The organism is Aquabacterium sp., from assembly GCF_034003525.1.
In the GTDB taxonomy this organism is placed as follows: Bacteria; Pseudomonadota; Gammaproteobacteria; order Burkholderiales; family Burkholderiaceae_C; genus Aquabacterium.
On record NZ_JAVEYN010000018.1, the window covers coordinates 1 to 85,099 of the forward strand.

General features: G+C 65.6%; 74 protein-coding genes. 36 read left to right on the top strand and 38 right to left on the bottom strand.

Going from position 1 to position 85,099, the window contains the following annotated elements:
* Together RBT42_RS11315 and RBT42_RS11320 are read left to right on the top strand one after the other, a co-directional pair.
* A partial coding sequence (locus RBT42_RS11315) for a ribonuclease E/G (RefSeq protein ID WP_320365141.1) occupies positions 1-1,849 on the top strand: 1,849 nt, incomplete at its 5' end.
* 172 nt (positions 1,850-2,021) lie between these two features.
* Complete coding sequence (locus RBT42_RS11320; RefSeq protein WP_320365142.1) at positions 2,022-3,911, top strand: AMP-dependent synthetase/ligase; 1,890 nt, start codon at positions 2,022-2,024, stop codon at positions 3,909-3,911.
* A 39-nt stretch (positions 3,912-3,950) separates the two neighbouring features.
* Here RBT42_RS11320 and nagZ read toward each other — a convergent pair whose 3' ends face one another.
* From nagZ to RBT42_RS11425, 21 genes are all read right to left on the bottom strand, one after another.
* Positions 3,951-5,087 (bottom strand): beta-N-acetylhexosaminidase, encoded by a 1,137-nt coding sequence (nagZ, locus tag RBT42_RS11325; RefSeq protein WP_413785890.1) that lies wholly within the window; start codon positions 5,085-5,087, stop codon positions 3,951-3,953.
* A complete protein-coding gene (gene acpS, locus RBT42_RS11330) occupies positions 5,084-5,488 on the bottom strand; it encodes a holo-ACP synthase (protein ID WP_320365144.1) in 405 nt (134 codons plus the stop codon). Before acpS ends, nagZ begins: the two co-directional genes overlap by 4 nt.
* A 26-nt stretch (positions 5,489-5,514) precedes the next feature.
* On the bottom strand, positions 5,515-6,330 hold the full coding sequence (locus RBT42_RS11335; protein WP_320365146.1) for a pyridoxine 5'-phosphate synthase: 816 nt from the start codon (positions 6,328-6,330) through the stop codon (positions 5,515-5,517).
* Positions 6,327-7,160 (bottom strand): DNA repair protein RecO, encoded by an 834-nt coding sequence (gene recO, locus RBT42_RS11340; protein ID WP_320365148.1) that lies wholly within the window; start codon positions 7,158-7,160, stop codon positions 6,327-6,329. The genes RBT42_RS11335 and recO overlap by 4 nt, the downstream gene beginning before the upstream one ends.
* An 18-nt stretch (positions 7,161-7,178) precedes the next feature.
* Entirely contained in the window at positions 7,179-8,231 is a 1,053-nt protein-coding gene (era, locus tag RBT42_RS11345) for a GTPase Era (protein ID WP_413785891.1), read from the bottom strand.
* Between the two features lie 28 nt (positions 8,232-8,259).
* A complete protein-coding gene (gene rnc / locus RBT42_RS11350; RefSeq protein WP_320365149.1) occupies positions 8,260-9,024 on the bottom strand; it encodes a ribonuclease III in 765 nt (254 codons plus the stop codon).
* Positions 9,025-9,123: 99 nt separating this feature from the next.
* On the bottom strand, positions 9,124-9,492 hold the full coding sequence (locus RBT42_RS11355) for a DUF4845 domain-containing protein (protein WP_320365150.1): 369 nt from the start codon (positions 9,490-9,492) through the stop codon (positions 9,124-9,126).
* 24 nt (positions 9,493-9,516) lie between these two features.
* Positions 9,517-10,488, bottom strand: coding sequence for a signal peptidase I (gene lepB, locus RBT42_RS11360; protein ID WP_320365152.1), 972 nt, complete (start codon positions 10,486-10,488; stop codon positions 9,517-9,519).
* The gene (gene lepA, locus RBT42_RS11365; RefSeq protein ID WP_320365154.1) at positions 10,488-12,296 is read right to left on the bottom strand and encodes a translation elongation factor 4; all 1,809 of its coding nucleotides are present in this window, start codon (positions 12,294-12,296) and stop codon (positions 10,488-10,490) included. Before lepA ends, lepB begins: the two co-directional genes overlap by 1 nt.
* A gap of 399 nt (positions 12,297-12,695) precedes the next feature.
* Positions 12,696-14,243: a DegQ family serine endoprotease gene (locus RBT42_RS11370; RefSeq protein WP_320365157.1), complete on the bottom strand. Its 1,548-nt coding sequence runs from the start codon at positions 14,241-14,243 to the stop codon at positions 12,696-12,698.
* A 145-nt stretch (positions 14,244-14,388) separates the two neighbouring features.
* On the bottom strand, positions 14,389-15,135 hold the full coding sequence (locus RBT42_RS11375) for a sigma-E factor negative regulatory protein (RefSeq protein WP_320365159.1): 747 nt from the start codon (positions 15,133-15,135) through the stop codon (positions 14,389-14,391).
* Between the two features lie 134 nt (positions 15,136-15,269).
* Positions 15,270-15,902 carry an RNA polymerase sigma factor RpoE gene (gene rpoE, locus RBT42_RS11380; protein ID WP_320365161.1) on the bottom strand — a complete coding sequence of 211 codons (633 nt, stop codon included), beginning with the start codon at positions 15,900-15,902 and terminating at the stop codon, positions 15,270-15,272.
* Entirely contained in the window at positions 15,899-16,579 is a 681-nt protein-coding gene (locus tag RBT42_RS11385) for a hypothetical protein (protein WP_320365163.1), read from the bottom strand. The genes rpoE and RBT42_RS11385 overlap by 4 nt, the downstream gene beginning before the upstream one ends.
* A gap of 38 nt (positions 16,580-16,617) precedes the next feature.
* Positions 16,618-17,862: a beta-ketoacyl-ACP synthase II gene (gene fabF, locus RBT42_RS11390; RefSeq protein ID WP_320365165.1), complete on the bottom strand. Its 1,245-nt coding sequence runs from the start codon at positions 17,860-17,862 to the stop codon at positions 16,618-16,620.
* 72 nt (positions 17,863-17,934) lie between these two features.
* Positions 17,935-18,174 carry an acyl carrier protein gene (acpP, locus tag RBT42_RS11395; RefSeq protein WP_320365167.1) on the bottom strand — a complete coding sequence of 80 codons (240 nt, stop codon included), beginning with the start codon at positions 18,172-18,174 and terminating at the stop codon, positions 17,935-17,937.
* A gap of 110 nt (positions 18,175-18,284) precedes the next feature.
* Complete coding sequence (fabG, locus tag RBT42_RS11400) at positions 18,285-19,031, bottom strand: 3-oxoacyl-ACP reductase FabG (protein WP_320365169.1); 747 nt, start codon at positions 19,029-19,031, stop codon at positions 18,285-18,287.
* Positions 19,028-19,966, bottom strand: coding sequence for an ACP S-malonyltransferase (gene fabD / locus RBT42_RS11405; RefSeq protein ID WP_320365170.1), 939 nt, complete (start codon positions 19,964-19,966; stop codon positions 19,028-19,030). The genes fabG and fabD overlap by 4 nt, the downstream gene beginning before the upstream one ends.
* A gap of 61 nt (positions 19,967-20,027) precedes the next feature.
* Positions 20,028-21,053: a beta-ketoacyl-ACP synthase III gene (locus tag RBT42_RS11410; RefSeq protein WP_320365172.1), complete on the bottom strand. Its 1,026-nt coding sequence runs from the start codon at positions 21,051-21,053 to the stop codon at positions 20,028-20,030.
* An 11-nt stretch (positions 21,054-21,064) separates the two neighbouring features.
* A complete protein-coding gene (gene plsX, locus RBT42_RS11415) occupies positions 21,065-22,162 on the bottom strand; it encodes a phosphate acyltransferase PlsX (RefSeq protein ID WP_320365174.1) in 1,098 nt (365 codons plus the stop codon).
* 112 nt (positions 22,163-22,274) lie between these two features.
* A complete protein-coding gene (gene rpmF / locus RBT42_RS11420) occupies positions 22,275-22,457 on the bottom strand; it encodes a 50S ribosomal protein L32 (RefSeq protein WP_290728134.1) in 183 nt (60 codons plus the stop codon).
* A gap of 194 nt (positions 22,458-22,651) precedes the next feature.
* Positions 22,652-23,263, bottom strand: a complete 612-nt coding sequence (locus RBT42_RS11425) for a YceD family protein (protein WP_320365180.1) — start codon at positions 23,261-23,263, stop codon at positions 22,652-22,654.
* 36 nt (positions 23,264-23,299) lie between these two features.
* On the opposite strand from RBT42_RS11425, the gene RBT42_RS11430 reads away from it, so the two are divergent.
* The 4 genes from RBT42_RS11430 to RBT42_RS11445 all read left to right on the top strand — a co-directional run bounded on the left by RBT42_RS11430 (position 23,300) and on the right by RBT42_RS11445 (position 27,320).
* Positions 23,300-23,965: a Maf family nucleotide pyrophosphatase gene (locus RBT42_RS11430; RefSeq protein ID WP_320365182.1), complete on the top strand. Its 666-nt coding sequence runs from the start codon at positions 23,300-23,302 to the stop codon at positions 23,963-23,965.
* A gap of 53 nt (positions 23,966-24,018) precedes the next feature.
* Positions 24,019-24,834 (top strand): SAM-dependent methyltransferase, encoded by an 816-nt coding sequence (locus tag RBT42_RS11435; protein WP_320365184.1) that lies wholly within the window; start codon positions 24,019-24,021, stop codon positions 24,832-24,834.
* Positions 24,835-24,953: 119 nt separating this feature from the next.
* Positions 24,954-25,448 carry a DUF3429 domain-containing protein gene (locus RBT42_RS11440; protein WP_320365186.1) on the top strand — a complete coding sequence of 165 codons (495 nt, stop codon included), beginning with the start codon at positions 24,954-24,956 and terminating at the stop codon, positions 25,446-25,448.
* Positions 25,449-25,514: 66 nt separating this feature from the next.
* Positions 25,515-27,320 (top strand): peptidase M61, encoded by a 1,806-nt coding sequence (locus tag RBT42_RS11445; protein ID WP_320365188.1) that lies wholly within the window; start codon positions 25,515-25,517, stop codon positions 27,318-27,320.
* A gap of 30 nt (positions 27,321-27,350) precedes the next feature.
* Here RBT42_RS11445 and RBT42_RS11450 read toward each other — a convergent pair whose 3' ends face one another.
* Together RBT42_RS11450 and RBT42_RS11455 are read right to left on the bottom strand one after the other, a co-directional pair.
* Positions 27,351-28,106, bottom strand: a complete 756-nt coding sequence (locus RBT42_RS11450; protein ID WP_320365190.1) for a DsbC family protein — start codon at positions 28,104-28,106, stop codon at positions 27,351-27,353.
* 40 nt (positions 28,107-28,146) lie between these two features.
* Positions 28,147-29,307 (bottom strand): FAD-dependent monooxygenase, encoded by a 1,161-nt coding sequence (locus tag RBT42_RS11455; RefSeq protein WP_320365192.1) that lies wholly within the window; start codon positions 29,305-29,307, stop codon positions 28,147-28,149.
* A gap of 253 nt (positions 29,308-29,560) precedes the next feature.
* Here RBT42_RS11455 and ychF point away from each other — a divergent pair, with 253 nt between their 5' ends.
* From ychF to RBT42_RS11480, 5 genes are all read left to right on the top strand, one after another.
* The gene (gene ychF, locus RBT42_RS11460; RefSeq protein WP_320365194.1) at positions 29,561-30,655 is read left to right on the top strand and encodes a redox-regulated ATPase YchF; all 1,095 of its coding nucleotides are present in this window, start codon (positions 29,561-29,563) and stop codon (positions 30,653-30,655) included.
* A 120-nt stretch (positions 30,656-30,775) separates the two neighbouring features.
* On the top strand, positions 30,776-33,385 hold the full coding sequence (locus RBT42_RS11465; protein ID WP_320365196.1) for a diguanylate cyclase: 2,610 nt from the start codon (positions 30,776-30,778) through the stop codon (positions 33,383-33,385).
* Between the two features lie 109 nt (positions 33,386-33,494).
* Positions 33,495-33,701 (top strand): hypothetical protein, encoded by a 207-nt coding sequence (locus RBT42_RS11470; RefSeq protein ID WP_320365198.1) that lies wholly within the window; start codon positions 33,495-33,497, stop codon positions 33,699-33,701.
* Positions 33,702-33,868: 167 nt separating this feature from the next.
* On the top strand, positions 33,869-37,384 hold the full coding sequence (locus RBT42_RS11475; protein WP_320365200.1) for an EAL domain-containing protein: 3,516 nt from the start codon (positions 33,869-33,871) through the stop codon (positions 37,382-37,384).
* Positions 37,385-37,521: 137 nt separating this feature from the next.
* Complete coding sequence (locus RBT42_RS11480) at positions 37,522-38,112, top strand: chemotaxis protein CheW (RefSeq protein ID WP_320365201.1); 591 nt, start codon at positions 37,522-37,524, stop codon at positions 38,110-38,112.
* 115 nt (positions 38,113-38,227) lie between these two features.
* On the opposite strand, the gene RBT42_RS11485 is transcribed toward RBT42_RS11480, so the two are convergent.
* Complete coding sequence (locus RBT42_RS11485) at positions 38,228-40,843, bottom strand: ABC transporter permease (RefSeq protein WP_320365203.1); 2,616 nt, start codon at positions 40,841-40,843, stop codon at positions 38,228-38,230.
* A 69-nt stretch (positions 40,844-40,912) separates the two neighbouring features.
* Here RBT42_RS11485 and RBT42_RS11490 point away from each other — a divergent pair, with 69 nt between their 5' ends.
* The gene (locus RBT42_RS11490) at positions 40,913-41,698 is read left to right on the top strand and encodes a YoaK family protein (protein ID WP_320365205.1); all 786 of its coding nucleotides are present in this window, start codon (positions 40,913-40,915) and stop codon (positions 41,696-41,698) included.
* Positions 41,699-41,743: 45 nt separating this feature from the next.
* Here RBT42_RS11490 and RBT42_RS11495 read toward each other — a convergent pair whose 3' ends face one another.
* From RBT42_RS11495 to guaD, 6 genes are all read right to left on the bottom strand, one after another.
* Positions 41,744-42,796: an adenosine deaminase gene (locus RBT42_RS11495; RefSeq protein ID WP_320365207.1), complete on the bottom strand. Its 1,053-nt coding sequence runs from the start codon at positions 42,794-42,796 to the stop codon at positions 41,744-41,746.
* Between the two features lie 140 nt (positions 42,797-42,936).
* Complete coding sequence (locus RBT42_RS11500) at positions 42,937-44,094, bottom strand: BMP family ABC transporter substrate-binding protein (protein ID WP_320365209.1); 1,158 nt, start codon at positions 44,092-44,094, stop codon at positions 42,937-42,939.
* A gap of 105 nt (positions 44,095-44,199) precedes the next feature.
* Positions 44,200-45,147, bottom strand: a complete 948-nt coding sequence (locus tag RBT42_RS11505; protein WP_320365211.1) for an ABC transporter permease — start codon at positions 45,145-45,147, stop codon at positions 44,200-44,202.
* Positions 45,144-46,205 carry an ABC transporter permease gene (locus tag RBT42_RS11510; protein WP_320365213.1) on the bottom strand — a complete coding sequence of 354 codons (1,062 nt, stop codon included), beginning with the start codon at positions 46,203-46,205 and terminating at the stop codon, positions 45,144-45,146. The genes RBT42_RS11505 and RBT42_RS11510 overlap by 4 nt, the downstream gene beginning before the upstream one ends.
* On the bottom strand, positions 46,192-47,727 hold the full coding sequence (locus RBT42_RS11515) for an ABC transporter ATP-binding protein (RefSeq protein WP_320365215.1): 1,536 nt from the start codon (positions 47,725-47,727) through the stop codon (positions 46,192-46,194). Before RBT42_RS11515 ends, RBT42_RS11510 begins: the two co-directional genes overlap by 14 nt.
* 48 nt (positions 47,728-47,775) lie before the next feature.
* A complete protein-coding gene (gene guaD / locus RBT42_RS11520) occupies positions 47,776-49,152 on the bottom strand; it encodes a guanine deaminase (protein WP_320365217.1) in 1,377 nt (458 codons plus the stop codon).
* 154 nt (positions 49,153-49,306) lie between these two features.
* On the opposite strand from guaD, the gene xdhA reads away from it, so the two are divergent.
* From xdhA to xdhC, 3 genes are read left to right on the top strand one after another with little or no spacing between them, the layout of a single operon-like run.
* Complete coding sequence (gene xdhA / locus RBT42_RS11525; protein WP_320365219.1) at positions 49,307-50,845, top strand: xanthine dehydrogenase small subunit; 1,539 nt, start codon at positions 49,307-49,309, stop codon at positions 50,843-50,845.
* Positions 50,846-50,860: 15 nt separating this feature from the next.
* The gene (gene xdhB / locus RBT42_RS11530; protein WP_320365221.1) at positions 50,861-53,206 is read left to right on the top strand and encodes a xanthine dehydrogenase molybdopterin binding subunit; all 2,346 of its coding nucleotides are present in this window, start codon (positions 50,861-50,863) and stop codon (positions 53,204-53,206) included.
* The gene (xdhC, locus tag RBT42_RS11535; RefSeq protein ID WP_320365223.1) at positions 53,203-54,081 is read left to right on the top strand and encodes a xanthine dehydrogenase accessory protein XdhC; all 879 of its coding nucleotides are present in this window, start codon (positions 53,203-53,205) and stop codon (positions 54,079-54,081) included. Before xdhB ends, xdhC begins: the two co-directional genes overlap by 4 nt.
* Before the next feature lie 37 nt (positions 54,082-54,118).
* Here xdhC and RBT42_RS11540 read toward each other — a convergent pair whose 3' ends face one another.
* Positions 54,119-56,854 (bottom strand): diguanylate cyclase, encoded by a 2,736-nt coding sequence (locus RBT42_RS11540; protein ID WP_320365225.1) that lies wholly within the window; start codon positions 56,852-56,854, stop codon positions 54,119-54,121.
* 145 nt (positions 56,855-56,999) lie between these two features.
* On the opposite strand from RBT42_RS11540, the gene RBT42_RS11545 reads away from it, so the two are divergent.
* Both RBT42_RS11545 and RBT42_RS11550 read left to right on the top strand, forming a co-directional pair.
* Positions 57,000-57,881, top strand: a complete 882-nt coding sequence (locus RBT42_RS11545; protein WP_320365227.1) for an EamA family transporter — start codon at positions 57,000-57,002, stop codon at positions 57,879-57,881.
* Between the two features lie 178 nt (positions 57,882-58,059).
* Complete coding sequence (locus RBT42_RS11550) at positions 58,060-59,199, top strand: HD-GYP domain-containing protein (RefSeq protein WP_320365229.1); 1,140 nt, start codon at positions 58,060-58,062, stop codon at positions 59,197-59,199.
* A 39-nt stretch (positions 59,200-59,238) separates the two neighbouring features.
* On the opposite strand, the gene RBT42_RS11555 is transcribed toward RBT42_RS11550, so the two are convergent.
* Entirely contained in the window at positions 59,239-59,565 is a 327-nt protein-coding gene (locus RBT42_RS11555) for a multidrug efflux SMR transporter (protein ID WP_320365231.1), read from the bottom strand.
* Between the two features lie 204 nt (positions 59,566-59,769).
* Between RBT42_RS11555 and RBT42_RS11560 the strand changes: the two genes are divergently transcribed.
* The 3 genes from RBT42_RS11560 (at position 59,770) to RBT42_RS11570 (ending at position 64,057) form a co-directional block, all read left to right on the top strand.
* A complete protein-coding gene (locus tag RBT42_RS11560) occupies positions 59,770-60,981 on the top strand; it encodes a GGDEF domain-containing protein (protein WP_320365232.1) in 1,212 nt (403 codons plus the stop codon).
* Positions 60,982-61,011: 30 nt separating this feature from the next.
* Positions 61,012-63,510, top strand: a complete 2,499-nt coding sequence (locus RBT42_RS11565; RefSeq protein ID WP_320365234.1) for an ATP-binding protein — start codon at positions 61,012-61,014, stop codon at positions 63,508-63,510.
* Positions 63,511-63,823: 313 nt separating this feature from the next.
* Positions 63,824-64,057, top strand: coding sequence for a DUF1289 domain-containing protein (locus RBT42_RS11570; RefSeq protein WP_320365236.1), 234 nt, complete (start codon positions 63,824-63,826; stop codon positions 64,055-64,057).
* Here the strand turns inward: RBT42_RS11570 and RBT42_RS11575 are convergent.
* Together RBT42_RS11575 and uraH are read right to left on the bottom strand one after the other, a co-directional pair.
* Positions 64,044-65,249, bottom strand: a complete 1,206-nt coding sequence (locus tag RBT42_RS11575; protein ID WP_320365278.1) for a urate hydroxylase PuuD — start codon at positions 65,247-65,249, stop codon at positions 64,044-64,046. The two genes, RBT42_RS11570 and RBT42_RS11575, sit on opposite strands and share 14 nt — an antisense overlap.
* Before the next feature lie 29 nt (positions 65,250-65,278).
* The gene (gene uraH / locus RBT42_RS11580; protein WP_320365238.1) at positions 65,279-65,695 is read right to left on the bottom strand and encodes a hydroxyisourate hydrolase; all 417 of its coding nucleotides are present in this window, start codon (positions 65,693-65,695) and stop codon (positions 65,279-65,281) included.
* Positions 65,696-65,805: 110 nt separating this feature from the next.
* On the opposite strand from uraH, the gene RBT42_RS11585 reads away from it, so the two are divergent.
* From RBT42_RS11585 to RBT42_RS11630, 10 genes are all read left to right on the top strand, one after another.
* Positions 65,806-66,603 (top strand): GntR family transcriptional regulator, encoded by a 798-nt coding sequence (locus RBT42_RS11585; protein WP_320365240.1) that lies wholly within the window; start codon positions 65,806-65,808, stop codon positions 66,601-66,603.
* 16 nt (positions 66,604-66,619) lie between these two features.
* Positions 66,620-67,558 (top strand): allantoinase PuuE, encoded by a 939-nt coding sequence (gene puuE, locus RBT42_RS11590; protein WP_320365242.1) that lies wholly within the window; start codon positions 66,620-66,622, stop codon positions 67,556-67,558.
* A gap of 5 nt (positions 67,559-67,563) precedes the next feature.
* Positions 67,564-69,369 carry a 2-oxo-4-hydroxy-4-carboxy-5-ureidoimidazoline decarboxylase gene (gene uraD, locus RBT42_RS11595; RefSeq protein ID WP_320365244.1) on the top strand — a complete coding sequence of 602 codons (1,806 nt, stop codon included), beginning with the start codon at positions 67,564-67,566 and terminating at the stop codon, positions 69,367-69,369.
* Between the two features lie 8 nt (positions 69,370-69,377).
* Positions 69,378-70,643 (top strand): M20 family metallopeptidase, encoded by a 1,266-nt coding sequence (locus RBT42_RS11600; protein ID WP_320365245.1) that lies wholly within the window; start codon positions 69,378-69,380, stop codon positions 70,641-70,643.
* Positions 70,644-70,713: 70 nt separating this feature from the next.
* The gene (locus RBT42_RS11605; RefSeq protein ID WP_320365247.1) at positions 70,714-71,862 is read left to right on the top strand and encodes a GGDEF domain-containing protein; all 1,149 of its coding nucleotides are present in this window, start codon (positions 70,714-70,716) and stop codon (positions 71,860-71,862) included.
* 113 nt (positions 71,863-71,975) lie between these two features.
* The gene (locus RBT42_RS11610) at positions 71,976-73,199 is read left to right on the top strand and encodes an MFS transporter (RefSeq protein ID WP_320365249.1); all 1,224 of its coding nucleotides are present in this window, start codon (positions 71,976-71,978) and stop codon (positions 73,197-73,199) included.
* Positions 73,200-73,210: 11 nt separating this feature from the next.
* Positions 73,211-74,071, top strand: a complete 861-nt coding sequence (locus tag RBT42_RS11615) for a rhodanese-like domain-containing protein (protein ID WP_320365251.1) — start codon at positions 73,211-73,213, stop codon at positions 74,069-74,071.
* A gap of 97 nt (positions 74,072-74,168) precedes the next feature.
* Positions 74,169-75,560, top strand: a complete 1,392-nt coding sequence (gene yjjJ / locus RBT42_RS11620; RefSeq protein WP_320365253.1) for a type II toxin-antitoxin system HipA family toxin YjjJ — start codon at positions 74,169-74,171, stop codon at positions 75,558-75,560.
* On the top strand, positions 75,541-76,482 hold the full coding sequence (locus RBT42_RS11625; RefSeq protein ID WP_320365255.1) for a pseudouridine synthase: 942 nt from the start codon (positions 75,541-75,543) through the stop codon (positions 76,480-76,482). The genes yjjJ and RBT42_RS11625 overlap by 20 nt, the downstream gene beginning before the upstream one ends.
* Before the next feature lie 141 nt (positions 76,483-76,623).
* Positions 76,624-76,938, top strand: coding sequence for a BON domain-containing protein (locus tag RBT42_RS11630; protein WP_320365258.1), 315 nt, complete (start codon positions 76,624-76,626; stop codon positions 76,936-76,938).
* A gap of 15 nt (positions 76,939-76,953) precedes the next feature.
* Here RBT42_RS11630 and RBT42_RS11635 read toward each other — a convergent pair whose 3' ends face one another.
* Positions 76,954-77,451, bottom strand: a complete 498-nt coding sequence (locus RBT42_RS11635) for a flavodoxin family protein (protein WP_320365260.1) — start codon at positions 77,449-77,451, stop codon at positions 76,954-76,956.
* Between the two features lie 88 nt (positions 77,452-77,539).
* Between RBT42_RS11635 and RBT42_RS11640 the strand changes: the two genes are divergently transcribed.
* A complete protein-coding gene (locus tag RBT42_RS11640) occupies positions 77,540-78,331 on the top strand; it encodes an alpha/beta hydrolase (RefSeq protein WP_320365263.1) in 792 nt (263 codons plus the stop codon).
* 2 nt (positions 78,332-78,333) lie between these two features.
* On the opposite strand, the gene asd is transcribed toward RBT42_RS11640, so the two are convergent.
* Complete coding sequence (gene asd / locus RBT42_RS11645) at positions 78,334-79,179, bottom strand: archaetidylserine decarboxylase (RefSeq protein WP_320365264.1); 846 nt, start codon at positions 79,177-79,179, stop codon at positions 78,334-78,336.
* A gap of 224 nt (positions 79,180-79,403) precedes the next feature.
* Between asd and RBT42_RS11650 the strand changes: the two genes are divergently transcribed.
* The 5 genes from RBT42_RS11650 to RBT42_RS11670 all read left to right on the top strand — a co-directional run bounded on the left by RBT42_RS11650 (position 79,404) and on the right by RBT42_RS11670 (position 83,814).
* On the top strand, positions 79,404-80,387 hold the full coding sequence (locus tag RBT42_RS11650; RefSeq protein ID WP_320365280.1) for an ABC transporter substrate-binding protein: 984 nt from the start codon (positions 79,404-79,406) through the stop codon (positions 80,385-80,387).
* Positions 80,388-80,417: 30 nt separating this feature from the next.
* On the top strand, positions 80,418-81,245 hold the full coding sequence (locus RBT42_RS11655; RefSeq protein ID WP_320365265.1) for an ABC transporter ATP-binding protein: 828 nt from the start codon (positions 80,418-80,420) through the stop codon (positions 81,243-81,245).
* Entirely contained in the window at positions 81,242-82,015 is a 774-nt protein-coding gene (locus RBT42_RS11660; RefSeq protein ID WP_320365267.1) for an ABC transporter permease, read from the top strand. Before RBT42_RS11655 ends, RBT42_RS11660 begins: the two co-directional genes overlap by 4 nt.
* 113 nt (positions 82,016-82,128) lie before the next feature.
* Complete coding sequence (locus RBT42_RS11665; RefSeq protein ID WP_320365269.1) at positions 82,129-83,070, top strand: alpha/beta hydrolase; 942 nt, start codon at positions 82,129-82,131, stop codon at positions 83,068-83,070.
* A gap of 57 nt (positions 83,071-83,127) precedes the next feature.
* Positions 83,128-83,814 (top strand): YceH family protein, encoded by a 687-nt coding sequence (locus RBT42_RS11670; protein WP_320365282.1) that lies wholly within the window; start codon positions 83,128-83,130, stop codon positions 83,812-83,814.
* Between the two features lie 14 nt (positions 83,815-83,828).
* On the opposite strand, the gene RBT42_RS11675 is transcribed toward RBT42_RS11670, so the two are convergent.
* Both RBT42_RS11675 and RBT42_RS11680 read right to left on the bottom strand, forming a co-directional pair.
* Positions 83,829-84,749, bottom strand: a complete 921-nt coding sequence (locus RBT42_RS11675) for a prenyltransferase (protein ID WP_320365271.1) — start codon at positions 84,747-84,749, stop codon at positions 83,829-83,831.
* Positions 84,750-84,761: 12 nt separating this feature from the next.
* Positions 84,762-85,099: DUF1415 domain-containing protein (locus RBT42_RS11680; protein WP_320365273.1), on the bottom strand; the 338-nt coding region annotated here is incomplete at its 5' end.

Consider the following 85,099-nt stretch of genomic DNA (forward strand, 5'->3'; position numbering starts at 1 on the left):
CCGCGAGGTGGAGCAGCGCCTGCGTGACGCCCTGCGCACCGACCGTGCCCGCGTGCAGTTCAGCTCGATCTCGAAGTTCGGTCTGCTGGAAATGTCGCGTCAGCGTCTGCGCCCTGCCCTGTCGGAAGGCTCTCACATCACCTGCCCGCGTTGCAACGGCACGGGCCACATCCGTGACACCGAGTCGTCGGCGCTGCAGATCCTGCGCATCATCCAGGAAGAGTCCATGAAGGACAACACCGCCGCCGTGCACGTGCAAGTGCCGGTGGAGGTGACCTCCTTCCTGCTCAACGAAAAGCGCACCGAGATCACCAAGATCGAGCTCAAGCAACGCGTGACCGTGCTGTTGATCCCCAACAAGCACATCGAAACGCCCAACTACAAGCTCGAGCGCCTGCGCCACGACGATCCGCGTCTGGAAAACATCCAGACCAGCTACTCGATGATCGAGGAGCCGGACGACGAGGTGGGCATCACCCGTCGTGAGAAGGCCAAGGCCAAGCAAGAGCCCATCATCAAGGGCGTGCTGCCCGACCAGCCGGCCCCGATGGCCATGGCACCACACCAGCCCGTGCTGGAAGCCAATGTGGAGATTCCGCATGTGGCCCCCACCCCGGCAGTGCCCGCCCCCGAGGCGGCATCCGGCGGTTTCTTCGGCTGGCTCAAGCGCTTGTTCGGCATGGGCAGCCCCGCTGCGGAAGCTCCTGCCATCACGGCTGCACCGGTGGTGACGCCGGCTGAAGAAGCCAAGGATGCAGGCAAGGGCCAGGGGCGTGGTCGCCGTGACGGCCAACGCCGTGGCGAGCGCGCTGAGCGTGGCGAACGTGGTGAACGTGGCGGTGAAGGCCGTCGCGAACGCCAAGGTGAGCGCGGCGAGAAGGGTGAAGGCCGTCAAGGTCGTCGCGCCCCGCGTGAAGACCGTCCCGTGAGCGCCGAAGGCGGCAACGAGACGCCTCGCTCGGACGAAGGTGCCCGCGAAGGTCGCCGTGGCCGCGGTGGCCGTGGCGGTGAACGCAACGGTGAACGCACCCCCATCAACCGCGAGGCCATCGCCGCCGAAGCGCAAGCCCTGGCGCTTGCCGCTGAACCCGGCACCGCCGAGGCTGCTGCCACAGCCGAAGCCGAGCGCGAGAATGGCCGCCGCCGCCGCCGTGGTGGCCGTGGTCGCGCCGAGCGCGATGAAGCCCAAACGCAGATCGACGGTCTGAACGCACCGGAAGCCATCGGCACCGAAGCTGAAGAAGCGACCAGCGTCCCTGCTCAGCCCAGCCAGGATGGCGAACCGGCCGAAGGTGAGCGCCGTCGCCGTGGTGGCCGTGATCGCAACCGTGGTGAACGCGCCCCGCGCGCTGAAGGTGCGGACAGCGACGTGCGCAGCGAGGTGGCGGAACAAGCCGCCGCTCCGATGGCCACAAGCCCCGCGCCTGTGGCCGCTGAAGTGCCCAGCGCCGAGGTGACGCAGGTCAGTGCCCCTGTGGAGGCTGCCCCTGCAGCCGCCGCGGTGGTCGTGGCCGAGGTCGTGGCCCAGGCCGCAGAAGCCAGCGTGGCGCCTGCCGCCGAGCCGGTCGTTGTGGCAGAAGCTGCACCCGCAGCCGTCGCAACACCTTTCGTACTGCCTTTGCCTGAACTGGAAGCCATTGCCCGCAATGCTGGCCTGGAATGGGTGAACTCGGATGCTGACAAGATCCGTGCCGTGCAGGAAGCCATTGCCAAGGAACCCAAGCCGGTTCACGTGCCGCGTGAGCGCAAGCCCGTGGTGGTGCAAGACGAAGGTCCGCTGATCCTGGTCGAGACCCGCAAGGACCTGAAGGACCTGACCCTGCCGTTCGAAGACACGGCCTCGGCCTGACGCCAGACCAGACAGGGGTGCGCCCCTGATGCCCCGAAGCCCGGCGCCGCGTGCCGGGCTTTTTCGTTGCGGCGTCCCTGAGACGCCTGGAGCAGAGGGTTTTACCTATTGGATAGATGATTGACGCATACGTCACCATGGCTTTTAATGAACAAAACCATAGGAGACCTGCGTGGCCCGTTCCGAATCGATCCCCTCCCACTTCTCGACCCTGCGACAGGCCACTGCATCAGCCGCACAGGCGAGTGTCGGGGTGGATCCCATGGCGGGCTTTGTCCCGCCTCCGGTGACGCTGCAGCGCACCGCTGCCCGCCTGGGAGATCGCCCGGCTTACTTCGTGCGTGGCGCCGAGCGCTGGGAGAGCACCTCCTGGCGAGACTACGGTCAGCAGGTGCGTCAGGCTGCGCGGGCGCTGATCGGCATGGGCGTGCAGCGCGGTGACGCGGTCGCCATCCTGAGCTTCAACCGCCCCGAATGGGCCATCACGGCCTTTGCGGCCATGTCGATCGGCGCCAAGCCCGCCGGCATCTACTGGACCAGCTCGGTCGACGATGTGGCCTATGTGCTCAACCACTCCCAGGCCAAAGTGCTGATGGTGGAAAACCACGACCGCCTGGCCAGCGTACAGGCATGCGCGGACCGCATCCCCCACCTGCGTCAGGTGGTGATGTTCAAATCCGAGCCGGGCAATGCGGACGCTTCGCTAGCGCCCTTGCCCTGGTCCGGCTTCCTGGCCGCCTCCAAGTCCGTACCAGACGAAGAACTGGACGCGCGCATGGCCGAACTGGGTCCGGATGACATCGGCACGCTGATCTACACGTCTGGCACCACGGGGCCGTCGAAGGCGGTGGCCCTGAGCCAGGGCAACCTCTGGTGGATGGCCACGACCATGGTCAAGATCTGCGAGGCTGACGAGAACGAGCGGCTGATCTCATACCTGCCCATGGCCCACGCCGCCGAGCAGATGGGCAGCATGCACAACCAGGCCCATGCAGGCTTTCAACTCTATTACGCCAGCAGCATGGAGTCATTGGGCGACCACCTCAAAGAGGTGAAGCCCACGGTGTTCTTCGGCGTGCCCCGAGTCTGGGAGAAGATGCAGGCGGCCATCGAAACCAAGCTGGCAGGCGCCACTGGCTTCAAGGCCCACCTGGCCCGCTGGGCGCTGCGCGTGGGGCGTGACTGGCATGAGCGCGATCTGGCAGGGCAGCCTGTGGGGCCCTTGCTGTCCTGGCAGAAGGCCCTGGCCAAGCGTCTCATCTACCGCAAGGTGCATGAGGCCCTGGGCTTTCAGCATGCCCGCATCCTGAGCTCGGGCGCGGCCCCCATTGCCCCGGAAAGCCTGCAGTTCTTCACCGGCCTGGACCTGGTCGTGCGTGAGCTGTACGGTCAGTCCGAGGTCAGCGGCCCCTCCACCATGAACCTTGATGGCGCCACGCGCATGGGCTCGGTTGGCAAGGTGATTCCGGGCATGGAGATCCGTGTGGCCGAAGACGGCGAGTTGCTGGTGCGCGGCCCCAATGTGTTCAAGGGCTATATGGGCCAGCCTGAGGCGACGGCCGAGACCATGCAGGGCGACTGGCTGCTCACCGGCGACCTGGGCCGCGTCGACGACGACGGCTACGTCTACATCACCGGCCGCAAGAAGGACCTGATCATCACCTCGGGTGGCAAGAACATCTCACCGGGCAACATCGAAGCCTCGCTGATGGACACCCACCTGATCGAGCATGCCGTGGTGTGCGGCGATGGCCACAACTACCTCACGGCCCTGGTGACGCTGGATGCCGCCGCTCTGGCGGCCTTTGCCCAGAGCGCCAAGCTGCCGACCACGGGCAATCTGCACACGCACCCGAAGGTGCTCGAAGAGGTGCAAGCGGAGATCGACCGGGTCAATGCCAAGCTGACACGGGTGTGTCAGGTCCGCAAGTTCACCATCTTGCCGACCACCCTGACGGTCGAAAAGGGCGAATTGACGCCCACCCTCAAGGTCAAGCGCAAGGTGGTGATGGAGCGACAACGCGCCCTGATCGACGCGATGTACGCCAACGGCGGCAACTGAGGCTGCCCTCCTTCGCGCCGGATGGCCGGCGCCGCGTGCTCAGCGCGGCAGCTTGGCCAGCGCCTGCTGGTATTGCGGCAGGTGCATCAGCTCATCCCAGGGGAAGGGCGCGGTCTGCGGCAACAGATCGAGGCGACGGGCCTCGCTGTCGGGGCTCAGCTCCCACTCGCCACGGGCCAGGGCGTTCGTCAATCCGTCCAGCAGCTCGTCCACGGCCTTGCCACCGTTGAGCGACTGGTTGCACAGCAGCACCATGTCGCAACCGGCATTCAGGGCAGCGATGGCGCCCTGGGTGTGGTTGCCCGCCACGCTGGCGCCTTCCATGCTCAGGTCATCGCTGAAGATGGCGCCGGTGAAGCCCATCTGGCCACGCAGGATGTCTTGCAGCCAGCGCGGAGAGAAGCCGGCAGGCAGGCTGTCGACCTTCGGGTAGATCACGTGGGCGGGCATCACGCTGGTCAGCGAGGTGCTCATCCATTCATAGGGCTTGGCATCGTCGGCCAGGATGGCCTTGAGGCTGCGCTTGTCCACCGGCACATCCACGTGCGAGTCGGCCTTGACGAAACCGTGCCCCGGGAAATGCTTGCCGCAGTTGGCCATGCCCGCCAGCAGCAGGCCATGCATCACGCTCTTGGCCAGCACCGTGACCACGCGCGGGTCGCGATGGAAGGCCCGGTCACCGATGACGCCGCTTTCGCCCCAGTCCAGGTCGAGCACGGGCGTGAAGGTCAGGTCGACCCCGCAGGCACGCAGTTCGCTGGCCAGCACGTAGCCGCAGGCGGTGGCCGCATCGGTGGCCTGCATGGCACCCGTGCCCTCCCCGCCTTTGCCGTCCTTCATCCACATCTCGCCCAGGCGACGCATGGTGGGCACATGGGTGAAACCGTCGGTCTTGAAGCGCTGCACGCGACCGCCTTCGTGGTCCACACAGATCAGCACGTCGGGCCGGATGGCCTTGATCTCGGCGCACAGGGCGGTGAGTTGCGCGCGCGACGCCCAGTTGCGCGCAAACAGGATCAGGCCGCCGGTCAGCGGATGGGCCAGGCGGCGACGGTCATCGTCGTTGAGCGTGAGGCCTTCGATGTCTAGCACCACCGGGGCATGGGCCACGACCTCGTAATCGTCATGGACGGCCTGTGCGGCGGTGACGGGCTTGGATCGCTTGGAGGTGCTCATGTTGCAGAAGGTAGGAGATCGATGACCACGAAGGCCAGGGCGTGATCGCCCTCGTCCGACAGGGAAAGGTGCGCGCACCAGGACCGGCTGGCAAACCAGCTGGCGAGCTCACCACTGAGTTGAAAGCGGGGTTGCCCCCGCTCGTCATTGACGACCTGGCAATCATGCCAGTTCATGGGGTGCCGCACGCCCAGGCCGATGGCCTTGGCAAAGGCTTCTTTGGCGGCAAAACGGCTGGCCAGATAGCGCCAGGCGCGCTGCGCATGGGCCTGACGACGCTCGGCATACACCTGCTGCTCCGCCTCGCCCAAAATGCGATGGGCAAAACGATCGCCCAGGCGTGAGACGGCCGCCTCGATGCGGCGCACGTCACACAGGTCGGTTCCGATGCCGGCGATCATGGGGCTTGCGTCAAACCGCCACAGCTTCAGGCGGGCTTGCCACGACGGGCGCGGATGGCTTCCGCCTTGAAGTCGGCAATGGCCTGACGCAGACCGACAAACACGGCGTGACCGATGAGGGCATGGCCGATGTGCAACTCTGCCACGTCGGGCAAGGCTGCGACCAGCGCCGTGCTGCTGATGTGATCGGTCTGCCCGGGCTCGCTTTGCGACAGAGCCAGACCATGACCGGCGTGGGTGCGCAGGCCCAGACTGCGTGCCAAGCGCAGGCCTTCCTGGATGCGCGCGAGTTCACGCTGCACGCCCGCCTGATCGCCGTCCCACCACGCATTGGCCAGCGGCCCGGTGTGCAGCTCGACGCACGGCGCGCCAGCCTTGGCTGCGGCTTCGATCTGCACCGGATCGGCGCCGATGAACAGAGACACCCGGCTGCCTGCAGCGGCCAGACGCGCGCAGGCGTTTTGCAGGCGGCTGAACTGACCGGCCACATCCAACCCGCCTTCGGTGGTGACTTCCTGGCGACGCTCAGGCACCAGGCACACATGCTCAGGCGCGGTGCGCTCGATGATGTCCAGCATCTCGTCGGTGACGGCCGCCTCGAAGTTCAGCGGCACGGCAATGGCCTCTTTCAGGCGCACGACGTCTTCGTCGCGGATGTGTCGGCGGTCTTCACGCAGGTGGAAGGTGATGATGTCTGCCCCCCCCTCCACGGCCAGCAAGGCTGCCGCCACAGGGTCCGGGAATCGCCCGCCGCGCGCATTGCGCAAGGTCGCGACGTGGTCGATGTTGACGCCCAGCAAGGGGGCATCCAGGGCGGTCAATTGAGAGCCGGAGAAGGTCATGATTGTTGGAGTTCCATCATGAGCTGGCGTGTGCGCAGCGTCTGAGAACCGAGATGATAGTGAATCAGTGAACGCAGCACTGCCTTGAGTTCGGACAAGGCGGGCATGCAGGCCGCCATCAAGGACGGCACCGCGGTGGGCACAGCCGGGCTGGGGATCGCGTCTGAGTGCATGGTCAGGGCCTCGGGCTGAGGTACAGGTCGAGACAGCGCGGCCTCCATGTGGGCCAGCACCGCCCCATCGAGCACCACCGGCCCATTCCCTGGCTCACCCACCCAGCGAGCGGCCAGCACCCCCAACTCCGGGTGGACCTCGTAGCCCTGCCCTGCGTGCACGGCCTGCCCGTTGACAGTCTGTGCAGACAGGTCGGGCAGATGCCCCAACTGCCGCAACAGGATCAGCTCGAAAGACCGCAAGGCCGCCTGCAGCAGCGTCGGATCTGCCATGGCCTGCAAGGTCTGGGCGTAGGCATCGAACAGGGCCGGGTGCGGGTCGTGGCGCACCATCAGGCGCATCAGCAGTTCATTGAGGTAGAAACCCGGCAGCAAGGCGGCGCCACCCGGCCAGGCCGGCCCGCCAGCCCACTCGGCCTGACGCAGCAGCCACACCTCGGCGTCTTCCGAGCGCTTGATGCCAAAGCTCACCACCAGGCGCTGGAACGGCATCAGCACCGGGCGCAGTTGCGAGTACGGCCGCTTGGCCCCTTTGGCCACCGCCACCACCCGGCCATGGTCGCGCGTGAACAGCTCCAGAATCAGGCTGGATTCACTCCAGTCGTGACTGTGCAGCACATACGCGGCGGTACCGGGGCGCGAAGCAGCGCGGGCCATGGCAGGTGCAGGGTGCCTTTACTCGTAGCCGTAGGTGCGCAGGCGAGCGTCGTCGTCGGCCCAGCCCGAGCGCACCTTCACCCAGATCTCCAGGAAGACTTTGGAGCCGATCAAGCGCTCCAGCTCGGTGCGCGCCTCGGTGCCGATGCGCTTGAGCTTCTCACCCTTGTCACCGATGATCATGCCCTTGTGCTGCTCACGCTCGACGATGATGGTGGCGGCCACGCGCACCAGGCCGGTCGACTTGGGCTTGCCCGGCAGCGGCGGCTCTTCCTTGTAGGAATCGATCACCACGGTGGAGGTGTAGGGCAGCTCGTCCCCGGTCAGGCGGAAGAGCTTCTCGCGGATCATCTCGCTGACCATGAAGCGGTCGGTGCGGTCGGTGAGCGCCTCGGCGTCGTACCACCAGCCTTGCTCGGGCAGGTAACGGCGCACCACATCGGCCAGACGCTTGGCGTCCTCGTCCTTCGTGGCCGAGAGCGGAATGAACTCGGCAAACGGGTGGTGACCCTGCATGGTCTGCAGCCAGGGGAACAAGTCCTCGCGGCGGTGCACCGTGTCCAGCTTGTTGGCCACCAGGATGACCGGCTTGTCCTTGGGCAGCATGGCCAGCACCTGGGCGTCGTCCGGGCCGTAGCGGCCCGCTTCGACCAGGAACAGCACCACGTCCACATCGGACAGCGTGGCCTGCACCGTCTTGTTCAGGTTGCGGTTGAGCGCCGCGGTGCCGCGCACCGTGTGACGTGTCTGGAAACCGGGCGTGTCAACGAACACGAACTGCGTGTCGCCGTCGGAGCGGATGCCGGTGATGCGATGGCGCGTGGTCTGGGCCTTGCGCGAGGTGATGGACACCTTCTGCCCCACGAGGGCGTTGAGCAAGGTGGACTTGCCCACATTGGGACGCCCGACGATGGCAATCAGCCCGCAGCGTTGCGTCTCACCAGCAGTGGCCTGAGCGGCATCGCCACCCTTGCGCGCCATGCTCAAGGTGGACAGCATGGCATCCAGCGACGGATTGAGCTCATCGGTGGCAGCGGGAGCCGGCGTGGGTGCAGCGGGTTTCTTAGGCATGGGGCGTGACAATTCTCTGGAAAAGGGTTCAGCCCTGTTGGGGCTTGCGGGATTTCTTGACCACCACCGTCGGGGTCGGCTTGCCCTTGGGCAAGGATTTGGCCGGCAAGGACTGCAGATGCGCCATCATCAACTCGGCAGCGGCTTGCTCGGCGGTGCGGCGCGACAGCCCCTCGGCCTGCATGCTCATGGAAAGCTCCGGCAACTCGCAGGCCACTACGAACGTCTGCTCATGCGCCTTGCCGCGCGTGGCCTCGATGCGGTAGGTGGGCACCGCCATCTTGCGCGCCTGCAGCCATTCCTGCAAGGCAGTCTTGGCATCCTTGCGCCAGACCTCCATGGTGGACTCGGCCACCAGCGGCTCGAACAGGCGCAGCACCAGGTCCCGGGCCGCATCGAAACCGGCGTCCAGGTACACAGCGCCAATGATGGCCTCCAGCGCATCGGCCAGGATCGAGGCGCGTTGCGCCCCGCCGCCCTTGGCTTCACCCTCGCTCAGCCGCATGACCTCGGGCAGATCCAACTGCAGCGCCAACTGGTGCAGGGTGTCTTGCCGCACGAGGTGGGCGCGCACGCGGGTCAGGTCGCCTTCGTCGCTGCGGTCAAAGCGCCGGTACAGCAGCGCCGACACGCCCAGGCTCAGCACCGCATCCCCCAGGAACTCCAGGCGCTCGTAGTGGTCGGCCCCGAAGCTCTTGTGCGTGACCGCACGGGAAAGCAGGCCCGCGTCGGCAAACACATGCCCCAGGCGTTGCTGCAAAGCCTGCAAGGCAGGCGACAAGAGACGAGACATGACAGAGCAGAAAAGATAACGCGGCCGCGAGGCCCAAAAGCAAATCGGGCCTGATGATCAGGCCCGCAAACCGGTTTCAGCCGAACGCTGAAGTCACGCTCAACGCGAGCGGCCTTCGAACTTGATCAGCAGGTACACCGGCTCGACCAGGGGGATTTCCTTGTCGTACGCAAAGCGGATGACCACCTTGTCGTCTTCCTTGGTGACTTCCAGGTCCTTGGAGGTGATGGACGTGACACCGTACTCGACCGAGGCCGCGCGTTCAAACGCCGAGCGGATCTCCGGCACGGTGCTGCCGCCCGAATCGGCGATCTTGTTGACCATGGAGAGGATGGTGCGGTACTCGGTCACGGCCGGGAAGACCTTCATCGCCACCAGCGCCACTGACGAGATCAACACCGCCCAGAAGAGCAGCCCGATCAGCGTGACACCCGACTGGCGACGAGGAGAAGTGGAAGTACGAAGCATGACGGTCATCCTCTCAATCTTGAATCAATGAAAAAAGCCAATGCGCTTGATGTCGCCGAAATTCATCCAGATCACAAAAGCCTTGCCCACGATGTATTCATCGGGCACAAAACCCCAGAAACGTGAGTCCTGAGAATTGTCGCGGTTGTCACCCATCATGAAATAGTGACCCGCCGGCACCTTGCACACCACCCCTTCCCCACTGTATCGGCAGTTTTCCTTGAAAGGAAAATCTTCGATGGCCTGGGGCGGCACAAAGGGCGGACGGTCCTTGTCGACCAAGATGCGATGCGGCTGCCCGTCGAGCTGTTCGGTGTATTGCAAGGCATAGCGCAGGCTGTCCGGGTCGTAGAATTCGGGCAGCGGCGTCTGCGCCACCGGCTTGCCGTTGATCGTGAGTTGTTTGTTGAGGTAGGCCACCTCGTCACCCGGCAAGGCCACCACGCGCTTGATGTAGTCCAGGCTGGGGTTGACCGGGTAGCGGAAAACGATCACGTCACCACGCTGCGGGTCGTTGTTGGCCACGATCTTCTTGTTGATGACCGGCAGGCGCACGCCGTAGTGGTACTTGTTGACCAGGATGAGGTCACCCACCATCAGCGTCGGGATCATCGAACCCGAGGGGATCTTGAAAGGCTCGAACAGGAAGGAGCGCATCAGGAAGACGGCGCAGATGACCGGAAACAGACCGGCGGTCCAGTCCAGCCACCAGGGCTGCATCAGCAGGCGCTCACGCGCAGCCGACACATCGCCATCGACCTGGGTAATGCCCTTGGCCGCCAGTTGCGCGCGACGCGCGTGATCCTGCTCCAGCAGGGCCGCAGCCGCAGCCTCGCGGGCCGGTTTGAACTTGTAGCGTTCGGCCAGCCAATACACCAGCGTGACCACCGTCATCAGGAACAGCAACAAAGAGAAGTTGCCTTGCCACTGACCGGTATACCAGCCGCCCAGGTATGCGATCAGCACCGCATACAACACACCCGTGATCAAACTCATCAATCGTTCACTTGCAAAATGGCCAGGAAAGCTTCTTGCGGCACCTCGACGGCACCAATCTGTTTCATGCGCTTCTTGCCGGCCTTTTGTTTTTCGAGCAGCTTGCGCTTACGGGTGATATCACCGCCATAGCATTTTGCCAGCACGTTCTTGCGCAAGGCCTTGATGTTTTCACGCGCAATGATGTTGCCACCGATGGCAGCCTGAATCGCCACGTCGTACATCTGACGGGGAATCTGCTCGCGCATCTTGGCAGCCACGGCCCGACCGCGGTACTGCGACTGCGCCCGGTGCACGATGATGGAGAGCGCGTCCACCCGGTCACCGTTGATCAGCAGGTCCACCTTGACCACGTCAGATGCGCGGTATTCCTTGAACTCATAGTCCATCGAGGCATAGCCACGCGAGACCGACTTGAGCTTGTCGAAGAAGTCCAGCACGATCTCGGCCAGCGGCATCTCGTAGGTCAGCATGACCTGACGACCGTGGTAAGCCATGTTCAGCTGCACACCGCGCTTCTGGTTGGCCAGCGTCATCACGGGGCCCACATAGTCCTGCGGCATGAACAGATGCACGGTGACGATGGGCTCACGGATCTCCTTGATGCGGGCCACTTCGGGCATCTTCGAGGGGTTGTCCACCGTGACGATTTCGCCGTCATTCAACTCGACTTCGTAGACCACACTGGGGGCGGTGGTGACCAGATCCTGGTCGAACTCACGCTCCAGACGCTCCTGCACGATTTCCATGTGCAGCAGGCCCAGGAAGCCGCAGCGGAAGCCAAAACCCAGCGCCTGCGAGACTTCGGGCTCATAGTGCAGCGAGCTGTCGTTGAGCTTGAGTTTTTCCAGCGCATCGCGCAGCTGGTCATACTCGCTCGACTCGCTGGGATACAGACCGGCGAACACCTGGGGCTGAATTTCCTTGAAGCCCGGCAAGGCTTCGCTGGCCGGACCTTCATTGTTGGGCAGCTTCTTGTCGATGGTGATGGTGTCACCCACCTTGGCAGCAGCCAGCTCCTTGATCCCGCAGATCACGAAGCCCACTTCGCCCGCCTTCAACGCCGGACGATCGGTGGCCTTCGGGCTGAACACGCCCAGGTGATCGGCCGGGTACACCGAGTTGGTCGCCATCAGGCGGATGCGCTCGCCCTTCTTCAGCTGACCATCGACCACACGCACCAGCATGACCACGCCCACGTAGTTGTCGAACCACGCGTCGATGATCATGGCGCGCAAGGGACCATCGGCGTTGCCCTTGGGAGGCGGCACCTTGGCCACCACGGCTTCGAGGATGTCCTCCACGCCCATGCCGGTCTTGGCGGAGCACGGGATCGCGTCGCTGGCGTCGATGCCGATCACGTCTTCGATCTCGGCCTTGGCCCCATCCGGGTTGGCTTGCGGCAGGTCCATCTTGTTGAGAACAGGCACCACTTCCACGCCCAGGTCGAGCGCGGTGTAGCAGTTGGCCACCGTCTGCGCTTCGACGCCTTGGCTGGCGTCCACCACCAGCAGCGCGCCTTCGCACGCCGACAGGGAACGGCTGACCTCGTAGGAGAAGTCGACGTGGCCCGGGGTGTCGATCAGGTTGAGGTTGTAGACCTTGCCGTCGCGGGCCTTGTATTCCAGCGCAGCGGTTTGCGCCTTGATGGTGATGCCGCGCTCTTTCTCGATGTCCATCGAGTCGAGCACCTGCGCTTCCATCTCACGGTCACTCAGGCCACCGCAGAATTGAATGATGCGGTCGGCCAGGGTGGACTTCCCATGGTCGATGTGCGCGATGATCGAGAAATTACGGATGTGATTCATAAAAAAAAGGCACGTGCAAAAGTGCGACGCGCCTTCCAACAAAAACGTATGGCAACTGCTTGTTGGGCCTTCATTGTATCGAATGCCCACTTCGAGAAAGCCGCGTCACAGCCCTCGACAAGGTCGTGGCGGCCCCTCACCTCGACAATTCACAACTTATCAACAAGCCCTTGTGGACAAGCTGGCAGGGTGCTGTGGAAGACTTTGAACGGGGTGCGCCGGAGCCGCGATTGTAGCGACAATCCGCCTCCGCTCCGGCGAGTTATCAACAGCGCCCTTCGACCGGCTCTTGCTCCCCCGATGCCCCGACCATCTGGGGCGACAGCATGGCAAGACCCTGAGCAGCGCAGGGGCACCACCCAGGGCCGGGCCGAGATTTGCCGGAAGGCGAAATTCCAATCAGGGGGCAGGACGGATGACCACGTACTGCGCCCATTCGCCACGACGCACCAGGACGCTGACCGGGCGGGCCTTGTCGACCTTGGCCAGCGTGGCCTCGAACTGCTTCACATCGGCCACCTGCACATTGGCCACCGACAGGATCACATCACCGGGGCGCAGGCCCGCGCGGGCAGCGGGTCCCTGGACCTTCTCCACCAGCACGCCACCGCTCTGACGCAACTCCCGCTTCTGGGCGGCGTTCAGGTCCACCAGGCTCAGACCCAAGGCGTTGGCGGCCAGCTTGGCGGGGGCCGATTTGGCGGCGGTCGTGCCAGGTGCGTCCAGCTCGGCCACGGTCACCTTCAGCTCCTTGTAGGCGCCGCGGCGGAAGACCTTGACGGTGGACGTGGTGCCCGGCTTGGTGGCGGCCACCAGACGCGGCAGATCGCCCACGTTCTCGATGGCCGTGCCATTGAACTGAGTGATGATGTCACCAGCCTCCAGACCCGCCTTGTCGGCCGGCGTGCCTGGCTCGACGCCTTGGACCAGCGCGCCCATGGCCTTGCCCAGGCCGATGGACTCAGCCACCTCCTTGGTCACCGGCGCAATCGACACGCCGATGCGACCACGCGTGACCTTGCCGCTGGTGCGCAGCTGGTCGGCCACCTTCATCGCGTCGTCAATGGGAATTGACAGCGAAATGCCCATAAAGCCGCCAGAGCGGCTCAAGATTTGGGAGTTGATGCCCACCACCTCGCCGCGCATGTTGATCAGCGGACCGCCCGAGTTGCCAGGGTTGACGGCCACGTCGGTCTGGATGAAGCGGATTTCCTCGCCCGTGTCACGGGCCTTGGCACTCACGATGCCAGCCGTGACGGTGTTCTCCAGCCCGAAGGGCGTGCCAATGGCCATCACCCACTCCCCCACCTTCAGGCGGTTGACATCGCCCACACGCACGGGGGCCGGCAGCTTGTTGGCCTCGATCTTGAGCACGGCCACATCGGTGCGCTTGTCGGTGCCCACCACCTTGGCCTTGAACTCACGCTTGTCGGTCAGGTTGACGTAGACCTCGTCGGCCCCATCGACCACGTGAGCGTTGGTCAGCACATAGCCGTCCTGGCTCACGATGAAGCCTGAGCCCAGGCCACGGGGGCGCTCTTCACCCTGGCCACCCTGCCCCGGTCGTGGTGTGCTGCGGCGTTGGTCCGGCCCGGGCAAGGGTGTGCCAAAGAAACGGCGGAAGAACTCGCGCATCTGCGCTTCGGCCTCATCGGTCTCTTCCTCGTCATCGCCGCCCACGCGTTGCGTGGTGCGAATGCTCACCACCGAGGGCCCGACCTTGTCGACCAACTGGGTGAAATCAGGCAAGCCGGTGACCAGCACGGGCGGCGTGGTCGTGGACTCGGTCGCTGGGGCCACGGTGGCGGCGGGCTGCTGTGCCTGCGACGGATGCGGAAACAGACTCGAACTCAAAACCAGCCCCACCGCCGACACCACGGCGCCGACGACCAGCGTGCGGCGCACCACCGATGACGTGGAAGAGGCAGACTGTTGAGAAACCGACATGGGCAATCACCTCGTTGAATCGAGAAAACACAAACGACAAAACCGGAACTGTCTGGACCCTCAGCGGACCCAAACAGTTCACGAAAAGATGGTCAATGAATGTAAAGCCAAGGTATTCGGTTGACAGCGCGAGCCCGAAAACCTGTCAGGGGGCCTCGAACACCACCGCCTGGCTCACTGCATGACGCGCGGCAAACGACGCATCCTGGGGCGACATGCCGCGCCGGATGCCCAGCGCGTGATCCAGACGGGGATCGCGGATGAGCACGGCACTGGCGCGGGCCGGCCGGCTGAAAGAGTTGCCAGCATCGGCCACCGGCTGCAAGGCGTGGGGAGCGGGCAGGAACGTATCGGTCGAAACGAATGCAGAAGCCATCGGCACCATGGCCGTGACGCCCAGGGCAGGATCAGCGTCCTGCGAAGCCAACTGAATGCGCGGCTCAGCAGACGCCAGGGCCTCGGCCGGCACCGTGGACACGGGCGCCAAGGCCGACACCATGGCCCCCACCACCATCACGAAGCCTGCGGCCACGGCGGTGGGCCCCATCCAGGCACGGCGACGCAAGGTCACCGCTGGCGCGGCCACAGGCATGGCAGCCGCCGCCACCCGAGGTTCGATCGCGCGGGCTGCGGCCGGAGCCAGCACCACTGGCTCCTCGGCCAGACGGGTGCGGAAGTTCTGCAGGAATCGGTCGCTGTGTGTGCCCTGCGCCAGCTCGGCCGAACGCATCACATCGCCGACGAACTGGTAGTCACGCCAGGCGTCACGGATGTCGGCATCGCCTTTCCACGCCTGCAGGATCTGGGACAACTCATCCGGGCGCGCCTGACCATCGACCAGCGCAGACAATGCTTCACGGGACGCATCGGTTGGACGGGAATGATCTGACATAAGGAGCCTCCGGCTTCACAGAGATGACACTGGCGTCAGCGTCGTGATTCGGGGGTGTGATCACCCCTTGCTGCAAAAGTTCACTCAACTTTGCAATCGCGTGTGCTGTTTCACGGACTCGGCGTCGCCAGCAATCACCAGCGCTCGCCCTGGCGGGCGTCCAGCATCGGCCGCAGTCGGGTGGCGATGGCCTCCCGCGCCCGGTAGATGCGCGAGCGCACCGTGCCGATCGGGCAGTTCATCATCTCGGCGATCTCTTCGTAACTCAGACCTTCGATCTCACGCAGGGTGATGGCCTGGCGCAGATCTTCCGACAGAGCGTCGATGGCCTCGTTGACCGCCTCACCGATCTGTCGGCTTGCCAACAGCGACTCCGGCGTCTCACCCGAGGTGAGTTCGTTCTCAACGCGAGAGCCCCCCTCTTCCTCGTCGGCCAGCGAGGCCATGGCCGACTCCGTGATCACGGGATCACGCACCAGACCGATCATGGCTTTCTTGGCCGTGTTGACCGCGATGCGGTAGAGCCAAGTGTAGAAGGCGCTTTCGCCGCGGAAATTGGGCAAGGCGCGGTAGGCGCGGATGAAGGTTTCCTGGGCGATGTCTTCCACCAGGTCCACGTCGCGGACCATGCGCGCGATCAGGCGCTCGATGCGCCGCTGGTATTTGACGACCAGCATCTCAAAGGCGCGCTGGTCACCCCGCTGCACCCGTTCGACCAAGGCAGCGTCCACGTCAGGCACCGGAGCGGGAGACTCTGCGTCGCTCACGGGCGGTCCTTGCGTGTCGGCGCTGACGCCTCGTCGCAGGCGCCCCAAGGCTGGGTGGGCATGAACGTGTCTGAAGGTCCCCGCAAGGCGATTCCCGGTGGTTGGCGACGAAGCGTCCATGATGCCACCGCTGGCGCATGCAAGTCAGACGCCCCCCCAAGCACGGTGGTCAAGCGCGGCGGCAAGGCCATCAGGGTGCGTAAACGGTGCACATCCGGGCAAGTCTGGGCCTGAATCCAGCACCAGTGCACGGCGGGCGACGAAGCGCCCTCGCCCATCGACCGAATCAGACACAGCAGCCAGCCTTGGGCATCGAATAGGCAACGCACCTCGGCGGGTGTGCCGGCCAGCCCACCGAGTCGCCAGCCACCAGCAGCAGGTTCATCTTGAACCTCACCCGACCAGCTCAGCAACAGGAGGGGTTGCACGGCATGCCAGCGGGACCACCCCTGCCGGAACAGGCGCCACCACAGCCAAGTCAGCGGCCCAGCGACCAGCAACACCCAGACGGAACGACGACCCTGCTTCACGTCGAACCCCAGGGCCAGCAACCAGGCACCGTACAGCAGGGCCAGAGCGACCAACAGCATGGTGCCGAGGAAGCGCACCCCAGGCGCGCCAGCGGCACCCGGCTGCAAGCGCCAGGTGACGGGAGCAAACAAGGGAGACAGCGCCATGGCAGTCTCGGACGGGCGCAGGCGCGCCCGCACCGGCATCAGGCGCGCTTGAAGACCAGCGAACCGTTGGTGCCGCCGAAGCCGAAGTTGTTCTTCAGCGCGGCATCAATCTTCATTTCACGCGCCACGTTGGCGCAGTAGTCCAGGTCGCACTCGGGATCCTGGTTGAAGATGTTCATCGTGGGCGGCGACACTTGGTTGTGGATCGCCAGCACGGTGAAGACCGATTCGATGCCACCCGCGCCACCCAGGAGGTGACCGGTCATGGACTTGGTCGAGTTGACCACCAGCTTCTTGGCATCGTCACCGAACGCGGCCTTGATGGCGTTGGTTTCGTTGACGTCACCCAGCGGCGTGGACGTGCCATGTGCGTTGAGATACTGCACCTGATCGGTGTTCAGACCCGCATTGCGCAGCGCGTTCAGCATGGAGCGGCGCGGGCCGTCCACGTCAGGAGCGGTCATGTGGTACGCGTCGCCGCTCATGCCGAAACCGGCCAGCTCGGCGTAAATCTTGGCCCCACGTGCCTTCGCGCTTTCGTACTCTTCGAGCACCATGACACCGGCGCCCTCGCCCAGCACAAAGCCGTCGCGGTCCTTGTCCCAGGGACGCGAAGCCGTCTTGGGATCGTCGTTGCGGGTAGACAAGGCACGGGCCGCGGCGAAGCCACCGACGCCCAGCGGCGACACGGTGGATTCGGCGCCACCGGCGACCATCACGTCCGCGTCGCCGCACTCGATCATGCGCGCGGCCAGGCCGATGGCGTGCAGACCCGTGGTGCAGGCCGTGACCACACCGATGTTGGGGCCCTTGAAACCGAACTGGATCGAGACATGACCCGAGATCATGTTGATGATCGAGGCAGGCACGAAGAAGGGAGAGATGCGACGCGGCCCGCGCTCCATGTAGTCCTTGTGCGTCTGCTCGATCATGGGCAGGCCGCCGATACCGGAGCCCACCATGACCCCGATGCGCTCTGCGACGTCAGGTGTCAGGGCCTCGCCCGTGGGCAGGCCCGCATCACGGACAGCCTGCATGGAGGCAGCCAGACCGTAATGGATGAAAGTGTCCATGTGGCGGGCTTCCTTACCGGGGATGTAGTCCTCGATGTTGAAGCCCTTGACCTCGCCTGCGAACTGGCAGGCTAACGCCGAGGCGTCGAACTTGGTGATGGTTTGAATGCCTGACTGGCCTGCAAGCAGGTTCGACCAGGAATCCTGAACGTTGTTGCCCACGGGGGTAACCAGGCCCAGGCCTGTGACGACGACGCGACGACGGGTCATGCTTGAGTAGGTAATAAAGGTTGGATTCGATGCGAACAAGGCCCCGAAGGGCCTTGGCATTGCTCAGAAGGCTTAGGCCTTGCTGTGAGCCTTGGCGTAGTCGATCGCCAGTTGGACGCTGGTGATCTTCTCAGCTTCCTCATCCGGGATCTCGATGCCGAACTCGTCTTCGAGGGCCATCACCTGTTCTTCGGTGTCCAGGGAATCAGCGCCCTGGTCGGCCACGAAAGCCTTCTCGGGGGTGACTTCCGACTCGGCCACACCGAGTTGTTCTGCAATGATTTTCTTGACGCGTGCTTCGATATCGCTCATGACTCCTCCAGGAGGTAGGTGCTAACAAACCAGGGATTTTACCGGCTCAACGTGTCGACACGTTGGCCGATGTGAAAAAGGAATTGAGATTCCCCAGAATCATCTCAAATTCAATTCATGAACATGCCGCCGTTGACGTGCATCTCCTGACCGGTCACATAACCGGCCTGGGGCGACGCCAGATAGGCCACGGCCTCGGCAATGTCTTCGGGCTGCCCCAAACGACCCAGCGGAATCTGGGTCTTGAGGGACGTGTGCTGCTCTTCCGACAGGGCCTTGGTCATGTCGGTGTCGATGAACCCGGGGGCCACGCAGTTGACGGTGATGTTGCGGCTGCCCAGCTCACGCGCCAGGGCGCGGGTCATGCCCGCCACGCCGGCCTTGGCCGCGGCATAGTTGGCCTGACCGGGGTTGCCACTGGCGCCCACCACCGAGGTGATGTTGACGATGCGGCCGTAGCGCTGCTTCATCATGGGGCGCATCACGGCACGGCTCATGCGGAACACCGCCTTGAGGTTGGTGTCGATGACGGCATCCCAGTCTTCGTCTTTCATGCGCATGGCCAGGGTGTCGCGGGTGATGCCCGCGTTGTTGACCAGGATGTGCAGGGCGCCATGCTCCTTGACGATGGCGTCCAGTGTGGCCTCGACGGCCGTCGCATCGGTGACATTCAGCACAACGCCTTTGGAGCCCTCATAGGCAGACAACCCCTCGGTGATGGCCTGGGCACCGCTTTCGGTGGTGGCCGTGCCGATGACTTTGACACCACGCTGGGCCAGAGCCACGGCGATGGCGCGGCCGATGCCGCGGCTGGCGCCCGTCACGAGGGCGATTTGTCCTTGGTAGTTGGTGCTCATGCCAGCAGACCCTTCGCTTCGGCCAGGGAGGCCGGATCAAAAATGGTGGTGGTGACCAGGTCACCGTCAATGCGCTTGACCATGCCAGCCAGCACCTTGCCCGGACCACACTCGATCACATGGGTCAGGCCACGGGCCTTGAGTGCCTGGATGGTTTCGACCCAGCGCACCGGACCGAAGGCCTGACGATACAGCGCATCGCGCAGCGCATCGGCATCCGACACCACGGCCACATCGATGTTGTTGACGACGCTGATGGCGGGCACGGCAAACGGGGTGGCGGCCAGCTTTTCCTTCAGGCGCTCGGCCGCGGGCTTCATCAGGCTCGAGTGGAACGGCGCCGACACCGGCAGCGACAGCGCGCGCTTGGCACCGGCGGCCTTCAACACTTCGCAGGCCTTCTCGACGGCGGCCTTGGTGCCCGCGATCACGGTCTGTTTGGGATCGTTGAAGTTGACGGCCTCGACCGGCTCGCCCACGGCGACTGCGGCTTCGGCACAGCCGGCCTTCACGGCCTCTGCGTCCAGGCCCAGGATGGCGGCCATGCCACCCACGCCGACAGGCACGGCCTCTTGCATGGCCTGCGCACGGAAGCGCACCAGTGGCAACGCATCCTTCAGTGTCAGGGCACCAGCGGCCACCAGGGCGCTGTACTCACCCAGGGAGTGGCCCGCCACCGCGGCCGGCACCAGGCCGGTCTCAGCTTGCCAGGCGCGCCAGCAGGCGACACCAGCGGTCAGCATGACCGGCTGGGTATTGGTGGTGAGGTCCAGGGTTTCCTTCGGGCCTTCGGCAATCAGTTTGCCGATGTCTTCGCCCAAGGCGTCAGACGCTTCAGCCAGGGTGTCACGCACGGCAGCGTGGCCTTCCCAGGCGTTAAGCATGCCCACAGCCTGGGAGCCCTGGCCGGGGAAAACGAATGCAAATGCGGTCATGTGTGCAAATATCCTTGTTTGGGATTCAACGGTAGCGGCACCCGCCGGTCAAGCCCGATGGTCAATAGTCCACCAGCACCGCGCCCCAGGTGAAGCCGCCCCCCACGCCTTCCAGCATGAGGGTCTGGCCGCGCTGGACCTGACCACTGCGCACCGCATGGTCAAGCGCCAGCGGGATGGAGGCCGCCGACGTGTTGCCGTGCTGGTCCACCGTCACCACCACCTTATCAGGAGAAAGTTTCAGCTTCTTGGCGGTGCCCTGCATGATGCGCAGGTTGGCCTGGTGCGGGATCAGCCAGTCGATGCACGAGGCATCGCGGCCGGCCTTGGCCAGCACCTCGTTGGCAGCCTTGTCGAGCACGCTCACCGCCAACTTGAACACAGCCTGGCCGTCCATCTTCAATGTGGGGTCGCCCAGGATGGAGCCACAGGCGATGGTGCCTGGCACGTTCAGGATGTGCGAGAACTGGCCGTCGGCATGCAAACACGTTGACACGATGCCCGGCTTGTCGGAGGCTTCCAGCACCACGGCACCCGCCCCGTCGCCAAACAGCACGCAGGTGGTGCGGTCCTTGAAATCGAGCAGGCGCGAGAACACCTCGGTGCCGATGACCAGCGCGCGACGTGCGGAGCCGCTGCGGATCAGCGAATCGGCCACCGTGAGGGCATAGATGAACCCGGAGCACACCGCCTGCACATCGAAGGCAGGGCAGCCCTGGATGCCCAGGTCACGCTGGATCAGGCAAGCCGTCGACGGGAAGACCATGTCCGGCGTCGAGGTGGCGCAAATGATCAGGTCGATGTCGGAGGCTTGCACGCCCGCTGCGTCAATAGCTTGACGCGCTGCTGCCAGGCCGAGATGACTGGACGAGACCGCCGGGTCGGCGAAGTGACGCGCCCGGATGCCGGTGCGCTCCACGATCCAGTCGTTCGAAGTTTCGATGCCGTCCTGCGCGAGGCGAGCCACCATGTCTTCATTGGTGACCCGGTTGGGGGGCAGGAAGCTGCCGGTGCCGGCAATGCGGGAGTAAGGTGCGCCCGCAGCTTGCGATGAGATGGTTTGTGTGTCCGTCTGTCTGAGTGACATTGGAAAAGGGATCAGGCCCCGCGCCCAGCACCTGCCCCATCACTCGGGGCAACCGCTGGTGGCAGGCTGTCGAGTGTGGCTGCAATCTGGTCGTGAACCCGCTCCAGCAGTCGATGACGGGCCGCATCATAAGCCCGATTTAACGCGACCTCAAAGGCCAGCTTGTCCGAAGATCCATGACTCTTGAACACCAGACCCCGCAAACCGAGCAGCGCGGCGCCACTGTAGCGACGGTGGTCGACACGCTTTTTGAAGCGATTTAGCACCGGCATCGCGATCAAAGCGATCACTTTAGAGCCCAATGTGCGCGTGAACTCCTGCTTGATGAAGGAGGCAAACATGCCCGCGAGACCCTCGGCGGTCTTCAAAGCGACGTTGCCCACAAAGCCGTCACAGACCACGATATCGGACGTGCCTTTGAAAATATCGTTGCCTTCGACGTTGCCGTGGAAGCGAATCAATCCCCGATCTGAGGCCTTGCGCAACAGTTCACCGGCTTCTTTGATGACCTCGCTGCCCTTGATCGCCTCTTCACCGATGTTCAGCAGGCCCACACTCGGACTCTCCTTGCCGTCCACGGCCGAGACCAGGGCGCTGCCCATCACGGCGAACTGCAGCAGGTGTTCGGCCGTGCAGTCGACATTGGCACCCAGATCAAGCACGGTGGTGAAGCCGTCGTTCTGGTTGGGCATGACGGTGGCGAGCGCGGGGCGGTCAATGCCCTCCACCGTTTTCAACACATAGCGCGCCACCGCCATCAAGGCACCGGTGTTGCCAGCAGAAACGCAGGCCTGCGCCGCAGCAGGCTGATCGGCCGAGGCCTTGACCTGGTTGATGGCCACGCGCATGGACGAGTCTTTCTTGCGACGCAGCGCCACCTCGACCGGATCGTCCATGGTGACCACTTCGGTGGCCGGCACGATGGTGGCGCGAGGCCAGTCTTTGGCCGGCGCCAACGCTTCAGGCAAGCCCACCAGCAACAACTCGGCCTCAGGATGCTTGTCCAGGAAGGCGCGGCAGGCAGGCAAGGTCACGGACGGACCGTGGTCACCGCCCATGCAGTCCACAGCAAGGCGAACATGAGACAGGGAGGAAGCGGATGCAGTCATGGGGAACGCGGACAAAAAGGGAGGCAGCAATAGAAAAAGGCTGGCAAGCCGATGATCGGTTTGTCCAGCCTTTTGCGGCTTGCGTCATGCCCGGACGTGCCGGGCAGACTGATCAGGCGTCAGCCTTGGTCTTCAGGACCTTGCGACCACGGTAGAAACCAGTGGCGCTGATGTGGTGACGCAGGTGGGTTTCACCGGTGGTGGCTTCAACGGCCGTGCCCGGGGTCACCAGTGCATTGTGCGAGCGGTGCATGCCACGCTTGGAGGGCGATTTCTTGTTTTGCTGAACGGCCATGATGGAACTCCGATAAACGGGCTTCAGGCAGCCCGTGGGTTGTCAGACCACACCGTCACCAGCTTCAAGAGGGTGAAAACCGCCTCTGGATACTGGCCGCCTTGCAGTCCGCAAGTGTTAAAAGAAAGTATTGATTTGATTCCGGCTATCCGGAAAGCTTGCAATTCTAGCACGAGACAGCTCGCGCAGACAAATTACTTGCCATCCTTTTTCAGGGCAGCCAGCACCGCAAAGGGATTCGGCCGCCCGGAAGCCGTGGTCACCGGGGCATCAGCTGCCTCTTCCACGGGGGCTGGCGGCGCACCGGGCACCGGGGTTTCGGCGTCATTGTGCATCAAGGTGCTCACGTCGGTGGGGCACACCTCGTGTCGCGGCACGATGGGCTGCGCCATGATGAGTTCGTCCTCCACCAATTCCAGCAGGTCGAACACACGAGACAGGGCCAGCACGTCCTCGTCGGACTCGGCATCGAGCGCGGCCGCCTCGGCCTCGTCTTTGGCAAAACGGATGCTGCGGCTGATGTGCACGGTTTCGGTGACAGGCTGCAGGCAGCGCTGGCATTCCCAGGCCAACTCGGCCTGCGCTTCCAGATCGAGCCACATCTGGGGCGGGCTCATGCGCTGGGGCACCAGGCGCCCTTGTACCGACCAGGTGACGTGCGGCAGGCTGGCCAGATCGAAGTCCGGGCACAGGCCCTCGGCCAGGCGCGGGAGTTCGGTCACGGGCAGATCGCCCGAGAGCGCCTCGCCCGACTCCAGGAAGGCTCCCATGTCCAGTTTGCGGGGAACAAAAGTACGTGCTTTCATGGCCGCCAGTGTAGAGGCTGCGAGGACAATGGCGGGATGCACAACGCGCCGTCCACCCCTTCACCCCACGCTGCCCCCCTTCTCTCACCCCGCCTGGTGTTGGGCTCGACCTCTCCGTATCGGCGCGAATTGCTGGTGCGCCTGGGTCTGCCTTTCGATGTGGCCTCGCCCGAGGTGGACGAGCGCCCGCTGCAGGACGAAGCGCCTTTGCAGACCGCGCTGCGACTGGCTACTTGGAAAGCCCGCGCGGTGGCGCAGCGCTGTGAGGACGATGCCGTGGTGATTGGCTCGGACCAGGTGGCAGACCTGAACGGTATGGTGCTGGGCAAGCCGGGCGACCATGCGCGGGCCAAGGCCCAGTTGCAGGCCATGCGCGGCCAGACGGTGCACTTTCACACGGCGGTGTGCGTGAAACGGGCGGCCACCGGGTTCGAGCAGACCCAGGTCAGCACGGTGTCGGTGCGCTTTCGTGCGCTCAGCGATGAGGCGATCGACACCTATTTGCGCCTGGAACAGCCCTACGATTGCGCGGGCAGCGCCAAGTGCGAGGGGTTGGGCATCGTCTTGCTGGAGCGCATCGACTCCGACGACCCGACCACCCTGGTGGGGCTGCCGCTGATTGTGACCACGGGCCTGTTGCAGGACGCCGGACTGGATGTGTTGGGCCAGTTAGGCCAAGCCGGCCTGCCGCCTCAGACCTGACGCACTGCCCTGACAGATATCTCTTCTTTTGTTGATTTGACGAACCCGCCGCCATGCCTGTGAACGACACGCCCGAAGCCCGCACCAAGGGACGCCTGCTGCTGATCCCCAACACCCTGGACCTGGGTTGCACCGGCGATGCCGAAGAGGGCTCGCTGCCCGACCTGCGCGAGGTGCTGCCGATGGGCGCCCTGCAGGCTGCAGCTGGCCTGCGTCACTGGGTGGCCGAGAACGCCAAGACCACCCGCGCCTTCTTGAAGCGGGTGGCCGAGGTAACACCGCTGGCAGCGCCGATTCAGGAGCAGGACATTCAGGTGCTGCCGCGCCCACCCAAGGGTGGGCAAAAGAAGCCGGGCTCGGGCAACGATCAGGCCATTCGCGCCCTGCTGGCGCCCGCCCTGGCGGGGCATGACGTGGGCCTGATGTCGGAGGCGGGCTTGCCCGCAGTGGCCGATCCGGGGTCGGCCCTGGTGTTGGCGGCGCACAAGGCGGGCATCGAGGTCGTGCCGTTTTCCGGCCCGAGCTCACTGGTGCTGGCCCTGGCCGCCAGCGGCCTGCATGGACAGAGCTTTGCATTTGTCGGCTACCTGCCGGTGGAGGCCAGCCAGCGGGTGCAGCGCATCCGTGATCTGGAGCAACTCTCGCGCAAGGCCCATCAGACCCAGCTGGTGATCGAGACACCCTACCGCAATGCGACCCTTTGGCAGGCCCTGGTGCAACACCTGCAGCTGGACACCTTGCTGAGCGTGAGCTGCGGCCTGACCCTGGCCGATGGCTGGAGCCGCACCGCCACGGTGGAGCAATGGCGTAAACACCCCCTGAATCTACCCGACAAGGTGCCTGCGGTGTTCAGCTGGCTGGCGTCATGAACGCGTCACACGTGGGCGGCCCGCGCACGATCGGCCCGTGAACGCGCAGGATTTGCGCTTCTTGCCACAATGATGGCCAGCATCATTTTTCTCACCGTTCTTTGACCCGTTTGACTGCCATGTCCTCCGCTTCCCCCCACCTGCCCGCACACCACCATGCCGAACCAGGCACCCTGGCACGGCGCCTCGGCCATCTGGGCCTGGTGCCCTTCGTCGCCGGCGCCTTGTTTGTCTGGCTGCTGGGCCCCCGCATGGACGACGAGCCCTTCTTTTTCGTGGTGCGCGGCCTGACGGCCTACGCCGCCCTGGTCGTCTCCTTCCTGGGCGGCCTGCACTGGGGGATGCTGATGTGGCAGTCAGGCTCGGCGGCCGACGAACCAGCCCTGCAACAGCGCGCACTGTGGGTGGGCATTGGCTATTCGCTGGCCGGCCTGATCGCTGTGCTGATGCCACCGCACGCCGGCCTGGCGCTGATCGGCTTCGTGCTGATCGCCTGTTATCTGATCGACCGCAAGCTCTACCCCGCCATGGGCACCGCTGGCTGGCTCACGATGCGCTTTCGCCTGACCTTGATCGCGAGCCTGTCGTGTTTCCTGGCGGCCGCCCAGATCTGAGCGATCTGCCCCCCTGCCACGCCTGACTCGACTTGACTCTGTTGCAGCCCTTCACCGCCCCCGCCCATGATTGACTACCGCATCGAAGTGGGCGACGCCCACACCCATCGTTTTCAGGTCACGATGCGCGTGTCGCGCCCGCAACCGGGTCAAACCTTGAGCCTGCCGGTGTGGATTCCGGGCAGCTACCTGGTGCGCGAGTTTGCGCGGCACCTGTCACCCATCACCGCCACGCAAGGCGGCAAGCCCGTGGCGGTGACGCCGCTGGACAAGTGCACCTGGCGCGTCGAGAACGAGGGCCGTGGTGCGCTGACGCTGCACTATGAGGTGTACGCCTTCGACACCTCGGTGCGAACAGCCTTTCTGGATGCCCGGCGCGGCTTTTTCAACGGCACCAGCGTGTTCCTCAAGGCCGAAGGGTTCGAGGACCAGCCACAGCGCGTGAAGATCACCGGCCTGCCCAAAGGCTGGCGTGTGGCGACCGCCCTGCCCGCCGTGAAGGTGAATGCCCTGGGCTGGGGCGAATATGAGGCGCCCGACTACGACGCACTGATCGACCACCCGGTGGAGTTGGGCACCTTCTGGCACGGCGAGTTCACGGTGCGTGGTGTGCGCCACGAGTTCGTGGTGGCCGGCGCGACCGACGACTTCGATGGCCGGCGCCTGCTGGACGACACCCGCCGCATCTGCGAGGCGCAGATCAGCTTCTGGCATGGGCGCCGCAAAGTGCCGTTTGACCACTATGTCTTCATGCTCAACGTGGTGGACGATGGCTACGGTGGGCTGGAGCACCGCCAGAGCACGGCACTGATCTGCGGGCGGCGCGACCTGCCCCGCACGGGCCGGCCGCTGAACAAGGACAGCTACACGACCTTGCTGGGGCTGATCAGCCACGAGTACTTCCACACCTGGAACGTGAAGCGGCTCAAGCCGGTCGAGTTTGCGCCCTATGACTACACCCAGGAGAACGTCACGCGCATGCTGTGGTTCTTCGAGGGCTTCACCTCGTATTACGACGACCAGTTCCTGCTGCGCACAGGCTTGATCGACGCCCCAACCTACCTGAAGCTGTTGAGCAAGACCGTCAACCAGGTGCTGTCCACCCCCGGGCGCCTGGCCTACAGCGTCGGGCAGGCCAGCTTTGACGCGTGGACACGCTACTACCGCCAGGACGAGAACACCGCCAACGCGACAGTGAGCTACTACACGAAGGGCTCGCTGGTGGCCCTGGCGCTGGACCTGACGCTGCGCCAACTGCCCGCCGCCACCGAAGACGGGCCCAGCCCGAGCCTGGATGGCGTGATGCTGCGCCTGTGGAAACTCGGGCGCGCGATCACCCAGGCGGATGTGGCCCAGGCCCTGGCCGACGAGGCGGGGCAGTTGCCGCCGGCAACGGTGTTCGCCGCACCGGCCGGCCTGGATGTGGCGGGGGCCTGGCGTGCCCTGCTGGACGCCTGGACCGAGGGCTGCGACGACCTGCCCTTGCCCGCTTTGCTGCGCACCCAGGGCGTGGACTGGCACACCCAGACAGGGAGCCTGCCTCAGCGCCTGGGTGCGCGCATTGGCGAGCGCAGCGGCGCACAACAGGTGCTTGCCGTGATGCATGGCAGCGTGGCCGAGCAGATGGGGCTGAGTGCCGGCGATGAGTTGCTGGCCCTGGGCGAGTGGCGCATCAAGCGTGCCGATGATCTGGCCCAGTGGCACGATGCCAGCCGCGCGCAACCGCTGCTGGTCAGCCGCGACCAGCGTGTGCTGACCCTGACCCTGCCGGTGCTGCCCACCACGGGCGGCGGCACCGTGGCCCTGACGGTGGCCAACACGCCGGCAGATACGCAGGCGCTCACGCGCCGCGCCGCCTGGTTGAAGGCCTGAATTCAGGCCTTCAGGGAGGCTTGAAACAGCTCAGCGGCCAGACTTGCCTGCCGCCCGTGCCAGGCGCTCTTCGATGGTGGCCAGTGGAGCCGCGGCAGCCAGACGGGTGCCGTCTTCAAAGAACATGGCGGGGGTGCCATTCACGCCCAGGCGCTGCGCCAATGCCAGGTTGCGTTGCAGCGGGGTGGCGCACTGACCAAACGCACGGGCCGGCGCCTTGTTCTCCAGCATCCAGTCCAGCCAGGCGCTCGTGCGGTCTTTCATGCACCAGATGTTCTCGGCCTTGGCGCGCGAGTCGGCACCCAGGATGGGGATCAGCAAGGTGTAGACGGTGATGTCCTTGACCTTCTGCAGTTCACGCTCCAGTTGTTTGCAGTAGCCGCAATTCGGGTCCGCGAAGACGACGAGGCGACGTTTGCCATTGCCGTTCTTCCACACGACCGCATCCTGGAAGGGGAAGTTGTTGAAGGTCACGCGGTTGATCTCTTCCAGGCGTTCGGCCGTGAGGTCGCGCTGGGTGCGGGTCTCCAGGATGTGGCCCTCGATGAGGTACTCGCCCGTGGCATCACTGTAGAACACCGTGTTGCCCACCTTCAGCTCGATCAGGCCGCTCATGGGTGTGCTGCGAGCCGACTCGATGGGGGGCAGCGAGGGCAGGCGTTGCGACAGCTTTTGCTGCAAGGCCTTGAGTTGCGCGGCCGGGACATCGCCAGCCTGAGCCTGGGCTGCACCCATGAGAGAGAAAGTCAGTGCAGCCAGTGTCAGGCCACGAATCACAGCATTCATCTTGTTCCTTTGTGAGAGATCGGAGCGGGTCGGCGGGCGCTCAGGCGTCCAGAGCACGGCCCACCAGCCAGTGTTTGACCGGGCCCAGGCGCTCAACCAGGGTCATGCCGGCGTTGCGCAGGTCCTTCAGGGGGGCGCGCTGGTCGGCAAAGAGGTGCAACAGGCCGTCAGTGAGGCCGGCCATGGCACGCGTGGGCGTTTCGCGGCGGCGCACATAGCGACGCAAGGTGCGCTCATCCCCCAGCGAACGCCAGGGCTCGCGGGCGCGGGCCTCGCGCAGGACGGTGACCAGCGTGTCCACATCGGCCAGGCCCAGGTTGAGGCCCTGCCCGGCCAAGGGGTGCACCTGATGGGCTGCGTCGCCCAGCAAGACCCAGCCCGGCCCCATCCAGCGATCAGCCTGCGCCAGTGCCAATGGCCAACCTGCCACCTCGGAGGCCACGCTCAGATGCCCGATTTGCTCTGCTGCTTCAGGAGCCGATTGCAGCACCGCGTCGTTGAGTTCCAACTCAAAATCGGCCGTGTTCAGAGACAGCAGGTGCTCGGCGCGCTCTTTCGGCACGGACCAGACCAGGCCATACGAGGCATCGGGGTCGGGCTGATTGAAAGGCAGCAGCGCGAGGATGTCGGGAGAGCGAAACCATTGACGGGCGACGCCGTTGTGGGGGCGCTCGGCCTTCAGGCGGGTGGCCACGCCCCAGTGCCCGTAGTCCCGGCGCGCGAACTCGACGCCCAGGTCGGCGCGGGTGCCCGAATGCTTGCCCTCGCAGATGGCCAGCAAGGCGGCCTTGACCGGCGCCTGCGCGCCTTGCAGCGGCGGCACGATCTCGACACGGGGCGCAAAGCGCAACGCCTCCCCCAGCAGACGCTCCAGGGCGGCCGCATCCACAATCCAGGCCAGCTCGGTCACCTGCTGCTGCCAGGCCGAGAAGGACAGCGCGCCGCCGCCATCCCCACAGATCTTCATCTCGAAAACGGGGGAGGAAAAAGCCTTGAGGGCGGGCCAGACACGCAGACGCTCCAGCAAGGTGATGGCGCGCGCGTTGAGGGCGTAGGTTCGCACATCGGCCTTTGCGGGGGAGGCGGCCTCGGGCGCGCGGGCCCAGGCCACACGCCAGCCCTCGGCGGACAAGGCCAGGGTCAGGCTCATGGCCACGGCGCCCGAACCACTCACACACACATCGAAACCGGTCGCACTCATGAGAACCATCCAGATTGAGGAGAAATACGGCGCCGCACGGGGCAGCGCCGTAAGCCCATTAATCTAAACTGAATTCGGCACGGGTGCACTTGAGGCAGCGCAGGACGCCAGGGGCCGCAGGTTAAAATGGCTGCTTCCCGATGCACTCCCCATCGGCAATGATCACCACCACGCTGATCCAGCGCGGGTCAGGTCAGCGCGTTCCGCCCCCGGGGCCCATGAATGCGCGGCGTCTGATTTCAAAGGAATTTCCATGAGTCTCAAGTGCGGCATCGTGGGCCTGCCCAACGTCGGCAAGTCCACCCTCTTCAATGCGTTGACCAAGGCCGGCATTGCCGCCGAGAATTATCCCTTTTGCACCATCGAGCCCAATGTGGGCGTGGTGGAAGTGCCCGATCCGCGTCTGGACAAGCTGGCCGAGATCGTCAAGCCTGAGCGCATCCTGCCGGCCATCGTCGAGTTTGTGGACATCGCCGGTCTGGTGGCGGGTGCCTCCAAGGGGGAAGGCCTGGGCAACCAGTTCCTCTCGCACATCCGCGAGACCGACGCCATCGTCAACGTGGTGCGCTGCTTTGAAGACGACAACGTGATCCACGTGGCCGGCAAGGTGGACCCGATCGCCGACATCGAGGTCATCCAGACCGAGCTGTGCCTGGCCGACCTGGGCACCGTGGAAAAGAGCCTGCATCGCTACAACAAGGCCGCCCGCTCGGGCAATGACAAGGAAGCGGCAGCCTTGGTGAAGGTGCTGGAGAAGTGCCAGGCCGCGCTGGACGAAGCCAAGCCGGTGCGTTCCATCGACTTCAGCAAGGAAGAGCTGGCCATCCTCAAGCCGCTGTGTCTGATCACGGCCAAGCCGGCCATGTTCGTGGGCAACGTCTCGGAGACCGGTTTCGAGAACAACCCACTGCTCGACCGTCTGCGTGAGTACGCGGCCGCGCAAAAGGGTGAAGTCGTGGCCATTTGCGCCAAGACCGAGGCCGAGCTGGCCGAAATGGACGACGAAGACCGCGCGATGTTCCTGGCTGAGATGGGCCAGGATGAACCGGGCCTGAACCGCCTGATCCGCGCCGCCTTCAAGCTGCTGGGCCTGCAGACCTACTTCACCGCAGGCGTCAAGGAAGTGCGCGCCTGGACCATCCACGTGGGCGACACGGCCCCTCAGGCCGCCGGCGTGATCCACACCGACTTCGAGAAGGGCTTCATCCGCGCCCAGACCATCGCGTTCGAGGACTTCATCCAGTTCAAGGGTGAAGCGGGCGCGAAGGATGCCGGCAAGATGCGCGCCGAAGGCAAGGAATACGTGGTCAAGGATGGCGACGTGTTGAACTTCTTGTTCAACGTCTGATGCCCACACAGGGCGGTGGCGCCACCGCCACCAGCCCACACCCGTCTGGCCGCCGTGGCCTGCGCGGTTCCTTTCCCCCAGCAGAGTCGTCAGCACGGTCTCATCAGAGCGGTCCCATTGATGCAGAAGCGTGAAAGCGGCTTTGCCGACTACCTGACGTTACTGGCGAGCTGGTTGCTGCTGCTGGGATTCCTGATCTCCTACTGGGTCCAGGCCCAGGCGACGGCACAGCAGCAAACCCGGCTCGCCGAAGATCTGGCCCGAAAGGGCATCGAACAAACGTCTCATGCCCTGGCCCTGCAGACGCAAACGCTGTTGCGCACACTGGACTATGTGTCGGTCCAGCTGATTGACCAGTGGCTGAGGGAAGGCGACCGTGGACTCAGGGCGGCCGCAAGCCGCTCGCGCAAGACCCTGCAAGACGGCGCCCTGCTCAACGTGGCCGTGACAGATGCCGATGGCCGCGTCATCTTCTCGGAGTTGGACAGCCCGCGCAGCACCTTGGGCTCCCCGGTGTCCTTCGCGGATCGCGAGCACTTTCAGGTTCACTTCAACAAGCCTCTCCACCCCGCACGGTTGTTCATCAGTGAGCCGACGTTGGGCCGCATCACCCAGAAATGGGCCATCCTCCTGACACGCCCCATTGACCATCAGGGGCAACGGGTGGGGGTGCTGTTGCTGTCAGTGTCAGCCAAGCATCTGTCACAAGCGCTGGAAAAGGTCTACAGCGATCCCGAGGATGCTGCGCTGATCGTTCGCAGCGATGGCAAGTACCTGGCTCGCTCACACGAGATCAACAAGGTACTGGGCACCGCAGTTCCCTCAGACCGGCCGTTCATCAGATACCCCGAGCAAGACCACGGTCTTTATCACGTCAAGGCCCCTTTCGATGGCGTGGAGCGCTACTACGCCTGGCATCGTCTGAGTGAATACCCCTTGATTGTGAGTGTGGGCATCAGCAGAGCCAAGGCCCTGGCCCCAGTCACACTGGCCCAGCAGGAGACCTTTCGCCGCAATGTCATCGGCAGCATCGTGGTGGTGGTGATGATGCTCTTCGTCAGCAGGCTGCGCCTGAAGGCGCGCAGGCAGGAGAGAGCCCTGCGCATTGCGCATGAGCGGCTGACTGTGACGCTGCATTCGGCACACGACGGCGTGTGGTCCTGGCAGGCCAACAACAAGCGCGTGGAATGGGACGAGGGCCTGCACAAGATGCTGGCGCTTCCAACGCACGCAGACCCACGAAACCCTCACGACTGGACCGATCTTGTTCACCCTCAGGACCTGCCAAAGTTGACACGCGAGTGGCTCGCCTACCTGCGCGAAGCCAATGACGGTGTCTTTGCCACCGAGATTCGCATGCAAACGGGGAATGGCTCGTCACTGTGGGTGTCGATGCGTGCACGCGTGGTCGAGCGCGACGTGACGGGGCGGCCACAACTGGTGGTGGGAACCTACACGGACATCAGCGACCGGATCCGCGCGGTGCAACTGCGCCATGTGCTGCTGGAACAAAGCTCGGCGGCCATCGTCATGGCCAATTGGCGACGCGAGATCATTTTTGCGAACGAACGGTTCATCGAGGTGTTCGGCCCCATCGCGCCAGGCGCGCCGAACAGCCTGCACAATTTCCATGTGGACGCCGCACATGCAGAACGGGTCATGGCGCAATACCAGGTGCTGCGCCAAGATGGCCGCTGTCGGTTCGAGTACCCACTGAAAGACCAGCATGGTCAGACGCGCTGGTTCAACATTCAGGGCGTGCTCAACGACTTCACCGATCCGGACGGCGATGTGGTTTGGACCTTGTTTGACATCACCGACCGGCATCTGGCCCACGAACAATTGATCGTAGAGCGCAAACGCCTGGACGTGCTGCTTGAGCGCTTCCCAGGAGGCGTGCTGATGGAAGACGCCTCGCATCGGGTGGTGCTGCTCAACCGCCTTGCGGTCGAATGGCTGGGGCTCAACGATCAAGATGGCAGCCTGATCGGCGTGACCCACGAGCAACTGTGCGAACACCTGGACCCGAGCTGCGCTGCCTGGCTGGACGATGCACACCCTCATGAGCGCCGTGAGAGCGGCACCACCCTGGAGGTGGAGAGGCCAGACGGTAGGGTGCTGGAGGTCAAGCGCATCGAGATCAATGAGAACGATGAACCCCTGGGCCGCGTCTGGTTGCTGCAAGACATCACAGCGCGCAAACACAAAGAACGCGACCTCACCGCACTGGCGGCCACCGACTCTCTGACAGGACTGCCCAACCGCCGCGCCTTCATGGCCGCCTTGGAACACGCCCTGGACGTGACCCACCACCCGACAGGCCCTACATGTGCCGTCTTGATACTGGACATCGACTTCTTCAAGCAGGTCAACGACAGCCATGGTCACCCCATTGGCGATGTGGTGCTGCAAGAAGTGGCAAACCGACTTCGCACCTGCTTGCGCCAGCGTGACACGGCCGGACGCCTGGGTGGCGAGGAGTTCGCTGTGGTGCTGGAAGCGATCTCACCCGACGACGCGATTCGCAAGGCCGATGGCATCCGAGAACGGATCGCGGCCGAGCCTTTTGCGACGGCGGCGGGCTTGCTTCACGTCACGATGAGCATCGGCATTGCATTCCCTGGCAGCGGACTGGGCGCAGCAGAGGTGCTGAGCAATGCGGACCAAGCCTTGTACCAGGCCAAGCAGGAAGGCCGCAACCGGGTGGTGGCTTGGCAGGCAGCCGGATGATCAGTGCACACACCTCACTGTGACTCATTAAACATGGACTCATCACGGTGGCGTGTCTATGATGGACGCAAGCGATCAAACTCGGTCGCCAGGTCAACAGGAGGCCGTGATGAGCAACCATCAGAATCCGCGCGACGCGCAGGAACCGCACACCGGCAAGGTGGCCAACGACACCAACAAGATGGGTGAGCAAGAGGCCACGCAGCTGAACCAGGGGCAGCGCACCCCTGACAGCCGCAGCGATCGGGAGTCCCATGTGGGGGGCAGCAACCAGTCACAAAGCAGACGCGGCACGAGGGGCGGCCCCAAACCCTGAGGCGGTCGCTGGGGGATACGCACACCGTTACACTACACAACGTCGCAACACGGCGGTTGCACGAGTGTGAGAGGTGCGTGTGCCTGCCCGGCCGATGACGCTTGCCTGGGCCTGAGGGTGCGTGCAGCCCGCTCCCTACCTCTTTGCCGCCGAGCATCCAGGAACCCATGCAAGAACCTGAGCCATCAGGCGCTGAAACTGCGCGTCTGGCCGCATTGAAAGCCACCGGGCTGCTCAACACGCAGCCCGAAGACAAGTTCGATCGCCTGACACGCCTGGCGAGGGAGATGTTCGGCGTCAAGGTGGCCTTGGTATCGGTGGTGGACGACCAGCGTCTGTGGCTGAAGTCTCGGCAAGGCGAGGTGGACATCAATGGCGCTGCGCGCGAGGTGTCTTTCACCGCTCACGCGATTGAGCAGGCGGACATCATGGAAGTGACGGATGCCCTGCAGGATCCCCGTTTTCAGCACAGCCCGCTGGTCACCGGTTTTCCGCACGTCCGCTACTACGCTGGTGCTCCCTTGACGGTGGGCGACGGCCTGCGGATTGGCGCGCTGTGCATCCTCGATGATCAGCCACGTCCACCGCTGACCCAGACCGAGCGCCAGTGCCTGCGGGACCTCGCAGACTGCGTGGAGCAGGCCATCGGGCATGTGGATCTGCATGAGCAAAGTCTGGCGCTGCAGTCGGCACAGCGCCTGGGTGAGGTCGTTGCACGCGCCCAGTTGAGCTTCATTCAGGAGCCGGATCGCAAGAAGGCCTTTGAGACGCTGCTCACAGACATCCTGTCGCTGACCCTGAGCGACTACGGCTTTGTGGGTGAGGTGCTGCACCAGCCGGATGGACAGCCCTATTTGAGGACCCACGCCATCACCAACATCGCGTGGGACGCTGCCTCGAAGGCGTTCTATGAGCAACACGCCCCCCATGGCATGGCCTTCACCAACCTGAACACGCTGTTCGGTGCCGCCTTGAGGACCGGCGAGGTGGTGATTGCCAACACGCCATCGGGGGACCCGCGCCGCGGCGGCTTGCCTTCGGGCCATCCACCGCTGAACGCGTTCCTGGGGGTGCCCATCTACCGTGGCGAGACCATGGTGGCCATGCTGGGCCTGGCCAATCGCCCTGGCGGGTACGACCCGGCCATGGTCGATTTCCTGCAACCCTTGCTGGTCACCATTGGCCAGCTCATCAGCGCCGCGCGGGTGCAGCAGGCGCATGAGCAAAGCCTGGTGGAGCTGGCCCGACTGTCGCGGGTGGCCAGCGACACGACCAATGGGGTGGTGATCACGGATCAGCAGGGTCGCATCGAGTGGATCAACGAGGGCTTCACCCGCCTGTCAGGCTATGAATTGGCAGAGCTGATGGGCCGCAGCCCCGGCGATCTGTTGCAGGGGGCGGAGACCGACCCGCAAACGATCGCCCTGATGCGCGCGGCCTTGCGCCGCGGCGAGGCCTTCACCGTGGACGTGGTGAACTATCACAAGAGCGGGCAGTCTTACTGGGTGCGCATCAACTGCAACCCGATGCGGGATGAGGCGGGCGTGCTGCAGGGCTTCATCGCCATCGAGTCGGACATCACCCGCGAGAAGAGCGACGCCGAGCGGATTCAGCGCCACAAGCAGCGCCTGTCGGCGGTGATCGACGGCGCGCGCATCGGCACCTGGGAATGGAATATCCAGACCGGTGAGGCGGTCTTCAATGAGCGCTGGGCCTCCATGCTGGGTTACACGCTCGACGAACTGCTGCCCCACAACGTCGATTGCTGGAAAAGCCTGATGTACCCGGACGATGTGGTGCAAGCCGAAGCCCTGTTGGCTCTGCATTTCTCGCGTCAACAAAGTGACTTCGAGATGCAATGCCGCATGCGGCATAAGGATGGCCACTGGGTGTGGGTGAACACCCGGGGTCGCGTCACAACCTGGACGCCCGAGGGCCTGCCGTGCCTGATGTTCGGCACGCACATCGACATCAGTGCGCAGCAGCAGGCAAGGATCTCGCTGCAGGAGCAGGCCGACTACACGCAGGCGGTGCTGGACAACATTGTCGATGGCCTGATCACCATTGATCAGCGCGGCCTGATCGCGTCGTTCAACCCGGCGGCCGAGCAGATTTTTGGCTACACCACCGCCGAAGTGGTCGGCCACAACGTCAAGATGCTCATGCCGTCGCCGCACCGCGAGGCGCACGACGGCTATTTGCGCGACTATGTCGACAACGGCCACTCGCGCGTCATCGGCATTGGCCGCGAGTTGCGTGGGCAGCACAAGAGCGGCAGACTCTTCCCGATCGAGCTGGCGGTATCGCAGATCACACGCGGCGGCGTGCCGATGTTCGTCGGCCTGGTGCGCGACATCACGCGCCGCAAGGCCGCCGAGCAGGAGATCGAGCGGCTGGCGTTCTACGATCCGCTGACCCAGCTGCCCAACCGTCGGCTGCTGATGGACCGTCTGCAGCACGCCATGAGCACCAGCAAACGCAATGGCCAGTACGGCGCCTTGCTGTTCATGGATCTGGACAATTTCAAGAACCTCAACGATACGGCCGGGCATGCTGTGGGCGACCAGCTCTTGCAGCAAGTGGCAGAGCGCCTGGTGAGCACCCTGCGTGAAGGCGACACGATTGCGCGCCTGGGGGGCGACGAGTTCGTGGTCATTCTGGAGGGCCTGCACGAGGACGCCGAACACGCGGCGACGCGGGCGGAAGCCGTGGTGGAGAAGATCCACCACGTGCTGTCGCAGCGCTACCGACTGGGCGACCGTTACTACCTGAACAGCCCGAGCATTGGGGTGACCTTGTTCATTAACCATGAACATAGCCTCGATGACTTGCTCAAGCAGGCCGACCTGGCGATGTACCAGGCCAAGAGCGCCGGGCGCAACACCTTCCGCTTCTTCGATCCGCAGATGCAGGCCAAACTGATGGCCCGCACGCAGATGGAGGCCGACCTGCGCACCGCCGTGAGCGAATCGCAGTTCCAGCTCTTTTACCAACCTCAGGTCGATCACCTGGGCCACACCGTCGGTGCCGAGGCCCTGATCCGTTGGCCACATCCGCAACGTGGCATGGTGCCGCCCAACCAGTTCATTCCCGTGGCCGAGGAGATGGGCTTGATCGTGCCCATCGGGCTGTGGGTGCTGGAGACCGCCTGCCAGGTGCTGCTGGGCTGGGCCCGCGCGCCAGAGACCGCAGAGCTCACGCTGGCCATCAACATCAGCGCACGGCAGTTCCGTCAGGCCGACTTTGTCGACCAGGTGAAAGGGGTGCTGGCACGCACCGGTGCACGCCCAGAGCGATTGAAGCTGGAGCTGACGGAAAGCATGTTGGTGTCCAACGTGTCAGACATCATCGCCAAGATGAGCGCGCTCAAGGACATCGGGGTGAGCTTCTCGCTCGATGACTTCGGGACTGGCTATTCGTCCCTGTCTTACCTGAAGCGTTTGCCGCTGGACCAGCTCAAGATCGACCAGAGCTTTGTGCGCGAGATTTGCAACAGCTCGAACGATGCGGCCATCGCCCGCACGATCGTGGCGCTGGGGCACAGCATGGGCATGGCCGTGATCGCCGAGGGCGTGGAGGACGAAGCGCAGCGCGCCAAGCTGGGCTCGATCGGTTGCCTGACCTACCAGGGCTACCTGTTTGGCCGCCCGGTGCCTTTGAGTGAGTGGTCCGCGCAACGCTGAGCCCCATCTGGCGGCCAGGGAGTCGGCGAGCGTGCGTTTTGCACTTGTCTTTCCGGATATCTGGCCGATACTCACAGAAGTAACAGTTTCAATGAGGGCGCCCCTGCCTGGCGCCGGTGAATCGACAGAGGACGACCATGGACACCCTGCAAGCTACCGCCCCCCAGACCCTGACGGGCGCATCCACGCAAGGTGGATCTCAGACTTCTTCTTTGGCTTTGCGCAACACGCCGTCGCGTCAGGTGCGCCATGCGCCTCCGGGTCGCGAGTACCTCACCTTCCGGCTGGGCAGCGAAGAGTACGGCATCGACATCCTGAAGGTGCAGGAAATCCGCTCGTATGAGCCACCCACCAAGATTGCCAATGCCCCGTCATACCTCAAGGGTGTGGTGAACCTGCGCGGCGTGATCGTGCCCATCGTGGACCTGCGCATCAAGTTCAACTGTCTGAACGCCCAGGGCGAGGCCGAGATCAACAGCTTCACCGTGGTGATCGTGCTGAACGTGCGCGGCCGCGTGGTAGGCGCCGTGGTGGACTCGGTGAGCGATGTGATGCAACTGAGCGAGCAGATGATCCAGCCCGCCCCCGAGATGAGCAATTCGATCGTGGACACGACCTACATCACCGGCATCGCCAATGTGAGCGACCGCCTGCTGATCCTGATGGACATCGAGTCGCTGATGGGCAGCGCCGAGATGGGCTTGATCAACAGCCTGAGCGAGGGCTGATCGCTCAGGTTTGGGACTGAAACATGAGCCGGCTGCGTGCCGGCTTTTTCATGTCCGGACGGCGCCGGACGGCAGGGTGGACCCAGGGAACATCATCCCTGCCCTGCCCCTTCGTTCATTCGGCTTGCCGCAGCGTGAGCGCTACGGGGCGCTGCACCACGCCACGCAGGCTCCACCAGCCCGCCAGCCAGGCCAGCAAGGCCCCGGAGACCGCCCCCAGCAGGGGCCACCACAGGGGTGCCTGCCAGGCGAAATCGAACACCTTGGCGGCCAGCACGGCCCCAATGGCCAGGGCGGCGGCGGCCGACAAGGCGCCGGCCAAGGCCCCCACGCCCAGCAGCTCGATGCGCTGCACGCGTGCCAGCAGGTCTTGGGTGGCCCCCAGGGAGCGCAGGATGGCCCACTCGCGGGCACGGCGCTCGCGCGAGGTCATCAGGCCGGCCATCAGCACGATCAGGCCGGCGACCAGGGTGAAGATGAACAGGAATTCGACCGCCGTGATGACCTGGGCCAGCACGCGCTGGATCTGATTGAGCGTGGCCGAGACGTCCACCACAGTGAGATTGGGGAAGCGCTGGATCAGGGTGCGGTCGAGCTGGGATTGCTCGGGCATGCGGAAGGCGGTGATGTAGGTGGAGGGCCAGTCGGGCATGGCCTGGGACGGCGCCATCACGAAGAAGTTGACGCGCATGGAGGCCCAGTCGACCTTGCGCAGGCTGGTGACGCGGCCTTCGTGCTGCACGCCGGCCATGTCGAAGCGCAGGCGGTCGCCCATCTTGAGACCCAGGGTCTCGGCCAGGCCGGCCTCGACACTGAAGGCATCGGGCTCTTCGGGCTGGTAGCGGCCCGCCACAACAGGGTTGTGCGCCGGGGGCTGGGCGGCATAGCTGAGGTTGAACTCGCGCTCGACGAGACGCTGGGCGCGCTCTTCCACGTAGTCTTGCGCACGCACGGGCTGGCCGTTGATGCTGAGCAGGCGCGCCCGCACCATGGGGTACCAGTCGTACTGACTGACGCCGGCTTGCTTGAGCGTGGACTGGAAGTCGTCGACCTGATCGGGCTGGATGTTGATGACGAAGCGGTTGGGGGAATCAGGCGGGGTGGCGGCGCGCCAGCTGGCCACCAGGTCGGTGCGGATGAGGATGAGCAGCATGAGTGCGAGCAGGCCCACACCCAGGGCGCAGACCTGGACGATGGTGTGCCCGGGCTGAGCCGTGAGCTGGCGGGTGGCCAGAGTGAGCCAGGGTGGCAGGCGGCCTGCGAAGGCGTGGGCCGCGCGGCGCAGTACCCACACGGCCAGCGCCGCGAAGACGGCAAACACCAGCATGGCCAGCACGAAGCCGCCCAGGGCGATGGCCCCGAGCTTGAGGTCTTGCGCCACCACCATCAGCAGGCCGAACAGGGCACCGATGCCGAGCACTGCCATGCCCAGGGAGAGCACCCGCACCTGCCCCAGGTCGCGCCGCAGCACGCGCAGGGGCGGCACCCGGGCCAGTTGCAGCACTGGCGGCAGGCCAAAGCCCAGGGTGAGCAGCACGCCGGTGCCCACGCCCAGCAAGACGGGTTGCCAGCCGGCGGCCGGCAAGCTCACGTTGACCAGATCGGACAGAATGTGGACGAAGACGTGGTGAAAGCCCCACCCCAGCAGCAAGCCCAGGGCGCTGGCCATCATCCCCACGAGCAGGAACTGCAAGGCATACGACCAGGCCATGGTCGTTTGCGACACGCCCAACACACGCATCAGAGCGCAGTCGTCCAGGCGGCGCTGGGCAAAGTCACGCGAGACGACGGCCACGGCCACGGCCGAGAGCAAGGCGGCCAGCAAGGCCACCAGGCGCAGGAACAAGGCGGCGCGGTCGAGCGTGGCGCGCATTTCGGGGCGTCCCTGCTCCAGGGTCTCGACGCGCACGCCGCGCAGCTTCTCGACGGCCGGCTCGCTGTCGCGCACGAAGCGCCTCAGGGCCGCTTGCGCCGCGTTGTCCCCGGGGACCGCCCCCTTGAGATTGGCGGGAGCACCCACGTCACCCCGGCGCGCGGGGCCGGCCACCAGCAAGCGGTAGGTGACGCGGCTGGCGGGCTGGATGAGTTCGGTGGCGGGCAAGTCCGACTCGCGGATCATCACGCGGGGCGAGAAGGAGCTGAAGCCCGATCCCCGGTCGGGCTCGTTGACGATGACGGCGCTGATGCGGAAGGACGCCTCGCCCAGCCAGATGGCATCGCCCATTTTCAGGTTCAGGGCGGGCAGCAAGCCGGGGTCCACCCAGACCTCACCCGGGCGCGGGCCGCCTGCGGGGGCGGGGCCGCGGGACTGGACCGTGCCGTTGGCATCCAGCTCACCCAGGGTCAACTGGCCGCGCAGGGGATAGCCTTCGCCGACGGCCTTGAGGCTGCCCAGGCGGGCCTCGCCGCCCAACTCGTCGGGGGCGCGGGCCATGCTGGGGAAGCTGGCCGTGCGTGCGGTGCGCAATTGCTCGGCCTGGGCTCGGCGTGCAAAGTCGTCGGGCAAGGGCTGGTCGCCCACCACCACCACGTCGCCGCCCTGCAACTGGGCCGCGTCGCGGCTGAGGCCACGCTCGATGCGGTCGGCAAAGAAGGCCACGGCGGTCAGGGCGGCCACAGCCAGGGTCACGGCCACGAGCAGAACGCGCATGCTGGTGGCGCGCAGGTCGCGACGGGTCTGGATCAGGGCCCATCGCCAGGCGGGAATGGTGTGCAAAAACGGATCAGCCATGTCGGTTTGTAGTCGGTCCCACGTGCAATTGAGCGATGATGTCAGCTTTAGCGGAAGTTTGCTCAAGCCATGCCCGTCGAGTACCTGCGGACCCTGACCGCGCCGGAACGCACCCGGCGTACCGATGTTCACCTGGGCCTGTTCCTGGCCTTCAATGCCGGCGCCATCAATGCGGGCGGCTTTCTGGCGGTGAGCCAGTACACCTCACACATGACGGGGCTGGTGTCCGAGATGGCCGACCACCTGGCGCTGGGCCAGATGGACCTGGTCAAGGGCGCGCTGATCTCGGTGCTGTCGTTTCTGGCGGGCGCGGCCACCTCGGCCATCATGATCAACTGGGCGCGTCGGCGCCGCTCGCGGCATGAGTTTTCCGCGCCGCTCTTGCTGGTGGCGATCCTGATGCTGGCCTTCGGGGTGCTGGGTGCCTACCACCGCGTGATTGGCTCGTCGCTGATCATGACCGTGGTGCTGCTGTGCTTCATCATGGGCTTGCAGAACGCGATGATCACCAAGGTGTCGAACTCGGTGATCCGCACCACGCACGTGACGGGCATGGTGACGGACATCGGGATCGAGTTGGGACGCCTGCTGTACTGGAACCGCACGCCCGACAGCCCGGAGCACCCAGCCGTGCGGGCGAACCTGCGGCGCCTGCGCCTGCACCTGAGCCTGGTGCTGATGTTCTTTCTGGGCGGCCTGCTGGGCGCGCTGGGGTTCAAGCACCTGGGCTACATCGCCACGGTGCCCCCTGCCCTGTTGTTGGCCGCGCTGTCGTCGCTGCAGTTCATTCCCGACCGCAATGCGGATGCGCGCCCGGGCAAGCGCGTGCCCGTGACGGTGGACGAGCAGGCCTGAGTCAGGTCAGATGCCAGCCTGACTCAAGGTGGCTGCCACGCAGGATCAGGCCTGAGCGCTGAAACGGGCGAAGGTCTGGTCGAGCTGGGCGATCCAGCCGGCCTTGACGGCATCGCTCACGAAGCTGGCTTCGAAGCTGTTGCGCGCCAGGGTGTAGGCGTCCTTGGCGTCCAGATCCAGGTCGGCGAAGGTGGCCAGGAAGTTCTGGTTCATGTAGCCGCCAAAATAAGCCGGGTCATCGGAGTTGATGGTGACCTTCAGGCCGTGCTGCAGCAGGGTCTTGAGGTTGTGCTCCTTCATGGTCTGGAACACGCACAGCTTGATGTTGGACAGCGGGCAGACGGTGAGCGCCGTGCCCTGGCGAGCCAAACGTTTGACCAACTCCGGGTCTTCGACGCAGCGCACGCCGTGGTCGATGCGCTCCACATGCAGCACATCGAGCGCGTTGATGATGTACTCGGGCGGGCCTTCTTCGCCGGCGTGGGCGACGAGGTGCAGGCCCAGTTCCTTGCAGCGTGCGAAGACGCGGGCGAACTTTTCAGGCGGGTGGCCACGCTCGCTGGAGTCCAGGCCCACGCCGATGAACAGGTGGCGATAGGGCAGCGACTGTTCCAGCGTCTCCAGTGCGGCTTCTTCGCTGAGGTGGCGCAGGAAGCACATGATCAGGGCCGAGCTGATGCCGAGCTCGGTGCGGGCGCGCTCACAGGCGCTGTGCAGGCCCTGGATCACCACCTCGAAGGGCACGCCCCGGTCGGTGTGGGTTTGGGGGTCGAAAAACAATTCACTGTGGACGACGTTGTCAGCCTTGGCCTTGAGGAAGTAGGCCCAGGCCATGTCGTGAAAGTCCTGCTCTTTGAGCAAGACCGAGGCGCCAGCGTAGTAGATGTCGAGGAAGCTTTGCAGGTCGGTGAAGGCGTAGGCTGCACGCAGGGCCTCGACACTGGGATAGTTCAGCGTGACGCCGTTGCGCTGCGCCAGGGCGAAGATCAGCTCAGGCTCCAGCGAGCCCTCGATGTGCATGTGCAACTCGGCCTTGGGCATGGCCTGCACCAAGGCGGGCAACTGATCCTGGGGAATGGTGAAGGCGGGCTGGCTCATGAGGGTAACGCGCTGTCGCGGCAAAAGAATCGTGAGAAAGGTCGAACGAGAACGGTCGACGGAAAAGACAACAGGCCGTCCACGCGGGACAGCCTGTTATAGCGTGAGATGCGACCGTGTTCAACACGGCCGCTGAGGACTCACTTGCTGGAGGGGACCGAGCCTTCCACGCCCTTGACGTAGAAGTTGATGCCGCCGAGGAACTTGTCGTCGGCCGTGGCGCCAGCGGCCAGCACTTCCTTGCCATCCGTGCCCACGATCGGGCCCTTCCAGATGGTGAAGCTGCCGTCCTTCAGGCCGGCCTTGATGGTCTCAACCTGGGTCTTGACCTCGGCGGGCACGACATCAGAAACGGACACCAGGTCGATGGCGCCTTCCTTCACACCCCACCACACACCACCGGTCGACCAGGTGCCCTCCAGGGCGTCCTTGGTGGCCTTGATGTAGTACGGACCCCAGTTGATGACGGCCGAGGCCAGGTGGGCCTTGGGACCGAAGTGGCTCATGTTCGAGTCCCAGCCGAAGGCGTACTTGCCGGCCTTCTCTGCCGTCTGCAGCACGGCGGCCGAGTCGGTGTTCTGGAACAGCACGTCGGCGCCCTGGTTGAGCAGGCTTTGCGCGCCTTCGGTCTCCTTGGGAGGATCGAACCAGGCGTTCACCCACACCACCTTGGTCTTGATCTTGGGATTGACGCTCTGTGCACCCAGGGTGAAGGAGTTGATGTTGCGGATCACCTCGGGGATGGGGATGGAGCCCACCACACCCAGGGTGTTGGTCTTGGTCATCGAACCGGCGATCACACCGGCCATGTAGGCGCCCTCGTAGGTGCGGGCGTCGTAGGTGCGCATGTTGGCGGCGGTCTTGTAGCCGGTGGCATGCTCAAACTTGACGTCAGGATGGTCGGCGGCCACCTTGAGCATGGGCTCCATGTAGCCGAAGGTGGTGCCGAACACCAGCTTGGCACCCTGACCCACCAGGTCACGGATCACGCGCTCGGCCTCGGGGCCCTCGGGCACCTTCTCGACGATGCTGGTCTTGACCTTGTCGCCGAATTCCTTTTCGACGGCCAGACGGCCTTCGTTGTGGGCGTAGGTCCAACCGGCATCGCCCACCGGGCCGACGTAGGCGAAGGCGATCTGCAGGGGCTCGGCCGCGCTGGCGGCAGGTGCCGCCTCGGACGTGGCCTGCGCCGTGGCTTCAGGCTCGGACTTGCTGCAACCGACCAGCGCGGCGGTGGCAGCCAGAGCGGCCCAGCCGCCCATCTTCAACAGAGAACGCTTGGACAAAGGTGTAGTCATCTCATCTCCAGGTGTGAAAGCGGGTCGGACAAAGACCCAGACCAATGACAAAGTTGTATACAGCAATGATCATGCCGGCCCATGATGCCAGCTGAATGGGCCATTTCAATGCCCCGGATGGAAGGGCTTGCCCAAAGAAGCCGGCATGTTCAGGCGGATCCAGGTCGGGTTGCGAGAGATCAGCACCAGCACCACGATGGTGGCGACATACGGCAGCATGGTCAGGAATTGGCTGGGAATCGCCACGCCCTGCCCCTGCATCTGGAACTGCAGCATGGTGACGCCGCCAAACAGGTAGGCACCCAGCAGCACGCGTCCCGGGCGCCAGGTGGCGAAGGTGGTCAGCGCCAGCGCGATCCAGCCCTTGCCGGCCACCATGCCCTCGACCCACATCGGCGTGTAAGACAAGGAAATGAAGGCACCGGCCAGGCCGCACAGCGCGCCGCCACCCATCACGGCCAGCAGGCGGATCGGACGCACCGCATAGCCCAGGGCATGCGCCGATTCGGGGGATTCGCCCACCGCACGCAGCACCAAGCCGGGGCGCGAGCGCATCAGGAACCAGGTCAGGCCCACGGCCAGCAGCACCGCGATGTAGACCAGCGGGTGGTGCTTGAAGAAGGCCGTGCCCACAAACGGCAGGTCAGACAGCCAGGGGATGTCGAAATGCGGGCGCTCGGGCAGGCGCTCTTGCGTGTAGCGGATGCCCACGAACGCGCTCAAACCCGATCCGAACAAACTGAGCGCCAACCCCGTGGCGTACTGGTTGGTGTTGAGCCAGATGACCAGCAGCCCGAACACGCCAGCCATGACGGCCCCGGCCAGGGCCCCGGCACCAAAGGCCAGCCAGTCGTTGCCGGTGGCCACGCCCGTGGCAAAACCAGCGATGGCTGCGACGAGCATCATGCCCTCCGCCCCCAGGTTGAGCACGCCAGCGCGCTCGTTGAGCAAGAGGCCCAGGGCGGCCAAGGCCACCACGGTGCCCGCGTTGAGGGTCGCGGCGATCAGCAGCGCCAGCGAATCGGCAGTGATGAAGGAGGTGACTTCGGTCATTTGGCGTTCGCCCAGCGCAGACGTTGGTGGATGAAGGTGTCACACGCCAGCAGCGTGAACAGCAACAGGCCCTGGAAGACACCGGTCATGGCCTTGGGCAGGCCCAGGCGCGACTGCGCCAGCTCACCGCCGATGAAGAACATGCTCATCAGGATGGCCGAGAAGACGATACCGACCGGGTGCAAGCGCCCGACGAAGGCGACGATGATGGCCGCGAAGCCGTAGCCCAGCGGCACATAGGGCGTGAGCTGGCCTTGCGGGCCCGCCACGTCCAGCGCCCCGGCCAGGCCGGCCATGCCGCCCGACAGCAGCAGCGCCGTCCACAGCGCCTTGCGCGACGAGAAGCCGGCGTAGCGCGCTGCCTGCGGCGCCAGGCCGCCCACCTGCAACTGGAAGCCCGCGTAGGTGCGGAACAGGAAGATGGCAAAGCCCGCCACCGCCACCAGAGCGAGGATGAGGCCGATGTTCATGCGCAGCCCGGTCATCAGCTTGGGCACGCGCGTGGCTTCCAGGAAGGTGATGGTTTGCGGGAAGTTGTAGCCCGCAGGATCCTTCCAGGGGCCGTAGACGAGGTAGCTCAGCAGCATCTCGGCCACGTAGACCAGCATCAAGCTGACGAGGATTTCGTTGGCGTGGAAGCGGTCACGCAAGCCAGCCACAATGCCGGCCCAGACCATGCCGCCCAGCATGCCGGCGGCCAATACGGCCACGACGATCCAACGTCCGGTGTCCGGCGTGGCCTGCATGGCGACGCCGCCGGCGAAGATGGCGCCCATGACGAACTGCCCTTCGGCCCCGATGTTCCACAGGTTGGCGCGGAAGCACGCGGCCAGCCCCAGCCCGATCAGGATCAGGGGGGTGGCTTTCAGGCTGAGCTCGGACAGGGCGTAGGGGCTCTTGAGCGGCTCGATGAAGAACATGCGCAGGCCCGCCACCGGGTCTTTGCCCAGGGCGACGAACAGGCCCACGCCGATCACGACGGTGATGAACAGCGCAATGAGGGGCGAGGCGAAGGTCAGCGCCTTCGAGGGGACGGGACGGGGCTCAAGCTTGAACATGGGCGCCCTCCTCGTTCACGGCGGCAGGCGCATCCCACAGGCCGCTCATCCAGGCACCGATCTGCTCGATGGTGGCCTCGGCCACGGGCAGACTGGGCGAGAGGCGACCTTGCGCCATCACCATCAGGCGGTCACTGACTTCAAACAATTCGTCCAACTCCTCGCTGACGACCAGCACGGCGCAGCCGGCATCGCGCAGCTTCAACAACTCGCCCCGAATCTGGGCAGCCGCGCCCACGTCCACGCCCCAGGTGGGCTGGGAGACCAGCAGCACCTTGGGCTCGGCCTCGATCTCGCGACCCATGATGAACTTTTGCAAGTTGCCCCCCGACAGGCTGCGCGCGGGCGCCTGCGGACCAGCAGCCTTGACCTTGAAGCGCTCGATCAGCTCGGAGGCCATGCCGACCACGCCGTTCATGCGGAGCCAGCCACCGGGGCCGATGGCATCGGTGCGGGTCAGCAAGGTGTTCTGGGCCAGCGACATGGTGGGCACGGCGCCGCGACCCAGGCGTTCTTCGGGCACGCTGTTGAGGCCCAAGTGGCGGCGGTGCCGTGGCGACATCCGGCTGATGTCCTTGCCAAACAGGAAGATGCTGCGTGGCTGCGCGCGCAGGTCTTCGCCGCTGAGCGCGGCCATCAGGGCCTGTTGCCCGTTGCCTGACACGCCGGCAATGCCCAGGATTTCGCCGGCACGCAGCTCGAAAGCCAGGTCTTTGAGGTCGACACCGAAGGGGTCGTTGCGCGGCACGTTGAGCTGGCGCACCGACAAGGCCACGTCGCCCAACACAGGCGCGGCACGGCGCAGTTCGGGCGGCTCGGCGCCGATCATCAGGCGCGAGAGGCTGGCGTTGCTTTCCTTGGTCGGGTCCACCTCACCGGTGACCTTGCCGCCGCGCATCACGGTGCAGTGGTGGCACAGGGCGCGGATCTCATCGAGCTTGTGGCTGATGTAGAGGATGGCACAGCCCTTTTCGGCCAGGTGGCGCAGGGTCACGAACAGGCGGGTGACGGCCTGGGGCGTGAGCACCGAGGTGGGCTCGTCCAGGATCAGCAACTCGGGGTTGGTCATCAGGGCGCGCACGATCTCGACGCGCTGGCGCTCGCCCACGCTGAGGTCGTGCACGGTGCGGGTGGGGTCGATGTCGAGGCCGTATTCGCCGGCCACCTCGCGGATGCGGGCGGTGACCTCGGCCAGGCTCATGGACTTGTCGAGGCCCAGCCAAACGTTTTCGGCCACGCTGAGGGTGTCGAACAGCGAGAAGTGCTGGAACACCATGCTGATGCCCAGGGCGCGCGCTTCCTGCGGTGACTTGATGTGCACCTCGCGGCCATTGAAAAGGATCTCGCCTTCGTCGGGCTTGACGGCGCCGAAGATGATCTTCATCAGCGTGGACTTGCCTGCGCCGTTTTCGCCGAGCACGGCGTGGATCTCGCCGGGTCGCACTTTCAGGCTCACCGCATCGTTGGCGCGCACGCCAGGGTACTGCTTGGTGATGCGCCTCAGTTCAAGACGGTAGCTCATGAGGGTGGTGGTCAGAAATGGGTCAAGCCAAAGAACAGGGGCGCTCGGTCAAAGCGGAGATTGGAACACCGTTTGACCCCGAATCAGGGTTTCCACGAGGTTGCGTTCGTCACCCAGGGTCATCCAGACGAAGGCGCGTTCGTGCAAGGATGCATGCGAGTCGCGTGCCAGGCGGTCACGGTGTTCGGCCACAGGGCCGTGGGCCCAGTCCCACACCGCCAGATCGGCCATGTGGCCGGGTTCGATCTGGCCGATTTCGTGAGAGAGGCCCAGGGCTTGCGCGGCCCCCAGGGTCGCGGCGTGCAGGGCTTTCCAAGCAGTCAGGCGGTTGCCCAGCATCGCCTGGATCTTGTAGGCGTCCTGCATGTTGCGCAGCATGGACAGGCTGGTGCCGCCGCCCACGTCGCTGGCCAAGCTCACGGCCACGCCTTCACGCTGCGCCTGGGCCCAGTCGAACAGGCCGCTGCCCAGGAACAGGTTGGACGAGGGACAGTGGGCAATCTGGGCGCCGCGTTCGCGCAGCACGGCGCGGTCGTTGGCGTCCAGCCAGATGCCGTGGGCCAGCACCGCACGCGGGCCGAGCAGGCCGTCGCGGTCGTACACATCCAGGTAGCTGCGCGCGTCGGGGAACAGTTCGGCCACCCAACGGATCTCGTCCTGGTTCTCGGCCACATGGGTCTGCATGTAGGTGCCGGGGTAGGTCTGGCACAGCAGGCCGGCCATGGCCAGTTGCGCGGGCGTGCTGGTGGGCGCAAAGCGCACGGTGACCGCAAAGGCCTGACGGCCCTGGTTGTGCCAGCGGTCAATCAGATCGATGCAGTCCCGCTCGGCCTGGACCACGTCGTCGCGCAGGCCGTCGGGGGCGTGGCGGTCCATCAGCACCTTGCCGGTGATGAGGCGCATGCCTTGTGCATGGGCGGCCTCGAACAGGGCCTGTGCACTGACTTTGTGCACGGTGGGGAACACGACGGCGCTGGTGGTGCCATGCGCCCACAGCGCCGACAAGAAACGCTGCGCCCCCTGCTGGGAGACTTCCGGGTCGGCGTAACGCTTCTCGGCCGGGAAGGTGTAGGTGTTGAGCCAGTCCAGCAAGGCCGTGCCAAAGCTGGCGATCACGTCCAGTTGCGGGCAGTGCACATGGGTGTCGATGAAGCCGGGCATCAACAGGCGGCCGCCATGGTCCTCCTGCGGCACGGACTGCCAGCCAGCGGGGACAGGCTGGTCGGCCGGCTGCACGGCGTGGATGTGGCCATCTTCGATCAGGACCAGGTGATCCGGGCGCCAGCGCACCCCGGTGGCCTCTTGGGGCAAGGCAAAGCCAGGGTCGGCGGTGAAGTCGAGCAGGTCCGCCCGCAGCACGCGCCGCAAGGCAGCGTCTGTCTGAGGGGCTTCGCTTGTCAGCGACACAGGATCAGGGGCATTCATACAAGACAAAGAACAGCGGACCGGTGAGCATCATGGATGGTAGAGCATGCACAAGCACTGATCGGGCCAACTTTGCCACCCTGGCGTCAATGCGTCGGCACGCCGCTTGCATTCCATCCTCGCCATAATGAGCTGTACAAAAGGAGACCTGTTGATGAGCGCCCCTGCCGAGCCCCGGCCCTCCCGCCCCATTCGCTTCGTTCACCGAGGCGAGGTGAAGGAGGTCAGCGGCGTGCCCGCCACCACCACGGTGTTGCAGTGGCTGCGTGAAGCGGCGCACTGCAGCGGCACCAAGGAAGGCTGTGCCGAAGGGGACTGTGGCGCCTGCACCGTGGTGCTGGGCGAGCGTGACCCTGCCAGCGGCGCCTGGCAACAGCGCACGGTGAATGCCTGCATCCAGTTCCTGCCCACGCTCGACGGACAGGCCTTGCTGACGGTGGAAGACCTGCAACCCCGCGCGGATGCACCGCTGCACCCATGTCAGAAAGCCCTGGTGGATTGCCACGGCTCGCAGTGCGGCTTTTGCACACCGGGTTTCGTGATGTCGCTGTGGAACCTGTACGAGCACCATGAGCAGGCGCCGCCACGTGCGGACCTGGCGGATGCGCTGGCGGGCAATCTGTGCCGCTGCACGGGCTACCGGCCGATTCTGGATGCGGGGAAACAAATGTTCGATGCGCCGCGCGTCGACTTCGACCCCTCGGCCTACCTGCAGGCCCTGAGCACCCTGGCCGATCAACCCGATCTGGTCTATGAAGGCCCGGACCCCGCTGCGCCCGACCAGACCACCCGTTTCTTTGCCCCCACCACGCTGACCGAGCTGGCCCGGCTGCGGGCGGCCCTGCCCCAGGCCCGCGTGCTGGCCGGCGGCACCGACGTGGCCTTGTGGGTGAACAAGCAGTTCAAGGCGCTGGGCGACATCCTGTATGTGGGCCGCGTGCGCGAACTGCAGCAGATCACCCCCTGGGGCGTCAACCCGGCTCAGCCTGAGGGGCTGGAGATCGGCGCAGGCGTGTCGCTGGAAGCAGCTTGGTCCACCTTGAGCCGCCATGTGCCCGCCTTGCGCGAGATCTGGCTGCGCTTTGCCTCGCCCCCCGTGCGCCATGCCGGCACGCTGGGCGGCAATGTGGCCAACGGCTCACCGATTGGCGATGGCGCTCCCATCTTGCTAGCCCTGGGCGCCTCGCTGGTGCTGCGCCAGGGCGAACAGACCCGCGAGCTGCCTTTGAGTGCGTTCTACCTGGGCTACATGGCCAACGCCTTGCAGCCAGGTGAATTTGTGCAGGCCCTGCGCGTGCCGCTACCCCAGGCCGCGCGGGGTGACGTGCTGCGGGCCTACAAGGTGTCCAAGCGGCGTGACAGCGACATCTCGGCGCTGTGCGCGGGGCTGATGATCCGCCTGGAGGATGGCCTCATTGCCGAGGCGCGACTGGGTTGGGGCGGCATGGCCGCGACGGCGCGTCGGGCGACGCTCACCGAAGCTGCACTCATTGGCCACCCGTGGAATGAAGCCACGCTGCAAGCCGCCCAGGCCGCTTTGGCGCAGGACTTCCAACCCCTGACCGACCTGCGCGCCACCCGCGACTACCGCCACTCCGTGGCCGCGAATTTGTTGAAGCGTTTCTGGATGGAGACCCGTCCGGATGCGCCCCTGCCATCGACCCAGACCCAGATCTGGCCGGCACCTGTGTGACAAGGAGGGCTTGTGATGACATCGAACTCTGTGAGCCCTGACCGGGTGGCGGGCCAGCCCCTGCCCCACGAATCGGCCCACCTGCATGTGGCCGGGCGCGCGCCCTACATTGACGACCTGCCCGAGCTGGCCGGCACGCTGCATGCGGCGCTCGGCCTGTCACCCGTGGCGCATGGCCGCCTGACCCACATCGACGTGGCCGGCCTGAAGGCCCTGCCCGGCGTGGTGGCCGTGCTGACCGCCGCCGACATCCCTGGCCTCAATGACTGCGGCGCCCTGGTCCACGATGACCCCATCCTGGCCAGCGGTGATGTGCGCTACCTGGGACAGCCCGTGCTGGTGGTGCTGTCGACCCAGCGCGAGCTGGCCCGCCGCGCCGCCGCACGCACGAAAGATTTTGTTCAGATCGAACCCCTGCCTGCCATCTTGACCCCGGAAGAGGCCCATGCGGCCGGCCAGTATGTGGTGCCACCCATGCGCCTGCGCCGTGGGGATGTGGACGCCGCGTTCGCGCAAGCGCCCGAGCGTCTGCAGGGCCGCTTCCACCTGGGCGGACAAGAGCACTTCTATCTGGAAGGTCAGATCGCCTACGCCATCCCGCGTGAAGACCGCGGCCTGCTGGTGCACAGCTCCACCCAGCATCCCAGCGAGATGCAGCACGCGATTGCGCACGCACTGAACCTGCACGCCCACCATGTGCAGGTGGAATCGCGCCGCATGGGCGGTGGCTTTGGCGGCAAGGAGTCGCAATCGGCCGTGTTCGCCTGTGTGGCCGCCCTGGCCGCGCACACGCTGCAACGCCCGGTGAAGCTGCGACCTGACCGCGACGATGACATCCTGATCACCGGGCGGCGCCACTGCTTCATCCACGACTTCGACGTGGCCCACGATGAGCACGGCCGCATCCTGGGCACCCGGATCGAGATGGTGTCGCGTGCGGGGTTTTCGGCCGACCTGTCGGCGCCGGTGATGACGCGCGCGCTGTGTCACTTCGACAATGCCTACTGGCTGCCGGCGGTGGACGCCCAGGGCTTTTGCGCGCGCACGAACACGCAAAGCAACACGGCGTTTCGGGGCTTTGGCGGCCCCCAAGGTGCGATGGCCATTGAGCTGATCATGGATTCGCTGGCCCGCAAGGTGGGGCGCGATCCGTTGGAGGTGCGCCTGGCCAATCTGTACGGCGTGGGTGAGCGCGACACCACACCCTATGGGCAAAAGGTGGTCGACAACGTGCTGCCCGTCCTGATCCGCGAGTTGGTGGCCAGCAGCGATTACCACGCCCGCCGCGAAGCCGTGGCCGCCTTCAATGCCAGCAGCCCCATCCTGAAAAAGGGCTTGGCCCTGACCCCGCTGAAGTTCGGCATCTCCTTCAATGTCGTGCACCTGAACCAAGCTGGCGCGCTGGTGCACGTGTACAACGACGGCAGCGTGCTGGTGAACCACGGCGGCACCGAGATGGGCCAGGGCCTCAACACCAAGGTGGCGCAGATGGTGGCGCACACCCTGGGCGTGAGCGCCCACCGCGTGCGCGTGACCGCCACCGACACCAGCAAGGTGGCCAACACCTCGGCCACGGCCGCTTCCACAGGCTCGGACCTGAACGGCAAGGCCGCCGCCAACGCAGCGCAGCAGATCGTGGAACGACTGGCCCAACGCACCGCCACCCGCCTGGGCGTGTCCGCCAGCGAAGTGCGTTTTGCGGATGATCAGGTGTGGGCCGGCGAGCAGGCCTTGAGCTTCGAAGACGTGGTCAACGACGCCTACCTGAACCGCATCCAGCTCTGGTCAGACGGGTTTTACGCCACCCCCGGCCTGAGCTGGGATCGCCAGACCATGCAGGGCCACCCTTTCTACTACTTCGCCTACGGCGCGGCCGTGAGCGAGGTGCTGCTGGACACGCTAACCGGCGAATCACGCGTGCTGCGCGCCGATGTGCTGCACGACGTGGGGCAGTCGATCAACCCGGCGCTGGACATCGGCCAGATCGAAGGCGCCTTCGTGCAGGGCATGGGCTGGCTCACCAGCGAGGAGCTGTGGTGGCACCCCGACACGGGCAAGCTGATGACGCACGCCCCGTCCACCTACAAGATCCCGACGGCCAATGACTGCCCGGTGGACTTCCGCGTGAAGCTCTTCCAGAACCGCAATGTGCAGGACACCATCTACCGCTCGAAGGCGGTCGGTGAGCCGCCGCTGCTGCTGCCGTTTTCGGTGTTCTTTGCGCTGCGCGATGCCATCTCCAGCGTGGGCGGGCACCGCATTGACCCGCCATTGCGCGCCCCGGCCACGCCCGAGGCCATTCTCGATGCCATCCAGGCGGTGCAACGCCAGGCGCAAGCGTTGGACCCGCTCAGCGCATGAGCTTCACCGCATCCAGCGCCCCCGACCGCCTGACGCCACGCAGCCTGCACGCCCGTGCCACGCGTTGGCTGCAAGACGGGCGCGCCGCCTGCATCGTCAGCGTGGACGACATCCGGGGCTCCACCCCGCGCGATCAGGACGCCCGCATGCTGGTGACGCCCGACGAAGTGCGGGGCACGGTCGGCGGGGGACATCTGGAATGGCGCGCCATCGACCTGGCGCGTCAGGCGCTGCGCGAGGGCCTGCCTGCGGAAAGCTGGACGCACACCTTCCCGCTGGGCCCCACCCTGGGCCAATGCTGCGGCGGGATCGTGACCCTGCGCTTTGAAGCGCTGAGCGACACCAGTCTGGCCGCCTGGCAGGTGCCACCGCCCCGCTTTCATGTCGAACTGCACGGCGCCGGCCATGTGGGCCAAGCCATCGTCAAGCTGCTCAGTGATCTGGACTGCAGCGTGCGCTGGATCGACGAACGTGCCGACGATCTGCCGCAATGGGATGCCCAAGCTGGGCTGCCGGCGCCCGAGCAGCTGGCTGCCCTGCCCGACCACATCCAGTGGCTGCCCACCGAGGCGGCCGAACGCGAGGTGCTTGACGCCCCCCCGAACGCCTGTCACCTGGTGCTGACGCATCGGCACGATCTGGACCTGAAGATCATCGATGCCGTGCTGCGTCGGGGCGATTTCCGCTTTGCGGGCCTGATCGGCTCACAGACCAAGCGGGCGCGTTTTCTGCACCGCCTGGCTGAGCAAGGCATCTCAGCCGCGACCCTGAATCGCCTGACCTGTCCCATCGGCCTGCCCGACATTCAGGGCAAAGAACCCGCCGTGATCGCCATCGCGATGGTCGCTCAGTTGCTGGCCGCACACGCCGCCTGACACACCCTGCCGCAACGCGGCGCAACACTGCTCAGGCTCAGGCGCCGATCTCGCCGTCGTTCTCCGCGTCGGCCAGATTGGTCTGGTTGCGGCCGCCGTGCTTGGCCCGGTACAGGGCCGCATCGGCACGGCTGATCAGCGTCTGCGCGTCATCGCCCAAGCGCGGTTGTGCCACCGCCACCCCCAGGCTCACGGTCACCACCTCGTGGGCACTGCCCAGGTGGGGAATGGCCAGCGCCTCGATGGCATGGCGCACACGCTCGGCCAGGTGCACGGCTCCGGCCCCGTCGTCTTCGGCCACCAAAATGACAAACTCCTCGCCGCCATAGCGCGCGGGTTGATCCCCGGCGCGACGGCACTGTTCGGTCAGCACCCGCGCGATGCTGCGCAGGCAGTCATCGCCCGCCAAGTGTCCGTAGCGGTCGTTGAACAACTTGAAGTGGTCCACGTCCAGCATGATCAGGGCCAGGGCCTGCCCCGAGCGCATCGCCCGCGCCCACTCCTGCGCCAGCATCTCGTCGAAACGGCGGCGATTGGCCACCCCGGTCAGGCCATCGGTGTGCGACAGCTTGGACAGCACCCGGTTGGCCTCCTCCAGCTCGGCCGTGCGCTCGGCCACCTGCCGGGTCAGCTCCTCGGTGTGGTCGCGGATCTGCCCCGCCATCTGCCCCAGGGCGTGCGACAGGGTCTGCACCTCGGCAATGGCGCTGCCGGTGTTGTGCGGGTTCGACCAGTCGCCCTGCCCCAGGCGTGCCGCCCACTGGCTCAGGTTCACCAAGGGGCGCGCCAGGCGTTCACTGAGCACCCAGGCGGCCAGCATGCCGCCCGCCATGAGCATCATGGCCACCAGCAGCACATTGCCCAGCACGCCCTCGCTGGGCGCCGCAAAGCGGCTCTGCGGCAGCACCACCCCCATGATCAGACTCGGTCCATCGGGCAACTGGTAGGTCCGCCAGTCAATCAGGTGGCGCTCGCCATCGAGCTCGCGGAAGGTGCGCCCTCGTGCCTGGCCCTGCTCGCGGATGGCACGGCCAGCCGCCTGGATCAAGGGGTGGTCGCTGGCCTGGGCCGCCACCCGCTCGACCCCGCGGTCGGTGAGCCGATACACCGGCTCATGGGTGGATGCGGCCAGCAGCTTGCCGTCGCTTTCCGCCAGAAACGCCACCCCACCCAAGTCCCGGGTGATGCCCGACAGCAAGACCTGCAACTGCGACAGGGCCACGTCAGCGGTCACCACGCCGATGAAGCGTTGCTGCGGGTCCAACAGCGGTGCGGACATGCCGATCCCCATGGCATCGTAGGCGCCCGCCTCGTCGTTGATGGCGTAGCGGTAGGCCGGGTACCAGCTCGGGCCCTGGGCCGCCACGGCCGCCTTGAACCAGGGCCGGGTGCGCGTGTCAAAGTGGAGATTGCCTCGCGACAGCACCTCGCCGCGACGGTGGGCATCGTCCACGCTGTAGATGTGGATCACCCGCTGCTGGTCGAGGCGCGCCTCCAGCAGTCGCAAGCCCTTGTCGCGGCCCACGGGCGGCCGACTGGCCGACAGATATTCTCCCTGCGCCGTCCCCACAGACAGGAAGGTCAGCAAGGGTTGCTGGCGGATCTGCAGCAGGAAGTTGCGGCTCACCGCCGTGGTGTCGCTCAGGTTCAAGGCGCCCGAGCGGAACTGCTCGGCGTTGAAGCTCAATACCCGGCTGGGCACCTCGAAAAACTGCACGACCTGGTCGTACACGCGGGCACCGACTTCACTGGCCAGATCCTCCTGGAAACGCTCGGCGGTGCTGACAGCGGTGCGGTAGGCAAACCAGCCCTGCACCACCACGGCGGGCAAGACCATGAACAACAGCGCGCCCACGATGGTGAACTGCATGCCCACGCTGCGCTGATCGCGCTGCGGTGTGGGGGTCGCCAACTCAGCCCGTGTGCGCAGCATGCGCCCCAGGTACACCGTGAGCCAGGCCAGGCACACCGACACCAGCACCCCGCCGATGCGCACCGACCACGCAGGCCAGGCCTGCGCCAGCACCTGAGGTTTGGGTCGCGCGGCAATCCGCCACTGGCCGTGCGACAGCGGCACCGACACGCTCAAGCTGTCGGGATGCAGCAGGCGGGCATCGCCCAGCACCATCTGCCCGCCTGTCGCCGCGCCGGCTTCGAACGCGATCGCATAATCGAACAACCCTTGCTCCGGGCCCAGCCCAGCCTCGGACAGCAGGCCATCCAGGTCCACCGCCACCGACACCAGGCCCAGCAAGGCGCCGGGCCGACCGCCCTCAGGAGCTGCAAACATCGGCACACGGCTGATCATGCCCAGCCGCTCACTTTGCACCAGGCGCACCGGCCCTGTGAGCACCCCCTGGCGGGCCTCGATGGCCAGCCGCACCCCGGCCATCTGAGCGGGTCGCAGGCGGTAATCAAGTCCGAGCACCGCCTGGTTGGCACGCGTGGGGTAGACATGGGCCACCACCGTGCCCCGGGAGACCGTCAGGTTGACAATGTGCGGATGCCGGGAGCGCGTCTCGGCGGCCAGCCGCTGCCATGCGGCCTCATGCAGAGGCGAATGGGTGACCACGCGGGCCGCGAGCTCCTTGCTCAACTGCAGCACGTCGGCCAGCGCCAGCGTCAAGCGCTGGCTGGCCGCTTCCAGCTGGGCGCTGCTTTGGCGCAGCAAAACCTGCTCGGCACGATGCTGACCGTACAGATCCACCCCCAGGGTGACCGCCAGCCCGAGCACGAAAACCAGCAGGGCTTGAACAACAGGATGGCGCGCCATGAGCAGGGGAAAGAGGGGCCCCGATCAGGGCAAGGTCATGCAGTTCACAGTGTAAGCAGGTTCGGCGCCCGCGCCTGTCATCTTTGTCACGGTCGCGCGCCTCACGACGTGAGGGCGAGCATGAGGGCGATATAGTCAGCGCCCCATGCCGCAGCTTCTCATCGTCACCGCCCTGTGGGCCTTCTCGTTCAGCCTGATCGGCCAATACCTGGCCGGCCAGGTCGACAGCGACTTTGCCGTGCTCGTGCGCGTCGGCATTGCCGCCCTGATCTTTGCCCCCTTCACGCTCTGGCGTGGCCTGCCGCGTGCGCTGCTGGGTGGCTTCTGGCTGGCCGGCGCGCTGCAGTTCGGCGTCACCTACCTGTGCCTGTACCGCAGCTTCGAGGTGCTGAGCGTGCCCGAAGTGCTGCTGTTCACGGTGCTCACCCCCATCTACGTCACCATGATCGACGATGCCCTGGCGCGTCGCTTCAACCTGTGGGCGCTCGTGGCGGCGGCGGTCGCCGTGGGTGGGGGGATCATCATCCGCTTCCAGCCTCTCACCGGCGACTACCTGTGGGGCTTTGTGCTGCTACAGATCGCCAACTTCACCTTTGCCGCCGGCCAGGTGCTGTGCCGTCACCTGCTGGCCCATTACCCCACGCCGCAGCCGCTCTACCGCTTCTTCGGCCACTTTTTCCTGGGCGCGCTGGTGCTGGCGGTGCCCGCCTGGCTGTGGTGGGGCGATGCCGGCAAACTGCCCCACACCCTGCTGCAATGGAGCGTGCTGGGCTGGATGGGGGTGTTCGCCACCGCCCTGGGCATGTACTGGTGGGTACTGGGCAGCACCCGGGTCGACGCCGGCACGCTGGCCATCATGAACGAGCTGCATGTGCCCGCGGGCCTGCTGGTCAACGTGCTCATCTGGAACCGCGAGGCCGACCTGCCCCGTCTGGTGGCCGGCGGCACCGTGATCCTGGCCTCGCTGTGGCTCAACCGCTGGGGCCAACGAACCCGCCTGTTGACCGCAGACCGGCCAGCCACCTGATGCCCATTTTTTGAGCAGACCAGGCCCACCCCCAGGGGCGAATCGATTCATACAAGTGTTTCGCACAAGGTTGTCCACAGCTTCCGGGGACAACTCGCCCCCGCCCATCACCGATGACTGGGCTGGGGTTTTCGGAAACCGGTATAAGCTCCACCGTTCTCCTGATTTTCCCTGATCCATGTACCACGCGTCCCTGGCGGTCATCGCCAACTCCGGCACCCTGACGGAGCGTCTGTCCGCCCTGCACACCCGCCTGCTGGAAACCGTCCCCATTGTGGACCGCATCGCCTGCGCGCTCTACGAGGCCAAGGACGATCAGCTCAAGACCTTCATCAACAGCACACGCACTGGCCAGGCCCTCGTAGGCTATGAGGCCTCGCTGTCCAACAGTCACGCCCTCAGCCAACTCGCCCAGAGTGGCGACTTCCGCGTGCTCGACGACATCGCCTCGGCCATCCAGGCCGACACGGCCCACAGCCAGTGGCTCAAGGCCCAGGGCTACCAATCGTCGTTCACCGTGCCGCTGTTCGACCATGGCAAGCTGCTCGGTTTTGTCTTCTTCGACTCGTGTCAGCGGGCGGCCTTCACCTCCGAAGTGCAGCGTGACCTGGTGCTCTACACCAGCCTGATCAGCATGATGATCGCCAGCGAGATGGCCACCATCCGTGCCGTGATCGAGTCGACCAAGCTGGCCCGGGAACTCACCGAGTTGCGTGACTTCGAAACCGGCGCCCACCTCGACCGCATGGCGCGTTACTCGCGCCTGATCGCACGCGCCATTGCACCCCAGCGTGGCCTCAACGACGAGTTCGTTGAGGGCGTGTACCTGTTTGCCCCGATGCACGACATCGGCAAGATCGGCATCCCTGACCGCATCCTGCTCAAGCCCGGCCGCCTCGACCCCGAAGAGCGCGCCATCATGGACACCCATGTGGCCAAGGGCGTCGAGATCATCGAACGCATCATCGGCAAGGAGGGTGACCGCCACTTTCCGGAAAGCGATCTGCTGCGCAACATCGTGCAGCATCACCACGAGATGCTCGACGGCTCAGGCTACCCGCAAGGGCTGCGGGGCGACGCCATCCCGGTGGAAGCCCGCATCGTGACCGTGGCGGACATCTTCGATGCGCTGACGGCGCTGCGCCCCTACAAAAAGGAATGGTCGCTGGACGAGGCCTTTGCCGAACTGCAGCATCTGGTCGAGCAAGGCAAACTGGATGCGGCGTGTGTGGATGCGCTGGTGACACAGCGGGACGCCGTGGCCGACATCCACACGCGCTACACCGACAAGCAACCCGACCACGCAAATCAGGGCTGATGCGCCCTCAGCGTCCCGCTGACCTGAACTGAACGGTCATCAAGCCAGTTTCAGGCAGACCACCCCGGCGACGATCAGACCCAGGCCCAGCCAGCGCAGCAGCAGGCTGGGATCGCCAAAGAAGAACACCCCCACCAGGAAGGTGCCGGCCGCGCCGATGCCGGTCCACACCGCATAGGCCGAGCCCATGGGGATGCCTTTGAGCGCCAGCCACAGAAACAGGCCGCTCAGGCCCATGCAGACCACGGCGATCAACAGTCCCCACAGCTTCATCGAGGGGGTGGAGGCCAGCTTCAGGCCCAGGGGCCAGCCGATCTCGAACAAACCGGCCACGACCAGGTACAACCAATGTGCGCTGCTGCTCATGTTCCAATCTTCACAACATTCTGGTACAAATACTGTTTCGCCGCTGCACAGGCCGCCTTCTCTCGCAGGTGAGGCGCTGGCCAGAGTGCTTTCCGGTGTTTGACGCCCGGCACTCTAGCACCTCGTGGCGCCGTGCCCCCCTTTGCCCGCTTCGACACCCGTCGGGGCGTTCCGGTCTTCTCCGCCTCCACACCGCCTCGCGACATGCCCCCCCTGAACGATTGGCAACCCGCACAGATTGGCCTGGCGATGGCTTTTCTCCAGGAGTTGGTGATCGCGCTGGGCTGGCTGACCACGGGCTGGTTGCTCAAAGACGTGCGCCGACCGGCCTGGCATTGGGCCGGCTTTTCCTTGCTCAGCGGCGGCTCCTTCCTGAACTTTGTCTTCAGCGCCCACGCCCAGCTGGAGCCGGTGCGCCTGCTGGGCAACACCTTGTTCATGGCTGCGCTGCTGCTGCAAGCACGTGGGTTGCTGCTGTTCACCCGCCAGCCCTTGCAAGACCGCCCGTCCATCGCGGCCATGTTGCTGCTGACGTCGGCGCTGTGGCTGTGGCCCAACCACGCCGATGCGCCCTGGCGAGTGGCCACCATCTCCACCTTGTCGTGCCTGTGCGGCCTGTGGATCACGCGGATCATCTTCCGATTCATGCGCCATGAGATCGCGCACAGCCGCTGGATGCTCATGTTCACCCTGCCCAGCCTGCTGGGAGCGGCGGTGCTGGGCCACCGCGCCATCATGGCCTTGCTCGAACCCGAGCGCCTGATCCAGGCCAGCATCGCCGGCACCTCGATCAGCCTGACCACGGCCATGCTGTGGGTGCTGCTGTCGCTGAGCCTGGAGCTGACGCTGTTCGGACTGGTCATCTTCAAGTTGGGTGGGCAGTTGCGCCGCGCCGCACGCCACGACCGCCTGACGGGCCTGCTCAACCGCCATGCCATGGACGATGTGCTGACCCAGGAGCGACAGCGGTCCCGACGCATGGGCACCCCGTTCTCGGCCCTGATGATCGACATCGACCATTTCAAGCAGGTCAACGACAAGCTGGGCCATGCCGCGGGTGACCACACCTTGCGCACAGTCGCCCAACACCTGCGCCAGCACCTGCGCGCCACCGATGTGGTGGCCCGCTGGGGCGGCGAGGAATTCCCGGTGCTGCTGCCCGCCACCCACCGCACCGAGGCCTGCCATCTGGCCGAAAAGTTGTGTGACGGTGTCCGCCACCTGCCCATTCCCTGGGGTGGCGAGGACCTGAACTGCACCGTCAGCATCGGCGTGGCGCAATGGCGCACCGCCGGCGACACCACAGATGCCCTGATCGCCCGAGCCGACCAGGCCCTGTACTGCGCCAAACACGGAGGGCGCAACCAGATGTGCGTCGAGCCCACCTTGGTGCAAACTGGTCACATCGCTGCTTAGCCGCTGCCCCGCGCAGCGCGCCCACCTGCCATGACCTCGGTGATCGACCTGCCCGCCCTGCCTGCCGCACAACTGCACCACACCTGCGACCCGCATCAGTTCGATTTCCAGACCACCGCCGAGCTGGAAGACCTGGGCGACCTCATCGGCCAGATGCGTGCCATGGAAGCGGTGCAGTTCGGCACCGGCATGCGCCACGAGGGCTACAACATCTATGTGCAAGGCCCCTCGGGCATGGGCAAGCGCAGCATGGTGCGCCAGTTGCTGGCCCGCAAAACGCCCACCGAGGCCGACCCACCGGAGTGGTGCTATCTGCACAACTTCAAGCAGCCCCACAAGCCCCAGGCCCTGAGCCTGCCACCCGGCCGGGGTGCCGACTTGCGCGACCAGATGGCCAAGCTGGTGGACTACCTGCGCAGCGCCATCCCGGGCCTGTTCGAGAGCGACGAGTACCGGGCCAAGGCCGAGGCCATCCAGCACGCCTTCAGCCAGCGTGAAGAAGCCGCACTCAAAGCCCTGGGCGACGAGGCCGAAAGCCAACAGATCTTCCTGCTGCGTACCCCGAGCGGCTTCACCTTCGTCCCCACCCGCGAGGGCGAGGTCGTGCCGCCCGACGAGTTCAACAAACTGCCCGACGATGAGAAGCAACGCATTGCCACCGCCATCAGCGGACTGCAGGACAAGCTCGGCAAGATCCTGGAGATGCTGCCGCGCTGGCGCAAGGAGCGCGCCGAACAGCTCAAGCAGCTCAACCAGGACAACACGCTGCTGACCGTCAAGCATGCCCTGGACGATGTCCGCACCCACTTCGCCGATGTGCCCGCCGTGCTGGCCTATCTGGACGCCGTGCAGCAGGACATGGTCGAGCATGTCGATGACTTCAAGAACCCCGACGAGACCACGCAGCTCGGCGGCGGGCTGGCCTTCGTCACGCACGAGAGCTTCCACCGTTACCAGGTGAACGTGCTGGTCACCCAGAAAGCGGGCGCGGGCGCTCCCGTGGTCACCGAAGACAACCCGACCTACGGCAACCTGATCGGCCGCATCGAGCACCTGCAACAGTTCGGTGCCCTGGTCACCGATTTCACGCTGATCCAGGCCGGTGCCCTGCACCGCGCCAACGGCGGCTACCTGCTGCTGGACGTGCGCAAGCTGCTGATGCAGCCCTTCGCCTGGGAAAGCCTCAAGCGCGCCATCCAGTCACGCGAGATCCGGCTGGAGTCGCTGGCGCAGATGTACAGCCTGGTGAGCACCGTCTCGCTGGAGCCCGAACCCATCCCGCTGCACGTCAAGGTCATCCTGTTTGGCGACCGGCTGTTTTACTACCTGCTGCAGGCGTACGACCCGGACTTTGGCGAGCTGTTCAAGGTGTCGGCCGATTTCGAAGACCGCATCGAGCGCAACCCCGATACGCACATGCTGTATGCGCGCATGGTGGCCACCCTCACCCGCAAGGACAAGCTGCTGCCCTTTGACCGCGGCGCCGTGGCCCGCGTGATTGACTTCAGCGCCCGCATGGTGGAGGACGCCCAGCGCCTGAGCACCCACATCCGCCGCGTGGCCGATCTGATGCGCGAGGCCGATTACTGGGCCCGCCAGTCAGGCCATGGCACGGTGGCCGCCGCCCATGTGCAGCAGGCCATGGACGCCCAGATCCGCCGCCACGATCGCGTGCGCTCGGAGCTGAACGAGGCCATCTTGCGCGGCATCATCCTCATCGACACGCAGGGGGCCGTGCAGGGGCAGGTCAACGGCCTGTCGGTGCTCGACCTGGGCGATGCCGCCTTTGGTCAGCCCAGCCGCATCACGGCCATCACGCGCCTGGGCGAAGGCGAGGTGCTCAACATCGAGCGCGAGGTCAAGCTCTCGGGCGCACTGCACTCCAAGGGCGTGCTGATCCTGTCATCCTTCCTGGGGGGGCGTTACGCCCGCAACCAGCCGCTGTCACTGTCGGCCAGCCTGGTGTTCGAGCAGTCCTATGGCCACATCGACGGCGACAGCGCCTCGCTGGCCGAGACCTGCGCCCTGCTGTCAGACCTGGCCCAGGCGCCGATCCGGCAATCGCTGGCGGTCACCGGCTCGATCAACCAGCTGGGGCAGGTGCAGGCGATTGGCGGCGTCAATGAAAAGATCGAAGGGTTTTTTGACATCTGCGCCGCGCGCGGCTTGACGGGCGAGCAAGGGGTGCTGATCCCGGCGTCCAATGTGCAGCATTTGATGCTGCGCCACGATGTGGTGGACGCCGTGGCCGCCGGGCGTTTCCACGTCTGGGCGGTGGAGAGCGTGGACCAGGCCATTGCCTTGCTGACCGGAATCCCGGCCGGTGAGCCGGACGCGCAAGGCGAGTACCCGGCGGACAGCCTCAACCAGCGGGTGATGGCGCGCCTCAAGGAGCTGACCGAGCTGTGGGAAGAGACAGAGGAAGCCGAGGACGGCGGGACGGGCGAGGGGCCGCATCACAAGGCCAAGGCCAAAGGCTCAGCCCATCACGAGGGCCGTGAAGGCCCCGAGGACGCAGGCCAGGCCTGACTTATCCCCGCATCCTGTGGACAACCTTGTTGGCAAGCTTGGGGTTTGAGGGTTCGCCCCAGGGAAGAAGCTTGGAATGCCTCAAAATAAGGCACGAGCGTGACAATCTACGCTTTTCGGACATCTGCGCGGCTGGGCCGAGTGTCACAGCCACGATACATGTGTGTAACATGCTGTCATCTCCTTTGGGAGATCCGGCTTTCCTCCCTGAGTCGGTGTGCAGTGTGATCTCAATCCCTGTACATTCGCCCGCTCGTCTCCAGATGGGCGGGCTTTTCTTTTTTGTTTTTGTGTGACACACCCGCAAGCCACCGTGCCTTCGAACCCTCCCGCGCCTCACGATGATCCCCCCAGCCCCTGCCAGAAGCAATGCAAGGTGCTTGAACTGCCACTGGATGGCTGTGATGTCCTCACCCGGCTGTGCGGCGGCTGCGGGCGCACGATCGACGACATCCGCGCCTGGAAAACCATGAGCCCGCAAGCCAAGCGGGTGTCGATTCAGGCGGCGGCAGCTCGCCGTCAATGGCTCAGCGTCACAGGGACGTGAACCAGCGCGCCAGCACGGCGCGCTCGGCGTCGGTGATCTGCGTGGCGTTGTTCAGCGGCATGGCTTTGAGCACCACCGCCTGTTGATACACGGCCTGCGCGTGCTGGGTCAGGGCCTCGGGACTGTCCAGGCGCACCCCCTTGCTGGCGAGTTGGGCGTTGTGACACATCAGGCACCGCTCCTGCACGACCATCTGCACCTGGGCCAGGCGCTGAGCGGGTGTCTCGGTCGGAACCGGTGACGTCGCTACTGATGAGGTCGCAGGCGACGGTGCCAGCCACACCGCCACGCCCAGCAAGATGCTCACGCTGGCAATCGCCCAGCCCCAGGGTGCACGCTGGCCGGCCATTTCCGTCTTGTGGCGTGCCACGAAAAACTGGCGGATCAGGGCCCCGGCCAGCATGATCAGCGCCAGCACCAGCCAGTTGTGGGCGTGGCTGTAGGCCCAGCCATAGTGATTGCTCAACATCGCAAACAGCACCGGCAGCGTGAAGTAGGTGTTGTGCACGCTGCGCTGCTTGCCGCGCTGGCCATGTACCGGGTCCACCGGCTGGCCCGCCTGCATGGCGGCCACCACCTTGCGCTGCCCCGGAATGATCCAGAAGAACACATTGGCGCTCATGGCCGTGGCCACCATGGCCCCCACCAGCAAGAAGGCGGCACGCCCGGCAAACAGCTGGCAAGCCAGCCAGCTGGCACCCACGATCACGACGGCAACCAAGGCGCCCAACAAGCGCTCACTGCCCGGGCGTCGGCCTACGGTGCGACAGAGCACGTCGTAGATCAGCCAGAAGCCCACCAGAAAGCCCACCGCCGTGTGCGCCGCCGCCACCGGCGACCAGTCAAAGCGGCTCTTGTCGATCAGGAAGGTGCCAGCGTTGAACAGGTACATCACCGTGAACAAGGCAAAGCCCGTGAGCCAGGTGGAGTAACTCTCCCAATAGAACCAGTGCAGGTGCTTGGGCAGCGCCTTCGGGGCGCCCAGATACTTCTGCGGGTTGTAGAAACCGCCACCGTGCACGGCCCACAGCTCGCCACTCACGCCCTGCTCTTTCAGCTTGGGGTCGGTGGGCGGGGTCAGGTGGTTGTCCAGCCAGACAAAGTAGAACGAGGCACCGGCCCATGCGATCGCCACGATCACATGCGTCCAGCGCAGCAGCAGGTTGACCCAATCGAGGGCGTAGGTCAGCAAGGGACTGGCTTCGAGCATGTCGGTCTCTTTCAGCTGCCGCGGTAGGTGGAATAGGCCCAGGGGCTGACCAGCAAGGGCACGTGGTAGTGGGCTTGTGCATCAGCCAGACCAAACTCCAACGGTACCTGACTCAGGAAAGCCGGCGTGGGCAAGGCCACGCCCTTGGCACGGAAATAGCGTTCCACCTCGAACACCAGGCGGTACACGCCCGGACGCAAGTCCGCGCCGGCCAGCATGGGGCCGTCCACCCGGCCATCGGCATTGGTCACCACCTCGCGCAGCAAACGCCAGGTGGGGCTGCCTGTACCGCCTGAGGCGTCGTCGCGCACAAACAAGGCGATGGCCATGCCAGCGGCAGGCGCGCCGTGCACGGTGTCGAGCACATGGGTGGTCAGGCGTCCGCCGGAGGGCGTCGTGTGGGGGTCAGGCGTGGTGAGCAAGGTCATGATGGAGCAACGATGAGACCATGTGCAACAACGATGGCAAGTGAGAGGATGCCAAGTGCGGCATCGACATCTTGCACAGCATTTGCAAAACTGTATACACTTTAACCATGATGAGTGATGCACGCAAGCCACCTGATGCACCTGTCGTGCCAACACGCCGTGCGCCCAAGCAGCGCAAGGTCGATGTGGACGCCATCCCGACCGATGTGGTTGCGGACACGGCCGAGCCCCTGGACACCGACACCTCCAGCACCGAGCAGATCGTGCTGTCGGTGACGCGCGCCATCGTCGAGCACCGCTTGCAGCCCGGCACCAAGCTGGTCGAACAAAAACTGGGGGACCGCTTCGGGGTGTCGCGCACCATCGTGAGGCAGGCGCTGTACCGCCTGTCCGAGTTGAAGCTGGTCAAGCTCGAACCCGCGCGCGGGGCCTTCGTCGCCGCCCCCTCCATCCAGGAAGCGCGCGAGGTGTTCGCCGTGCGCCGCATGGTCGAGTCCCAGATGCTGCACGAACTGATCGCCCGCATCACCGACGCCGACCTGCGTGAACTGCACGCCCACATCCAGGCCGAGCGCGAGGCCGTGCAACGCATCGACGTGCCCACGCGCACCAAGCTGCTGTTCGACTTCCACGTCAAGCTCGCACACGTCCTGGGCAACCAGGTGCTGACCGACCTGATGCAGGAGTTGGTGTCGCGCTGCTCGCTGATCTCGCTGATGTACCAATCGGCCGACGATGCCGAAACCTCGAACGCCGAACACGTGGACATCCTCCAGGCCATCGAAGCCCGCGATGCCGACCGTGCCGTGCAGCTGCTGCACGAGCACCTGGCCACCGTGGAGCGCCAACTGACCGAGCACCCGCGCACAGCAGCCTCCCCCGTGCGGGCCAAACCCACACCGACCTGACGCCATGAACCCGGCCATGACCGACGCCCCCTACCCCCGCGACCTGATCGGCTACGGCCGCACGCCGCCCCACGCGCAGTGGCCGAACGGCGCCCGCATTGCCGTGCAGTTCGTGCTCAACTACGAAGAAGGCGGCGAGAACTCCGTGCTGCATGGCGACGCCGGCAGCGAACAGTTCCTCAGCGAAATGGCCAACCCACCCGCCTTCGCCGACCGGCACCTGAGCATGGAGTCGATTTACGAATACGGCTCGCGCGCGGGCGTTTGGCGCATCCTGCGCGAGTTTGAAAAGCGCGGCTGGCCGCTGACGGTGTTCGGCGTGAGCATGGCCCTGCAACGCCACCCTGAACTGACCCGCGCCTTCATCGAGCTGGGCCACGAAATCGCCTGCCATGGTTGGCGCTGGATCCATTACCAGCAGATCGACGAGGCCACCGAGCGCGAGCACATGCGCATCGGCATGCAGATCATTGAAGAGCTCACCGGCCAGCGCCCCCTGGGTTGGTACACCGGCCGCGACAGCCCCAACACGCGCCGTCTGGTGGCCGACGATGGCGGCTTCGTGTACGACAGCGACTACTACGGCGACGACCTGCCGTTCTGGACCACCGTGCAACGCACCGACGGCCAGACCGTGCCCCACCTCATCGTGCCCTACACGCTGGACGTCAACGACATGCGCTTTGCGCTGCCCCAAGGCTATGCCCAGGGCGAAGACTTCTTCACCTACCTGAAAGACACCTTCGACCTGCTCTATGCCGAAGGCGACCCCGAGGGTGACAACGCCCCCAAGATGATGAGCGTGGGCATGCACTGCCGCCTGCTCGGCCGCCCCGGGCGCTTCCGCGCCTTCCAACGCTTCCTGGACCACGTGGCCCGCCACGAACACGTCTGGGTGTGCCGCCGCATCGACATCGCCCGGCACTGGCAAGCCGTTCACCCCTACCAAGCCTGACACCCATGCTGGTCATCCCCAACCTCACGCTGGCCCAGCTCAACGCCGCCGACCAGCCCACCTTCACCGCCCTGCTGGACGGCATCTACGAGCATTCGCCCTGGATTGCCGAAGCCGCCTGGGCGCAGCGGCCCTTTCTGAGCCTGGCGCACCTGAAACACGCCCTGGCGCAGACCGTGCGCGAAGCCAGCATCGACCAACAGCTCGACCTGATCCGTGCCCACCCCGAGCTGGCCGGCAAAGCGGCGGTGGCGGGTCAGCTCACCGCCGAGTCCACCAACGAGCAAAGCCAGGCCGGCCTCACGCACTGCACCCCTGACGAATTCGCCCGCCTGCAGCAGCTCAACGCCGAGTACAACGCCCGGTTCGGCTGGCCCTTCATCCTGGCCGTGCGCGGCCCCCGTGGCACCGGCTTGAGCCGCACCCAGATCATCGCCACCTTCGCGCGCCGCCTGCAGGCCCAGCCCGATGCCGAGCGCGCCGAATGCCTGCGCCAGATCCACCGCATTGCCGAGATCCGTTTGAACGACAAGTTCGGCGTGCTGCCGGCCGAAGGCAACCAGATCCTGGACTGGGCCGACGCCCTGGCCGCGCACACCGAAGGCGAAGGCAGCAATGGCGCAGATGAGCGCCCACCCCTGACCCTCACCTACCTCACACCCGCCCACCAATCGGCCGCCACCCAACTGCAGATCTGGATGCGCGCCTGTGGCTTTGACGAGGTCAAGCTCGATGCGGTCGGCAATGTGGTGGGCGTGTATCACGGCAGCGAACCCACGGCCGCTCGGCTGCTCACGGGCTCACACTACGACACCGTGCGCAACGGTGGTCGCTACGACGGCCGCCTGGGCATCCTCGTGCCCATGATGTGCGTGCAAAGTCTGTCCCGCGCAGGCCGACGCCTGCGCTACGGCATCGAAGTGGTCGCCTTTGCCGAAGAGGAAGGCCAGCGCTTCCCTGCCACCTTCCTGGGCTCCAGTGCCCTGGTGGGCGACTTCCAGCCCGGCTGGCTGGATCTGGTCGATGCCAAGGGTGTCACCATCCGCCAGGCCATGAAAGACGCCGGACTGAGCGCCAAGATGGAAGACATTGCCGCGCTGAAACGTGACCCGACCCGCTATATGGGCTTCGTCGAGGTGCACATCGAGCAAGGCCCCGTGCTCAATGCACGCGACCTGCCGCTGGGCATCGTCACGGGCATCAACGGCAGCGCCCGCTTCAGCGGCGAGGTCACCGGCGTGGCCTGCCACGCTGGCACCACACCCATGGGCATGCGCCAGGACGCCGCCCTCGCCGTCGCCGAGATCGCGCTGTACACCGAACGTCGCGCCCTGCAGGACCAGGACTCGCCGCACGGCCCCTCCGTTGGCACCGTGGGGGTGATAGAGATACCGCAAGGCTCGGTCAATGTGGTCCCGGGACGCTGCCAGTTCACCCTCGACCTGCGCGCGCCCACCAACCGTCAGCGAGACGAGTTGGTGGAGGACGTGGATGCCTTTGTCTACACCGTCGCGCGCCGCCGCCGGGTGGAGATCGAGCTCATTCAGAACCTGCAGGCCTCGGCCGCCCCCTCGGACCCCGCATGGCGAGCCCGCTGGGAAGCCGCCGTGACCAGTCTCGGCCTGCCCGTGTTCCACCTGCCCAGCGGTGCCGGCCACGATGCCATGAAGCTGCACCAGGTGATGCCACAGGCCATGCTCTTTGTGCGTGGCGGCCATGACGGCATCAGCCACAACCCGCTGGAAGCCATCACCAACGACGACGCCCAACTCTGTGTGGACGCCTTCATGCACCTGCTCGACGCGATCTGACCATGGCCATGCAACCCGCCCCAGGCACCCTTGATGCCGCCTATGCCGCGCTCGACCAGTGGATCGACGCCCACTTCGACGAAGAGGTGCGCTTTCTGCAAACGCTGGTGCAGGTGCCCACCGACACACCGCCCGGCAACAACGCACCGCACGCCGAGCGCACCGCCGAGCTGCTGTCGGCGTTTGGCTGGCAAGCTGAGCGGCACGCCGTGCCCAGCGAACAGGTGCACGCCTACGGCCTGCAAAGCCTCACCAACCTGATCGTGCGACGGCGCCTGGGCGAAGGCGGGCGCACCGTGGCGCTGAACGCCCATGGCGATGTGGTCCCCCCCGGTGAAGGCTGGACTCACGCCCCCTATGGCGGCGAAGTGGTCGATGGCAAGCTCTATGGACGCGCGGCCGCCGTCAGCAAGAGCGACTTTGCCACCTACAGCTTTGCCCTGCGTGCGCTCGAAGCCCTGCAGCAAGGCCGCGATGCGCCCTCGTTGAAGGGCGCCGTCGAGCTGCACTTCACTTACGACGAAGAATTCGGCGGCGAGCTGGGCCCCGGCTGGCTGCTCAGCCAGGGCCTGACAAAGCCCGACCTGCTGATCGCGGCCGGCTTCAGCTACGAAGTGGTCACCGCCCACAACGGCTGCCTGCAGATGGAGGTCACCGTGCACGGCCAGATGGCACACGCCGCCATCCCGCACACCGGGGTCGATGCCCTGCAAGGCACTGTCGCCATCCTCAACGCGCTGTATGCCCAGAACACGCTCTACCAAGGCATCACCTCGCAGGTGCCCGGCATCACCCACCCCTACCTGAACGTGGGCCGCATCGAAGGCGGCACCAACACCAACGTCGTGCCTGGCAAGGTCGTCTTCAAGCTCGACCGCCGCATGATCCCGGAAGAGAACCCCACCGAGGTCGAAGCCGACATTCGCCGCGTCATCACCGAAGCCGCCGCCACGGTGCCTGGCATCCGCATCGACATCAAACGGCTGCTGCTGGCCCGCTCGCTGCAACCGCTGCCGGGCAACGCGCCGCTGGTGCAGGCCATCCAGCAGCATGGGGAAGCGGTGTTCGGTCAGCCCATCCCCACCTGCGGCACCCCGCTCTACACCGACGTGCGCCTGTACTGCGCCCAGGGCATCCCCGCCGTGATCTACGGCGCCGGCCCCCGCACCGTGTTCGAGTCCAACGCCAAACGGGCCGACGAACACCTGGTGCTCGATGACCTGCGCAAGGCCACCAAGGTGGTCGCGCGCACCCTGTTCGATCTGTTGCACTGACGGCGCCCTCCGCGTGAACCCCCGTTCCGGGCCCATCTCAGACCCGGACCATGTCGCTACACTGGGTGACATGCCTTTGCACACCCCCAGTCTGGCCGCCGCCGCTGCCCTGATCGCCCTGATCCTCGCCTTGAGCGTCGGACTGGCCAGTCTGCGTCCACGGCGCGACGCGCTGCCTGCTACCGGTCTGGGTCTGCTGGCCAGCGCACTGGCCTTTGCCTGCGCAGCCGGCATGGGTCTCACGCCTGACTGGCTGATCGACGTCGCCGCGCCCGTGGGTCAGGCGGTCGCCCTGTCTGCCTACACCTGGGCTTTGCTGCGTCTGCAGACGCGCGCCGCCCCCTGGCAGAACCTGGCTGTGATGCCCGCGCTGATGGGCGTGCTGATGGTGTTCCTGGCCGACCTGCCCACGGCGCGCGCCCTCTCCCACGACGCGGTGCTCATCGTGCAGTGCCTCGTGCTGCTGATCTGGAGCCAGCGCCTCGCCCCTGAGCACGGGCAGATGCACGGCCTCCTGATGCTGGGGGCCGGCCTGGGCTTGCTGATCAACGTCCTGCATGGCGGGTACGTTTTACTGGGCATCACGCCCACATCGGAGCCGCTCACACTCACCCGGGCGGAAGCCTGGCGCCTGGCCAGCGAGCTGATCCTGGCCTTTGTGCCCGCGTGCGCACTGTTGCTCATGTCGCGCGAAGACCGCGAGATCGCACTGCAGCGTCTGGCGCTGCGTGACCCCTTGACGGGCATTGCCAACCACCCGGCCATTGCGGAGCGCTGCATCTCGGAAGTGGAGCAAGCGCGCCGCTCCGGCTCCCCGCTGGGGGTCGTCCTCATCGAAATCGACCAGCTCGCCTCCCTGCGAGCCCGGCAAGGCCAAGCCATGGTGGACGAAGCGCTGCAGCACACCGCCGCCCACCTGGCCGAACGCATCCGTCGCTCCGACAGCGTCGGCCGTTATGGCCCGCACGCCTTCCTGCTGCTCCTGCCCAACACCCCCACGCCCGGTGCGCGACACGTGCTGCGTGCCCTGCGCGAATCCATGCTGGACGCCCCCGCCCAGGGCACCGGTGCCGATGTGCTGCCGCTGAGCATCAGCATGGGTCTGTGGTGCGGCGTGCCCAACCCACGCGATGACGCCGACGACCTGATCGCCCGCGCGCGCGCCGCCTTGCAGTCTGCGCAAGAAGCTGGCGCCAACCGCATGCGCGTGGCGGCCTGAACGACCCTCTGCTGTTCGGCCAGCTCCGGCGCCGTCACCCCACGGCCGCAGTACGGTGATCCAGGTCGCACGCCCCGCGCTCGTCCAGCGCCCGGCACAATGCTGCCCTGACCATGCCTTCCGCCATCCAACGCGGCACCCCGGCTTACCTGCGCGCCAACCTGGCGCTGTTCCTGGCCGGCTTTGCCACCTTCTCGCTGCTGTACTGCGTCCAGCCCCTGCTGCCCGCCTTCGCCAAGACCTTCCAGGTCAGCCCGGCCGAAAGCTCGCTGGCCATGTCCCTGTCCACCAGCCTGCTGGCCTTTGCGATCCTGGTTGCAGCCATCATCTCGTCCAGCGTCAAACGCCGGCTGCTGATGGGCACATCGATGGTGCTGGCCTCGGTGCTCAACATCGTCGCCGGCCTCGTGCCCGACTGGCACACCCTGCTGGCCTCACGCGCCCTGACCGGTCTGGTGCTGGGCGGTGTCCCTGCCGTGGCCATGGCCTACCTGGCCGAAGAAATCGACCACCGCGGCCTGGGCATGGCCATGGGCCTGTATGTGGCCGGCACAGGGGTCGGCGGGCTCTTTGGGCGGGTGGTCGCGGCCGGCCTCAGTGAGCACTTCGACTGGCACGCGGCCATGCTGGTGCTGGGCACCATCAACCTGCTCACTGCCGTGGGCTTCATCGCCCTGCTGCCCGCGTCACGTAACTTCACGCCGCGCCCGCCTCAAGGCCTGCGCCACCACCTCGGACTGTGGGGCGCCCACCTGCGCCAACCCGGCCTGCCCCGCTTGTTCCTCATGAGCTTCACGGTGATGGGCTGCTTCGTCACCATCTACAACTACGTGGGCTTCCACCTCATGGAGGCGCCCTATCTGCTCAGCCAGACGCAGATCGGCATCATCTTCATGGCCAACATCTTTGGCATCGTGTCCTCGTCGGTGGCCGGCGGCCTGGCCGACCGGCACGGACGCGCACCGGTGCTCATCGTCGGCATCGCCTGCATGCTGCTGGGCCTGGCCCTGACCTTGCACGCGCATCTGGCCGTGTTGCTGCTCGGGGTGGTGGCGCTCACTGCGGGCTTCTTCATTGCGCATGCCGTGGCCAGCGCCTGGGTCGGGCGCTTGGCCCAAGGCGCCAAGGGACACGCCTCCTCGCTGTACCTGCTCACCTACTACATCGGCTCCAGCACCATGGGCTCGGTCGGCGGCTGGTTCTGGGAATACGGCCACTGGCCTGGCGTGGCGGCCCTGGGCGGTGCGCTGATGCTGTTGGCGCTGGGCGTGGCCATCAGCCTGCGGCCCCTGGACAGCAAAGGCCCAGCCACCAGCGCGGCCCCCCGCACGCCCTGATAATCGCGCCCATGCCCGACACGCCCACCGAACCGATCGTCCACACCTCCTTCTACCAGTTCGCCGACCTGCCAGACCCCGATGCGGTGGTGGCCATCGTGCGCGAACTGGTCGAGCCCTTGACGGGCAGCGTGCTGGTCGCACGTGAGGGCATCAGCGGCGCCCTGGCCGCCTCGGCCGAGCGCATCGACGCTTTCGAGAAGGCCCTGCGCACCGACCCGCGTCTGGACAGCCATTTCCAGCACATCACCTTCAAACACAGCGCGTGCGACACCCCGCCCTTCTGGAAAGTGCGCGTTCACAAGAAGGACGAGATCGTGGCCCTCGGTGTGCCCGGCGTCACCGGCGTCGCCCCCAACCCCGACCGTAGCCGCCACCTCAGCCCTGAGGCCTGGCGCGAGCTGATGGCGCAGGACAACGTCGTCGTCATCGACAACCGCAACAGCTTCGAGTACCGCCTGGGCCGTTTCAAGAACGCGATCGACCCGCAGGTCGATAACTTCCGCGACTTCCCCAGCTATGTGCAGGCCCACGCCGAGCAGTGGAGGGCCGAAGGCAAGAAGGTCGCCATGTACTGCACGGGCGGCATCCGCTGCGAAAAAACCGGCATGTGGATGGCGAACCTGGGGCTGGACGTGTATCAGTTGGAAGGCGGCATCCTCAACTTCTTCCAGTCCCTGCCCGACGCCGACCGCGACTGGCAAGGCGAGTGCTTCGTGTTCGACAACCGCATCGCCATCGACACGAAACTGCAGGAAACGTCCACCACCGCCGACGAGGTCTACAACGACAGCCCGGACGAAGCTTGGCGACTGGAGCGGGCGCATCGGCTGGATTCGGTTAACCCAAAATCGGAAAGAAAGCCCTCATAACTTAGCAACCGATAATTGCAAGTGATTGATTTATTTATGTGTTAGCGCATAAAATCTTCTCTCAAATCATTTCAAAACTTGCACCATAGCTCCTGCCATGCGCCCCCCTCTGCAAGCGGCACGCGATCAACTGCTCAGCGTACTGGGCCGACACCCCGGTATCAGTGGGCCCGATTTGGCCGCGCAGCTGGGCGTGAGCGCGCCCACCCTGCATCGGATACTGCAGGCGCACCCCGGACACATCGTGAGTGCTGGCAAGGCCCGTCGCACCCGCTACGCCCTACGTCGCCCCCTGCGCGGCGACTTACACGACCTCCCGCTGTACGAGATCAACCACGCAGGCCGCATCGAGCAAATCGGCACCCTGGCCGCCCTGCACCCCCAAGGTAGCTGTCTTCACCTGAGCCTGCCCCCCCATCACCAGCCCTGGCCCCTACCTGACGAGTCCCGTGACGGCTGGTGGGACGGCCTACCCTATCCGCTCTACGACATGCGCCCGCAGGGCTACATGGGTCGCCAGTTCGCACGCACCGAGCACCGTCAACTGGGTGTGCCGTCGGCGCCCAACGAATGGAGTGACGACGACATCCTCCATGTGCTGCGCCAACGCGGCCACGACCTCAGCGGCAGCCTGATTCTGGGTGAGGCCGCCTGCGCACTGTGGCAACAGGCGCACCAAGACACGCCTGCCCCGCTAACCGAAGACGCCATCGCCACCTCCTATGCGCAACTGGCTGAAGACGCGCTCGCCAGCGGCGTAGCGGGCTCCAGTGCGGCGGGAGAGTTTCCGAAGTTCGCCGCACGCCGTGCCCTGTCAGGCAGCCTCACGCCCCATGTGCTGGTCAAGTTCTCGGGTGCCGACGCCTCGCCCGCTGTCACCCGCTGGTCCGATCTGCTCGTGTGTGAGCACCTCGCCCTCAACCACGCAGCCAAACTACCCGGCCTGCACAGCGCACGCAGCCGCATCGTGCAACACGCTGGCCGCACCTTCCTGGAGCTGGAACGCTTCGATCGCCACGGCGAATGGGGCCGCAGCCGTCTGAGTAGCCTCGAAAGCCTGCAAGGTGCCTTCCTGGGCGAGCGCAGCACCGAATGGCCCGTGCTCGCTGCTCGCCTCGTGGCGCTCAAACTCCTGTCCCCACAAGACGCCGAGCGCATCACCGTGTTGTGGTGGTTCGGCCGCCTGATCGGCAACACCGACATGCACCTGGGCAACCTCAGCTTCGTGCCGGGCCCCACTCTGCAACTGGCGCCCGCTTATGACATGCTGCCCATGATGTACGCCCCCCTGCCCGGTGGGGAAGTGCCCCCACGCGCCTTTCAGCCAGAATGGCCCCTGCCCCACCAGCGCCCCCTCTGGCAAAGCGCCTGCGTGGCCGCGCTGGCATTCTGGCGCACCGCCTCGGCCGACCCACGCATCAGCCCCCCATTCCGAGAACTGTGCGAAGCCAACGCGCGCACCCTTGAGCATGTCGCGCCCCAAGTCTGACTACACCCCGCCCACTCGAAGCGGCGTCAGCCCCAGCACCGTGGCGCTGCCCAGCGGCCCCTGGGCCACGGTGCTCGATTTCCTGAGCGAGCGCATCCCGGCCGTATCTCGCGCGGACTGGGCTGAGCGCATACGCCAGGGTGAGGTGCTCGACCTGCAAGGCCAGCCCGTCCCTCCAGACGCCCCTTACCGCCCGCAGACCAAGCTCTACTACTGGCGCGCCCTGCCCTTCGAGCACCCGGTGCCGTTCGACGAAACCGTGGTGTTTCAGGACGACTTCCTGGTCATCGCCGACAAGCCGCATTTCCTGCCCGTCACGCCCAAGGGCCGTTACCTGCAAGAGACGCTGCTGGTGCGCCTGAAACGCAAGCTGGGCATCGACACCCTGGTGCCCATGCACCGCATCGACCGCGAAACAGCCGGTCTGGTCGCTTTCACCATCCAGCCGCACACGCGCCACGCCTACCAGGCCCTGTTCCGCGACAAGGCCGTGCGCAAGACCTACGAGGCCATCGCCCCTTGGCGTGCCGACCTGAGCCTGCCCCTCGTTTACCGCAGCCGCCTGGCCGAAAGCGAGCGTTTCATGGCCATGCACGAGGTCGAAGGCGAGCCCAACGCCGAAACCGCCATCGAGCTGATCGACCGGCGCGGCCACTGGGGCCACTATCGCCTGCTACCCGTCACCGGCCAGAAACACCAGTTGCGCGCCCACCTCAACGCGCTCGGCATCCCCATCCTGCACGATCAGATCTACCCGGAGTTGCGCCCTGCCTTGCCGCCCGACATGGCGCCCGACTTCCGCCACCCGCTGCAACTGCTGGCGCGCACCCTGGCCTTCACCGATCCTGTCACGGGGCAAGAGCGCGTCTTTGAAAGCCCACGCCGCCTGAGCCTGGACATCATCGACACGCGGGTCGACTGACCTGCCCCCGACGCATACCCAGGCGCCCGCCCCGACCGGCGGCCACCGCCACATTGCCAGCAGGTGTATCCCTCGCCGACTTGAATGTCACACCGAATGAGCCTATGGTCTTCGCTCTTGACCCTGCCGAAGGAGGCTCAGATGAAACATCCCGAGATGTCCGCGCTGCTGCTGTCTGGTTTGCTCGCTTTGGGCGTGGCTGGTTGCTCCGTCACCCGCGAACAATCCACGGTTGGACAGTATGTTGACGATGCCACCGTGACCGCGCGGGTCAAAACCAAGTTTGCCGAAGACCCGACGGTCAGCGCCATGTCCATCGGCGTCGAAACCCTCAAAGGCGTGGTGCAGCTGTCCGGCTTTGCCAAGAGCGCCACCGAGAAAGACCGGGCCGAAGCGCTGGCGCGTCAGACCCCCGGCGCGGCCAGTGTGGTCAACGCCATCGTGGTGCGCCCCTGAGCTGCACCCCAGCCGTCAGAACACCCCCAGCGCCAGCCCCGCAGCCATCGCCTCACCCAGCGCCCGGCAGCGTTCCAGCTCCTCGGGCGCAATCTGCTTGGGCGCCAGAATGGCCTCCGGCGTCTGCGCATGCGTGCAGACGATCACCGGCTCGGCCACGGCCTTCAGCCGCCAGCCCGTAGCAATGCGCTCGATCTGGCGCGCCGCGTTGTGCCCGTCACTGCCGGCGCAGATCAGGCTGGCATACGCCCGGCCATTGACGCGGTCGAGCACTGGGTAGTAGCTACGGTCAAAAAAGTCTTTCAGCTGCCCACTGATGGCCGCCAGATTTTCCGGCGTCGCGAACACGAGGCCATCGGCCGCCAGCACGTCATCTGGCCCGGCCTGCGAGGCGTGCAGCATCCGCACCGCCACCTCGGCTTCTGCGGCCGCACCCGCACGCACCGCCTCGGCCATCTGGCGCGTGCCATCGGTCAGCGAGTGGTACACGATCAACAAAGTCTTCACGGACATGATGGGCAGAAGGGCTTGGCTGCGAGCAGGTTCACAGCATAGACTCAAAGGTTCAGATTCGCCATTTCGCCCCTCTCGCCTCAGTCTCATGCCCCTGTCCGATCACTACCAGCTCACTGGCTCCGGCTCCCCCATCGTCTTCGTGCACGGCTCCTACGCCACCACGTCCACCTGGAAGAAGATGATCGAGCAACTGTCTGCCCAGCACACCTGCATCGCCATCAAGCTGCCCGGACACTGCGGCACGCCCGATCCGCAAGACTTCGACGCGCCCACCATCGAGACCGAACTGAAGCTCATCGAAGACGTGGTGCGCTCGCTCACCGACGAGCCCATCCACCTCGTCGGCCATTCCTACGGCGGCGTGGTGGCCCTGTCCCAAGCCCTCAAAGGCTCGCTGCCGATTCGCGAACTGACCCTGTTCGAGCCCGTCGCCACCTGGGTGCTGGACACCATGGGCGACGCCGACATGCTGGCCCAGGTCGATGCGTTCTTGCAGCGCTACCGCCAGGACGCGGCCAACCAGGTGCCCTACGCCTGCGGGCAGGTCATCGACTTCTGGGGCGGTGGCAACGAGTTCGAAGCCCTGCCTGCCTTCGTCAAGGACATGATGGCGCCGCTCACCGCCAACAACCTGCGCCACTGGGACCTGTGCACCCAGATCCGCCACACGCGCGACGAACTGGCGCAACTCGAGATCCCCACCCGCATCGTCTGCGGCACACGCTCCAACGAAGTGGCCCACGCCATCGCCAACCACCTCGACAGCGAGCTGCCCATCAGCAGCCGCTACGACATCGAAGACGCCAGCCACGCCATGGTCAACAGCCATCCGGAAGACTGCCTCTTCATCCTGCAGGACCCGGTCGAGGTCTACTGAACTCAGCCGCGCTGCGCCATGGCTTCACCCATGCGGATCGCGCCAGCCGGCACCCACGCGGGGTTGAAGCGCAAATCGCCCTTGGGGAAGAGCATTACCACGGTCGAGCCCAGCAGGAAGCGGCCCATCTCCTCGCCCTTCTTCAGAACGATCTGCTGGTCGTCGTAGCGCCACTCGCGCACCTGCTTGCTGCGCGGCGGGTTCACCACGCCATGCCACACCGTGGCCATGCTGCCCACGATGGTCGCGCCCACCAGGGTCAGCACAAACGGCCCCTGCTTCGACTCGAACACGCACACCACGCGCTCGTTGCGCGCGAACAGGCCGGGCACGCCGCGGGCCGTCGCCGGGTTCACCGAGAACAGGTCACCCGGCACATAAATCATCCGCGTCAGGCGCCCATCGCAGGGCATGTGAATGCGGTGATAGTCCTTGGGGCTCAGGTACAGCGTCGCAAAGTGCCCGTCTTCAAAGCGCTGGGCCAGTTGCGCGTCGCCGCCCACCAGCGTGGTGGTCGAGTAATCGTGCCCCTTGGCCTGGAAGATCTGGTCACGGCGAATCGGCCCGAACTGGCTGATGGCCCCGTCCACCGGGCTGATCAGGTCGGCATCGGCCAAGGGCCGTGCGCCCGGCTTCAAAGGCCGTGAGAAGAACTCGTTGAACGTGGGATAGCTGGCGATGTCCGGGTTGGCCGCTTCGGCCATGTTCACGCCATAGCGGCCCACGAACCAACGGATGAAACGGGTGGTCAGCGCACCACCGCGCGCCGAAGCGCCCACACCCGCCAAAGCGGTCAAGGCCTGCTTGGGCAGCACGTACTGAGACAAGACAAAAAGACGATCCGACACGCAGCCACCCCGTTCAAACAACAAGGGACGCATTCTAGGCGGCCCACACCCCTCTCACGACGACAGCCCCGAGCCGATCACCCTGAAATGGACTGGCACGAATCTCGCAAACAGGACTGTATACAGTTTTGTCACTCGCTGGAGTCCGCCCCATGACCGTCTCGTCCCGCCCCCGTCGCACCCTGCTCGCCACCGTGGCCTCTGCGGCCGCACTCTGCTGGGGCATGAGCCTCCCCACCACGGTGCACGCGCAAACACCCATCAAATTCCAGCTCGACTGGCGCTTCGAAGGCCCCTCCGCCCTCTTCCTGCAGCCGGTGGCCAAGGGCTACTTCAAGCAAGCCGGCTTGGATGTGACCGTGGACGCCGGCAACGGCTCGGGCGGCACCGTCACCCGCGTCGCCTCGGGCTCGTACGACCTGGGCTTGGCCGACATCGCCGCACTGATGGAGTTTCACGCCAACAACCCCGATGCCCCCAACAAGCCCGTGGCCATCATGATGGTCTACAACAACACGCCGGCAGCCGTCTTCGCCCTGAAGAAGTCCGGCATCCAGACCCCGGCCGATCTGGCGGGCAAGAAGCTCGGCGCGCCCGTGTTCGATGCCGGTCGCAAAGCCTGGCCCATCTTCGCCAAGGCCAACAAGGTCAACGGCGCCACCTGGGTCAGCATGGACCCACCGCTGCGCGAAACCATGCTCGTGCGCGGTGACGTCGACGCCATCACCGGCTTCTCCTTCACCAGCCTGCTCAACCTCGAAGCGCGTGGCGCCAAGGCCGGCGATGTGGTCATGTTCCCCTACGCCCTGCACGGCGTGAAGCTGTACGGCAACGCCATCATCGCCTCGCCCAAGATCCTCAAAGAGAACCCCGCAGCCGTCAAAGCCTTCCTCCAGGCCTTCGCCAAGGGCACCAAGGAAGTCCTCGCCAACCCCGACGCAGCGATCGAGCACGTCAAGGCCCGCGACGGCATCATCAACGTCGAGCTGGAAAAACGCCGCCTGAAAATGGCCATCGACCAGGTCATCGCCAGCCCCGATGCGCGCGCCGAAGGCTTCGGTCAGGTCAAGCTGCCCCGTCTGGCCCTGATGGCCTCGCAGGTGGGCGACGCCTTCGCCACCAAGACCCGCGTCAACGCCGATGCCGTCTGGACCTCGGCCTACCTGCCCTCGGCCGCCAACCTCAACGTCCTGCCCCCAAAGAAGTAAACCTGCGCACGCTGTACCTGAGGAGGGGCCATGAGCGCCTTTGTTGATTTTCAGAATGTCTGGCTGGCCTACAACGATGAGTTGTGGGCGCAGGGACAGTTCGCCGTCGAAGACCTGAACCTGCAGATCGATGAGGGCGAGTTCGTGGCCATCGTTGGTCCCTCCGGGTGCGGCAAGTCCACCTTCATGAAGCTGACCACCGGCTTGAAGCAGCCCACCAAGGGGCACATCACGATCGGCGGGGAGCCCGTGACCGGTCCGCTCAAGATCACCGGCATGGCCTTCCAGGCCCCGTCGCTGCTGCCTTGGCGCACCACGCTCGACAACGTGCTGCTGCCGCTCGAGATCGTCGAACCCTACCGCTCCAGCTTCAAGTCCAAGCGCAAGGAATACGCTGCCAAGGCCCGTGCCTTGCTCGAAAGCGTGGGCCTGGGTGGCTACGAAGACAAGTTCCCCTGGCAACTTTCGGGCGGCATGCAGCAGCGCGCCAGCATCTGTCGCGCGCTCATCCACGAACCCAAGATGCTGCTGCTCGACGAGCCCTTCGGCGCGCTCGACGCCTTCACCCGCGAAGAGCTGTGGTGCGCGCTGCGCGACCTGCAGGCGGTGCAGAAGTTCAACGTCATCCTTGTCACCCACGACCTGCGCGAAGCCGTCTTCCTGGCCGACACGGTCTATGTGATGAGCAAAAGCCCGGGGCGCATCCTCGCCAAACGCGAGATCGAGCTGCCCCGCCCCCGCGATCTGGAGGTGACCTACACCCCCGAATTCACCGGCATCGTGCACGAGTTGCGCGCCCACATCGGCGCCATGCGCAAGCCCGCCACCATCCAGACGAGCACGGAGATCGCGCAATGAAACTCAGCACCAAACAACAAGCCCGCTGGGCCCCCTGGGTGCTGCTGCTGGGCGTACTCATCCTCTGGCAGGTGCTGTGCTCGGCCCTCAACGTGTCCGAGTTCATCTTCCCCAGCCCTGCCCGCATCGGATCCCAACTGGTCGAGTTCCACAGCGAAATCCTGCGCCACGCCTGGCGCACCCTGTGGGTGACACTCGCCGGCTTTGCCATCGCCATCGTGGTCGGCGTGCTGCTGGGCTTTCTCATCGGCAGCTCGCGCCTGGCCTATGCCGCCGTCTACCCGCTGATGACCGCCTTCAACGCCCTGCCCAAGGCGGCCTTCGTGCCCATCCTCGTGGTGTGGTTCGGCATTGGCCCGGGCCCGGCCATCCTCACCGCCTTCCTCATCAGCTTCTTTCCCATCATGGTCAACATCGCCACCGGCTTGGCCACGCTGGAGCCTGAGCTGGAAGACGTGCTGCGCGTGCTGGGCGCCAAACGCTGGGACGTGCTGATGAAGGTCGGGCTGCCGCGCTCCCTGCCCTACTTCTACGGCTCGCTCAAGGTGGCCATCACCCTGGCCTTCGTGGGCACCACGGTGTCGGAGATGACCGCCGCCAACGAAGGTATCGGCTACCTGCTCATCAGCGCCGGCTCGTCCATGCAAATGGGTCTGGCCTTCGCCGGACTGGTGGTCATCGGCGCCATGGCCATGATCATGTACGAGCTGTTCTCGCTGGTCGAGACCCGAACCACCGCCTGGGCCCACCGCGGCAGCCAGAACCACTGAGCAACACCCGTCAAGGTATCAAGACGTGAGCCAGGGCTCGCCAAACGCCTGATTCCGGCCTAACATGCATGCAGAGGCGCATAGCCGGTGCCTCTGCCCATCGGAGGCCCATGATGTTCAGGCTCATACGGTTTGTCCTGCTCACCTTGCTGGTCACGGCGGTGTTGATCGGCACTGTGCTGACCGGCTTCATGGTGTGGGCACCCGCGCCCACCACGCAAGCGATCATGGTCGCCCTGCGCACACAGGCCGGCCTGCACACCCGCTCACTGATCCTGCCCGATGGCACCCGCATGGCCTACCTGGATGGCGGCCAGGGCGAGCCCCTCGTGCTGCTGCATGGCATAGGCGGCAACAAGGACACCCTGCTGGCCGTGGCGCGCCACCTGACCAATCACCAGCGGATCATCATCCCCGATCTGATTGGCTTCGGAGACTCGTCCCGGCCCGAAGGCGTGTCCTACGGACCGCAGGCACAAGCCCGTCGGCTGCAGGCGTTCGTGCGGCAACTCGGCCTGGGGCCCATCCACCTCGGCGGCATCTCCATGGGCGGGCAGATCGCCCTGACCTACACCGCCCTGAACCACAGCCAGGTCCGCAGCCTCTGGCTCATCGACACTGCGGGCATCTGGTCCGCGCCGCCCAGCGAGGTCCAGCTGGCCATCCGCCGGGGCGAGCCCAATCCACTGCTGCTGCGCGACGAGCACGACTTTCCGCGCTTTCTCTCCGTCGTGATGGCGAAGCCCCCCCAACTGCCACCACCCATCGCACGCGTCTTCGCACGCCAGCGCCTGGCAGACCGTGAACGCGAGCAAGCCATCATGAACGAGATGGTCCGCGAGCCCACCGAAAAGCGCATCCGCGGCCTGACCACACCCACCCTCATCATGTGGGGCCAGCTCGACCGCGTCGTCAGCCCGGCCACCATCCCGGTCCTGCAGAAACTGCTGCCGCAAGCCAAGGTTGTGGTGTTCGACGACGTGGGGCACATGCCCGTGATGGAAGTGCCCGAGACCGCGGCCCAGGCCTATCTGGCCTTCCGACGAGGCCGATGAGGCCGTTGCGCCTGCATGGTATGGTCACTCTTCACACTGCCTTGAGTCCCGACCATGATGCGCCCGTTGACGCCCGAAGAAGCCCGAGTCCTTGCTGTGCTGGTAGAAAAGCAGCACACCGTCCCTGACAGCTACCCCCTGTCGCTCAACGCCCTCACCCTCGGCTGCAACCAGAAAACCGCGCGCGAGCCGGTCATGCAGTTGAGCGAAGCCGAGGTGCTCGATGCCGTCAACGGCCTGCGCGAACTCAGCCTCGTCAGCGAAGTCAGCGGCAGCCGCGTGGTGCGCTTCGACCACAACGCGGCGCGTGGCCTGGGCGTGCCCAGCCAAGCCGTCGCCTTGCTCACCCTCTTGATGCTACGCGGCCCGCAGACCGCCGCCGAGTTGCGCCTGCACACCGAGCGCCTGCACCGTTTCGCTGACACCTCGTCCGTCGAGGCCTTCCTCGAGGAACTGGCCGCCAAAGAGCCCCCACGCGTCGTGAAGCTGCCGCGCGCGCCAGGCGCCCGCGAATCCCGCAGGGCTCACCTGCTGTGCGGCGAGGTGGCCGACACCGGCCACAGTGGCGCCCGCTCCGACGATGCCACTGCTTCCGGCCCCGGCACGGCCGAGCTCCAGGCTGAACTCACCGCCCTGCGTGAGGAGCAAGCCCGCATGGCTGCCGAGATCGCCTCACTGCGTCACATCGTGACGCGCTTGGCCGGCGAACTGGGCGTGGACGCCAGCAGCCTCAAGGCCGACTGAAGCCCCAGCGGCGCTCACAGCGACAGCATCAACCCCACCGCCGCCAACACCGGGCTCAGCAGGTTCACCGCGACATTCAGTCCCATGGCCGGCTGCAGAGCAGGCAGGTCCTCGGCATGCGCCTGGGCACGCTGCCAGGCGCTCACCGCCAGGGGCAAGCCCAACACCGCCAAACCCGTGGCAGCGGGCCACCAACCCAGTGCCAGCCCCAGCAGCACCGCGCCAAACGCCAGCCCGTACTGCAGGCCCAGCACCGGCACACTGCCCGCACGGCCCAGCAACAAGGGCAAGGTGCGCCGGCCCACCGACCGATCCGCATCCACATCCGGAAACTGGTTGAGCAACAGCAGGTTGTTGGCCAAAAAGAAGGGCAAGGCCGACAAGGCCAGCCCTTGCCACGACATCGCCCCCGTCAACACCACCTCGGTGCCCAGCAACATCAAGGGCCCGAAACCCAAACCCGGCGCCATCAGACACAACCACGGGTGGCGCGTCAGCCAGGGCGTGTACGACACCACCACGGCCACACCCAGCAAGCCCAGCGGCGCCAGGTCCCACAGCAGCGCCGGCCGGCTCACCACAAAGTACAGCCCCGTCAACACGGTGAACAACAAGGCGCCCCAGCCCATCGCCAGGGCCACCGGTGCCAGCGCGGGGTTCGCAGGCAAGACCCCACTGCCGCCACTGAAGGCCGTGCGCTGCGTGCGCTGGTCCAGCCCACTGTGAAAGTCGTGGTGCTCATTGAGCGCATTCACCGCCACATGCGCGGCCAAGGCACCCAGCACGCACAACAGTGCATCCAGCGCGTTCAGGCTCAAGCCCTGCTGCGCCAACTGCCATGCACTCCACGCCACGCCCAAAGCCATGCAGGCCGGTGTCAGCAACAAAAACGGCACCCGTGCCGGCCCCCACCAGGGGTGGTGCTCACTCGCCATGGCTCAGTCCCCTCACACCTGCCACAGCTTCTTCCAACCTGCCAGACCCAGCTTGCGCAGCGTCGCCTTGTTGGTCTCGTAAATGTCCTCGGCCTCGGGGAAGGCCTCGATCGCCCGGTCCAGGCTCTCTTCGCGGATCAGGTGCAACGTCGGGTACGGCGCCCGGTTGCTGTAGTTCTCTATGTCATCGGCGTTCGCATCGGCAAACTGGTAATCCGGATGGAAGCTCGCCACCTGCAAAACGCCGTCCAGCTCCAGCTCTTCCACGGCTGCATCCACAACATCCAGGAAGTCATTGAAGTCCAGGAAATCCTGCAAGACACCCGGGTGCACCAGCAAGGTCGTGTCCA

Coding starts and splice junctions, on each gene's coding strand:
- nagZ (WP_413785890.1), bottom strand. CDS start 5,087: ATGAGCACCTCCAAGCGATCCAAGCCCGTCACCGCCGCACAGGCCGTC.
- acpS (WP_320365144.1), bottom strand. CDS start 5,488: ATGATCGCCGGCATCGGAACCGACCTGTGTGACGTGCGCCGCATCGAG.
- RBT42_RS11335 (WP_320365146.1), bottom strand. CDS start 6,330: ATGACCTTCTCCGGCTCTCAATTGACCGCCCTGGATGCCCCCTTGCTG.
- recO (WP_320365148.1), bottom strand. CDS start 7,160: ATGGCCCGCGCTGCTTCGCGCCCCGGTACCGCCGCGTATGTGCTGCAC.
- era (WP_413785891.1), bottom strand. CDS start 8,231: ATGCCTAAGAAACCCGCTGCACCCACGCCGGCTCCCGCTGCCACCGAT.
- rnc (WP_320365149.1), bottom strand. CDS start 9,024: ATGTCTCGTCTCTTGTCGCCTGCCTTGCAGGCTTTGCAGCAACGCCTG.
- RBT42_RS11355 (WP_320365150.1), bottom strand. CDS start 9,492: ATGCTTCGTACTTCCACTTCTCCTCGTCGCCAGTCGGGTGTCACGCTG.
- lepB (WP_320365152.1), bottom strand. CDS start 10,488: ATGAGTTTGATCACGGGTGTGTTGTATGCGGTGCTGATCGCATACCTG.
- lepA (WP_320365154.1), bottom strand. CDS start 12,296: ATGAATCACATCCGTAATTTCTCGATCATCGCGCACATCGACCATGGG.
- RBT42_RS11370 (WP_320365157.1), bottom strand. CDS start 14,243: ATGTCGGTTTCTCAACAGTCTGCCTCTTCCACGTCATCGGTGGTGCGC.
- RBT42_RS11375 (WP_320365159.1), bottom strand. CDS start 15,135: ATGTCAGATCATTCCCGTCCAACCGATGCGTCCCGTGAAGCATTGTCT.
- RBT42_RS11385 (WP_320365163.1), bottom strand. CDS start 16,579: ATGGCGCTGTCTCCCTTGTTTGCTCCCGTCACCTGGCGCTTGCAGCCG.
- fabF (WP_320365165.1), bottom strand. CDS start 17,862: ATGACCCGTCGTCGCGTCGTCGTCACAGGCCTGGGCCTGGTTACCCCC.
- acpP (WP_320365167.1), bottom strand. CDS start 18,174: ATGAGCGATATCGAAGCACGCGTCAAGAAAATCATTGCAGAACAACTC.
- fabG (WP_320365169.1), bottom strand. CDS start 19,031: ATGAGCACCAACTACCAAGGACAAATCGCCCTCGTGACGGGCGCCAGC.
- fabD (WP_320365170.1), bottom strand. CDS start 19,966: ATGACCGCATTTGCATTCGTTTTCCCCGGCCAGGGCTCCCAGGCTGTG.
- RBT42_RS11410 (WP_320365172.1), bottom strand. CDS start 21,053: ATGTCACTCAGACAGACGGACACACAAACCATCTCATCGCAAGCTGCG.
- plsX (WP_320365174.1), bottom strand. CDS start 22,162: ATGACTGCATCCGCTTCCTCCCTGTCTCATGTTCGCCTTGCTGTGGAC.
- rpmF (WP_290728134.1), bottom strand. CDS start 22,457: ATGGCCGTTCAGCAAAACAAGAAATCGCCCTCCAAGCGTGGCATGCAC.
- RBT42_RS11425 (WP_320365180.1), bottom strand. CDS start 23,263: ATGAAAGCACGTACTTTTGTTCCCCGCAAACTGGACATGGGAGCCTTC.
- RBT42_RS11430 (WP_320365182.1), top strand. CDS start 23,300: ATGCACAACGCGCCGTCCACCCCTTCACCCCACGCTGCCCCCCTTCTC.
- RBT42_RS11435 (WP_320365184.1), top strand. CDS start 24,019: ATGCCTGTGAACGACACGCCCGAAGCCCGCACCAAGGGACGCCTGCTG.
- RBT42_RS11440 (WP_320365186.1), top strand. CDS start 24,954: ATGTCCTCCGCTTCCCCCCACCTGCCCGCACACCACCATGCCGAACCA.
- RBT42_RS11445 (WP_320365188.1), top strand. CDS start 25,515: ATGATTGACTACCGCATCGAAGTGGGCGACGCCCACACCCATCGTTTT.
- RBT42_RS11450 (WP_320365190.1), bottom strand. CDS start 28,106: ATGAATGCTGTGATTCGTGGCCTGACACTGGCTGCACTGACTTTCTCT.
- RBT42_RS11455 (WP_320365192.1), bottom strand. CDS start 29,307: ATGAGTGCGACCGGTTTCGATGTGTGTGTGAGTGGTTCGGGCGCCGTG.
- ychF (WP_320365194.1), top strand. CDS start 29,561: ATGAGTCTCAAGTGCGGCATCGTGGGCCTGCCCAACGTCGGCAAGTCC.
- RBT42_RS11465 (WP_320365196.1), top strand. CDS start 30,776: ATGCAGAAGCGTGAAAGCGGCTTTGCCGACTACCTGACGTTACTGGCG.
- RBT42_RS11470 (WP_320365198.1), top strand. CDS start 33,495: ATGAGCAACCATCAGAATCCGCGCGACGCGCAGGAACCGCACACCGGC.
- RBT42_RS11475 (WP_320365200.1), top strand. CDS start 33,869: ATGCAAGAACCTGAGCCATCAGGCGCTGAAACTGCGCGTCTGGCCGCA.
- RBT42_RS11480 (WP_320365201.1), top strand. CDS start 37,522: ATGGACACCCTGCAAGCTACCGCCCCCCAGACCCTGACGGGCGCATCC.
- RBT42_RS11485 (WP_320365203.1), bottom strand. CDS start 40,843: ATGGCTGATCCGTTTTTGCACACCATTCCCGCCTGGCGATGGGCCCTG.
- RBT42_RS11490 (WP_320365205.1), top strand. CDS start 40,913: ATGCCCGTCGAGTACCTGCGGACCCTGACCGCGCCGGAACGCACCCGG.
- RBT42_RS11495 (WP_320365207.1), bottom strand. CDS start 42,796: ATGAGCCAGCCCGCCTTCACCATTCCCCAGGATCAGTTGCCCGCCTTG.
- RBT42_RS11500 (WP_320365209.1), bottom strand. CDS start 44,094: ATGACTACACCTTTGTCCAAGCGTTCTCTGTTGAAGATGGGCGGCTGG.
- RBT42_RS11505 (WP_320365211.1), bottom strand. CDS start 45,147: ATGACCGAAGTCACCTCCTTCATCACTGCCGATTCGCTGGCGCTGCTG.
- RBT42_RS11510 (WP_320365213.1), bottom strand. CDS start 46,205: ATGTTCAAGCTTGAGCCCCGTCCCGTCCCCTCGAAGGCGCTGACCTTC.
- RBT42_RS11515 (WP_320365215.1), bottom strand. CDS start 47,727: ATGAGCTACCGTCTTGAACTGAGGCGCATCACCAAGCAGTACCCTGGC.
- guaD (WP_320365217.1), bottom strand. CDS start 49,152: ATGAATGCCCCTGATCCTGTGTCGCTGACAAGCGAAGCCCCTCAGACA.
- xdhA (WP_320365219.1), top strand. CDS start 49,307: ATGAGCGCCCCTGCCGAGCCCCGGCCCTCCCGCCCCATTCGCTTCGTT.
- xdhB (WP_320365221.1), top strand. CDS start 50,861: ATGACATCGAACTCTGTGAGCCCTGACCGGGTGGCGGGCCAGCCCCTG.
- xdhC (WP_320365223.1), top strand. CDS start 53,203: ATGAGCTTCACCGCATCCAGCGCCCCCGACCGCCTGACGCCACGCAGC.
- RBT42_RS11540 (WP_320365225.1), bottom strand. CDS start 56,854: ATGGCGCGCCATCCTGTTGTTCAAGCCCTGCTGGTTTTCGTGCTCGGG.
- RBT42_RS11545 (WP_320365227.1), top strand. CDS start 57,000: ATGCCGCAGCTTCTCATCGTCACCGCCCTGTGGGCCTTCTCGTTCAGC.
- RBT42_RS11550 (WP_320365229.1), top strand. CDS start 58,060: ATGTACCACGCGTCCCTGGCGGTCATCGCCAACTCCGGCACCCTGACG.
- RBT42_RS11555 (WP_320365231.1), bottom strand. CDS start 59,565: ATGAGCAGCAGCGCACATTGGTTGTACCTGGTCGTGGCCGGTTTGTTC.
- RBT42_RS11560 (WP_320365232.1), top strand. CDS start 59,770: ATGCCCCCCCTGAACGATTGGCAACCCGCACAGATTGGCCTGGCGATG.
- RBT42_RS11565 (WP_320365234.1), top strand. CDS start 61,012: ATGACCTCGGTGATCGACCTGCCCGCCCTGCCTGCCGCACAACTGCAC.
- uraH (WP_320365238.1), bottom strand. CDS start 65,695: ATGACCTTGCTCACCACGCCTGACCCCCACACGACGCCCTCCGGCGGA.
- RBT42_RS11585 (WP_320365240.1), top strand. CDS start 65,806: ATGAGTGATGCACGCAAGCCACCTGATGCACCTGTCGTGCCAACACGC.
- puuE (WP_320365242.1), top strand. CDS start 66,620: ATGACCGACGCCCCCTACCCCCGCGACCTGATCGGCTACGGCCGCACG.
- uraD (WP_320365244.1), top strand. CDS start 67,564: ATGCTGGTCATCCCCAACCTCACGCTGGCCCAGCTCAACGCCGCCGAC.
- RBT42_RS11600 (WP_320365245.1), top strand. CDS start 69,378: ATGCAACCCGCCCCAGGCACCCTTGATGCCGCCTATGCCGCGCTCGAC.
- RBT42_RS11605 (WP_320365247.1), top strand. CDS start 70,714: ATGCCTTTGCACACCCCCAGTCTGGCCGCCGCCGCTGCCCTGATCGCC.
- RBT42_RS11610 (WP_320365249.1), top strand. CDS start 71,976: ATGCCTTCCGCCATCCAACGCGGCACCCCGGCTTACCTGCGCGCCAAC.
- RBT42_RS11615 (WP_320365251.1), top strand. CDS start 73,211: ATGCCCGACACGCCCACCGAACCGATCGTCCACACCTCCTTCTACCAG.
- yjjJ (WP_320365253.1), top strand. CDS start 74,169: ATGCGCCCCCCTCTGCAAGCGGCACGCGATCAACTGCTCAGCGTACTG.
- RBT42_RS11625 (WP_320365255.1), top strand. CDS start 75,541: ATGTCGCGCCCCAAGTCTGACTACACCCCGCCCACTCGAAGCGGCGTC.
- RBT42_RS11630 (WP_320365258.1), top strand. CDS start 76,624: ATGAAACATCCCGAGATGTCCGCGCTGCTGCTGTCTGGTTTGCTCGCT.
- RBT42_RS11635 (WP_320365260.1), bottom strand. CDS start 77,451: ATGTCCGTGAAGACTTTGTTGATCGTGTACCACTCGCTGACCGATGGC.
- RBT42_RS11640 (WP_320365263.1), top strand. CDS start 77,540: ATGCCCCTGTCCGATCACTACCAGCTCACTGGCTCCGGCTCCCCCATC.
- RBT42_RS11650 (WP_320365280.1), top strand. CDS start 79,404: ATGAGCCTCCCCACCACGGTGCACGCGCAAACACCCATCAAATTCCAG.
- RBT42_RS11655 (WP_320365265.1), top strand. CDS start 80,418: ATGAGCGCCTTTGTTGATTTTCAGAATGTCTGGCTGGCCTACAACGAT.
- RBT42_RS11660 (WP_320365267.1), top strand. CDS start 81,242: ATGAAACTCAGCACCAAACAACAAGCCCGCTGGGCCCCCTGGGTGCTG.
- RBT42_RS11665 (WP_320365269.1), top strand. CDS start 82,129: ATGTTCAGGCTCATACGGTTTGTCCTGCTCACCTTGCTGGTCACGGCG.
- RBT42_RS11670 (WP_320365282.1), top strand. CDS start 83,128: ATGCGCCCGTTGACGCCCGAAGAAGCCCGAGTCCTTGCTGTGCTGGTA.
- RBT42_RS11675 (WP_320365271.1), bottom strand. CDS start 84,749: ATGGCGAGTGAGCACCACCCCTGGTGGGGGCCGGCACGGGTGCCGTTT.